Annotated in this window: 91 protein-coding genes, 6 tRNA genes and 1 riboswitch (1 of these 98 running past the window's edge); of the genes, 49 read left to right on the forward strand and 48 right to left on the reverse strand. The window is 48.5% G+C overall.

Annotation, left to right across the window (positions count from 1 at the left end; all coding sequences use genetic code 11):
* Positions 1-149 precede the first annotated feature (149 nt).
* From aqpZ to SPL68_RS16170, 15 genes are all read right to left on the reverse strand, one after another.
* Positions 150-839, reverse strand: coding sequence for an aquaporin Z (aqpZ, locus tag SPL68_RS16100; RefSeq protein WP_323816195.1), 690 nt, complete (start codon positions 837-839; stop codon positions 150-152).
* 295 nt (positions 840-1134) lie between these two features.
* Positions 1135-2037: a transglutaminase family protein gene (locus SPL68_RS16105; protein ID WP_323816196.1), complete on the reverse strand. Its 903-nt coding sequence runs from the start codon at positions 2035-2037 to the stop codon at positions 1135-1137.
* Between the two features lie 13 nt (positions 2038-2050).
* Positions 2051-4606 (reverse strand): circularly permuted type 2 ATP-grasp protein, encoded by a 2556-nt coding sequence (locus SPL68_RS16110; RefSeq protein ID WP_323816197.1) that lies wholly within the window; start codon positions 4604-4606, stop codon positions 2051-2053.
* A 176-nt stretch (positions 4607-4782) separates the two neighbouring features.
* Positions 4783-8190 (reverse strand): transglutaminase family protein, encoded by a 3408-nt coding sequence (locus SPL68_RS16115; protein WP_323816198.1) that lies wholly within the window; start codon positions 8188-8190, stop codon positions 4783-4785.
* A gap of 281 nt (positions 8191-8471) precedes the next feature.
* The gene (locus tag SPL68_RS16120; protein ID WP_323816199.1) at positions 8472-9194 is read right to left on the reverse strand and encodes a proteasome-type protease; all 723 of its coding nucleotides are present in this window, start codon (positions 9192-9194) and stop codon (positions 8472-8474) included.
* Positions 9195-9366: 172 nt separating this feature from the next.
* Entirely contained in the window at positions 9367-10218 is an 852-nt protein-coding gene (locus SPL68_RS16125; RefSeq protein ID WP_323816200.1) for a mechanosensitive ion channel family protein, read from the reverse strand.
* A gap of 85 nt (positions 10219-10303) precedes the next feature.
* The gene (locus tag SPL68_RS16130; RefSeq protein WP_323816201.1) at positions 10304-11023 is read right to left on the reverse strand and encodes an electron transport complex subunit E; all 720 of its coding nucleotides are present in this window, start codon (positions 11021-11023) and stop codon (positions 10304-10306) included.
* Positions 11016-11669, reverse strand: a complete 654-nt coding sequence (rsxG, locus tag SPL68_RS16135; RefSeq protein WP_323816202.1) for an electron transport complex subunit RsxG — start codon at positions 11667-11669, stop codon at positions 11016-11018. Before rsxG ends, SPL68_RS16130 begins: the two co-directional genes overlap by 8 nt.
* The gene (rsxD, locus tag SPL68_RS16140) at positions 11669-12745 is read right to left on the reverse strand and encodes an electron transport complex subunit RsxD (protein ID WP_323816203.1); all 1077 of its coding nucleotides are present in this window, start codon (positions 12743-12745) and stop codon (positions 11669-11671) included. Before rsxD ends, rsxG begins: the two co-directional genes overlap by 1 nt.
* A 2-nt stretch (positions 12746-12747) precedes the next feature.
* Positions 12748-15168: an electron transport complex subunit RsxC gene (gene rsxC / locus SPL68_RS16145; RefSeq protein ID WP_323816204.1), complete on the reverse strand. Its 2421-nt coding sequence runs from the start codon at positions 15166-15168 to the stop codon at positions 12748-12750.
* 20 nt (positions 15169-15188) lie between these two features.
* The gene (rsxB, locus tag SPL68_RS16150) at positions 15189-15857 is read right to left on the reverse strand and encodes an electron transport complex subunit RsxB (RefSeq protein WP_323816205.1); all 669 of its coding nucleotides are present in this window, start codon (positions 15855-15857) and stop codon (positions 15189-15191) included.
* 35 nt (positions 15858-15892) lie between these two features.
* Positions 15893-16483: an electron transport complex subunit RsxA gene (gene rsxA, locus SPL68_RS16155; protein WP_323816206.1), complete on the reverse strand. Its 591-nt coding sequence runs from the start codon at positions 16481-16483 to the stop codon at positions 15893-15895.
* 171 nt (positions 16484-16654) lie between these two features.
* Complete coding sequence (gene metG, locus SPL68_RS16160) at positions 16655-18691, reverse strand: methionine--tRNA ligase (RefSeq protein WP_323816207.1); 2037 nt, start codon at positions 18689-18691, stop codon at positions 16655-16657.
* A gap of 102 nt (positions 18692-18793) precedes the next feature.
* Entirely contained in the window at positions 18794-19306 is a 513-nt protein-coding gene (gene greB, locus SPL68_RS16165) for a transcription elongation factor GreB (RefSeq protein ID WP_323816208.1), read from the reverse strand.
* A complete protein-coding gene (locus SPL68_RS16170) occupies positions 19306-21300 on the reverse strand; it encodes a S9 family peptidase (protein ID WP_323816209.1) in 1995 nt (664 codons plus the stop codon). Before SPL68_RS16170 ends, greB begins: the two co-directional genes overlap by 1 nt.
* 15 nt (positions 21301-21315) lie before the next feature.
* On the opposite strand from SPL68_RS16170, the gene tilS reads away from it, so the two are divergent.
* On the forward strand, positions 21316-22587 hold the full coding sequence (gene tilS, locus SPL68_RS16175) for a tRNA lysidine(34) synthetase TilS (protein WP_323816210.1): 1272 nt from the start codon (positions 21316-21318) through the stop codon (positions 22585-22587).
* Positions 22588-22666: 79 nt separating this feature from the next.
* On the opposite strand, the gene SPL68_RS16180 is transcribed toward tilS, so the two are convergent.
* Together SPL68_RS16180 and SPL68_RS16185 are read right to left on the reverse strand one after the other, a co-directional pair.
* Positions 22667-24994, reverse strand: a complete 2328-nt coding sequence (locus tag SPL68_RS16180; protein WP_323816211.1) for a hypothetical protein — start codon at positions 24992-24994, stop codon at positions 22667-22669.
* 353 nt (positions 24995-25347) lie between these two features.
* Positions 25348-27249: a di-heme-cytochrome C peroxidase gene (locus SPL68_RS16185; RefSeq protein ID WP_323816212.1), complete on the reverse strand. Its 1902-nt coding sequence runs from the start codon at positions 27247-27249 to the stop codon at positions 25348-25350.
* A gap of 412 nt (positions 27250-27661) precedes the next feature.
* On the opposite strand from SPL68_RS16185, the gene SPL68_RS16190 reads away from it, so the two are divergent.
* Positions 27662-28045: a hypothetical protein gene (locus tag SPL68_RS16190; RefSeq protein WP_323816213.1), complete on the forward strand. Its 384-nt coding sequence runs from the start codon at positions 27662-27664 to the stop codon at positions 28043-28045.
* A 10-nt stretch (positions 28046-28055) separates the two neighbouring features.
* On the opposite strand, the gene SPL68_RS16195 is transcribed toward SPL68_RS16190, so the two are convergent.
* Complete coding sequence (locus tag SPL68_RS16195) at positions 28056-28454, reverse strand: hypothetical protein (RefSeq protein ID WP_323816214.1); 399 nt, start codon at positions 28452-28454, stop codon at positions 28056-28058.
* Positions 28455-28466: 12 nt separating this feature from the next.
* Positions 28467-29801, reverse strand: a complete 1335-nt coding sequence (locus SPL68_RS16200; protein WP_323816215.1) for a flavohemoglobin expression-modulating QEGLA motif protein — start codon at positions 29799-29801, stop codon at positions 28467-28469.
* Positions 29802-30049: 248 nt separating this feature from the next.
* Here SPL68_RS16200 and SPL68_RS16205 point away from each other — a divergent pair, with 248 nt between their 5' ends.
* The 17 genes from SPL68_RS16205 to SPL68_RS16285 all read left to right on the forward strand — a co-directional run bounded on the left by SPL68_RS16205 (position 30050) and on the right by SPL68_RS16285 (position 43500).
* On the forward strand, positions 30050-30358 hold the full coding sequence (locus SPL68_RS16205) for a Rieske (2Fe-2S) protein (protein ID WP_323816216.1): 309 nt from the start codon (positions 30050-30052) through the stop codon (positions 30356-30358).
* Between the two features lie 43 nt (positions 30359-30401).
* A complete protein-coding gene (locus SPL68_RS16210; protein WP_323816217.1) occupies positions 30402-30884 on the forward strand; it encodes a DUF4124 domain-containing protein in 483 nt (160 codons plus the stop codon).
* 4 nt (positions 30885-30888) lie between these two features.
* The gene (gene mtgA / locus SPL68_RS16215) at positions 30889-31584 is read left to right on the forward strand and encodes a monofunctional biosynthetic peptidoglycan transglycosylase (RefSeq protein WP_323816218.1); all 696 of its coding nucleotides are present in this window, start codon (positions 30889-30891) and stop codon (positions 31582-31584) included.
* Between the two features lie 139 nt (positions 31585-31723).
* Complete coding sequence (locus SPL68_RS16220) at positions 31724-31963, forward strand: FmdB family zinc ribbon protein (RefSeq protein ID WP_323816219.1); 240 nt, start codon at positions 31724-31726, stop codon at positions 31961-31963.
* A gap of 68 nt (positions 31964-32031) precedes the next feature.
* Positions 32032-33837, forward strand: coding sequence for an aspartate--tRNA ligase (aspS, locus tag SPL68_RS16225; protein ID WP_323816220.1), 1806 nt, complete (start codon positions 32032-32034; stop codon positions 33835-33837).
* Between the two features lie 87 nt (positions 33838-33924).
* Positions 33925-34668 carry a YebC/PmpR family DNA-binding transcriptional regulator gene (locus tag SPL68_RS16230; RefSeq protein WP_323816221.1) on the forward strand — a complete coding sequence of 248 codons (744 nt, stop codon included), beginning with the start codon at positions 33925-33927 and terminating at the stop codon, positions 34666-34668.
* 96 nt (positions 34669-34764) lie between these two features.
* Entirely contained in the window at positions 34765-35286 is a 522-nt protein-coding gene (gene ruvC / locus SPL68_RS16235) for a crossover junction endodeoxyribonuclease RuvC (RefSeq protein WP_323816222.1), read from the forward strand.
* Positions 35287-35310: 24 nt separating this feature from the next.
* Positions 35311-35925, forward strand: coding sequence for a Holliday junction branch migration protein RuvA (gene ruvA, locus SPL68_RS16240; RefSeq protein ID WP_323816223.1), 615 nt, complete (start codon positions 35311-35313; stop codon positions 35923-35925).
* Between the two features lie 38 nt (positions 35926-35963).
* On the forward strand, positions 35964-36989 hold the full coding sequence (gene ruvB, locus SPL68_RS16245) for a Holliday junction branch migration DNA helicase RuvB (RefSeq protein ID WP_323816224.1): 1026 nt from the start codon (positions 35964-35966) through the stop codon (positions 36987-36989).
* 7 nt (positions 36990-36996) lie between these two features.
* Positions 36997-37419, forward strand: a complete 423-nt coding sequence (gene ybgC, locus SPL68_RS16250; RefSeq protein ID WP_323816225.1) for a tol-pal system-associated acyl-CoA thioesterase — start codon at positions 36997-36999, stop codon at positions 37417-37419.
* Between the two features lie 4 nt (positions 37420-37423).
* Positions 37424-38110 (forward strand): protein TolQ, encoded by a 687-nt coding sequence (gene tolQ, locus SPL68_RS16255; RefSeq protein WP_323816226.1) that lies wholly within the window; start codon positions 37424-37426, stop codon positions 38108-38110.
* A 36-nt stretch (positions 38111-38146) separates the two neighbouring features.
* On the forward strand, positions 38147-38575 hold the full coding sequence (gene tolR / locus SPL68_RS16260) for a protein TolR (protein WP_323816227.1): 429 nt from the start codon (positions 38147-38149) through the stop codon (positions 38573-38575).
* A 7-nt stretch (positions 38576-38582) separates the two neighbouring features.
* A complete protein-coding gene (gene tolA / locus SPL68_RS16265; protein ID WP_323816228.1) occupies positions 38583-39425 on the forward strand; it encodes a cell envelope integrity protein TolA in 843 nt (280 codons plus the stop codon).
* The gene (tolB, locus tag SPL68_RS16270; protein WP_323816229.1) at positions 39422-40702 is read left to right on the forward strand and encodes a Tol-Pal system beta propeller repeat protein TolB; all 1281 of its coding nucleotides are present in this window, start codon (positions 39422-39424) and stop codon (positions 40700-40702) included. The genes tolA and tolB overlap by 4 nt, the downstream gene beginning before the upstream one ends.
* Before the next feature lie 44 nt (positions 40703-40746).
* Positions 40747-41211 carry a peptidoglycan-associated lipoprotein Pal gene (pal, locus tag SPL68_RS16275; RefSeq protein WP_323816230.1) on the forward strand — a complete coding sequence of 155 codons (465 nt, stop codon included), beginning with the start codon at positions 40747-40749 and terminating at the stop codon, positions 41209-41211.
* A 14-nt stretch (positions 41212-41225) separates the two neighbouring features.
* Positions 41226-41978 carry a tol-pal system protein YbgF gene (ybgF, locus tag SPL68_RS16280; RefSeq protein ID WP_323816231.1) on the forward strand — a complete coding sequence of 251 codons (753 nt, stop codon included), beginning with the start codon at positions 41226-41228 and terminating at the stop codon, positions 41976-41978.
* 256 nt (positions 41979-42234) lie between these two features.
* A complete protein-coding gene (locus SPL68_RS16285) occupies positions 42235-43500 on the forward strand; it encodes a hypothetical protein (protein ID WP_323816232.1) in 1266 nt (421 codons plus the stop codon).
* A gap of 88 nt (positions 43501-43588) precedes the next feature.
* Here the strand turns inward: SPL68_RS16285 and SPL68_RS16290 are convergent, their stop codons facing one another.
* The 3 genes from SPL68_RS16290 to SPL68_RS16300 all read right to left on the reverse strand — a co-directional run bounded on the left by SPL68_RS16290 (position 43589) and on the right by SPL68_RS16300 (position 46682).
* Positions 43589-44764, reverse strand: coding sequence for a lipid A deacylase LpxR family protein (locus tag SPL68_RS16290; protein WP_323816233.1), 1176 nt, complete (start codon positions 44762-44764; stop codon positions 43589-43591).
* 191 nt (positions 44765-44955) lie between these two features.
* Complete coding sequence (locus tag SPL68_RS16295) at positions 44956-45546, reverse strand: TetR/AcrR family transcriptional regulator (RefSeq protein ID WP_323816234.1); 591 nt, start codon at positions 45544-45546, stop codon at positions 44956-44958.
* A gap of 107 nt (positions 45547-45653) precedes the next feature.
* Complete coding sequence (locus SPL68_RS16300; protein WP_323816235.1) at positions 45654-46682, reverse strand: nucleoid-associated protein; 1029 nt, start codon at positions 46680-46682, stop codon at positions 45654-45656.
* Positions 46683-46783: 101 nt separating this feature from the next.
* Between SPL68_RS16300 and SPL68_RS16305 the strand changes: the two genes are divergently transcribed.
* The 3 genes from SPL68_RS16305 (at position 46784) to SPL68_RS16315 (ending at position 50953) form a co-directional block, all read left to right on the forward strand.
* Positions 46784-47134: a RidA family protein gene (locus SPL68_RS16305; protein ID WP_323816236.1), complete on the forward strand. Its 351-nt coding sequence runs from the start codon at positions 46784-46786 to the stop codon at positions 47132-47134.
* Between the two features lie 71 nt (positions 47135-47205).
* Positions 47206-48411 (forward strand): PilT/PilU family type 4a pilus ATPase, encoded by a 1206-nt coding sequence (locus SPL68_RS16310; RefSeq protein ID WP_323816237.1) that lies wholly within the window; start codon positions 47206-47208, stop codon positions 48409-48411.
* 58 nt (positions 48412-48469) lie between these two features.
* Positions 48470-50953 carry a bifunctional acetate--CoA ligase family protein/GNAT family N-acetyltransferase gene (locus SPL68_RS16315; protein WP_323816238.1) on the forward strand — a complete coding sequence of 828 codons (2484 nt, stop codon included), beginning with the start codon at positions 48470-48472 and terminating at the stop codon, positions 50951-50953.
* 24 nt (positions 50954-50977) lie between these two features.
* On the opposite strand, the gene SPL68_RS16320 is transcribed toward SPL68_RS16315, so the two are convergent.
* The 11 genes from SPL68_RS16320 to aroQ all read right to left on the reverse strand — a co-directional run bounded on the left by SPL68_RS16320 (position 50978) and on the right by aroQ (position 63590).
* Positions 50978-51973: a histone deacetylase family protein gene (locus SPL68_RS16320; protein WP_323816239.1), complete on the reverse strand. Its 996-nt coding sequence runs from the start codon at positions 51971-51973 to the stop codon at positions 50978-50980.
* Positions 51974-52082: 109 nt separating this feature from the next.
* Entirely contained in the window at positions 52083-53453 is a 1371-nt protein-coding gene (locus SPL68_RS16325; protein ID WP_323816240.1) for an OmpP1/FadL family transporter, read from the reverse strand.
* 145 nt (positions 53454-53598) lie between these two features.
* Positions 53599-54885: a phosphoribosylamine--glycine ligase gene (gene purD, locus SPL68_RS16330; protein WP_323816241.1), complete on the reverse strand. Its 1287-nt coding sequence runs from the start codon at positions 54883-54885 to the stop codon at positions 53599-53601.
* Positions 54886-55019: 134 nt separating this feature from the next.
* Positions 55020-56612, reverse strand: a complete 1593-nt coding sequence (gene purH, locus SPL68_RS16335; protein WP_323816242.1) for a bifunctional phosphoribosylaminoimidazolecarboxamide formyltransferase/IMP cyclohydrolase — start codon at positions 56610-56612, stop codon at positions 55020-55022.
* 172 nt (positions 56613-56784) lie between these two features.
* A complete protein-coding gene (fis, locus tag SPL68_RS16340; protein WP_323816243.1) occupies positions 56785-57078 on the reverse strand; it encodes a DNA-binding transcriptional regulator Fis in 294 nt (97 codons plus the stop codon).
* Positions 57075-58064: a tRNA dihydrouridine synthase DusB gene (gene dusB / locus SPL68_RS16345; RefSeq protein WP_323816244.1), complete on the reverse strand. Its 990-nt coding sequence runs from the start codon at positions 58062-58064 to the stop codon at positions 57075-57077. Before dusB ends, fis begins: the two co-directional genes overlap by 4 nt.
* Before the next feature lie 341 nt (positions 58065-58405).
* Complete coding sequence (locus SPL68_RS16350) at positions 58406-60043, reverse strand: DUF3426 domain-containing protein (RefSeq protein WP_323816245.1); 1638 nt, start codon at positions 60041-60043, stop codon at positions 58406-58408.
* A 189-nt stretch (positions 60044-60232) separates the two neighbouring features.
* On the reverse strand, positions 60233-61114 hold the full coding sequence (gene prmA / locus SPL68_RS16355; protein WP_323816246.1) for a 50S ribosomal protein L11 methyltransferase: 882 nt from the start codon (positions 61112-61114) through the stop codon (positions 60233-60235).
* A 111-nt stretch (positions 61115-61225) separates the two neighbouring features.
* Positions 61226-62566: an acetyl-CoA carboxylase biotin carboxylase subunit gene (gene accC, locus SPL68_RS16360; protein WP_323816247.1), complete on the reverse strand. Its 1341-nt coding sequence runs from the start codon at positions 62564-62566 to the stop codon at positions 61226-61228.
* A 58-nt stretch (positions 62567-62624) separates the two neighbouring features.
* Positions 62625-63083, reverse strand: a complete 459-nt coding sequence (gene accB / locus SPL68_RS16365) for an acetyl-CoA carboxylase biotin carboxyl carrier protein (RefSeq protein ID WP_323816248.1) — start codon at positions 63081-63083, stop codon at positions 62625-62627.
* A 69-nt stretch (positions 63084-63152) separates the two neighbouring features.
* Positions 63153-63590, reverse strand: coding sequence for a type II 3-dehydroquinate dehydratase (gene aroQ / locus SPL68_RS16370; protein WP_323816249.1), 438 nt, complete (start codon positions 63588-63590; stop codon positions 63153-63155).
* A gap of 66 nt (positions 63591-63656) precedes the next feature.
* Between aroQ and SPL68_RS16375 the strand changes: the two genes are divergently transcribed.
* Complete coding sequence (locus SPL68_RS16375) at positions 63657-63914, forward strand: hypothetical protein (RefSeq protein WP_323816250.1); 258 nt, start codon at positions 63657-63659, stop codon at positions 63912-63914.
* Here the strand turns inward: SPL68_RS16375 and SPL68_RS16380 are convergent.
* Complete coding sequence (locus tag SPL68_RS16380) at positions 63911-65746, reverse strand: protein-disulfide reductase DsbD family protein (protein WP_323816251.1); 1836 nt, start codon at positions 65744-65746, stop codon at positions 63911-63913. The genes SPL68_RS16375 and SPL68_RS16380 overlap by 4 nt on opposite strands.
* Before the next feature lie 249 nt (positions 65747-65995).
* On the opposite strand from SPL68_RS16380, the gene SPL68_RS16385 reads away from it, so the two are divergent.
* The gene (locus tag SPL68_RS16385; protein ID WP_323816252.1) at positions 65996-66751 is read left to right on the forward strand and encodes a tetratricopeptide repeat protein; all 756 of its coding nucleotides are present in this window, start codon (positions 65996-65998) and stop codon (positions 66749-66751) included.
* A gap of 119 nt (positions 66752-66870) precedes the next feature.
* Here the strand turns inward: SPL68_RS16385 and SPL68_RS16390 are convergent, their stop codons facing one another.
* The gene (locus tag SPL68_RS16390; protein ID WP_323816253.1) at positions 66871-68958 is read right to left on the reverse strand and encodes a S46 family peptidase; all 2088 of its coding nucleotides are present in this window, start codon (positions 68956-68958) and stop codon (positions 66871-66873) included.
* Positions 68959-69121: 163 nt separating this feature from the next.
* Between SPL68_RS16390 and ggt the strand changes: the two genes are divergently transcribed.
* Together ggt and SPL68_RS16400 are read left to right on the forward strand one after the other, a co-directional pair.
* A complete protein-coding gene (gene ggt, locus SPL68_RS16395; protein ID WP_323816254.1) occupies positions 69122-70819 on the forward strand; it encodes a gamma-glutamyltransferase in 1698 nt (565 codons plus the stop codon).
* Positions 70820-70850: 31 nt separating this feature from the next.
* Positions 70851-71900 (forward strand): FUSC family protein, encoded by a 1050-nt coding sequence (locus SPL68_RS16400; RefSeq protein WP_323816255.1) that lies wholly within the window; start codon positions 70851-70853, stop codon positions 71898-71900.
* Positions 71901-71906: 6 nt separating this feature from the next.
* Here the strand turns inward: SPL68_RS16400 and SPL68_RS16405 are convergent, their stop codons facing one another.
* The 3 genes from SPL68_RS16405 to SPL68_RS16415 are packed head-to-tail and all read right to left on the reverse strand — an operon-like array spanning position 71907 to position 75037.
* On the reverse strand, positions 71907-73319 hold the full coding sequence (locus tag SPL68_RS16405; RefSeq protein WP_323816256.1) for a TolC family protein: 1413 nt from the start codon (positions 73317-73319) through the stop codon (positions 71907-71909).
* A 52-nt stretch (positions 73320-73371) separates the two neighbouring features.
* The gene (locus tag SPL68_RS16410; protein WP_323816257.1) at positions 73372-74520 is read right to left on the reverse strand and encodes an HlyD family secretion protein; all 1149 of its coding nucleotides are present in this window, start codon (positions 74518-74520) and stop codon (positions 73372-73374) included.
* On the reverse strand, positions 74513-75037 hold the full coding sequence (locus SPL68_RS16415) for a DUF3302 domain-containing protein (protein WP_323816258.1): 525 nt from the start codon (positions 75035-75037) through the stop codon (positions 74513-74515). Before SPL68_RS16415 ends, SPL68_RS16410 begins: the two co-directional genes overlap by 8 nt.
* A gap of 226 nt (positions 75038-75263) precedes the next feature.
* On the opposite strand from SPL68_RS16415, the gene SPL68_RS16420 reads away from it, so the two are divergent.
* A complete protein-coding gene (locus SPL68_RS16420; protein WP_323816259.1) occupies positions 75264-75875 on the forward strand; it encodes a M15 family metallopeptidase in 612 nt (203 codons plus the stop codon).
* A 69-nt stretch (positions 75876-75944) separates the two neighbouring features.
* On the opposite strand, the gene SPL68_RS16425 is transcribed toward SPL68_RS16420, so the two are convergent.
* Complete coding sequence (locus SPL68_RS16425) at positions 75945-77264, reverse strand: 5-methyltetrahydrofolate--homocysteine methyltransferase (RefSeq protein ID WP_323816260.1); 1320 nt, start codon at positions 77262-77264, stop codon at positions 75945-75947.
* Between the two features lie 54 nt (positions 77265-77318).
* Complete coding sequence (locus SPL68_RS16430) at positions 77319-79682, reverse strand: TonB-dependent receptor (RefSeq protein ID WP_323816261.1); 2364 nt, start codon at positions 79680-79682, stop codon at positions 77319-77321.
* 245 nt (positions 79683-79927) lie between these two features.
* Positions 79928-80113, forward strand: a riboswitch (cobalamin riboswitch).
* A 120-nt stretch (positions 80114-80233) separates the two neighbouring features.
* Here SPL68_RS16430 and SPL68_RS16435 point away from each other — a divergent pair.
* The 8 genes from SPL68_RS16435 to SPL68_RS16470 all read left to right on the forward strand — a co-directional run bounded on the left by SPL68_RS16435 (position 80234) and on the right by SPL68_RS16470 (position 93241).
* Complete coding sequence (locus SPL68_RS16435; protein WP_323816262.1) at positions 80234-82177, forward strand: TonB-dependent receptor; 1944 nt, start codon at positions 80234-80236, stop codon at positions 82175-82177.
* Between the two features lie 81 nt (positions 82178-82258).
* Positions 82259-82939, forward strand: a complete 681-nt coding sequence (cobO, locus tag SPL68_RS16440) for a cob(I)yrinic acid a,c-diamide adenosyltransferase (protein ID WP_323816263.1) — start codon at positions 82259-82261, stop codon at positions 82937-82939.
* Positions 82940-82949: 10 nt separating this feature from the next.
* Positions 82950-84413: a cobyric acid synthase gene (locus tag SPL68_RS16445; protein ID WP_323816264.1), complete on the forward strand. Its 1464-nt coding sequence runs from the start codon at positions 82950-82952 to the stop codon at positions 84411-84413.
* Between the two features lie 132 nt (positions 84414-84545).
* Positions 84546-85796 (forward strand): substrate-binding periplasmic protein, encoded by a 1251-nt coding sequence (locus tag SPL68_RS16450; protein WP_323816265.1) that lies wholly within the window; start codon positions 84546-84548, stop codon positions 85794-85796.
* A gap of 31 nt (positions 85797-85827) precedes the next feature.
* A complete protein-coding gene (locus tag SPL68_RS16455; RefSeq protein WP_323816266.1) occupies positions 85828-86988 on the forward strand; it encodes a helix-turn-helix domain-containing protein in 1161 nt (386 codons plus the stop codon).
* 447 nt (positions 86989-87435) lie between these two features.
* On the forward strand, positions 87436-89298 hold the full coding sequence (locus tag SPL68_RS16460; RefSeq protein WP_323816267.1) for an endo-1,4-beta-xylanase: 1863 nt from the start codon (positions 87436-87438) through the stop codon (positions 89296-89298).
* 177 nt (positions 89299-89475) lie between these two features.
* Complete coding sequence (locus SPL68_RS16465) at positions 89476-91398, forward strand: non-reducing end alpha-L-arabinofuranosidase family hydrolase (protein ID WP_323816268.1); 1923 nt, start codon at positions 89476-89478, stop codon at positions 91396-91398.
* 244 nt (positions 91399-91642) lie between these two features.
* Positions 91643-93241 (forward strand): hypothetical protein, encoded by a 1599-nt coding sequence (locus tag SPL68_RS16470; protein ID WP_323816269.1) that lies wholly within the window; start codon positions 91643-91645, stop codon positions 93239-93241.
* 488 nt (positions 93242-93729) lie between these two features.
* Here SPL68_RS16470 and ettA read toward each other — a convergent pair whose 3' ends face one another.
* On the reverse strand, positions 93730-95394 hold the full coding sequence (gene ettA, locus SPL68_RS16475) for an energy-dependent translational throttle protein EttA (protein ID WP_323816270.1): 1665 nt from the start codon (positions 95392-95394) through the stop codon (positions 93730-93732).
* A 223-nt stretch (positions 95395-95617) separates the two neighbouring features.
* Between ettA and SPL68_RS16480 the strand changes: the two genes are divergently transcribed.
* Together SPL68_RS16480 and SPL68_RS16485 are read left to right on the forward strand one after the other, a co-directional pair.
* The gene (locus SPL68_RS16480) at positions 95618-96790 is read left to right on the forward strand and encodes a TonB family protein (protein WP_323816271.1); all 1173 of its coding nucleotides are present in this window, start codon (positions 95618-95620) and stop codon (positions 96788-96790) included.
* A 148-nt stretch (positions 96791-96938) separates the two neighbouring features.
* Positions 96939-98687 (forward strand): pentapeptide repeat-containing protein, encoded by a 1749-nt coding sequence (locus SPL68_RS16485; protein WP_323816272.1) that lies wholly within the window; start codon positions 96939-96941, stop codon positions 98685-98687.
* Here the strand turns inward: SPL68_RS16485 and corA are convergent.
* Positions 98682-99647, reverse strand: a complete 966-nt coding sequence (gene corA, locus SPL68_RS16490; RefSeq protein ID WP_323816273.1) for a magnesium/cobalt transporter CorA — start codon at positions 99645-99647, stop codon at positions 98682-98684. The two genes, SPL68_RS16485 and corA, sit on opposite strands and share 6 nt — an antisense overlap.
* A 172-nt stretch (positions 99648-99819) precedes the next feature.
* Between corA and SPL68_RS16495 the strand changes: the two genes are divergently transcribed.
* The gene (locus tag SPL68_RS16495) at positions 99820-100092 is read left to right on the forward strand and encodes a helix-turn-helix domain-containing protein (RefSeq protein WP_465038332.1); all 273 of its coding nucleotides are present in this window, start codon (positions 99820-99822) and stop codon (positions 100090-100092) included.
* 25 nt (positions 100093-100117) lie between these two features.
* Here SPL68_RS16495 and SPL68_RS16500 read toward each other — a convergent pair whose 3' ends face one another.
* Entirely contained in the window at positions 100118-100909 is a 792-nt protein-coding gene (locus SPL68_RS16500; RefSeq protein ID WP_323816275.1) for a hypothetical protein, read from the reverse strand.
* Positions 100910-101149: 240 nt separating this feature from the next.
* On the opposite strand from SPL68_RS16500, the gene SPL68_RS16505 reads away from it, so the two are divergent.
* The 4 genes from SPL68_RS16505 (at position 101150) to SPL68_RS16520 (ending at position 101554) form a co-directional block, all read left to right on the forward strand.
* Positions 101150-101225: transfer RNA gene (locus tag SPL68_RS16505), tRNA-Glu, on the forward strand.
* Between the two features lie 6 nt (positions 101226-101231).
* Positions 101232-101307, forward strand: a tRNA-Gly gene (locus tag SPL68_RS16510).
* A gap of 89 nt (positions 101308-101396) precedes the next feature.
* Positions 101397-101472 (forward strand) — tRNA-Glu (locus SPL68_RS16515).
* A 6-nt stretch (positions 101473-101478) separates the two neighbouring features.
* A tRNA-Gly gene (locus SPL68_RS16520) sits at positions 101479-101554 on the forward strand.
* A gap of 121 nt (positions 101555-101675) precedes the next feature.
* On the opposite strand, the gene SPL68_RS16525 is transcribed toward SPL68_RS16520, so the two are convergent.
* Positions 101676-102098, reverse strand: a complete 423-nt coding sequence (locus SPL68_RS16525) for a PA2817 family protein (protein WP_323816276.1) — start codon at positions 102096-102098, stop codon at positions 101676-101678.
* A gap of 57 nt (positions 102099-102155) precedes the next feature.
* Here SPL68_RS16525 and SPL68_RS16530 point away from each other — a divergent pair, with 57 nt between their 5' ends.
* From SPL68_RS16530 to queF, 3 genes are read left to right on the forward strand one after another with little or no spacing between them, the layout of a single operon-like run.
* A complete protein-coding gene (locus SPL68_RS16530) occupies positions 102156-103109 on the forward strand; it encodes an ABC transporter ATP-binding protein (RefSeq protein WP_323816277.1) in 954 nt (317 codons plus the stop codon).
* Complete coding sequence (locus SPL68_RS16535) at positions 103106-103879, forward strand: ABC transporter permease (RefSeq protein ID WP_323816278.1); 774 nt, start codon at positions 103106-103108, stop codon at positions 103877-103879. The genes SPL68_RS16530 and SPL68_RS16535 overlap by 4 nt, the downstream gene beginning before the upstream one ends.
* A gap of 16 nt (positions 103880-103895) precedes the next feature.
* Positions 103896-104723 carry an NADPH-dependent 7-cyano-7-deazaguanine reductase QueF gene (gene queF / locus SPL68_RS16540; RefSeq protein ID WP_323816279.1) on the forward strand — a complete coding sequence of 276 codons (828 nt, stop codon included), beginning with the start codon at positions 103896-103898 and terminating at the stop codon, positions 104721-104723.
* A 17-nt stretch (positions 104724-104740) separates the two neighbouring features.
* Here queF and SPL68_RS16545 read toward each other — a convergent pair whose 3' ends face one another.
* Both SPL68_RS16545 and SPL68_RS16550 read right to left on the reverse strand, forming a co-directional pair.
* A complete protein-coding gene (locus SPL68_RS16545; protein WP_323816280.1) occupies positions 104741-106123 on the reverse strand; it encodes an adenylate/guanylate cyclase domain-containing protein in 1383 nt (460 codons plus the stop codon).
* A 142-nt stretch (positions 106124-106265) separates the two neighbouring features.
* The gene (locus SPL68_RS16550; RefSeq protein WP_323816281.1) at positions 106266-107297 is read right to left on the reverse strand and encodes a hypothetical protein; all 1032 of its coding nucleotides are present in this window, start codon (positions 107295-107297) and stop codon (positions 106266-106268) included.
* Between the two features lie 238 nt (positions 107298-107535).
* Here SPL68_RS16550 and SPL68_RS16555 point away from each other — a divergent pair, with 238 nt between their 5' ends.
* The 4 genes from SPL68_RS16555 to SPL68_RS16575 all read left to right on the forward strand — a co-directional run bounded on the left by SPL68_RS16555 (position 107536) and on the right by SPL68_RS16575 (position 111923).
* A complete protein-coding gene (locus SPL68_RS16555) occupies positions 107536-108099 on the forward strand; it encodes a nitroreductase family protein (protein WP_323816282.1) in 564 nt (187 codons plus the stop codon).
* A gap of 102 nt (positions 108100-108201) precedes the next feature.
* A tRNA-Ser gene (locus SPL68_RS16560) sits at positions 108202-108289 on the forward strand.
* Positions 108290-108473: 184 nt separating this feature from the next.
* Positions 108474-108550, forward strand: a tRNA-Arg gene (locus tag SPL68_RS16565).
* Positions 108551-109244: 694 nt separating this feature from the next.
* Positions 109245-111923 (forward strand): TonB-dependent receptor, encoded by a 2679-nt coding sequence (locus SPL68_RS16575; protein ID WP_323816283.1) that lies wholly within the window; start codon positions 109245-109247, stop codon positions 111921-111923.
* A gap of 90 nt (positions 111924-112013) precedes the next feature.
* Here the strand turns inward: SPL68_RS16575 and SPL68_RS16580 are convergent, their stop codons facing one another.
* Positions 112014-113651, reverse strand: coding sequence for a family 43 glycosylhydrolase (locus SPL68_RS16580; protein ID WP_323816284.1), 1638 nt, complete (start codon positions 113649-113651; stop codon positions 112014-112016).
* Between the two features lie 293 nt (positions 113652-113944).
* On the reverse strand, positions 113945-115343 hold the 3' portion of the coding sequence (gene fusA, locus SPL68_RS16585) for an elongation factor G (protein WP_323816285.1). 695 nt of this gene lie beyond the right edge of the window; only the last 1399 of its 2094 coding nucleotides appear in the window; its start codon lies beyond the right edge, outside the window; its stop codon occupies positions 113945-113947.

Here is a 115343-nt window from a genome sequence, read left to right on the forward strand (position 1 = left end):
ACGGGAAATAAATTGCCTTGAGTAACGGCTTCCCCTTTCTTGTAGTACATAAAAAAAGCCCGCATCAAAACGATGCGGGCATTTTCTCAAATCAAAACCCTGGGCTCTAGGGTTTTGACACAGTCTCCGTAGGCCGGGTTTTTTATGAGTTATTTTTCACTACCAATAAATCGATAAATAACTGCCCCAAGAATCGCTCCGACAATCGGTGCAACCCAAAATGCCCAGAGTTGGGCAACTGCCCAATCGCCTACATAGATGGCAACACCGGTACTACGCGCGGGGTTTACAGAGGTGTTGGTGACGGGGATGCTAATCAAGTGGATTAAGGTTAGCGCCAAGCCAATCGCAATGGGGGCGAATCCGGCGGGGGCGCGTTTATCGGTCGCACCTAAAATAATAATCAGAAAAAATGCGGTGAGTACCACTTCGGCGATTAATGCGGATTGCAATGAGTAACCACCGGGGGAATGTTCTCCGTAGCCGTTAGAGGCAAAGCCGCCTGCAACATCGAAACCGGGAGCGCCGCTGGCAATACAATATAAAACGCCTCCTGCTGCTATGCCGCCGAGCACTTGCGCGATTATGTAGGGTAGTAGTTGTGATGCCGGGAAGCGCCCACCCGCCCAAAGCCCGATTGAAACAGCGGGATTCAAATGGCAACCGGAAATGTGGCCGATGGCAAATGCCATAGTCAGTACGGTTAAACCAAAGGCGAGGGATACACCTAGTAAGCCTATTCCAACTTCGGGGAATGCGGCGGCAATTACTGCGCTTCCGCAACCGCCAAAGATCAACCAAAATGTTCCAAAAAACTCAGCGCCATACTGTTTCATCATTTGCTCCTGCGTATCGATGTTGATTAATTATTTTCGAAAGTTAGCGCGCTGGTAGTGCAAGGCTCACCACAAATGGATGTGTCTGTTTGTGATATCAGCAAAGTGCTAACAATCGATTTACTTTTCAAACAGCTTTTAAAACGGATGAGGCGAGTGTCTGCTTGCGCGACACTCGATCTGATCTTATATGAAAAATAGGAAACTTTAGTAACAGATCAAGTTGGATGCGGTGTTGGGTGCCACAAATATCATCGCAGCAGGAATAATTTTAGCGGATTCAAGCCACAAGCTATTTTTATAAGCCTTGAATAATGTTGTCTTCGATACGTTGAACATCAACTGAAACAAATAGTTGTGGCGAATGACCGCCACCAAAAATGACGCCTTTTAATGGCGTAACATCTGAATAGTCGCGTCCCCAAGCGGTGGTGATGTGTTGATCGCTGGTAACTTTGTTGTTGGTCGGGTCAAATTCGTACCAACCTTCACCGGGTGAATAAACAGCAAACCATGCGTGAGTTGCATCGGCGCCTACCAGTTTTTCTTGCCCGGGTGGTGGCAGTGTTTCCAGATATCCGCTGACATAACGCGCCGGATATCCCAGCGAACGCAAACAGCCAATCGCAAAGTGCGCAAAGTCCTGGCAGACGCCGCGCTTGTGTTTAAGTACATCGGCTAAGGGTGTGGCGACGTCGGAAAACTCCGGGTCGTAAGTAAAATCATTAAAAATGCGCTGGGTTAAATCCATGACGGCGGATAAAAACGGGCGGTCATCACTAAAAGATGGCGCCGCATAATCGGCCAAATCGCTGTGCGCTTGCACCATTGGTGAGTCGAGCAAAAACTCGCGCGCGCAGAGCGTTTCCCAGTCTTTACTGTTGGTCAGCAAATATTTTACGTAGGTGCAGGGGTTGCCAAAATCCAGATTGATGGTGACTGCAGTTTCTTTGATGCGAATTTCGCTGGTGATGCTCACATCCAATTCGGTGTGATCTTTTTCTATCGAAAATTGCAAAAACTGATTGCCGAAATAATCGGTGCGCATAGTGCGCGTAGTGGCATGCGGCGATACTTTTATATCGATATTTTCAATGCGTTGCTTTTCAGTTGCGCGCGGCAATACATAGGCTAGGTTGTAGCAATTGCTCACCGAAAGTGCGTATTTGTAACGCGTGCTATGAAGAATGCGGTATTTCATACAGGTTTCCGTTTTAAAGTTGATCCTGCCATTCGGTATTTTTGACCAACAATTGTGGCCCTTCGGTGTGATCGAAGTAACGTTGGCCAATCACTTTGGTTGCGGTGCTGATGAGATAGTGCAAACGCGATAACAGTTGATCCAAGTCTGTGCGAACACCATTAGTAGTTTTGGCCAGTTGTTTAATATCGCTCAGCTTTAATGCCGTTGTTGCTTCCAACAATAATTTTTGTTCGGCACTGAATTCTTCTTCTAACGATAAATCAGCGAAGTGTTCTTCGAGTTGCGTTAATTGATAAATCAATGAGCGTGGGTTTTTGGCATTGAGCATAATCATTTCCAAGCCTTGCTCAATGTGAATTCCGTTTTGATAGCGGCGGCGATAGGTAATTAAGGCTTCGCCACACAAGAGGCTGGATTCAATTAGCGTTTCCTGTTCTGTGTCTGCAAAGCCTGTCGCCAATAATGAACGCAGGGTATTCACAATTTGCAGTGCACGTTCGAGCCTGCGCCCCATCTCCATGAAGTGCCAGCCATTACCGCGCGTCATACTTTCATGAATTAATCCGGCAAATGCCAGAAGTGTAGTCACCAGCGGTGCTAAGGCTTCTTCTGGTGCGGAAAGGCTGTTGGGTTCGAGCGCCAGTTTTAATTGTTCCAACTGATCACCAATATCATTGATGACGCGCTGGGTATCGCTGGAAAATTGCTCTTTAACTTGCTCGGCTGCGTTAATCATGGCGATTAAATTATTGGCCACACTGCCGAGACGTTGGTGATCCAGAATAATCGAAATCATTTCCGGTTCAGGATTTTTAAATAGCGCTGTTTGTAAGCTGGTAAAGCCGGGGTAGGTGGCAGTGACATGCGTTACTGCACTTAAAAGCGTTCTACAAACCGCGTCTGGCAATTTTTCAGTTTTATTGAGCTGAATAAAAACGGTGCGCAATAAACGCAATGCAGATTCGGCGCGCTCAGCATAGCGCCCCATCCAAAATAAATTTTCAACTACACGGCTCGGCAGCGCGTTGGGGCTTTCGGCAGCAGGCTGCAAGTCTGCATTACGCAAGCTGATTTGTTTTTCCGGTTCAGATGCCAACACCCAGGTATCTTTAGATACAGAACCGTGTTGGTTAGAGATAATTTTTTTGTCAGTGTCGAGATTAACGCGCGTCAAACCGCCGGGCATTATCGAGTAGGAGCTTTCGCTTGCAACGGCGAAGGTACGCAATACCGATGTACGCGGTTGAATTTTTCCCTCGTGCCAGGTTGGCGTTTGCGCGCCGGTGACATATTCCTGCGCAACAAATTGCAGTGGGTTTTTGCGAATGCGATTTTGCCAAGCTTGAAGTTTTTTATCGTCCAAGTCTGCGCCATAAACTTCATAAAGGCCGGGGCGACGATAAGTAGGTTTAATCAATAAGTTTTTTAAGTTGGCGCACACGTATTCCAAATCATCGCTATTACCGCACCACCAGGTTTTGACCGATGGCATTTGCAATTCGCGCCCTAAAAGCGCTTGTGAAATTGCAGGCAAATAGCGCAAGAGTGCAGGGTTTTCCAATACGCTGGAGCCTAGTGGATTGGCGATGGCAACATGCCCCATGCGCGCTACTTCCAATAAGCCGGGAACACCTAAACGTGAATCGCCCTTTAGCTCTACTGGGTCGCAATAGACATCATCGACGCGACGCAAAATAACATCCACACGTTTTAAACCGTCGAGCGCTTTCATCCACACATAGCCGTTGCGCACACTCAGGTCACTGCCTTGCACTAATTGAAAACCTAAATAATTCGCGAGATAAGCGTGTTCAAAATAGGCTTCGTTATAAATGCCGGGTGTGAGCACCACAATGCGGGCAATGCCACCATTAGGATTTAGTTCATGTAAGCGTTGGCGTAAACGGGAAAAAAATAATGAGAGACGATGAACATGGCTGTCGCGAAATAGGCTGGGGAAAACGCGGTTCATTACAGTGCGGTTTTCCAACGCATAGCCAGCGCCAGACGGTGCCTGAGTGCGGTCAGCCATTACGCGCATACTGCCATCGGGTGCGCGCACCAAATCGGCGCCATGTAAAATTAATTGGTGATCGCCCGGTAATTTAATGTTGTTGCAGGGGCGTAAAAATCCGTGATGAGAAAATAATAATTCCGGTGGAATAACACCTTGGCGAATTAATTTTCGCTCGCCGTAAATATCTTGCAGTAACAGATTAAATAATTCTGCGCGTTCAACCAGCGCAGTTTCAATTTGGCTCCATTCGTCGCTGTTAATGAGTAGCGGAATAGGGTTGAGTTGCCAGCTTTGGTTGTTATCTGGCTCATCATAAATTTTGTAGGTGGCACCATCGTCGCGCAAAATTCGACGCGCTTTTTTCTGGCGATCTTCAATCGCATCATTACCCAGCGATTGCAAACTGTGTAATAGATAGCGCCAGTGCGGGCGAATTCCGCCTTCGCTGTCGTAGGCTTCATCCATGCCGGCCGGGGGCGATGGATAAATAAATGCCTTAATGTCGGTGGAAATGACCGGGGTTTCCATAAGTGCGGAATAAGGTTTCATGATATTGAGTTGTTTTTATGGGGGTAAATTTCATTGTAACCCGATTTTGCGCTAATGGTTGTTTAGAATAAAACGGTTTAAGGGCATTATATTTGCTGTTGTTTGTGTCTGTTGTTTACAGCAGAGGCAGCAAACAACAGACACAAATAGCAGACAGCAAATAACAGCAATAAGAATTATTTGCGTAAATCCAATGTGTGTGGATATTCATCTGCCGGTTCCTCTGGCGGCGGCGCCATAGGTCTTGGTGGATGTTTGTTCTCAAAAAATTCACGCAAAATTTTGCCTGCTGGAGTTATTGGCAGCGCTCCAGGTGTGTGGTTGATATCAAAGAAACGATTGCCACGGCGCGATTCCGCTTCATTCGCATTCACCGGGAAACGATCATAACTGCGCCCGCCGGGATGGCTGACGTGATAAGTACAGCCGCCAATACTTTTGCCGTTCCAGGTATCGATTAAATCAAACACCAATGGCGAATGAATGCCGATGGTGGGGTGCAGCGCTGAAGGCGGCTGCCAAGCGCGGTAACGCACACCGCCCACAAATTCACCTTGTTTTCCGGTCGGATTTAAACAAACACGGCGGCCATTGCACGCGAGTATGTATCTGCCCGGCACTAAACCGCTGACTTTAACTTGCAAGCGTTCGAGTGATGAGTCCACATAGCGCGAAGTGCCGAAGCTACTCACTTCTTCACCGAGTACATGCCAGGGCTCAATCGCCCAGCGCAGTTCGATTTGAATATCATCCAATTGCACGCGGCCATAATGTGGAAAACGGAATTCTTCAAATGCGGCGAGCCATTCAAGCTGGAAGGGATAGCCGTGTGCATTTAAATCTTTTACCACATCGCGTAAATCTTCCCACACATAATGCGGCAGCATAAATTTGTCGTGCAATAAAGTGCCCCAGCGCACCAGTGGTTTTTTGTAGGGCTCTTTCCAGAAACGGCTGATCAAGCAGCGCAATAATAAAATTTGTACCAATGACATGCGCGCGTGTGGCGGCATTTCAAATCCGCGGAATTCCAGAATCCCTTGGCGACCACTTGCCGTGCCCGGTGAATAAAGTTTATCGATACAAAATTCCGAGCGATGGGTATTGCCGGTAATATCAATTAATAAATTGCGCATCAATCTATCGACTAACCAAGGTTGATCGACAATGCCGTCGGGCATTTGCTGAAAGGCAATTTCCAATTCGTAAAGCATTTCATCGCGGCCTTCATCGACGCGCGGTGATTGGCTGGTCGGCCCGATAAATAAACCGGAAAACAAATAGGAGAGGCCGGGATGATGCTGCCAATAGGTGACTAAACTGCGCAGCAAATCTGGTCGGCGTAAAAACGGGCTGTTGGCTGGTGATGAACCGCCGAAGGTGACATGGTTGCCGCCGCCGGTGCCTGAGTGGCGGCCATCGAGCATAAATTTCTCGGTGCCCAAACGGCATTGACGTGCGTCTTCATAGAGCGCTTCAGTGTTGCGTACCAATTCCGGCCATGACTCTACCGGATGAATATTCACTTCAATCACGCCCGGGTCAGGGGTAATTAAAAATTTCTTCAAGCGATAATCTTTGGGCGGCTCATAGCCTTCCAGCACCACCGGCATATTCAATTCGGACGCGGTTGCCTCAATCGCTTCAATTAAGGCAACGTAATGTTCGAGGTAAGTCAATGGTGGCAAAAATAAATGCAAGCGACCATCGCGCGCTTCAAAACACAATGCGGTGCGAATGACATAACCTGCTTCAAGATAATTTGGTTTTGGTGCATTGCTTGATGCGCTTGGCTGCTCGGAAATTTTTTGCGCGTTGACCTGTGCTGCATTTTTATCTGCCGAGAGCACAGCGGCTTGTTGGCCAGCCGGTGCTAGCGGTTTGCGAGTGGCGAGAGGATCGCTCTCTGGCTGATAGCGTTCGTAATCGTGCTGCGGAAATTCAAGTGAGTTCAATGGCAAACGCAAACCGAGTGGCGAGTCGCCCGGTGTTAACATCAGTTCGCCAGTGCGCAATTTCCAGCGCCCAGTTAACCAGCGTTGGTTGGCGTAGTTCCACTCCATTGGCAGTACATAACCGCTTTCAGTATTGAGTCCGCGAGTTAATAGTTTTGCGATACGGCGCCGTTCCAAATCATCTTTTAAGTCGGCTTTTAACGGATTGATATTGGCCGGTAAATTTTGCTCTGCCCACAAGTAATAGAGCACATCTTCATAGGCGGGAATTAGGTGATCGTTATTGACCTGAATTTTTTCGCAGAGTAATTGCGCGAATTTTTTTGCCTCGACATGAGTGAGGCCGTAATTTTTATCGGCGCGCGCCAGCAAGTTAGGATTGCGCCAGAGCGCTTGACCATCGGTGCGCCAAAAACAGCCCAGCGCCCAGCGTGGCACTTCTTCACCGGGATACCATTTACCTTGGCCATAATGCAGCAAACCATTAGGGGCAAAGGTGTTGCGCATACGCAGCAACAAATCTTTGGCGAGGCGCAATTTGTCGGCGCCCAGCGCACCGGTATTCCACTGCTCGGATTCCATATCGTCGATGGAGACAAACGTAGGTTCGCCACCGGTAGTCAGGCGCACATCCTGATCGATCAACTCTTTATCAACCGCTGCGCCTAATGCATTAATCGTTTTCCATTGTTCCTCGGTATAAGGCTTGGTGACGCGTGGGTCTTCAAGGATGCGAAATACTTCGTTGCTGTAGCTGAATTCCACTTCGCATTTGCTGGTGGCACCGGTGATAGGCGCGGCGGAAATAGGATCTGGCGTGCAGGCAAGCGGGATGTGACCTTCGGTGGCGAGTAAGCCGGATGTGGGATCAAGCCCGATCCAGCCTGCGCCGGGAACATAAATTTCGGTCCATGCATGCAAATCAGTAAAGTCTTTTTCGGGGCCGCTGGGGCCGTCGAGCGCTTTAATGTCGGAGGTGAGTTGTACCAAATAGCCAGATGCAAAACGTGCGGCATAACCGAGATGTCGGAAGATCTGCACCAGCAGCCATGCGCTGTCGCGGCAGGAGCCTTTAGCGAGCGTCAGGGTTTCTTCGCAGCTTTGAATACCGGGTTCAAGGCGCACGCCATAGCCGATTTTTTGCTGCACCATCTGGTTGATGCTCACTATAAAGTCGTTGATTGACCAAGGCGTTTCACTGAGTTCGCGATGGCGAATATCGGCTTTGATCTGCTCGACAATCGCCATCAGCTGCGCGCCACTTTCGGTTACTTCCAGATAGGGAACCAGCTCGCGCTGTAATTGTTCATCGTATTTAAACGGTACATGTTGCGCATATTCCTCCACAAAAAAATCGAAGGGATTGATGGAAGTCATATCCGCAACCACTTCCACTTCAAACGAAAGTGACTTGGTTTGCTCAGGGAATACCAAACGCGCCTGAAAATTTCCGAAGGGATCTTGCTGCCAGTTAATAAAGTGGTCAGCCGGTTCGATTTTCAGTGAGTAGCTGTGAATTTTAGTGCGGCTGTGCGGCGCTGGGCGCAGGCGCAACACATGGGGGTAAAGCGTGGTCAGACGGTCAAAGTCGTATTGGGTCTTATGGTGAATGGCAACGCGGATAGCCATAAATCAATTCCTTCCTGCATAGTGCGGTTTATGTATCATGCTGGTGCATTCAAGTGTGCATCAGGCTGGCAAAAGGGCAAGTTATTATCATCCTCAAAGGTTGTTACGCTCTGTAGATCGCTATTGCATGTTTAATTTGATTCTTCCAGTTATAAGGCAATAACTACACCATAAGTGTTCGGGCATAGTGATGGTGCTCAATAGATGGCGTAGCGAGCGGCCATAAAAAAACGCCAGTACCGAGCGGGATACTGGCGTTTTATTTATTAATCCATACGAGATTAATTCTGTGGTGGTGGCAGCGGCATCTGCGAGAAGGCTTCCACGATAAGGCGATCCCAGGATTTGGTGAGTTCGCGCAGGTATTCGTTATCGGCCTCAAATACGCTGTGCTGCATAAGGCCGCTGTTGGTGGCGTAGCTCATCAGCTCAATCGGAGGGCCAACCGTGAGATTGGACTTCATAGTGGAGTCCATCGATACCAGTGCGCAAAGTGAAGCGGTATCCAAACCGGTTTCAGGCTTGAGGATGCGGTCGAGAATCGGCTTGCCGTATTTGCTTTCGCCAATTTGCAGATAAGGCGTTTGGTTCGAGGTGGTGATGTGATTGCCCTGCGGATAAATCATCATTACTGCCGGGGTTTCCAAACCAATCTGGCCGCCCAACAAGAAGCTGGCCTCAAAACTCACATTGGAATTGTTATTGGCGTGTTTCTCTTGCACAGCAACGCTGATTTCGCCCACATAGTCGGCAATCTCATTGATGCTATCGAGGGTGGCGATACTGATGTCAGCGCCTTCTTTCACGTCCTTACGAATTTTCGCGATCACCGCCTGAGTAGTGGCAAGATTTCCAGCAGAATTGATCACAAGTTGGCGCTCGCCTTGAATGCCAAAGTGATACATCTTGCTATAGGTGCTGACCTGATCAACACCCGCATTGGTACGTGAATCTGAACAAAAGATCAGACCCGCATCGACTTTGATCGCAACGCAATAGGTCATAACAGCAACCGGGATAAAAAAAGGGCGCTTAGGTTAAGAGTCGAAGGGAGGGGCGTCAAGGTCAATTTGGCGCATTAAACAAACACTTACAACCGGCAGTGAGAGGCTGCACCAAAGGTGGGCGAGAGCGATTGCTCTCGCCGGAGAAGGGATTGTTTTTTTCGGTATTGTCTTAGGTATTGTCTTCGGTGTTGTCTTTGGATTTGCCAGTGGGCTGTTCCCAGTGGATATCCATTTGCGGGAAAGGAATGCTGATGCCGTTGTCATCAAACGCTTGTTTGATTTTTTCGGTCAGGTCGAATTTCACGGCCCAGTAATCGCCGCTCAACACCCAAGGGCGCACATAGAAATTCACACTACTGGCCCCTAGTTCGCCTACCGCAATCAAGGGTTCCGGCTCTTTCAGGATACGGCTGTCTTGCCCAATGATTTCGCTGATGACTTCGCGCGCTTTGCGCATGTCATCGCCATAACCGATACCAAAAATCATATCGATACGGCGGGTGCCGGTAGCGGAGTAGTTGATGATGTTGCTGCTATAGATAGTGCCGTTAGGAACCGTGACTTGTTTGTTGTCGCCGGTATGCATGATGGTGGAGAAAATACCGATTTTATCGATGCTACCGGCAATACCTGCAACCTCAACAAAATCGCCTGCCTTGAAGGGGCGGAACACCAGCAGCATAAAGCCAGCGGCGAAGTTTTGCAGAGAGCCTTGCAGGGCCAAACCGATGGCCAAACCAGCAGCACCGATGATGGCGATAACAGAATTGGTATTAACACCCAGTTGATCCAACGCCGCGATGATAACAACGATGGTTAAAATTGCGCGCAATAATGATTGGATAAAATCGACCAGAATTGCTTCCAGCCGCGTGCGGCCAAGGATCTTCCCGACGATATTGCAGATAATTTTGACGACTATTTGCCCGATGATAAAAATCAGCAGGGCAAGAAAAATCTTCATACTCCATGGGACTACATATTGGTTAAAGAGCTTAATGAGGTTCTCTTCTTCAAACATGGGGACTCCTGTTTTGTTGTTTGTTGTCTTACACCTTAGTGTTTAGGGTGGCCGAGGTGCGCAGCCACGTGATGACTGGCGATTCTTAGGCAACTGAGCCGGTGGTACGCACACGTTTGCTGGTTTTGGTGACGGGGGCTTTGCGTGCATCAGCACGTTTTTTCAGCTGTGCATCAATGGCGTTTTTCCCAGCGATGAGAAAGCCCACGACGATAAAAGCACCGGGTGGCAGCAGAGCAAAGATCACATTGGGATAGCTGTTGCCAAATACATTCAGCTGCCAGCTGCGCGCCGATTCGCCGAAGATCAGCTGCATATCGGCAAATAAATGACCGGTTCCAAGCAGTTCGCGAACGGCGCCAACGGCCAGCAGTACCAGCATAAAACCCATGCCCATCATAAAACCGTCAACCAGCGCGGGTAGCAGTTTGTTTTTGCTGGCAAAGGCATCGGCGCGGCCAAGCACTGCGCAGTTGGTCACAATCAGCGGGATGAAAATACCCAGAATCAGATACAGCTCGTAGGTAAACGCTTTCATCAGTAATTCGGTGCAAGTCACTGCCGAGGCGATAATCATTACAAATGCGGGCAGGCGCACCGCATCGCTCACCTGATGGCGAATCAGTGACACCACGCAGTTAGAAATAATCAGCACTAACAGGGTTGCTAAACCCAACCCCAGCGCATTGACCACAGTCGAGCTAACGGCCAGCAGCGGGCAGAGGCCGAGCAGCTGCACCAGCGCAGCATTGTTGCTCCACAGACCCTTTTGGGTAATTTCTTTGTAATCTACGCCATTACTCATTGGCTTCACCTGACTGTTCTTGGGCGGCATCAGCAAACAGACTTTGCTGGTTGGCGGTGACAAATTCAAGCACACGTTTCACCTGTCCGACAACCGCACGCGGGGTGATAGTTGCGCCGGCAAATTGATCAAAATCGCCACCGTCTTTTTTGACTTTCCAGCGATCAATAAACGGCAATTGCAAACTTTTTGTATTAAAACCCAGAATCCATTGGCTTTTTTTCAGGTCGATTTTATCGCCCAGACCTGGAGTTTCTTTATGGCGCAGCACGCGCACACCCGCGAGGCTGCCATCGCGATTGACGCCGACAATCATTTCAATATCGCCTGAATAGCCATCGGGCGCTACCGCAGGCACGATCAGCGCGGTGATTTCGCCATTCAGGCGGGCGCGATGAATCACTGCGCCGCTGCGAACATTCAGCGCTTGCAGGGCATCGAGTGGCACGGGGATGACATCGGTAAGCATGTCGTTGTCGTGGGTTTGCAGCGGGACTATCTCAAACAAAGCACGTTGCTGAGCTGCGCGTTCAGCGGTGGCGATGCGGTCTTTGGTCCAGAGATTGGTCAGGGCCAGCGTGCCTGCAGTCGCCAGCGCAAAGGCAGCGAGCAACAAACTGTTTTTGCTAATGGAGCGGCCGAGCATTAGTGACCTCCATCCTGTTTGTTTGAATCGGTCGCGCGACGCGGTTTTTTATGGCCGTAGGTGCGCGGTGTTGTGTAGTAATCGATAAAAGGCGCAGCAAAGTTCATCAACAACACAGCAAAACCGACACCATCGGGATAGCTGGTTCCCCAAGTGCGGATCACATAAATAGTCACGCCGATCAAGGCGCCATAAACCATACGCCCGCGCACACTAACCGCTGAGCTAACCGGATCGGTCACGATAAAAAATGCACCGAGCATGGTCGCGCCGGAGAGCAGATGGAAAATCGGCGAGCCGCCAGAGTTGGAACTGCCTGAATCGTAAAACAGCGCAGCCATGACCGTGAGTGCGGCCAGCATGGAAATAGGGGCGTGCCAGGTAAACGCTTTTTTGTAGAGCAGATAAATGCCCCCAATCAAAAAGGCGATGTTTACCCACTCCCAGCCTGCACCAGCCCAACGGCCAGTAGCAAACACGGGTTCTTGTTGATACAAATCGGCAAGGGTTTGACCACTGTTTTGTTTCATCACATCCAGCACTGTGGCCGAGCTGTAGCCATCGATACCTGTGCCTAAAAAGACTTTTTCCAGAGCCGCTATAAGGCTAGGTACCGTTTGACCATCGGCCAGCATAGGTAGCGGTGTTGCCCATTGGGTCATCTGTACTGGAAATGAAATCAGCAGAAGAACATAGGCCACCATCGCCGGGTTAAACGGGTTGAAACCCATGCCGCCGTAGAGCTGTTTGGCGAGCACAATGGCGATAAACGCGGCGCTGACTACCAGCCACCAAGGGCAGTAGGGCGGCAGGGATACGCCAATCAATACACCCGTAACCAATGCCGAGCAATCACGCAAATAAAACATAACCGGGCGCGCACGAAGTTTCATCACCAGTGCTTCAAAGGCGATACAGCTCAGGCTCGCGAGCAACACATTGATCAGTACACCTGTGCCGAAAAAATGCACCAGCGCCGCTATCCCCGGAAAGGTGGCGTAGACCACAAGGCGCATCAAACGCCCGGTGCGATTGGCACCGTGGGTATGGGGTGAGGTGATATTTAATAACGCCATGATCAGGCCAACTCTTTCAATTTGTCTTCCAGTTTGGATACGCCGGCGCGGAAAGCTTCAACATTCGAATCATTTTCTGCTTCCGCTTTCGCTAAACGCTCGCGCGCTTTTTGCAAGCGGGTCTGCAGCGATTGAATCTGTTCAGCGCGTTTTTCATCGTCGCTCATATTGGCCAGAGCTGCAGCTTTGGCCTTGGCTTTTTCAATCGCAGCCTGCGCAGCGCTCATTTCTGTAGAAACTGGCTCGCTCGATACTGGCTCAGCCGTAGCTTCTGTTGCTGGCGCTGGAGCCGGTGCTACGGGGGCGGCAGGCTCATCTTTAATACCTAGCGCGGTCAGCTCAGCAAGCGCTTCGGCGACTTTTTGCTGCAACTTTTCTGCACCCTGTTGTAGTGCATCCACATGCGGGCTGCCGTCAGCTTTTGCGGCGGCGACTTTTTCTTCGGCCTTGCTCAAGCGCGAGCGCAGGGATTCCAAATTAGCCTTGGCTTTATCTTCCGGCGACATGGTCAGCTTGGCTTGTGCGCGGGCGATAGCAGCGGCAACCGGATCATTGGTATCCACTGGCGCGGCGGCCGCAGGTGCTACCACGGTCGTCGCAGAGGGAGTCGCAACTGGAGTGCTGGCGATAAAGTCCGCCAGTTTTTTCTCGGCTTCTGCGAGTTTCAATTCCGCTTGTTTGATACGCGCCTGCTGTTTAACCAGCTGTTCCTCCGTGATGGGCTTGCTAACCTCATTCGGCACCAGCGGTTTTTGCGCAAACTCCAAAGTGTTTTTGGCGGCGGCCAGCAAGCGCTCCAACTTGGCTTTTTGCTCATCGGGCGATATTTGCACCGCGCCAGCTTTGGCTACGGCGGCGCTAATCACATCGCCAGCTGGCGCTGTTGATGCCGTGGCCGGCGCAGCTGATGTTGGAGCATTGGCCGCTTTTTCGGCCAGTTTTTTCTTGGCTTCTTCCGCTGCTTTTTGGCGCGCCAGACGCTTGGCTTCTTTTTCCGCCTCTTCTTTGGCGATGCGCTGTTGGCGGAACTCAAAGCGTTGGCGCGAGCGGTCGGACTTCTCTTTTTCTATCTCGTGCAGGCGGATGCTGCCTTTGGCTGCGCGATAGTACTGCACCAGCGGAATAGTGCTGGGGCAGACATAAGAGCAGGCACCACACTCGATGCAATCGAACAGGTTGTGCGATTCCAAGCGATCATAATCTTCCGCCTGTGCATACCAGAACAGCTGCTGTGGCAACAGGCTCGCGGGGCAGACTTCGGCGCAGATGCCGCAGCGAATACAGGCTTGCGCTGGCTGGGGGGCGGGTAATTCCTGCTTGCTAGGTGCCAGTATGCAGTTGGTGGTTTTGATTACTGGTGCGACCAGATCCAGCAGGGTAAAGCCCATCATTGGCCCACCCATTACTACGCGCGAGGCGCGGCTGGCATCAAAACCATGTTGGTCGAGCAAATAATCGATAGGTGTACCTATTAATACATCGACATTGCGTTGGATGCCGAGGGACTCGCCTACCACTGTAGTAATGCGCGATACCAGCGGCTCGCCGAAACGCACCGCACGCCATGCAGCCACTGCGGTACCCACGTTGGCACAGATAACGCCTATATCTGCCGAGTGATGGCCGCTGGGGATTTCGCGTCCGGTCAGAATTTGAATCAGCTGTTTGGCGCCGCCCGAGGGGTATTTGGTCGGGAAGGAGACAACTTGAATTTTGGCGGCTTCCGGGTCAGTCGCGGCCGCACCAGCAACGGCCGCTTTTACGGCGGCAATGGCTTTGGGTTTGTTGTCTTCAATGCCGATCAACAACTTTTGGGGGTGATGCAATATATGGCTGAGCAGCAATGTGCCTGCGACCAATTCATTGGCGCGCACCTGCATCAACATATCGTCGGCGGTGATGTAAGGCTCACATTCGGCGCCATTCAGGATCAGGGTGTCGATCACTTGAGTCGATTTAGGCGCAAGCTTAACGGCGGTAGGAAAGCCTGCTCCACCCAAACCAGCGACACCAGCGGCGCGGATTTTATCGAGCAGGGTGAGGCGATCCAGACTGCGGTAGTCATCGCAGGGAGTAAGACCGATCCATTCATCTTTGCCATCTGGCTCGATTACGATGGAATCAGCATTCATGCCCGACGGATGAGGAATGGCGCGCTCTTCAATAGCGATTACAGTGCCGGAAGTTGAGGCATGAGTGTTGGCGCTGAAAGTGCCGTCGGCGGCGCCAATCAACTGGCCAGCAAGTACACGCTCGCCCACTTGCACGACTGGCTGCGCGGGCGTTCCTATATGTTGATTGAGTGGGATTACCAGTACTGGCGGTAGCGGCACTGAGCCCAGCGGCAGCTGCATGGACTGGTCTTTATGCTCAGGCGGATGAATGCCGCCGGGCAGTTCCCATACTTTGATCAGGCTTGTCATCTCGGCAAGTGTCTCGTCGATTATGCGGCTTGGTCGCCGTCGCGTTGTCCGCCATACGCCTGACCGCGCCCTTGATCAGAGGCAATCAAATTCACTTCGCTGGCAACTACATGGAATACAGGGGTCTGGTTGGTAGCGGGCAAATCCCACTTCCAGGTCTTGAGGTCGGTTTCCACCGGAATCATATCGATACAATCCACCGGGCAAGGCTCTACGCAGAGGTCGCAACCGGTACATTCATCGGCGATAACCGTGTGCATATGTTTGGCGGCGCCGAGGATCGCATCCATCGGACAGGCCTGAATACACTTGGTGCAACCGATACATTCATCTTCGCGGATATAGGCAACACGTTTTACATCCAGATGTTCACCGTGTTCTGCGTCGAGTGATGGCGCTTCTACATCGAGTAAATCCGCCAACGCATTGATGGTTGCTTGGCCGCCGGGTGGACATTTATTGATGGCTTCGCCGCCGGCGATAGCTTGTGCGTAGGGGCGGCAGCCGGGGTGGCCACATTGACCACATTGGGTTTGCGGCAGTAGGGCGTCGATCTGTTCAACAATAGGGTCGCCTTCCACTTTGAACTTAACGGCGGCAAAACCCAGCACGGCGCCAAATGCCGCCGACAGGCCACCGAGCGCAAGTAGCGCGCTGAGGATGGGATTCTGGATAATAAAATCGATCATGCCAGTACCAGAGTGAGTGGTTATAAGGTTGTCGGTTATTGCAGGCTGACCAGCCCGCCAAAGCCCATAAATGCCAGAGCCATCAGTCCGGCGGTAACCATGCCAATGGCGGCGCCTTTAAAGGGGGCTGGCACATCGGCCACGGCCAAGCGCTCACGCATAGCAGAGAAGAGCACCAGCACCATCGCAAAACCCAGCGCGCCGCCAAAACCATAGATGGCGGATTCAAAAAAGCTGTGGGCTTTTTGGGTGTTGAGCAGAGCGACACCCAATACCGCGCAGTTCACGGTAATCAGCGGCAAAAACACGCCCAGTACGCGATAAAGCAGCGGGCTGGTTTTTTCCATAAACATTTTGACGAACTGCACTACCGCGGCGATCACCAGAATAAAGGCGATGGTGCGCAGGTATTGCAGCTCCAGTGGCGCAAGAATCCATTTATCGACCAGATAGGTACAAATCGATGCCAGCGTCATTACGAAGGTTGTCGCGCCAGCCATACCTATGGCGCTCTCCAACTTGTTGGATACACCCATAAACGGGCAGAGACCGAGGAATTGCGCCAGAACAAAGTTGTTCACCAGCACAGTACTGAGCAGGATGATGGCTAATTCACTGAAACTCATAGTGTTTTTCCGCTGGGAAAGGATCGGATGCGAGGTTGTGTATTATCGGTAAGCGGAGAAGGATTCTCAATAAAAATGACACAAACCCTTATGGGGGTTTTTTATATCCTTATAAATTCTCCGGTTATGCCTCCTTCTTTAACGGATAAAAAAGGAGGCTGGGGGAGTGGCTTACATCACCCGTTGGCCTGGTTTAGCGCCAGTGTGCGGCTCAAGCAGGTAGATTTCTTTGTCACCGGGGCCGGCGGCCAGCACCATGCCTTCGCTCATGCCGAACTTCATTTTGCGTGGCTTGAGGTTGGCGACAACAACGGTGAGTTTGCCAACCAAATCTTTCGGGTCGTAGGCGCTTTTGATGCCGGAGAAGACATTGCGCGTTTCACCGCCCAAATCCAGCGTTAGGCGCAGTAACTTGTCGGAACCTTCTACGTGTTCGGCGTTGGCGATCAGGGCGATGCGCAAATCCACTTTGGCGAAATCGTTAAACTCGATTTCGGCGGCGATAGGATCATCCGCCAAAGGGCCAGTAGCTTTAGGTGCAGCGGTGGCGAGAGCTTCTTTGCTGGCGTCGATCATTGCATCTACCTTGTCTTTTTCCACGCGGGTCAGCAGTGGTTTGAATTCGTTGATTTGCTCACCGGCACGGAAACTTACCGGCGCATTCCAATTCAGGGTTTCACCCAAAAAGGCTTCGGCGTCGGCAGTCAGTGCGGGCAGCACTGGTTTCAAGTAGGTCAGCAATGCGCGGAACATATTGATGCCCTGGGTACAAACTGCTTGGGTCTGCGCTTCGGCGCCCGCTTGTTTGGCCAGTTTCCACGGCTCTTGGGTGGCGATGTACTCGTTCGCAGCATCGGCCAGCGCCATAATCTCGCGCATGGCTTTGCTGTAATCGCGCGCTTCGTAATAGTCGGCGATGGTTTCACCGGCATCGACAAACTTTTGCCACAGATTTTTATCGGCAATCTCATGCGCTAAAACGCCGCCCGCATTGTTGATGAACTTGGCGGTACGGCTGGCGATGTTCACTACCTTGCCAACCAAGTCCGAATTCACGCGCTGGATAAAATCTTCCAGATTCAGGTCGATATCATCCACCGCGCTGGTCAATTTGGCGGCGAAGTAGTAACGCAGGTATTCCGGATTCAGGTGATCGAGGTAGGTGCGGGCATTGATAAAAGTGCCGCGCGATTTACTCATCTTGGTGCCGTTCACGGTCAAAAAGCCGTGTACGCAAATTTTGCTCGGGGTGCGCAAATTCGCTGAATGCAGCATCGCAGGCCAAAAGAGCGCGTGGAAGTTGACGATGTCTTTGCCGATAAAGTGATACACCTCAGCGGTTGAGTCCGGCTTCCAGTAGTCGTACCAATCTTCGCCTTTCTTATCGAGCAAGTTCTTCAAGCTGGCGATATAGCCGATAGGCGCATCCAGCCAGACGTAGAAATATTTGCCGGTTTCACCGGGAATCTCAAAACCGAAGTAGGGCGCATCGCGCGAGATATCCCATGACTGCAAGCCGGCATCGAGCCATTCAGCCATCTTGTTGGCGACTTCATCTTGCAGATGACCAGCGCGCGTCCAGCCTTTCAAGAAATCACTGAATTCCGGCAGGGTAAAAAAGAAATGCTCGGAGTCTTTGGCTACCGGCGTCGCACCGGAAATCGCTGATTTGGGATTGATCAAGTCCATTGGCGAATAGGTTGCGCCGCATTTTTCACAGTTATCGCCGTATTGATCTTCAGTCTTACATTTTGGGCAAGTGCCTTTGATGTAGCGGTCGGCCAAAAACAGTTGTTTTTCTGGATCGTAAGCTTGAGTGATACTTTTGCTGGCGATATGACCATTGGCCTTCAAACGGCCATAAATCATGCTCGACAGCTCGCGGTTTTCATCCGAGTGAGTCGAGTGATAGTTATCAAATGCGATATTAAACGCAGCAAAGTCGGCTTCATGCTCGGCCTTCACATTGGCAATTTGCTGCTCGGGTGAATGCCCCAACTGCTCGGCTTTAAGCATGATCGCGGTACCGTGAGCGTCATCGGCGCACACATAAGTACAATCCACACCACGCATTTTCTGGAAACGCACCCAAATATCGGTCTGGATATATTCCACCAAATGACCGAGGTGAATCGAGCCGTTGGCGTAAGGCAGGGCGCTAGTAACAAGAATCTTGCGGGGCGACGTTTTGTTGGGCGATTGGATCATGGATATAAACCTGTCAAATCCGATGTTTATGGCTGGTCGCTTGGCTATGCCAGCGAAAAAATGGGGCGCACTATAGCATTTTGTCGCCCCTCTGTGGCGGGGCTAATCCTGATCGTAGGGTTTGTAATCAATCGCGGTGATGTAAAACACTTCTTCGCCTTCGGGTTTTTTCAATACGATTTCATCGTCCAAACGTTTGCCGAGCATGGCTTTGGCGAGCGGTGAATCCATACTCAACTTTTGACGTACCACATCAAATTCATCGGGGCCGACGATCTGGTAAGTTTTTTCATTGCCGTCCTCATCTTCCAATGTCACCCATGCGCCAAAAAAAACTTTCTCGCGGTCATCCGGCAGGCGGTCAACCACCGTCAGCACTTCCATTCGTTTGGATAAAAAGCGCACACGCGAGTCGATTTCACGCAGGCGACGTTTACCGTAAATGTAATCACCGTTCTCGCTGCGGTCGCCGTTTTTTGCCGCTTCATGCACAACCTGAGTGACTTGCGGCCGCTCAATTTTCCACAATTGTGTGACTTCATCTTTCATGCGTTTAAAACCGGCGGCGGTAATGTAGGCCGAGCCTTTTACGCTGGGGGGGCGCCAACGTCCCATTAGTTATCTCCAAAAACACTGAGGTAAAAATTCAATTCTTCATTGAGTGCGCGCTGAATGTTTTGTGCTTGGCGAAAGCCGTGCGCCTCTTCTTCAAAGGTCACATATTTTGTCATTATGCCTTTGGTTTGTAGCGCGGCGACCATCGCCTCGGCTTGTGCTGGCGGCACTACTTTATCTTGCAAACCCTGCAAAAAAATCACCGGGCAATTGAGTTGATCTATGTGATGAATGGGTGAGCGCTCTTGATAGACTTTTTGCTGCGCAGGATATTCACCGACCAACGAATCCAAATAATGCGCTTCAAATTTATGAGTGTCGCGCGCGAGTGCTTCCAAATCGCCAATGCCGTACAAGCTTGCGCCCGCTTTGAATACATCGCTAAACGTGAGTGCGGCCAGCGTTGTGTAACCGCCGGCACTGGAGCCGCGAATGGCGACTTTATTTTTGTCGATGAGATTCTGCGTCGCCAAATAATCCACACCGCTGCAGACATCGATCACATCGGTAATGCCCCAATTGTTTTTTAAACGGTCGCGATACTGTTTGCCGTAGCCAGTGCTGCCGCGATAGTTCACATCCAACACAGCAAAGCCGCGGCTGGTCCAGAATTGAATTTTTAAATTGAGCGAGCTTTCGGTAGCGCCAGTCGGGCCGCCGTGACACATCACCAAGAGTGGTGGAAGCTGTTCAGCGTTTTGCACAACGTCGGGATTAGTGGGCGCATAAAAAAATCCGTACGCAACTTCGCCATCGCGGGTGGGGAATTCAATCGCTTGTGGCGAGGAAAAATAATTCGCATCCAGTGTTTGCGGGCTGTTAGTCAGTGAGCTAATTTCGCCATTTTCATAACACCAGAGCTGCACACTTTGAGTGGCGCTGGCAGCGATAAAATAACCTTTGCCGTTATGGCAATGGACGCTAGAAATATCGCGAAAATCTGTGTCGATTTTAGTCAGGGTATTGGCTTCGGAATTGATCACACCAAGTTGCCAAAACCCTTTGTGCGAATAGCAGCAGAGAATCTCAGTGGGTGATAAAAAGCCATACGAACTCATGCCAAACACCCACTGAGGTGTGGCGAATTCAGCATTCGTCAGGCAAAGCGCTTGGCTGCTGGTGCTGTCCCAGCGATAAATGTTCCACCAATTGCTGCGGTCTGATACAAAAAACAATTCACCTGCTGCCGACCATTGCGGTTGGAAGATCGATTCATGATTGCTACCTGCGACAATAGTGGTGCGAATAATGTCGCCGGGCAAATCCAATTCGAGCAGCACACATTCACTGCCATCCCAAGGCATATTCGGGTGATTCCAGCGCAAAAAACTGAGCTGGGTGCCGCCGGATGATAAACGCGGGTTGGAATAAAAATCGGCGCCCTGTGCAAGTGTGTGGACATCGCCTTTGGTTAGATTTAACGCAACAATTGAACTGTTCGGGTGATGCGCATCCTGGGTGCAATCCTCGCGCACTGCAATCAGGCGATTGCGAATGGGGTCGTAACAAAAATCGGCGTAGCGATAGGCCCCATCTGGTGTAATAGCATGTGCTTGTCGGGTTTTCAGGTCATAGCGATAAATACGCTGGTCGCTATCCAACACATAAAAAATCGCCTGAGCGGTCGCCAAATAAGCGCCGCCACCATATTCGTGCGCGCGAGTGCGAATGCTGTGGGGAGCGGGTAATAATTCGGTGCGTACACCGGCTGTTTCGCACACCAATGCCGTGCGGCCTTTTTCTTGCGGGCGCGATTCCAGCCAGTAAACGCGATCATCAACAGCTTGCGGCTCGCTGATGCGAACCCCTTGTGCGGTGAGTAGCTCGGCGCTAATGGGCGATGGCCAATGGCCGTAGGCAGTATTGCTTGATGAAGTATTTGTCATGGTGATGCTTAATCCGTGCAATAGATAAGTCGGTATTTTGCCTCTCTCGCTAAAGCATGGGCAAGGCAGGGTTTTTATTTGCATGGCTTTGGGCTTTAATGCGCCCATTAATCAGGTGCTTTTATGGCTTTTACTGCTGAACAATTGCGATCTTATCTACCCGCTGTTGAATCGACTTCTGCTAATTGGTGGGTAGGGTTTAGCGGTGGGCTGGATTCGACAGTTTTATTGCATGCATTAGCGCAATTGGATTTGCCGGTGCAGTTGCGCGCGTTACATATCAATCATCAAATCTCTCCCAATGCCGATACTTGGCAAAACCAGTGCGCCGATTTTTGCGCGCGCTACGCAATTCCATTTCATGCGGAAAAAGTGTGTGTGGAAAATACCGGCAAAGGCATTGAGGATGCGGCGCGTGCAGCGCGTTATGGTGTGTTTGAAAAAAATCTGGCGCTGGGCGATCTGTTGTTCACTGCACATCATGCCAATGATCAAGCTGAAACCTTGTTACTGCGTTTAATGCGCGGCACTGGCCCGCGCGGATTAGCTGCTATGGCGGCGCAGCGTACACTTGGCGCAGGTATATTGGTTAGGCCGCTGTTGCATTTTTCACGCGCGGAATTGGAGGCTTACGCACAGCTTCATCAACTCACCTGGGTGGACGATGAAAGCAATAGTGATGACGATTACGATCGCAATTTTTTGCGCAATCAAGTGATGCCTTTGCTGCACAATCGCTGGCCGGAATTCAAACGCAAATGGCAGCAAACTGCGGAATTATGCGCACTGCAGGAATCCTTAATGGAAGAGTTGGCGCGCGAGGATTTGCAGCGAGCCAAGCCTGCGCTTGAGCGAGTAGGGCAGAGTATCGAGTTGTTGTCAGTATTAGGTTTATCGCCTGCACGTCAGCAAAATCTACTGCGCTACTGGCTGCGTTCGCTTAACTGCGCCACGCCGGAACAATTGCATTGGCAGCAAATCACACAGCAGCTTTTTTATGGGCGTGAAGATGCACAGGCGCGCGTAGCTTGGGGCAATCTTGCGCTACAGCGCTATCGCGAACGTTTGTATGTATTGCCTTTGGTGTTGCCATCAATGGAGTTACAACTTTTATCCAGCGGTGATGCAACTAAACCGCGGTTGAAGGCGGATTTACCCAATGTTCGCGTGGGTTATCGCGTGGGTGGCGAGCGCTGCAAACCGACAGGCCGCGCACATTCGCAAACGCTTAAAAAGTTGCTACAGGAATATGAACTTGAGCCTTGGCTGCGCGATTCTGTACCGCTGGCTTTTTCTAATGATGAGTTGGTTGCCGTGGGTGATTTGTGGATTTGCGCCGGGTTTGTCGCGCAGGAAAATGAAGCAGGCTATGAACTTATCTGGCGTGTTACCTGACTCTCGGTGAGTTATAGCCGTACATAAAAAAACGGGATGCAAGTGCATCCCGTTTTCGTATCAATAATCAGCAAGTGGATTAGAACAGATAAACCGCACCAGCTGTATTGGCTGAGTTATCGCATTGATCCAGCGCTTCAGTTGAGCTTGCGCTGCAGGCTGATGAGCTAGTACTGCTGGTTTCGGAACTGATGCTGCTTGCGTCAGAACTAGCTTCTGAGCTTGAAGTGGCTGATGCGTAGCCACGACCTGACTCGCGGTGTGCGCCCACAGCCATGGTTTTGCCATCGCCCGACAAGTCCACATTCAGGCCAAAGCGATCATCTGCATCGGTATTGCTGGCTTTTACATAGCTTCTTTGAGTCCAGACGCTGTTGTCACGGGTGTAAACAAAAACTGCACCGGCGCGCGCTGCACTGGTATCACCTTCATCGCCATTAATGCCTTTAGCATTACTCGCTTCGCGGAAAGAGCCAACGGCCAAGGTGTTGCCGTCTTTAGACAGGCTGACATCGCCGCCAAATTCGCCACCGCCACTGACTTGAATACTGTATGTACCGTAACCGGTGCTAACCAACCCGACACCAGCATGTTTGGAAAGTGTTGACGGTTTGATGATCGCTTCTTGCTGCCAAGCTGTACCTGATTTGTTAAAGATATAAGCTGCACCTGTATTGGCGAACTCTATGAGCTGAGTGGTATCGCCGTTAATGGTGGTTGAGTTGCTCGCATCTCCGGATGCCCCAACAACCAACAGATTGCCGTCACCTGAAATATCAACGCTGGTGCCAAAAGCCGTGCTGATAAATGCAGTGCTTGGTTTCAGGTACGCCTCTTGAGTCCAATCGTCAGCTACTCGTTGAAACACATAAGCTGCACCGTTATTAAGTGCTCCGCGCACGGAATACTTTCCTGCATCTTCACATTCTGCATCGATTAGGTAGTCAGGGTCTTTGTAGTAGTAACAGCTATCAAGTGATTGATCGCCATTCACTCCTGTAGCGCTGCTGTCTTCGCCAATTGCGCCCACTACCATTGTGTTACCGTCAGTGGAAAGTGCAATGCTTGCACCGAAGGCATCGCCTTGCTGCGCGTTGGAGTTTTTCACCAGTGCCTGTTCTGCCCAGCCAGATTCGCCGCGAACAAAGATATGTACTGAGCCTGAGCTAGTGCCGCCTTTATACGTGCTGGTTGAGCTACTCGAACTAGAGCTTGAACTGCTGCTGGATGATGAACTTGAGCTGCTGGATGATGAACTGCTGGATGGATAGTACTCAAAGCATTCACGCACAGATGATGCAGCGTATTTCAAAACACCGGCGTAAGCGAGGCTATCGCTGGTGGCACCTACCGCCAGAGTATTGCCATCGCCTGAGAGTGCAATGGTTTCACCAAAACGCAGCTCACTCATGAAGTAGCTTGGTTTTACATAGGCTTCCTGAGTCCACTCAGCTGCATTGCGAGTAAAGACGTAAACCGCACCTGTGTTGTAATCCTGTGCGGCTATAAAGGTGTACGCAGGGTCAGACGATGAGGCGTAAGTCGTAGTCTCGTAGTTGGCCTGGTTACAGTTGATACCATAAGACGGGCTGTCTTCCAGCAGCGAGGTTACTGCCAAAGTGTTGCCATCATCTGACAAAGCTACTTTGTAGCCAAAACGATCATTTGGCAGGGTGCGGTAAGCGTTTACGTTGGGTTGTTCAGTGTTAGAGGCTTTCAAGTAGGCCTGCTGTACCCAGATGCCGTCTTGTTTAACGAAAACATATACAGCGCCAGCATTGGTGCTGTCGTTATTGCTTTGATCGCCATTAGCACCAATCGCTTTGCTGTCTTCTGCGGGAGCGCCAACAGCCAGAGTAGTGCCGTCGGCCGACAGGGCAATGCTCCAGCCGAACAGGTCATTGGCTTCGCCATTAGATGCTTTGTAGTAACCAATCGCCTTGATCATTTCTGTGGCAGTAAATGTCAACCCAGAGCGCTGTGCGCAGCCATCTGCATTACAGGCCTCTACATAGTAGTAGTTGTTGACCCAGTCATGCACGTGTACGCCGATTTCATCGGTTGCTTGGGTGTCGGTGATATCCCCGCCAACTTGCTCTACACCGCCGGTCAGAGCGTCGTGTTTGAAGAGTCTATAGAAGGTTGCCCCATCAACAGCGCTCCATTGGAAAGTTAGCACTTTGGGCGTTTGTGCCTCTACTTTAACGCTCGGCCACTCGCCTGAACCATTGTCTGGAACCGAGGCGGAACTAAAACTGCTGCGAGATGAAGATGAGCTGCTAACAGAAGAGCTTGCAGAGGAACCACCATCGCTGCCACCGCCGCAGCCAGCCAGAATTAATGAGCCTGCCAGCGAAAACAGCAGGGTGGTGCGCTTGAGTAGCGGTGAAAAGCGGTCAATATTCATTCAGCATGTTCCTGATGTTTAAAGCTAAGGGTTTAGAACTGAGGGTTAAAACAGGTCGGTGATTCTGTGTGTCACGACGCTTGGTGTCAATCAAATCACCTGTGATATTCGAGTTAAAACAAGGCAGTCAGGCGCTTCATCTACCTATTTGAAGGTGGCTTAAAGACCGCCAAAGCAGGGGATTGGTTCAGTGTATTTTGGTGTATTTGAGTGTAATCAAGGGCGCGCGGGTAATTTAATCGCAATGCGACGGGAAAAATGTGAACAATTGTGAAACTGTCAAATGGGGCGATAGGCCCTGTGGGCAGGCATCTCCATTTATTGTTTGGATAAATGAAGATGCCCGTATTTCGTCAGAGGGTTTTTAAGTATTCCACCAGCGCCAAGCGTTGATGATCACTAATTGGTTCAAGCAGACGCATTTGCGGTTTGCCTTGTGCATCTTTTAGCGGGCGGCCTTGGGTATCCAGCACAAACACCGGCGTTACACCCGCTGCGTATTCATGCCCTTTATTGGAGTTGCTGGGCAGGCGGGTGTCAAACACAAACAAGCCGGGATATTTCGCCGGATCGCGTTGCACCGCGCCCACCTTAATGGCATCCAGCTCGCGCACGCCCAAGGTAAACCGGTTGGGGCGACAGGTTTTACCACTGGCGATCTCGGCATCGCTACAGCTGGGCATAAATAGCTCATAGAGGCTGGGGACCGAACCATTGTGCAAATAGGGCGCGGTTGCCCAGACTCCGTTCAGTGGGCGCGCTTTATAGGCGGCGAGCCCGGCTGGATTACGCTTATCAATCGGTTCAAAATTGACGTGGCGTTGGCTGGTTTTGATGGAGTTGTCGGCGGTGCCAGTAAGTGGGTGTTGTCGCTCGCTCTCAGCGATTACCCCAGCGACAGCAGCGCTAAGCGCGGGTAAAACGGCACCCTGTGCAGGGAATACCGGCGAGTTAGGAATCTGCGGATTCATCGGCTGCCCGGTAAAAAAGCCCATCTTGCCGGTTTGTTTGAGCGCATTCATCGCCATCATTGGATCGGTTCCAATGACATTGATGCTGGCAAACTGGGCAGTAATTCGGCGATCAGGATCGGTGCGATCAATCGCTTCATGGCAAGTGTTGCACTGGTATTCGATAAATACTTTTTGCCCTTGTTCAGCTAGCGCTTGATTAATCGGCGGTAGAACAGCCTGTTTGGCGAGGTCATTCCAGCTGGGCGACCAGAGTTTCCCCAGTTGTTCTTCCATCTCTACCAGTTCATCCAGTCTTACCGAAGAGCGGTAGCCAATATCGCCCGGTTTTTTATTCAAATCAAAATGGGCAAATACGCCGAGTGCTTCGCCCACATTGCGTTCCAGTGGCCCACGGCCTTCGTTATCGCCCACGCCATTCCACTGTACAAAATCGTGCTGCGGGGTATCCCATAAATGCGGGTAACTCACTGGGGCATTAGCTGGATTAGCATTAGGTTCATTGGGGGTGAGGTGTGCCAAAATGCGATTGTAAATTCGTCCAAATGCATCCAGCCGCGCATAACCATAAGCGACGGTTTGGTTGTTATGTATGGGTGTGTTGATTTGGTTGTAGTGCGCGATTTGCTGAGCGGCAGCAGCAAGCTCAGCACGAAACTCGGTTGTGTTAGCGGGATACTGGCTTTGCAGCACCTTGCGTGCGAGGCGATCAAATTTTTCCGGCTGATCAAGCGCTGCCTGCAATGCAGCCGCCAAGCTGATCAACATTTGCTCCATGTCTGCCAGCGCAGCGCCACCATCGATACGAATTGCGGTGCCCTGATAATTAATCTGGCTGGTGTGACACGCGGCGCAGGTAAAGCCTATGTAATCTTTATTGCTGTAATTATCTTTCACCCAGCCCACAGGCAAACCATCGGGATTGGAAGCGCTGCTCAGTTGCGGCAAATAGCGCAGGCGATTCATATTTTCATCGCCGCGAAATAATGCGCTGCTATCCGCAGTTTCGAGATGGAGAAAAATAGCGTAGGGGATGAGTGTGGAGCCTTGAGGTGTATCGTAAAACCAAAGGCTGTCGCTAGCGCTCCAATTTTGTTCCGGGTAGACCACGCGTGTAGCGCTATCACCAAAGCTGTCTTGATGTGTGATTTTAGCGGTGCGATCACCATTATATACAGGGCTCTGCGGCGCCTGAGTGCAGCTAGCGATGGAGCCAAGTGAGAGTATTAACGCGGCTCTATAAATAGGGGTAAGCGAGCGGAGTTGTAAGTTCAAACACGGCATGATTATTCCTTTCAGTTTTGAAATGTGAAAATTTTTTATAGATTGAATATCAGCAAAAAATATTTTGCTGCAATTGTATCTAATTAAGGAACTATTCAGTTTTTGCGCAGCCATATGCAGGTGGCTTTGCTAAACGAGCGACTTTACCAGATTGCGATTAAGCATTCGGGCAAAGATTCAGGTTGATTGTGTCACTGGTGTTTCCTGCATCAGGCAAGAAAGTAACAAAATCGCCTGTTGGTTTAGCGCATCTGTATTAACGAACACTTTTACTTGAACTGTCATAAATTGTGCGTAGACTGCCGCCTCGCCGCAGCAGAGGGACTTTTTACGGAACCGAGTGGCGAATAATCAACCATTGAGTTATGTGGACTTTGCATGACTCAATAATAAGAATCGCGCGGAACCTTTTATGTTGATGAATCCTGTTTTTGTGGATACTGCTTTGCACAATCGTCTCGGACAAGAAGTCCGCCTCGGTGTTTCTCACTCTCATTTTCAAGGACGCGACTATGTATTTGTCGTTGCGCCTTCCCAGCAAGCTTCCAGTTTTGTTGGTAAAAACGCTGAACCTTTTGCTTTCCAATTACGCGAACTATTTGCGCTGGATGCGCGTCGCTTTGAGTTAATTGAAGTTCGCGACCAAGGTGATGCAACACATTTGTATCGCTGGCGATTTGAATGGGTGGGCAACTCGCCACTCTCTGCGCGTAGCGAAGAAATCACATCTCCCGGTTTGCGCGCCAGCTTATTGCAGCTGATCGAACCTGTTCAGGCTGTTGCTGCAACAGCCTGATTGCGAACACTTATTCTACCGATTGCTGCTGTGCCTTTTTCTTGCTGCTGCGCCAAAACCATTGGCGCGGCGGCTGGGTAAATTTCTCCAGTTGTTCCTGCTTGTGTTCTGGGTTGGTAAACCAGTAATAATCATTGGTGCTTTTGGGTTTAAACCAGCCGCGCACTTCTTCAATGTGCTCGATTTTCAATTTGGGCATGCCCAGTTTGCGGTCCAGATTAAAACTTTGGTTCCACTGCACTAGCAGATCGCGTTTAGCAGTGGCGATAGCCAGGCTATCGTTTTCTGCCTGAATTAATTTGCAGGCGATAAAACCAATAACCGGCTCTGGCGCATCCTTATCAATGCGATTCGCGTTTTCAAAAAAGATGTTCTCACCTGAGAGTACAACCTTGTAATACGTCGTCATTTACAATCAAACTCAATCGATTTCAGCATCGGTACCAGTAGTTTCATAAACTGGCGTAGGTAACTTTTCAAACAGCTTGCTAAAGTGTTGCTGCACCCGAGCGACATTCATTACCGACATGCCGCTGGAAAAACCAAACCACACATATAAACCATTTAAATTTTTAAACATCGGCGGCAGATATTTGGGTGCGGCGATTACACCTTCCAAATGGCGCTCATACAGCAGAGGTAAATCATCTAGTGTCACCTTGCCGATAAACAGCATGGGGATAATTTCCGGTACGCCGGATTGAATCGCGCTGCGAATAAAATTTACGTTCTCTACAAAGCCTTTAACGTAAGAAATATCCTTGGTGAAAACCGATCCGCCTGTGAGTGTGCCGCCGCGAAATACGCGTTGTGTAACGCGATAGCTGTCGTGTTCACTTACGCCGCGCTCTAAAAAATGACGATACACCTGACAGAAATCCGCACCTTGCTCGGCTAAGTCCACAGCAACTACCCGGTCGCTAATACGCCGCGCGCGCTGCGGAAACGAGCTAAAGGTCAGGGTTTCCAATAGTACTGCCATGCCTTCCTGGATCGCGGTAATGCGTGGCGATCCGACGCTTAACCAAGTTGCCCAGGGCTGTTCGCGACCGTTAAGTGTGGTGCCTATATGCACCCAGCCTTCGTGAACTTCGAGCACCTGCAAATCCAGCTCGGAAAAGTTGGCGCGACGATTGATTTTGATGCAGTCGCCGCCGGCAGATGCATCCGAGACTATGTCATCGCTAATCTGCACCCGCACTTCACCCGCGCCGAAATAATTCGTCATGCGCTCGCGCAAAATGGTTACCGCATCTTCCGAGCTGATGTTGTGTGGATAAGGGCGATTTAACTGCTCAACCGCGGGCAGCGAAAAAATATGGCATAGGCGCTCGCCCATTTGGCGCAGGGTTTTGCGGTCGCCGCGTAAATTGTCGCTGGCGGAGCCGTACAACTGACGGCTGAAATGACCGAACTGATTCGTACCGCGGTTGCGTAATAGCTCAATCACAATTTGGTACTGGTCGATAGTCGCCTGCAGAATTTTTCCGAGTGCATCATCGCGCCCCAGTTGGCGGCGGACATCGCCTTTCAGTTCGCTGAGCAATTGACTGACGCTGGCTGGCTCAAAACCTAATTTTTGGCGCTGGTAGAAATCGGCGTCTAATGCGGGGAGTTCTCTGCCTTGTTGTTCGCGAAAACGCTGCTCGATTCCCTGCGGCCATTTGATGGCATCGAGTATGCGAATCGGTTTTTGCAGGGATACCAGACGCGTCGATAACTGCTTCAAACGCTCAAGGTACAAAGAATCGGTCATAACAAGACTGCCGCATCAAAAGTGCAAGAACTTACCAAGTGGCTTGCCATATTCCTGTACAGGTAGTTACGCATAAAAAGTCACGCACAAAGGGTGCCAAAAATCCATGCACCAGATGCTCAGCATTCTATCCGGTTGCCTTGCATTTGTGGTGAGTATTTGTCGGATAAACCCGCGCCTCTGGTGTCTTGCGGGATAAATCGCCAGAATGGTCGCCGCCTGTTCACTGGCGTCATCGAGGAGTGTTTATGCCGTTTGTTGCGCTGGAAAAATTGCACCTGCTTTATGATGGTTATCGTAAGCCGATCAGACTTGCCGGCCAGCAGCTTTTGTTATTGCAGGAGGAGGGCAAAACCCTGCTGATCAAGAACCAGTGTCCCCATGCTGGTGCGCCCTTAACCCATGCGAGTTGCAGCAATAATCATCTGCGCTGCCCGTTGCACGGGATTGAATTTGATTTGGCGACAGGGCGCTCGCGCAGTCCGGCCTGTGCAAATGCGCTGGAGTTTTTGCCGCTTATATATGAAGGCAGCAATATTGGAATCGATCTGCGTTGATTGGCCATCAATCGCCTGCGGAATGAGTTGATTAAGGAATTGTATGAAACGGTTGTTATTTAAATCGATAGTGGTTGTGTTGTTCGTCTTTTTTGTGGGCAACTATCTGATCTACCTCAAAACCGGACATATGCCGCTGCGCGATATGAAGGAGCGTATGGGCAGTGATTGGTGGGTGGATGTACGTGAGTTGTTGTCACCTAATCAGCTAGCGGAAGACGCTAAAGGTGTGGTGAAACAGGTGACAGATCAAATGTCAGAGCCTGAAGCTCCACAGCCGGTAAAAGTCTATAAATGGACTGATGCCAATGGGCAGGTGCACTTTAGTGATAAGCCAGTCGCTAATGGTGCAAAACAGATGAATGTTGAGTTGCGCAATGCTATTTCAGCGCCGGATGAAAGCGTTAATCAACAAGTGGCGGCACCTGAGTCGACAAAACCGACATCCGAATCTGCACTTGATAAAGCCCGCGCGGCGGCAGACGCAATGCAACAGCGCGTTCAACAACAAGAGCAGGTTCAGTAATTCTATGCGGATGTTCTGGCGCGTTACCTGGCGAATTCTAAAGTGGCTAGTGCTGCTGTTGCTGGCGTATCAGCTATGGTTTTTTGCCCATGTGTTGGTGTGGAAGTGGGTAAATCCGGGTGAGACGAGTTTTATGTCGATCCGTCTGGATGAACTGCGCGAGAAAAATCCCAAGGCGGAGCTTAAACATCAGTGGGTGGATTACGCGCATATTTCATCCAATCTCAAACGTGCGGTAGTTGCCGCGGAAGATGACCGTTTTATGCAGCATCAAGGCTTTGATTTGCGCGGCATTCAACAGGCGCTGCAAAAGAATCAGCGCAAGGGTAAATCCGTTGCGGGCGGTTCCTCCATCACCCAGCAACTCGCCAAAAACCTGTTTTTGTCGCCATCGCGCTCCTATATTCGCAAGGCAGAAGAGGCGGCTATCGCGCTGATGATCGAGCTGCTGTGGGATAAGCGCCGCATTCTGGAGGTGTATCTGAATGTGGTGGAGTGGGGCAATGGCGTGTTTGGTGCCGAAGCGGCAGCGCGCCATTATTACAAGGTTCCAGCGGCGCAGATTGGCCCTTCGGCCGCAGCGCGTATGGCGGTAATGTTGCCCAACCCGCGCCAATACGAACGCGCCATGCCGGCGTGGGTAGTGCGCCATGCAGCGCGCGTGCAGGCGCGGATGCGTATTTCCCAGATTCCCGAGTAACGTGTTTTAAACCCATTATCTGTGGGTTGGCGCGGTTCTCGCGCCCCAGGTTTTGCGTTACAATCGCGACCCCTTGGGGTCTTGGTATCCTTTCTTAGTTCAAATGATGTGACTGACGTGTTTGTCCGAGGTGATAGTCGTGCCTATTTATGAATACCAATGTGAATCCTGCAGCCATAATCTGGAAGCCCTGCAAAAATTAAGTGATGCGCCATTGGTGGATTGCCCCGCATGCGGCAAACCAAGCCTTAAAAAGCAAATTTCAGCAGCCGGTTTCCGCTTATCGGGCGGCGGCTGGTACGAAACTGACTTTAAGTCAGGCAAGAAAAAGAACATCGCCGGTGAATCCGGCAGCTCTGGAAGCAGTACAGCCAGCTAATCGGCAGTGACTGTTAAAACGCCTTTTTCAAACTTACATTCTTTATATATAAATATTAGGAACTCGCTATGCGCAGCCAATACTGTGGCGCTTTAAATGCCTCGTTTATCGATCAAGAAGTGACCCTCTGCGGATGGGTTGATCGTCGTCGCGATCACGGTGGTGTGATCTTTATCGACCTGCGCGACCGCGAAGGTATTGTGCAAGTAGTGTTCGATCCGGATGCCAAAGAAAACTTTGCGTTAGCCGATAAAGTGCGTGGCGAATACGTGCTGCAACTGACCGGTAAAGTGCGCGCTCGTGCACCGTCTACCGTTAACCCAAACATGCCAACCGGCGAAATTGAAGTGTACGGCACTGCGCTGACCATTTTGAACGAAGCGGAAACCATGCCTTTCCCGCTGGATTCCTACTCAAACGTGGGTGAAGAGACTCGTTTGAAGTATCGCTTCCTCGATTTGCGCCGCGCCGAAATGCAGAAAAACCTGCGTTTCCGCAGCAAGGTGACCAGCGTTATCCGCAACTATCTGGATCGCAACGGTTTCCTCGATGTTGAAACCCCAATCCTGACTCGCGCTACTCCAGAAGGCGCGCGCGACTACTTGGTGCCATCGCGTACCCACGACGGCAAATTCTTTGCGCTGCCTCAATCACCCCAGTTGTTTAAACAATTGCTGATGGTTGCTGGTTACGACCGCTACTACCAAATCGCAAAATGCTTCCGTGATGAAGACCTGCGCGCTGATCGTCAGCCAGAATTTACCCAGATCGACATCGAAACCTCATTCATGTCACAAGAACAAATCATGGAAATTACCGAAGGTATGTTCCGCGAGCTGTTCAAAGATTTGCTCGGCGTTGAGTTTGCTGAAATCAACCATATGCCGTTCTCTGAAGCGATTGCCAAATACGGTTCAGACAAGCCGGATATGCGTATCCCGCTGGAGTTGGTTGATATCAAAGACTTGGTTACCGAAGTGGACTTTAAAGTCTTCGCAGGCCCAGCGAATGATCCAAAATCCCGCGTTACCGCGCTGAAAGTACCCGGCGGAAACGAGAAGTTGACCCGTAAGCAAATCGACGACTACACCAAGTTCGTTGGCATTTACGGTGCTAAAGGTTTGGCCTACATCAAGGTTAACGACAAGTCTGACTTGGAAGAAGGTTTGCAATCTCCGATCGTTAAGAATCTGCCAGTGCCAGTGCGCGCAGCGATCCTTGAGCGCGTAGGTGCAGAAAACGGCGACCTGATTTTCTTCGGCGCTGACAAGCACAAAGTTGTGACTGAAGCATTGGGCGCATTACGTTGCAAGCTGGGTGCAGACCTTGAGTTGTACACCACTCAATGGGCGCCGCTCTGGGTTGTTGACTTCCCAATGTTTGAAGATGATGACAAAGGTGGCTGGACTTCAATTCACCACCCATTCACATCACCAAGCTGCACACCAGAAGAGTTGATTGCTAACCCGGGCGCTGCATTGTCGCGCGCTTATGACTTGGTATTGAACGGTACTGAATTGGGTGGTGGTTCGGTGCGTATTCACTCATCGACCATGCAACAAGCGGTATTCCAAATCCTCGGTATTTCTGCCGAAGAGCAACGCGAGAAGTTTGGCTTCCTGTTGGATGCATTGGCTTACGGTGCTCCACCGCACGGTGGTTTGGCGTTCGGTCTGGATCGTTTGATTATGTTGATGGTAGGTGCAAGCTCCATCCGCGACGTTATCGCCTTCCCGAAAACCCAAAGCGCTGCCTGTGTGATGACCGATGCGCCGGGCACTGTTGACGAACTGCAATTGCGCGACCTGCACATTCGCCTGCGCAAGAAAGAGAAAGCAGTTGCTGCGGAAGATTCACCGGAATACGGTATGTAATCGACGGATTTTTATCCGTATTAAAAAGGGTGGGCAATGGCCCACCTTTTTTGTGTCTGAATTTCGAACAACGAATGGGAGCTACTAATGGCCGGACATTCCAAATGGGCAAACATGAAGCACCGCAAGGCGCGTCAGGATGCCAAACGTACCAAAATCTTCACCAAGATCATCCGTGAGCTGACGGTTGCTGCCAAAGGCGGCGCTAGCCCAGCAGATAATCCGCGCCTGCGTGCGGCGGTGGAAAAAGCGTATCTCAATAACCTGAAAAAGGATGTGGTTGAGCGCGCGATTGCTCGTGGTGCCGGTACCGGCGAATCTGAAGCCTACGAAGAGCTGACCTACGAAGGTTATGGCGTTAATGGCGTGGCGTTTATCGTTGAATGCATGACAGATAATCGCAATCGCACTGCGGGCGATGTGCGCCATGCGTTCGATAAAAAAGGCGGCAACCTCGGCACCAGCGGCTCAGTTTCCTATCTGTTTGCGCGCAAAGGCCAAATCAGTTTTGCGCCGGGTGTGAGTGAAGACGCATTGATGGATGCTGCACTCGAAGCTGGCGCTGATGATGTGATCATCAATGACGATGGCTCTGCTGATGTCATGACCGCGTTTGAGGATTTTTTCCGCGTAAAAGATGCCTTGGCCAGCACTGGTTTGAAAGAGTCTGAATCCGAAATCACCCAAATTCCATCGCTCACAGTTAGCCTCGATAAAGAGTCTGCCGAAAAAATTCTCGCGTTAATCGACGCACTGGAAGATTTGGACGATGTGCAAAACGTCTACACCAATGCCGATATATCCGAAGAAATTATGGAGCAAATTGGTTAGTGTCCGGCAAGCACTTGCTGGATTTTCAGTGGATGCTTGCCTGTTATCTTGTGTCATGCAACACTGCGCCATAACTACTGTATAAAGATACAACCTATGGCGCTTATCCTCGGCATTGACCCCGGTTCCCGCAAAACTGGCTTTGGCATTATTAATGTTATCGGCAGCAAGTATGAATATGTCACCAGTGGTGTGATTCGTATGAAAGATGCGGATGAATTACCTGCGCGTCTCAAAGTTATTTTTGATTCCCTGACTCATATCATCGAGCAATATTGCCCGCAAGAAATGGCAATTGAGCAGGTGTTTATGGCTAAAAATGCGGCATCGGCCTTGAAATTGGGGCAGGCGCGTGGCGCGGCGATTGTGGCGGCGACAGCGCAGAATGTGCCTGTTTCGGAATACGAAGCTCGCAAAGTAAAGCAGTCGGTCGTGGGCAACGGTGCGGCGGATAAACTGCAAGTGCAGCACATGGTGAAGACTCTGCTAAAGCTGCCGGCGGCACCGCAAGAAGATGCTGCCGATGCACTGGCAGTTGCCTTGTGTCATGCCAATACTCGCGATCATCTGGTGCGCATGGCGGGTTCATCGAGTTTTCGCCGCGGGCGAATTGTTTAATCCAGATTACATAAGAGATTCATTATGATTGGGCGTTTGCGCGGGCAGTTAATCGAAAAACAACCTCCTTTTTTATTGTTGGATGTGAATGGCGTTGGCTATGAAGTGCAAGCGCCTATGACGACTTTTTATCGCTTGCCCTCACTTGGCCAAGAGGTGGTATTGCATACGCATTTGTCGATCACTGAAAACCTGCATCAGTTATTTGGTTTTGCCGAGCAACGGGATCGTTCTTTATTTCGCACCTTGATTAAGGTGAATGGCGTTGGTCCTAAGCTTGCGATAGCAATTTTATCGGGCATGGAAGCGGATGATATCGCTCGCTGCGTGCGCGATGACAACATTACTGCGTTGACCAAAGTGCCGGGTGTAGGCAAAAAAACTGCTGAGCGCTTGGTAATTGAGCTTCGCGACCGTTTGAAAAATTGGGATATGCCGCAGAGCGATTTATTGGCGCATAGTGAAATTCAAAGCATCGCCACCGATAACGATGTATTTGCCGAAGCGGAAAGTGCGCTGATCGCGCTTGGCTACAAGCCGGTAGATGCTGCCAAAATGGTGTCCTTAGCGAGCAAGCAAAAACCGGATGCGAAGAGTGAAGAGCTGATTCGCATCGCTTTGCGCAGTATCGCCGGTTAGTTGTTGTCCATAAAATGAAAGCTATAAGGTGTTAACCAATGATTGAAACGGATCGCCTGATCGCCCCCACGGCAAAAGAGCGCGAAGACCATTTGGATCGCACCGTGCGCCCCAAATCGCTCGCAGATTATGTCGGTCAGCCTGCGGTGTGCGAGCAGATGGAAATTTTTATCGGCGCGGCAAAAAAGCGTGGCGAGGCTTTAGACCACACGCTGGTATTTGGTCCTCCTGGGCTGGGTAAAACCACGCTTGCCAATATCATCGCCAATGAAATGAATGTGTCGCTCAAAAGCACCTCTGGCCCAGTGTTGGAAAAAGCAGGGGATTTGGCGGCATTGCTTACCAATCTTGAGCCGGGCGATGTACTGTTTATCGATGAAATTCATCGCTTAAGCCCGGTGGTAGAAGAGATTTTGTATCCAGCGATGGAGGATTTTCAGCTGGATATTATGATCGGCGAAGGCCCGGCTGCGCGTTCAATCAAGTTGGATTTGCCACCTTTTACGTTGGTGGGTGCAACTACGCGCGCGGGTTTGTTGACATCTCCCTTACGCGACCGTTTTGGTATTGTTCAGCGTCTGGAGTTTTATAATGTCGCCGATCTCACCCATATAGTCGCGCGTTCAGCGGCGCTGCTGGGGGTGAAAATGGATATAGAAGGTGCGGCTGAGGTAGCTAAACGCTCGCGCGGCACGCCGCGAATTGCCAATCGGTTGTTGCGCCGAGTGCGCGATTACGCCGAGATAAAAGGCGATGGCACAGTAACCGCTCAAATGGCCGATAGTGCGCTCAATATGCTCAATGTAGATGAGCGCGGATTTGATCATATGGATCGCCGTTTGTTGACCGCTATGCTGAATAATTTTGATGGCGGCCCTGTCGGGGTTGAAAGCTTGGCAGCGGCGATCAGCGAAGACCGCGGAACTATTGAAGATGTTATAGAGCCCTATCTGATACAGCAGGGGTTTATGGCGCGCACACCGCGTGGCCGAATTTTAACCAACAATGCGTATGTTTATTTTGGTATGCCAGTGCCAAAGCGGTTACAGGACTCAACGGATTAAATCAGTTATGGATCCATTTGGAATCCCGCTGCGGGTGTACATCGAGGACACAGATGCAGGCGGCATTGTTTACTACGTAAATTATCTCAAATACATGGAGCGTTGCCGTACAGAATTCTTGCGCAGTTTGGGATATGATAAGCCCGCAATTTTAGATGGCGGCCAGCTACTGGTTGTTCATGCTGCACAAGTTAACTACCGCCGTCCGGCACGTCTTGATGATCTGTTGCAAATAACTGCACAGATTGAAAAACTGGCGCGCGCTTATGTTGAATTTAAACAGCAAGTGTTGCGTGGCGAGGAGTTGTTATGTGAGGGGATCATCCGCATTGCTTGCGTCGATTCCGCCACCATGAAACCCAGCGCAATTCCCGCCGATATGCATCATCAATTGACCACTTTCCACAATCAAACACTAAGAGTTAATTAAGACTATGCCAGAAGCCAAGCAAAGCCTGTCGATACTGCACCTTATCCTAGAGGCCAGTTTTTTGGTGCAAATGGTCATGCTGATTTTATTTTTGGCATCGGTCATTTCATGGGTGATGATTTTTCAGCGCGAGATTTACCAGCGTAAAGCCTCATCTGCGTTTGATTTTTTTGAAAAGCAATTCTGGTCTGGTATAGATCTCAATCAACTTTATCGCCAAGGCAATGGTCGCAATGAAGTTGCTGAAGGAATCGAAAACATTTTCCGTGCCGGATTCAAAGAGTTCACCCGTTTGCGTCAGCAGGCTGGTGCAGACTCCGATGCAATCATGGAAGGTTCGCAGCGCGCAATGCGTGTTGCTCTGGCTCGTGAAGAAGAAAAGTTAGAAGAAAACCTGCCTTTCCTTGCCAGTGTTGCATCGGTAAGCCCTTATGTTGGGTTGTTCGGTACTGTGTGGGGCATCATGGTGTCTTTTCTTGGTATCGCTAATGCTGGGCAGCCGAGTCTTGCTACTGTTGCGCCGGGTATTGCAGAGGCATTGATTGCTACTGCAATGGGCTTGTTTGCCGCTATCCCTGCAGTACTGGCTTACAACAAGTTTTCGGCTCGTGCGGAAAACCTGTTAAGTAATTACCGTACCTTTGCAGAAGAATTTTCTGCAATTTTGCACCGTCAGGTTCACAGCAAATAACGCTGTTTTACGTAGATCAGGAAACAGGTTGAAAACATGTCTGGATTTGGACCACCGGTCAAAAAGAAATTAAAAGCGGAAATCAATGTGGTTCCGCTGATTGACGTCATGTTGGTATTGCTAATCGTATTTATGATTGCAGCGCCCATGATGACGCAAGGTATTAAAGTTGAATTGCCTCAGGCAGCTTCCGAGCCAGTTGAAAGTAAAGAAGATGAACCCATCACTGTTTCTGTAAAAGCGGATGGTGGTTTTTACATAGATTTGGCTGGTGACCCGGAAAAGCCTCGACCATTGGAAGAGATTAAATCTATCGTCAGTAAAGTGCTGGCTGAAAAACCGAATACGCTCGTTTTTGTCCAAGGTGACAAAAAAGTCGAATACGGAGTAATCGTCAGTTTGATGGGCGAATTAAAACTGGCTGGAGCACCGTCAGTTGGCTTGATTACGGAGCCACCGCGCTAGGTTTTTTATGAAGCTGGAAAAATCGTTTTCACTGCCAACTTTTCTGAGTGTTTTTTTACATGGCACTTTGTTGGTTCTGTTTTTAGGTAATTGGGACTTTTTTAAATCAAAAGAAGAACCCTATAAGCCGCACTACGTTACCGCCACCTTGGTTGATCTGACCCCCAAGGCCAAAGCTACTCCACAACAAACGAAAGAGCAAATTCTTGATGCCAAGGCTTATGAGGATTTAAAAAACAACAAAAAACAGGAAGAGCAGCGTCGCAAAGAGGCGGAAGCTTTGGTTCAAAGTCAACGCGAACAGCAAGCCAAAGCTGCTGAGGCAGAAAAACAGAAACAACAAAAAATAAAAGAGGAACAAGCAAAAGCTGCGAAAGCCAAAGCTGCTAAAGTTGAGGCTGAAAAAAAGAAAAAAGCTGAAGAGGAGGCGCAGCGTAAAGCTGAAGCGCTGAAAAAAACCAAGCGTGAGCAAGAGGCAAAAGAGGAACAGCGTCGTATACAGGCTGCGCGTCAGGAACAAGAAAAACACATAGCTGAATCTAATGATGCAGCCAATGTCAAAAGTTACAATGAGTTGCTGTCGGAACGTGTTGCTCAGAATTGGAGTAGACCACCGTCAGCTCGTGCAGGAATGGTGGCAATATTTAATATCGATATGCTTCCCAATGGACAGGTTATTGGGGTTCAGTTGGCCAAGAGTAGTGGCAATGCTGCATTTGATAATGCTGCTGAACAAGCAATCAAAAAAGTTGAACGATTTGTTGAAATCAAAGACGTACCTATTGATGTCTTTGAGCGAAATTTCCGTCATTTTCAATTTGCCTTTAATCCAGAGGATTTACGCCAGTGAGATACATAATCAGTGCATTTCTGTTTGTGTTTGCAATATCTGCAAATGCCCAGAACATAGTGTTTGTTACCAAGGGGGTCGATAATCCGACCAAGATCTCCGTGGTTCCTTTTGGTTGGACTGGTGGCCGTTTGCCTGAGGATATCGCGAAAATAGTAGGCAATGACTTGGAGTTTTCTGGTCAGTTTGAAGCAACTGATCCTTCACGTATGCTCGCGTTTCCGCGCAATGAGACCGAAGTACATTATCGCGATTGGAAAGCTCTTGGTTCTGAGTATTTGCTGATTGGCTCCATCACGCAGCAAGCTGGGCGTTACTATGCTAGCTATGAATTGTTTGATGTGGTTCAGCAGAAGCGTGTATTTGCCAAGCTGACTGTAGATGGTACCGAAGCTCAACTACGTGATATGGCGCATCACATCAGCGACAAGGTTTATGAAACTATTACTGGTATTCGCGGTATTTTTTCTACCAAGTTGATTTATGTTGAAGCATTCAAAAGCCCACAAAAATACCGCTTGATGCTTTCGGATATTGATGGCTTTCGCCCACGTATGCTGTTGGAATCTCGCTATCCTTTGTTGTCACCTGTGTGGTCGCCTAATGGACAGCGTGTGGCTTACGTGTCATTTGAAGCAGAAAATAAACCTGCGATTTATATTCAAGACATCGCGACTGGTAGACGTCAGCAAATGACTAGCTTCCGTGGATTGAATGGCGCACCTGCTTGGTCTCCAGATGGCCAAAAATTAGCGATGGCTTTGTCGAAAGACGGCAACCCAGAAATTTATGTAATGAATGTTCTTACGCGACAATTGACGCGTGTAACCAACCATTTTGCGATTGATCATGAGCCTTCGTGGGCAGCGGATGGTGCATCGCTTTATTTCACTTCGGATCGTGGCGGCAAGCCACAAATTTATCAGGTTAATCTTGCGACTATGCAGCAGGAGCGTGTGACATTTGATGGTGACTACAATGCACGTGGGCGAGTGTCTCCAGATGGAAAAAGCTTGGTTATGTTGAATAAAAGACCCGGCGGAACCCATCATATTGCTGCACAAGATATAAAATCTGGCAATTTGCGCATTTTATCCGAGACAAGTTTGGACGAATCGCCTACTATAGCTCCTAATGGCGCTATGCTAATGTATGCGACTCGTTCTGGTGGTAAAGGAGTGTTGGCCGCTGTGTCACTCGATGCACGTGTCAAAATCCTCCAGCCTCCAAAACAGGGTGATGTGCGGGAACCCGCATGGTCGCCATTCTTTAACTAAATCCCCGTAAAACAGATCAAAAACTTCATTGGAGTTACACACACATGATCACCAAGGCACTCAAGCAAGGTTTAACTTTAGCTGTTGTAATGTCTTTCCTGGTTGGCTGTTCAAGCAGCGACAACGCAGCTACCGAAGCTCCAACTACCGGTACTGCAGTAACTGACACTGGCGCTACTGAAGCTCCTCTGTCTAGCGTTGTTTACTTCGACTTTGATCAATACTCTCTGACCGCTGAAAGCCGTGCTGTTCTGTTGGCTCACGCTGACAAACTGAAAGGTGCTTCAGTTGCAGTGCGTCTGGAAGGTCACGCTGACGAGCGCGGTTCACGCGAGTACAACATGGCTCTGGGTGAGAAGCGTGCTAACGCTGTTCGCGATTTCCTCGTGACTCAAGGTGTTAACGGTTCATCTCTGGAAGTTGTTAGCTTCGGTGAAGAGCAACCAGCTGCAACTGGTAGCGACGAAGCGTCATGGTCTCAAAACCGTCGCGTAGAAGTTAAGTACTAAGAGTCTGAGCCCGTATGCTGAAAAATCTGCTTGCTGTTGCCCTAATTGCTGCAGCTCCAGTCTTACAGGCGCAAGTACGGGTTGTTGAGTCTTCACCTCAGAGCATTCGCTCTGGGGTGGCTCAATCTGATCTGCCTGTCGCTGCTGAATCTGATGTTTATTCCCAAATTCGCGCTCTCCAGGAAGAAGTTGCCATTTTGCGTGGCTTACTTGAAGAGCAATCCTACGAGTTAAGACAACTTAAACAATTGCAATTAGATAACTACATGGATCTTGATCGGCGTTTGTCCGGCGGCTCACGTAGTGCTACCAATTCTTTAAGTGCGCCTGCTGTTGATGCAGCCCTCCCTGCTGCAGCATTAGCTGCATCTGCTACCACTTCTGCGCTACCTGATTCTGCCAGTGAGGCGGATGTTTACAAAGCTGCTTATGATTTGTTGAATCAAAAAGACTTCGACGGTGCTGTAGCTGCTTTCAAAGAGCATTTGAATCGCTTTCCCAGTGGAAATTTTGCAACTAACAGTCACTACTGGTTAGGCAAAATAGCGATGCTTAAAAAGGACTACCCTCAAGCTAAAGAGTGGTTTTCAACATTAATTGAAAACTTCCCTAATACCGCAAAAGTGCCTGATGCCCAGCTTGATCTAGGTAAGGTTTATTTTTTGATGGGTGACAAGGCAAAGGCCAGATCCATTTTGTCGGAAGTTGCTATGGGTAGTAGTGATACTGCGCGTTTAGCTGAGAAATTTCTTAGCGATAATTTTTAGTGCTTTTGCATTATTGTTAGTTGTCCGCAAAAAAGTAAGAAAATCTAAAAGGCTTCTTTCATAAGAGGAAGCCTTACCTCCTGCACACGAAATGCAATGATCATTTGTAGTAATCTTCTGTGAAATCCTATCAATTATTAAAAATTTGATTATTCATTCTTGTGAATGTCTGTAGTTTTTGCTTGTCAAAATAATAAATAACAAAGTTAAACTGATTTAATTGAATTCAATAATTTATTTCTGACGAGACTTGGTTATGCCATTTATTGCAAAAACAACCCGCGTATTTCATCTGCTTTTTTTAGTGTTTTGGTTTGCTCTAAGCAGTTCTTCATTTGCAGAAAATCCAACATCACAAGATCTCGCCTATGAGTTGTCCTACAAGGTGACATTTGATGCTGCAAAGGAAGGGGCTTTTGTATCCATCACTGTCGATAAAGGTGATCTTCTCAAGAAAATACAGTTTAAAAATGATAAAGGGATTTATTCGAAAATTCGTGCGAATGGAAAGTTGGTCATAAAAGATAAGCTTGTAGTTTGGGAGTTGCCATCTGACGCTGCACAGTTAACATATTTTGTAACGCTCACTCATGAGCGCGATCCAGGAAAATATGATGCGCGAGTAACAGAGGGTTGGGCATTGTTTCGCGGTGATGATCTAATTCCGGCTATTCACACATTCGAAGCACCTGGAGCTTATTCGGTAGCAACTCTCGAGATGGTTTTGCCTGAAGAGTGGAGCAGTGTTGAAACTGGATGGCCAAGAAAAAAAGATAATACTTTTAATATCGATAATCCCGATCGCCGTTTTGACCGACCGACTGGCTGGATGATCGCAGGTAAGATTGGGACGCGTCGTGCAACCATTTCCAAAACATCTATAGCTGTTAGTGCTCCTAAGGGCGAGGGGTTTAAACGAATGGATGCGCTCACATTTTTTAATTTTGTGTGGCCAGAGGTTTACTCTGCATTTGACAAAACGCCTAAAAAATTACTTGTCGTGGGCGCTGATGACCCTATGTGGCGCGGCGGTTTGTCTGCATCTAACTCGCTGTTTTTACATGCGGATCGACCATTAGTAAGTGAAAATGGCACTAGCCCTCTGTTGCATGAATTGACTCATATGGTGACGCGCATCAGCGGTGTTACTACCGCAACCACAAATGACGATTGGATTGCAGAAGGGCTTGCTGAATTTTATTCGTTTGAGTTGTTGTATCGCGCACATGGTATGACCAAGGCGCGACGCAGTACGATTGTTAAAAATTTAGCTAAATGGGGCGCGGATGTTAAGCACTTGCGTAAAAGTAAATCTACAGGGCCGGTTACTGCTCGCGCTGTTGTATTGCTTGATGAGCTGGATAAAGAAATTCGTACACGCAGCAATAAAAAATATTCAATCGACGATGTAACCCGTGAGTTGATGAAAAAACGCAAGGTATCCTTGGATGACTTGCGAAAAAGTGTGGAAGCTTTGATCGGTACTAATGTTGAATCTCTAAAGTCACCTTTATTAAAGTAAACCAAATTAATTCTGTTGAGCATCGTTGAGTAATCATTAAAAGCCACTAGTACAGCGATGCTCATATTTCTGTTTTTCAAAAATTCAGCTAGATGCTGTGTGTAACGATTATCCCGCCCCACAGCAGGTTGCGATCACCAGCCCCTTCGTTAATTTCTGAACTGTGCCCGCGTAGTACGTAGCTAATTCGATATCCCTGTTTGAATGAAAAAGTGTATCCAGCCCAAGCCTCAACCAAAAATGAATTTAGTTGATCGTGGTTGTAAGTAACTTCACTATTGCGAAATTGACCTTGTAAAAAAGCATTATAAGCACGGGCTTTGAGTGCAACTCCTGCCCAAAAGTAGTGTTCATCAATTGGTTTTGCAGTGCTTGAGTAAGATGATTTTTCACCATAGCTGGCGAGTTCCGGGTTGAACGAAGACCAAGGGCTATGGATTTTTCCAGCGCGTAGATTCCAGCTCCAGCTTGCCTCTGTTAAATATCCAACGGATGCCTGTACTGTGCTTTTGATCTCTAGGTTTTCTGAGAAGCCATCGAAATACTGTTGCCTTGCTATTACATAGCGTCCCGTCAATTCTCCTCCGTCGCTAATTTGATTGCTCCAGCCTTGCGCTTCTTTGCCATTGGTTCCTTGATGCACTAGATTTTGTAGTTCGCCTACCAGTCCCAAGCCTAATGCGCCAAGTGTAAGGGTGCTTTTCCATGCGACATTTGCTACAAGGTCGACTTGTTCACGTGAGCTTGAAAGATAAATCAGGCTGGCGTAGGGGCGATCATTAGGATTCGCTTCGCTGACGGTAATGTCTTCAGGTGTAAATCCAAATGCGCCTACTTCACGACTGAACGTTTCCTGCGTGCTTAGTGATGTGTGATTAAAACCGATAAGGTCATCCATTACGATCAAAGGGGTATTGAGGCTAAGGCGCGAATTACGAGTTGAATCTCCGGTCTGGGTAAAGTTGAGGCCATAGGTGTAATCCTGATCGCGATGACCGGGAACAAATAGATCGTTATCAAACGCAAATGCCCAGCTGCTGGAGTTTTTTCCTGAATTGCTTTGAGTTTTTAGGGAGGAGGTTTTTATGTCAGTGGTGTTGATGTTTTTTAACCATTCTGGCTGTTGTTCTTGATAAAAGTTTTGCGCTTGAGCTATAGCGCTGGTCATGGTGATAAGTAAAAGCAAAATGTATTGGCTTGCCGATTTGATTACGGAGGGGTCATTTGCTGTCAATTGTACGTATCGTTGTTGCAGTTGGTTCATGGTGCTAACCTTGATTCTTTCTGTTCGTTTATTTCATATCTTTAAAGATGACCAGTCGTCTTTGGTGTGTGCAAAAATTTCCTATCTGAATCATGGGAGCAAATTGTTTCCATTTTTAAGAGATGACTGGTCGTCTTGTTTTTTGGGTTGCAAACTACTGATGAGTAGTTACAGGTCTAGTGTTGAGGTTTTTAACTTTGAGGTTTGGAAAAAAGCTCAGGCAGTACAATTAAAAAAGCATTCAATGGCTCGCGGCATTTGGATGCTTTCATTCGCATCAGCGTCCCTTCCCATGCATTGAATAAAAACTCTGCCAGGACGGGTGAGGGGAGCTGGCTTTTTAGCTCATTGTTCAATCTTGCTTCTTCTAGAACATCTTCGATTGCCTGAGTGCTATTACGTAGCATCTGGCGAACCTTAATGCGAATAGCCTCGCTGGATTCAGACATCTCTTGGCACATATTGCCAATAAAGCAGCCGCCATTAAGGTTTTCTTCACAGCCGCCGATATTGTCAACAAAAAAACGAGTCAGTCGCTCTTGTGGGCAAATACTGCGGTCGTTGAGCAGGTGGCGATTCTGAAGCATTCGTTCTTCGGTAACTTTCTCCAACGCTTCAATAGCAAAATCTTCTTTGCTTTTGAAATAGGTGTAGAAAGATCCCTTAGGAACGTCTGCAGCGTTGACTATGTCCTGAATGCTGGTGCCGTTATAGCCACGAGTGGCCATGACTTTCAGTCCAGCATCAAGGAGATGATCTTTTTTCAGTTCACGTTTGCTCATGGTTTAAATATATGACCAGTCGTCTTGTTTTGCAAGGTCGGGTTTAGTTTATATAGTTATAGGAAAAGTTGTTTTTGTTATAGCTTGTGGTTGCTGGGGCATGCCTATTAATTCCCGCCATGAGACTCTTTCAAATGCTTCAATAGTCTGGCTTTTAATGCCGAAGGCAGATTCTTAATGGTTAGCACATCGTTATCGGCATCATACTCAATTTCGCGCCCCAAGCATTCGGAGGCAAAGCTCATGCTTAGGGAATCGTTGCGGCCGCTTATGCGTACATAGCTGCGAATCTGCCCCGCATGAGGGATAAACTCCGGCTTCAAATCGGGCTTGCTGTTTTCAACGTAACGCACAAAACGTTCCGGCTCATAGCTTTTAACTTCTTCGGCCAGATTGCTGGACAGGGCGGCAATAGTGACAGGTTTGCCCGCCTTGTTCTGTTCGAGGCAGTAATCGGCAACTTTATTGCGGGTCAGTTTGGCGGTAGGCTCATCAAGTGTCTGACTGAAATCATCAACGATACGCAAGAACTCGGCTGTTTCCTGTTTGATGTCTTGTTTGTCGGTGAAGGCGATGAACTGGGTAAAGGCGTCGGCAATATCTTTATCGCCGCGCGCGCGCATCAATGTGAGATAAGTGGAAGAGTCGCCCGAAGTCCAATCATTCAATTGAATTTTTGCTGCAAGCGTGAAGCCGCTGGTATCAAGTGCGAGCGAATCATCCAGTGCCAGCTCTCCATCCAAATAAAGCCCACTTTGATGTTCAATCAGATAAACATTTAACGTGTCGCCAATTTCCAATTTTTCTTCGACAAAAAAAACATAGGCATCTAATAAGGATTCTGCTTTCTCTAGCGATTGCTGAAATTGCTGCATTACCTTTTGGGTAAAACTAAGAAAACTCAAGCGCTCTTCGCGATAATCGCGCAGCCACGCGGGCAGGGGAAACTCACCTGTTTCGTCAGAAAAGCGCCCGTAGCTCTTACCGCCTTTGCGAATGAATTGAGTTTTTAATTCATAAGCCAGTTCTTCCAGTTTGCCGTTGGTAGCGAAGGTTTCGCTACGCAGTTGCAGCTCAAAAGCGCTGCCGGGCGAGTGACGGTAAATGCGGTGTGCAATGATTGACGCTAATGCCATGAGACTGGTCGCTTTATCGGTGATTAAAATTGGGCGGAGTGCGAAAGGCGGCTATTATAGGCGCCAGATTTCATTTCAAACACCCTGTTGGAAAATTGTCTATGTCTATTCAACGCTTGAATCCGACCCCACGCTGGTCAGATGCCACTGTCTATAACGGTATTGCACATTTTGTTGAGGTGCCAAACGATACCGGGTGCTCGTTCGATGAGCAAATCGCACAAATTCTGGCGCAAGCTGAAATCACCTTGGCTGCAGTCAATAGCGATAAGTCCCGTCTTTTATCTGCCACTATTTACATTACCGATAAACAAAATGTTGCTGCGCTTAATAATGCATGGTCTGAGTGGTTGCCTGCGGGTGCAGCACCTTCACGCGCGTGCATAAAAGTGGAATTGCTGGACCCTGCGATGTTGGTTGAAATTGCATTTGTAGCAGCGACGAATTCGTAATACGGGAAAGGTAACCAAGATAATTCTGGCTATACTCCTCCTAATCAGTTTCTCTTATCGCGGAGTAAGTTATGGCAACCCCGATTGATCAATTTTTAAATATTCTTGCCAAAAAAGATGGTTCGGACTTGTACCTGAGCACAGGTGCGCCGCCCTGTGCAAAATTTCAGGGTGTACTAAAACCTCTGGCGACTGAATCCTATAAGCCGGGCGAGATAGAAAACATTGCCAATGCGATTATGGATGAAGAGCAGCGGGAAGTTTTTACGCGTGAGCTGGAAATGAATTTGGCGATTTCGATTGCTGGCGTTGGTCGATTCCGCATCAATATTTTTAAACAGCGCAATGAAGTTGCGATAGTCGCGCGCAATATCAAAACCGAAATTCCACAGTTTGATGCACTAGGTCTACCTGAAGTTTTAAAAGATGTGATCATGACCAAGCGCGGATTGGTTTTATTTGTGGGTGGAACTGGCTCGGGTAAATCGACATCGCTAGCGGCACTTATTGATCATCGCAACTCATCTAGCGGTGGTCATATCATTACCATCGAAGATCCGGTCGAGTTTGTTCACAAGCATAAGCGCAGTGTGATTAATCAGCGTGAAGTGGGTGTGGATACTCGTAGCTACAAAGCCGCATTAAAAAATACTTTGCGGCAGGCGCCCGATGTGATTTTGATTGGCGAAATTCGCGACCGCGAAACCATGGAACATGCGCTCGAATTTGCGGAAACCGGACACTTGGCGATTTCCACCTTGCACGCCAACAATGCCAATCAGGCGCTGGAGCGAATTATCAATTTGTTTCCCGAAGAGCGTCGCCCACAATTGTTGATGGGGCTCTCGCAAAATTTACGCGCATTTGTCTCGCAACGTTTATTGCCTACAGTCGATGGAAAACGTTGCGCTGCAGTTGAAGTATTGTTGGGTACCAAAACAATTCAGGAGCTTATTCTTAAAAGTCGTTTTACTGAGATTAAAGAGATTATGGAGAAATCGGAAAATCTCGGAATGCAGACGTTTGACGGTGCTATTTTTAAATTATTTATGGCAGGCAAAGTGAGCTTTGATGATGCTATTGCTAATGCTGACTCACCGAATAATCTTCGTTTGCGAATCAAGTTGGCTACTGATGGTGTCGCAGCACCAAGAGTCGATACTCCGGCTGCATCAACCACTGCGCAAGCTCCAGCGGCACATCAGGAAAAACCGGTGCCGACCAGTTTTGGTGAGTTGAGTTTGCAAAAAATTGATGAAGACGACGAAAATTTATAAATGTAAAAACTAATTTAACAATTAATTTCGCAACAGCAGTAAAAATGATGGTTGGATTATGACGGTAAAGAGTGTCGAACAATTACTAAAGCCCCATTCGATTGCGGTCATAGGTGCATCCAATCAGCCTAATCGTCCGGGCAATGCAGTTATGCGCAATTTGCTGCAGGGGCAGTTCGACGGCCCGATTATGCCGGTTACGCCGCATTACAAATCAGTAAATGGTGTGCTTGCTTATCGTTCGATTGACGAGTTACCGATGGTGCCTGACCTCGCGATTATTTGTACACGCGCCACGCGTGTACCTGCAATTATTTTACAGCTTGGGCGAAAAGGAACGCGCAATGCGATTGTTATTGCATCGGGGTTGGATAATTTATTCACGGCGCAAGGCACCAATCTACAAGAGCAAATGCTCGCCATTGCCAAGGAGTGGGGCGTAAGAATTCTTGGCCCTGATTCGCTCGGAATAATTATTCCTGAATTAGGTTTGAATGCGAGTTATGCGCACATAAATGCGCTGCCGGGAAAGATCGCTGTAGTTTCCCAGTCTTCAGCCGTCTGTGTCACCTTGTTGGATTGGGCGCGTCGCCGTCGTATTGGCTTCTCGCAATTTATTTCGCTTGGTGAAGGCGTTGATATCGATTTTGATGAGATTCTCGATTACCTCGGGCGCGATCCAAAAACCTCTGCGATTTTATTGTACATAGATGCAATCCACGATGGCCGTGCATTTATGTCTGCTGCGCGCGCCGCATCGTTTAACAAACCTATACTGGTAATTAAGGCGGGAATTTACGCAGAAGCGAGTCTGCTTACTTCACGTTTGGATGCAGAAAAAATGGGTCACGACGCTGTTTATGATGCAGCCTTTCGTCGCGCGGGTATGCTGCGAGTAGGTGATCTGCGTGAATTGTTGGCCGCAGTAGAAACTCTCGCAAATGGTAAGCCGATTTACAGCGAACAGTTAGTTGTGATTGCAAATGGCAATGGCCCCAGCGCTATGGCAGTAGATGCACTTTTGCAGCGCGGCGGTCGTTTGGCAATGTTGGATGAAAAAGTAATTGCTCAATTGCAACCGCTAATTCATACCGGAGGCCGTGCAAGTAATCCTATTAATTTATTAGGTGATGCATCGCCCGAAACCTATCAAAAGGTGTTGCAGGTTTTATTGCAAAGTAACAGCGTTGATAACATTTTGTTGATGCAAGCCCCTTCTGCATTAACGCCGGGCGAAGTGTATGCAGATGCGGTAATTAACACTTATAAAAATTACACCGGACGCAAGCCGAATATTTTTGCCAATTGGATGGGGGAGGATGCAGCACAAAATGCGCGCCTGCGTTTTGCCGATGCCAACATCGCATCCTTCCGCACTCCTGAAGGTGCAGTCGGCGCGTTTATGCATATGGTGCAATATCGTCGCAACCAAAAATTATTATCGGAAACCCCGGATTCTATTAGCGATAAGGTTCCTTATCAGCCACAAAAAGCGCAAGCGATTATTGCCCAAGCATTAGCGGAACAGCGTACAAATTTAACACGCGAGGAGACTGTTTCATTACTGGGTGATTATGGCATTGGCACCTTGAGTGAAATCGAATATGCGCATGCTTCTGCTGCCCAGACTCCCTTGAAAGGGGCGCACCCATTACGAATTCAGGTGCAAAATGATCCGGTATTTGGCCCTGTGATTTTATTGGGCGAAGCAGCAAGCCATTGGAGCGTGCGTACTAATGCGGTAGTTGCACTTCCGCCACTGAATATGGCATTGGCGCGTTACATGGTGATACAGGCATTGGCAGAAGGAAAAATTCGCGAGCGCGAAATGTACGTACCTATTGATATGCCTGCGCTGTGTTTATTGCTAACGCAGATTAGCCAAATCGTGATTGATAATCCTGCTTTGCGTAGCCTATTAATCAACCCCGCATTGATCGCAGGAAAAGAAATTCGGGTATTGGATGCGAGCCTTGAGCTCAGCTCGGAAAATAATACTTATCCTTTGGCGATTAGGCCTTATCCAAAAGAATTGGAAGAAACATTTGTAATGCGTGATCAGCGCTCAGTGCTGTTACGCCCAATTCGCCCGGAAGATGAATTAAATTTGCAGGCGTTTGATAATTCGCAAAGTAAAGAAGATAGATACAAACGCTATTTTGCTGAGCTGCCGCAATTTTCTCACGAACAAATGGCGCGTTTGGCGCAGATCGATTACGCGCGTGAAATGGCATTTATTGCGGTGCTCACAAATGATCAGCAGCAAGAAGAAATTTTGGGCGTTGTGCGTGTACAAACTGATCCTGATAACACTCAAGCTGAATTTGCGATGGCGGTACGCAGTGAACTAAAGGGAATAGGGTTGGGCGGAAAGTTGTTGCAAAAAATGATTGATTATTGCCGCGCGCAGGGAACCCGCGAATTGATTGGATGCACCATGCTGGAAAATACCGGCATGGCAAATCTCGCGCGAAAATTGGGTTTTAGTGTGAGGTTCAATCGTGATGATGGACTTATCGATATGAGTTTAACGCTGCAATAAGCAGCGTTTATTAAGCGAAAGCGGTTATAGTTTTGCCAGAGCTTTGATATGAGCAAGTGCGCAGCGCCCCAATCCCAACAAGTCATAGCCTCCCTCTAATGTAGATACTATTCCTCTACATACTTTTTCCGGTGCTAAATCTTTGCTGGTATCCATTAATGTGCGCATTTGTTGCGTAACCCAAAAATAATCTTGCTCCACCAAACTGATGGATGACATGTCGTCATCAATATAGGCATCAAAACCTGCCGAAATAAAAATAAGTTGCGGATGAAACTTTTCCAAAGCGGGCAGCCAGTTTTCGCTGATTGCGGTGCGAAAGCCTTCACTGCGGCAGGTGGCAGGTAATGGCGTGTTGATAATGTGAGCGGGCACATCATCAATATTGGTGTGTGGATAAAATGGATATTGAAAACTGGAGCAAAACAAAACGCGCGGTTCATTGAAAAAAATGTCTTGCGTGCCGTTGCCGTGGTGAACATCAAAATCAACTATGGCAACTCGCTCTAATCCGTGCGCTTCTAATGCATGAGCAGCGCCAACGGCAATATTATTGAAAATAGAAAATCCCATAGCTTTTGCGCGTTCTGCATGATGACCCGGTGGGCGCACATTGCAAAATACCGCATCGGTTTCGCCGCGCATAATCATATCTACCCCCAGCACAGCAGCGCCAGCTGCATGACGAGCAGCACGCAATGTTTGCGGGGATAAAAATACATCGTTGTCGAACGAATAAATTCCTTCGCTGGGGATTGCGCGCGTAATTGCATGCAGGTGCTCGGGTGTATGCACACGCAAGAGCTGTTCATCCGTTGCTGCTGGTGCATCGCGTTGGTAGAGCAGGCCATCAATACCACTGGCCATTAATTGATTGGTAATCGCATCAATTCGCTCGGATGATTCGGGATGTCCTTCCGGCATATGGTGTTGATGACAACTTGAATGGCTAATCAGAGTGGCAATCATATCGATGGAGTGGGGCGTTTTGTTGGAGGGATGATTATAAAGATCCAGCATGGTAGCTGTAATGTTTAAAAGTCTACAGGGGAAATAATAAAAAGCGGAAACATAAAATCAGAATGATTTGTTGCTGTTTTTATGTTTCCGCTTTGTTCAATCAAAAAAACTAGAATTTAAAATTCGCTTGCAGGCCAATAATGTTGACATCCGCATCGAAGGTGCCTTCAACGTGATGCCCCGTTTGCGTGCTGGTGCTATTAATACTTGCCTCATCCACTTTGATGTAGCTGTAGGCTAAATCCAGTGATGTGTTAGGTGAAAACTCGTAATTAAAACCAGCGCTAAACCAGATGCGATCCTGATCGGGAATGCGCGGGTTAACCAGCTCAGGATTTTTTTGTGGCGCTTCATCAAATGCGATACCAAAACGCCAGGTCCAAGGAGTTTCGGAACTGTGAGTTGCGCCCAGCGCGTAGCGCATAGTATCGCTGTAATGCAATTCCAATTGGCTAATGACGAGATTGTTGCCGGAATTAATTACATCAACTTCCTGAAGCACGCTCCATTCAGTCCAGGCAATATCGCCGTGGATTTTCCAGTTTTCGGTTAATTGATGTGAACCGCTGAGGGTAACCGTATCGGGCAGTTGCATAAGTGCTTTGGCATTACCGGCAACGGCATTTAATGATGCCGCGCAAATGGTGCCGGTGGTCGGGGCAGGTGGTGCGCCAGTGGGATAACCTTGGCCGGGGCTACATAGTGGATTCAAGGTGAAACCTGCGTTGCCTTCCAGATCAAACTCTCCGCCTTGTCGCCAGATCAGACCAAATGATGTCCGGTCAGTCGGCTTATAAAACACGCTAAGATCCAGCACCACATCGTCATCATCACCCTCAATTTTGGCGCTGCTATCGGTGGCGGGGGATGGATTAACCCCCAGCGTTGAGTCGAATTGGCTTTCCAGTGTCACCTCGGCGCGCTGGTAATTCAGCCCCAATCCTAACGACCATGAGTCGCTGAGTTGATAGGCGCCAACAGCACTGACGTTGACTACCTCCAGTTGGCTGAAGGTGGCGAGATAGCGGCCATGCCAGTCATCGTTGTAATCGCTTGCCAAGCCATAGGGCGCATTAATGCCAAAGCCCATCGAGAACCTCTCGAATAGGGGATAGGCATAGTAGACATTTGGCACATAACCGATTTCATCGGTCTTGCCGTTAAGGCCGTTGGTATTTGAATTGGTGTTATTGAAGGTCGAGCTGGTAAATATTGCATTGCCAGCAAGAGTCAATGTCGGCTGCTCTAGCTCTGTGATACTGGCCGGATTAAAAAACACGCCGCTGGCATCAATCACATCCGAAGCGGTACCCGAAAATGCTTTACCGAGATGTGCAGGGCTTTGTTCGAGAATTTGAAAGGATGCAGCGAGACTGGTAGCAGGTAAGACGGCAAGCGCAAATAGAAGACTGCTGTTGCGAATAAAAACTGAGTTTGCGCGGTTAAATTGATCAGATGCGATCTGGTGTGTGGATGGCATGAGACCTCCTGAGCTTTGCAAGCTTCTCAATTAGTGTTTATTACTCCATTAAGGTCAATTGAGTGTAGCTTGCAAATTCAGGTGGTGTATGTGCGTTGTGGCGCAGAGGCAATATTGTCGCCTAGCCCAACGCAATTAACGATATTTATTGTTTTTCGCGAGCAATAGCGCGATAGGCGATATCGTTACGATAGAACATGCCGTTCCAACTAACTTGTTTTGCCAGTTTGTAAGCGCTTTGTTGTGCTTCCAAAACCGTATTACCCAGTGCAGTTGCGCACAGTACACGGCCGCCGTTAGTGACGGTTTGATTGTCTTTGGTGCTGGTGCCTGCGTGGAAAATTTTCTCGCCAGCGATTTCAGTTGTAGGCAAGCCAGAAATTACATCGCCTTTTGCGTAAGCATCCGGGTAACCGCCTGCTGCCAGCACAACACCTACAGACGCGCGTTCATCCCAGTCGGCGCTGGTTTTATCCAGCTCACCCTTGAGTGCGGCTTCGCAGAGTGAAACCAGATCAGAGCGCAAGCGCAGCATGATAGGTTGGGTTTCTGGGTCGCCAAAGCGGCAGTTGTATTCGATCACTTTAGGAGCGCCAGAGGCGTCGATCATCAAGCCCGCGTACAAAAAACCAACGTAGGTATTACCTTCGGCGGCCATGCCATTCACAGTTGGATAAATCACTTCTTGCATAACACGATCATGCACGGCTTGGGTTACAACCGGCGCAGGTGAATAAGCACCCATACCGCCAGTGTTGGGGCCGGTATCGCCATCGCCAACGCGTTTGTGATCCTGACTTGTCGCCATCGGCAATACATTTTTGCCATCGACCATCACAATAAAGCTGGCTTCCTCACCCGCCAAAAACTCTTCGATCACTACGCGGCAACCGGCATCGCCAAAGGCGTTGCCTGACAGCATATCGCGTACGGCATCTTCGGCTTGTTCAAGCGTTTCAGCGACGATTACGCCTTTACCCGCTGCGAGGCCATCGGCTTTGATTACGATAGGTGCGCCTTTCTCACGCAAATAAGCGAGAGCAGGTTCTACTTCGATAAAGTTTTGGTAATCCGCAGTTGGGATTTTGTGGCGTGCAAGAAAATCTTTAGTGAAGGCTTTTGAGCCTTCCAACTGCGCAGCGCCTTTGCTTGGGCCAAAGCACGCCAAGTTGCGTGCTTGGAAAAAATCCACCACACCGGCAACCAGTGGAACCTCTGGGCCGACAATGGTTAAGCCGACGTTATTGCTCTCGGCAAAAGCTGCCAGCGCTTCAAAGTTCAACACGTCGATAGCAACGTTTTCCAATTTGGGTTCAAGTGCGGTGCCCGCATTGCCCGGAGCAACAAAAACGGTTTCCACTTGAGAGTTCTGTGCTGCTTTCCATGCGAGCGCGTGTTCACGTCCGCCGCTACCAATAATTAATACGTTCATAAAATTAATATCTTTTTTGAGTCGTTTACGTAGGTTGGGCAGCAATGCCCAACACCAATTAATTTTGTGACAACTATGTTGGGCATTGCTACCCAACCTACGAAATTAATGAATTCAATTAATGGCGCGATCTATTAATGTCTAAAGTGACGCATACCGGTGAACACCATCGCCATGCCATGTTCGTCGGCAGCGGCGATCACTTCTTCATCGCGCATTGATCCGCCCGGTTGAATTACAGCGGCGATGCCCACTTTCGCGGCGTTGTCGATGCCATCGCGGAAGGGGAAGAATGCGTCAGATGCCATCACTGAACCGGCAACTTGCAGGCCTGCGTGTTCAGCTTTAATCGCAGCGATACGCGCTGAGTTTACGCGGCTCATTTGGCCAGCGCCTACACCGATGGTGTGCAAATGTTTTGCGTAGACAATCGCATTGGATTTAACAAATTTTGCGACTTTCCATGCGAATAACAAATCGCGCAGTTCATCTTCGGTTGGAATACGTTTGGTAACGACTTTCAAATCAGCAGCGGTGATCATGCCGTCATCGCGATCTTGTACTAACAGGCCGCCGTTGACACGTTTGTAATCCAGACCTCCCCAAGTTTGTGAAGAGGGGCGCTCAGTACCCCATTCGCCGCAAGCGAGCAGGCGTACATTTTGTTTGGCTTTAACCACTTCAACAGCTTCAGCAGAAACGCTTGGAGCGATAATTACTTCAACGAATTGACGCTCAACGATGGCTTTTGCAGTTTCAGCATCCAGCTCGCGGTTAAACGCGATAATACCGCCGAATGCAGATTCGCTATCGGTAGAGTAGGCTAGGTCGTAAGCGTGTTTAATGGATTCAGCAACAGCAACACCGCAAGGGTTCGCGTGTTTAACGATCACACAAGCTGGCTCAGAGAAACACTTAACGGTTTCCAGTGCTGCGTCAGTATCGGCCACGTTGTTGTACGACAGCTCTTTACCTTGCAATTGTTTTGCAGTGGCGATGCTTGCTTCCTGTGGATTTTTTTCCACGTAGAACGCTGCCTTTTGATGTGGGTTTTCGCCGTAACGCATTTCTTGCGCTTTGATAAATTGGCTGTTGAACGTGCGTGGGAAGTTGGCGCTACCACCTTCAACCATACGACCAAAATAATTGGCGATGGCGCCGTCATAAGCGGCAGTGTGTTCGTAGGCTTTGATCGCCAAATCGAAACGGGTTTTTAATGAGGTGCAGCCATTGTTGGCTTGCATCTCAGCAAGAATAGTTGCGTAGTCAGACGCGTTAACCACGATATTTACGTGAGCGTGGTTTTTTGCAGCAGCGCGCACCATGGTTGGGCCGCCGATATCGATATTTTCTACCGCATCTTCCAAAGAGCAGTCTTTGTTAGCAACGGTTTTTTCGAACGGATACAAATTCACAACCACCATATCGATGGCGTTGATACCGTGTTGAGTCATTACGCCTTCATCTATTCCGCGACGACCCAAAATGCCGCCGTGTACTTTCGGGTGCAGAGTCTTTACGCGGCCATCCATCATTTCCGGGAAACCGGTGTAGTCAGAAACTTCAATTGCCGGGATCTTGTTGTCGGTAAGTAATTTGAACGTACCACCAGTTGATAAAATTTCTACGCCTTGGGCGTGCAGGGCTTGGGCAAATTCAACAATGCCGGTTTTATCTGAGACACTGATAAGGGCGCGTTTTACGGCAACAAGATCAGAAGTAGACATACACAATTCCTGTAGATGTAAAAGTTGTAGGTGTGAAAGTTGTAGATGTAAAAGTTGTAAACATGAATGTTAAAGCGGGAAAACGGTAAGGCAAAATAGGTATCGCTAAAAAGCAAAAGGGGTGGAAACGAATTACCACCCCTTTTTTATTTGCCATGCGGCGCGGTAAAAATTACAGCAGACCGTATTGCTTCAATTTTTTACGCAGAGTACCGCGGTTCAAACCCAATACTTGCGCAGCGCGAGTTTGATTGTGGCGGGTGTACTTCAATACGATTTCAAGCATAGGTGCTTCTACTTCTGCCTGCACCATTTCATATACGTTGCTAACGTCTTGGCCATCGAGGTGTTTGAAGTAGTTTTCCATTGCTTGCTCTACGCAGCCGCGCAGCGATTGAGCTTGTACAGGTTGTTGTGGGGCAGCTTGTGCTGGGGTTGAGTCAGCAAAGAAAGTTGCGGTGTTCATGCGGCTTTTTCCTCTTTCGTAAGCAGCTCTTCAAAGAAATTTTGAATGCTGGTTTGTTGTTCTTCTGCGTTATCTATAGCGTTAAAGGCTTTGCGAAAAGCTTCGCTGTTTGGAACTGTCTGCAAATACCAGCCCGCATGTTTGCGTGCGATACGCGGCCCCATAAACTCGCCATAAAAACGGTATAGCTCACACAGATGGGTACATAAAATGTCTCTGACTTCAGTCAGCGACGGTTCGGGTAATTGCTCACCGGTACGCAGGTATTGCGCAATTTCCCGGAAGATCCAGGGGCGACCTTGCGCGGCGCGCCCAATCATCACTGCCGCAGCCCCTGTGTGATCCAACACAGTCTTGGCTTTTTGCGGTGAATCTATATCGCCATTGGCAAACACCGGAATCTTCACGGCATTCACTACGCTGGCGATGGTGTCGTACTCGGCTTCGCCTAAAAAGGCATCGGCGCGGGTGCGACCATGAAGTGCCAAAGCTTGTATGCCGGCATCTTCGGCGATGCGTGCAATACGCACTGCATTACGTTCTTCATTGCTCCAGCCAGTGCGAAATTTCAGGGTGACAGGAATGTCCACCGAATTGACCACTGCCTGCAAAATATCGGCGACCAGTTGCTCGTCTTTTAAGAGCGCAGAACCGGCGGCTTTTTTACATACTTTTTTAGCGGGGCAGCCCATGTTGATGTCGATGATCTGGGCGCCATTAGCGGCATTGAGGCGTGCTGCCTCAGCCATCATTTCTGGATCACCACCGGCAATCTGCACGGCGATAGGTTCGGCTTCACCCGTGTGATCCATACGCAGGCTGCTTTTACGGCTGCTCCATAGCGTGGAGTCGGCGGTCAGCATTTCCGAGATCACCAAGCCTGCACCGAGCGATCGGCACAATTGACGAAAAGGCCGGTCAGTAACGCCTGCCATAGGAGCAAGAATGACCTGACTGTCGATACAATAAGAACCGATAGTAAACACGTGATTGGCTTGTAGTGATTGAATCGTTACCGGGGCATGAAAAGCCGATTAACCCTTGAATCGCTGCTGTATTAAAAATGTACAGGTGCCTGCGTAAAAGGGTCGCCATGATACCCGTTTGGGCATGGGTTTGGAACGCAAAAACCAGAAAAAATGCCGCTTTTTTGAGCGATAAAAACGCATTTTTTAGTCATTTTTGATTGCAAAAAAACTGGACTTGGGGCAGGGGTTTAGATGTCATGGCGTTGAATAGGGCGCCGCGTCACTAAATGACGCGGGCTTCTTTCTGTGGGTGGGGCTGTAAGTCGCTGAGGGTTTTGAATAACGAGGGTTTTGGATAATCAGTTGCGAGGAATGGAAATATGATAGTTCACTGCTTCCGCACCCGGGTCGACCAGATCCAGCGTGATATAGACTTTCTGGTTTTGTGGCATCAGTTCCTGTCCTGCCAACTCGCCACCCAAATAATCCTTGGGGATAAAGCGGCGCGCGGCCACCTGATTTTCATCGATATCGGTAAAGGTTAATGTCAGGTCTGGAAACGGTTGGTCAAAAGGGGCGCTGTTGATCAGCATTACATCGACCGCGAGCGCGCCCTCGGTATCTGGATGCTGACGAACGACAAGGTTGGAGGCAATGATGCGGCGCGTATCAACCAGCGTTGGTACTTGGCACCCTAAGTAAGGGCAGAGAAACAGATAGCCGGTGCGATAAGGCTCAACCCGGCTGAAGTAGTCGAACTTGAACCAACCCACCTGAATTATCAGTGCCAACAGGGCCAATATGCTCAGGCTCGGCCAGAGTTTGCGTTGATACCAGCGGCGCATGCGTTTGGCATTGAATTCAATTGGCGCGGGCATGATATTCATCAGTAATGCGGTGCGTGAACCATCATATGCGCGGATTTTAGGTTGGGTTTTAACCTGGCGCTTGGGTGTGTCGCTGTCACTATCAGGCTTCTCGTCCGGTGTTTCAAAGATGTTTGGATCAAGCCTGTCTTCAGTTGCTTTTGTTTGATTAAAACCCTGATTGCTCGGAATGTTCGCAAGTTCATCGCTCAGCACCAGCTCATCGGATTCCTGTTCATTAGATGCCTGCTTCTGTGCTTTTGATGGTTCTTCCTGTTCGCCAACCAAACTGAATAGCAGGCCGGGAGTGGCGGTTGCAGTTGGTGTTGTTGATGGCCCAGCTGGAGCAGTTGCATCAAGCAAAGATTCCGTGGTCGTTTGATGGATGGCCAGAGCCTCATCACTTAACTGCGCATCGGCGTTGTATTCATCCAATTGATCGGCATCGATTTTGGGTTTGTAAACGCCTAGCTGCGGCGTGTCGTCTTCCTCATCTTCAATCAGCATTTCCGCCCAGGATTCATCGTCGGCAATCGCTGGCTCTTCATCAAAATCCTTGTCGCGAATTTTGCGCTCAAACAGTGATACGTCCGACTTTGGTGTCGCATCTATGTCGATAAAGCCGTCAAACTCATAGTTGTTGCTCTCGGCTTTGATGTCTTCCATGTCGTCACTGATCAAAATGTCATCGGTCTCTTGCCCAAGGGATGATTTATTGATCGTGCGAATAACCGGTTTTGCGGGTGCCGCAGGTGCTGATTGTTTTGGCGTTGATGCTACTTTTGGTTTGGGAGTCTCACTTGTCAGTGGCTTAATGGTGCCCAGTATGGCTGGTTGTTCAGGTTTGGCAGGTTGGATAGGTTCGATAGACGCTGCCGGTGCGGATTTAATTGCAGGAGTTGTGGAGCCTACAGATGTAACTGGCGATGCAGTTTTGGCTGTTGGTTCTGGCGTAAGCGGTTTTGCAGGTGCAACCGGTGTTGCCACTAAAGAATCCTGCGCTTTAAAGACGTGCAAGCAAGAGCCGCAGCGGACTGCACCCTTGGCGGATTGCAATTGGCTGGCGGTCACTCGAAATGCGGTTCCACATTTGGGGCAGCGAGTGATCATTTGATTGCTGGCAGACGTCATGATGTATCGGCTCTTAACACTGGGGATTTGGCGTCCCGATCAATTTATTGTGTGGTGGTTAATGAGGCTTAATTATTGTGATCAGACAGTGTAACGATTAGCCGACGAAGGGTAAATTCCAGCGACACACGGTCGTCAGATTCTCCATCGGCAATGCCAACTAGCTCACTTTTCTTGATTGCTTTCGCCTTAATTGACTTTAGTGGCAGTTAAACGCACCCATTCTTCCTGTTCGGCGATAGGGTCAAACTTAAACCAGGGTTTGTAGGCTGCCATTACCGATTCTGCTTGCACAGATAAAATCCCCGACAGGCAGAGTTTGCCGCCGACTTTGGTCATGGCACTTAATGCTGGAGCCAGTTCTGCCAGTGGACCGGCGAGGATGTTGGCGAGCATTACATCCACTTGCACGTCCGGGCATTGCGGTGGCAAATGCACGGGCATGGCATCTTCCGGCAAATTGTTGCGCTTGGCGTTTTCGGTGGTAGCAAGCAGGGCTTGTGGATCTATATCGACGCCGATCACTTTTTTCGCGCCAAGTAACAGGGTGGCAATACCGAGGATGCCGGAGCCGCAGCCGTAGTCGATCACTTCTTTGTCGGTGAAATCCTGCTGATCAATCCACTGCATGCATAAAAAGGTGGTCGGGTGAGTTCCGGTGCCAAAGGCGAGGCCTGGGTCGAGCATCAAATTCACCTTATCTGGCTCTGGTGGCTGTTGCCAGCTGGGGCAGATCCACAATCGTTCACCGCAGCTGATGGCATGGTAATTTGCCATCCACTCGCGCTCCCAATCTTTGTCCTCAAGCTGTTCCCAAAAGTGCTCTGGCAGCGGGTTGCCAAAACGGCGCTGGGCGATGGCGATGGTTTTTGCGGTGTCGATTTCTGCATCAAACAGACCGGTGATTCTCACGCTGTCCCAAAGTGGGGTTTCGCCCAATCCCGGTTCGAGAATTGGTTGGTCGGCGTTGTCTTGCAGGGTGACAGATGCGGCACCGCTGGCGAGCAGTGAATCTTCAATGGATTCGGCGTAGCGGCGGGTGGTGATGATTTTGAGTTGCAGCCAAGGCATAGGAATTCTGCTTTTGGTAAAGGTGTATTGAATTGATGTGATGTTGATTTTGAGGGAGATTAAAGCAAAAAGGGCGCGATAAATCGCGCCCTTTCGACTCACTAGCAAATTTTACTCTGCCAGTTTCTTTTCCAGATAGTGGATATTCACGCAGCCTTTGCGGAATTCCGGGTCGCGTACCAGCATTTGTTGTAACGGAATGTTGGTGCGGATGCCGTCCACGATGGTTTCATCCAGTGCGTTGCGCATACGATCCAATGCGATTTCGCGGGTATCACCAAAAGTGATGATTTTGGCGATCATTGAGTCGTAGTTAGGCGGCACTGTGTAGCCGTTGTACAGGTGCGAATCCACACGTACGCCCAAGCCGCCAGGAGCGTGGAAGCCTTTTACCAAGCCGGGGCAAGGCATAAAGGTTTTTGGGTCTTCGGCGTTGATGCGACATTCAAATGAGTGGCCACGGATGATCACGTCTGATTGCTTAATTGACAGAGGCAATCCGGAGCAAACACGAATTTGCTCTTTGATCAGGTCAACGCCAGTCACCATTTCTGATACCGGATGTTCCACCTGAATACGGGTGTTCATCTCGATAAAGTAGAAGCGGCCATCTTCGTAAAGGAACTCGAAGGTACCAGCGCCCTTGTAGCCGATATCGATACAGGCTTTAACGCAGGCGGCGTAAGTTGCTTCGCGCACGTCTTGCGGAATTCCCGGTGCTGGTGCTTCTTCCAGTACTTTCTGGTGGCGACGTTGCAATGAGCAATCGCGGTCGCCCAAGTGGATTGCGCTACCTTGACCGTCGGACATTACCTGCACTTCCACGTGGCGTGGGTTCTGCAGGAATTTTTCCATGTATACGGTGCCATCGCCAAATGCAGCTTTAGCTTCACCTTGGGTGATCTGGATAGAGTTGATCAGCGCAGCTTCGTTGTGCACCACGCGCATACCGCGACCACCACCACCGGCGGCGGCCTTGATAATCACCGGATAACCGATGCGCAGAGCGATTTTTTTGCACTCGTCTTCATCTTCCGGTACTGGGCCGTCAGAGCCGGGTACGGTGGGAACGCCTGCAGCTTTCATAGCTTTAATTGCTTCTACCTTGTCGCCCATCATGCGGATTACCGCTGGATCCGGGCCGATAAAGGTGAAGCCGCTCTTTTGCACGCGCTCGGCAAAGTCAGCGTTTTCTGCGAGGAAACCGTAGCCGGGGTGAACGGCTTCGGAGTCGGTGATTTCCATGGCTGCGATAATGGCAGGTACGTTCAAATAGCTTTTAGGTGACGGATTTGGTCCGATACACACAGACTCATCCGCCAAACGTACGTGTTTCAGGTCGCGGTCAACTTGGGAGTGAACGGCAACGGTCTTGATGCCCAACTCCTTACAGGCGCGCAATACACGCAGCGCGATTTCGCCGCGATTGGCGATCAGAATTTTCTTGAACATAAATCAGTTCCTCAGCGATTAGCGATGGGTTGTCGCGTACAACAACCGCAGCGGATGATTAAACAATGGTCACTAGAGGCTGATCGAATTCAACTGGGTTGCCATCTTCAACCAGAATGGCGCCGATAACACCTGCTTTGTCGGCTTCGATTTGGTTCATCATTTTCATCGCTTCGATGATGCAAATTACATCGCCCGCTTTCACTTGCTTACCTACTTCGATGAAAGAAGGTGAGCCTGGGCTTGGTGAGCGGTAGAAGGTACCGACCATTGGCGATTTAACCACGTGGCCTGCAATTTCTGCGGCAGCGGCTGGAGCGGCAGCTACTGGGGCTGCGGGTGCCGCTGCCGGGGCGGCTGGGGCAGCGTAAGCAGCTGGTGCTGGTGCGCTGAAATATTGGGTGGTGCCGCTGTTACGCGCGATACGAACAGATTCTTCGCCTTCTTTGATTTCCAGCTCGCCGATGTTGGACTCTTCGAGCAGTTCGATCAGTTTTTTGATTTTGCGAATATCCATAAAATCCTCTCTGTAACAAGGTTTGTTGTGATTGTTGTTGGCGGGAGCGCCAAATTAATGAATAAAAAGCTATTTAACGAGTTTGAATGCTGCTTGTAGCGCCAGTTCATAACTGGTGGCGCCAAAGCCACAGATGACACCTTGGGCGACATCGGAAAAATACGAGTGGTGCCGAAATGCTTCGCGTTTATGTACGTTAGATAAGTGCACTTCGATAAACGGGATATCTACCCCAAGTAGGGCATCGCGCAGGGCGACGCTGGTGTGGGTAAAGGCGGCAGGATTGATAATGATGAAATCCACACCTTCTTTGCGCGCATCGTGAATGCGATCAATTAATTCATATTCGGCATTGCTTTGCAGGCTTTGCAGATGATGGCCTGCGGTGGTGGCAATTTGGGTCAGGTTGCGGTTGATGTCGTCTAGCGTGGTCGCGCCATAAATGCCTGGTTCGCGCAGCCCTAACAGATTCAGGTTGGGGCCGTGAAGTACCAAAATGGTTGCCATTAGCTATGAACCTGCGGTGATATTCTGGTTTTATGCTGGGACTCGCGCCGAAAGGCGAAGTTCAGCTTGCCGGGGATTTCAAAGTGGGAGGAGTTTGCCGTAAAAAAAAGGAGATGTCCACGATACCCGCAAAATTTTGTTGAGATGGCGGAAAATGTCAGCAAGATTACAGAAGTTATTCGTGGTGGCATTAAAAATGGCGCTGGAAATAGCGGTTTTGTTGGATTATCCCTGCATCTTGCACCCATTTTAGCGACAAGATGCGGGAAGTTGATGAAAATGGTAGTTAAAATCTTCCAATTTCGCCAAAAACAAGGAAATTAGCGCTTATCTTCACCTTTTAATATGCGGATGACCAAGTCTTGCGTTAAAAGCTGGGGTAAAACAATGGCTTGATCGCGGCTATTTGCGGGGAACCAAAGGTATAAAGGCACTCCACTGCGGCCATATTCTTGCAGAAGTTCGGTGATTTTCGGGTCAGTATTCGTCCAATCGCCTTTGATCGTCGCAATATTTAGCTCATCAAATGCCTGTTCAACTGCTTGTGTATGCAGTGCAATCTTCTCGTTTGCAAGGCAAGTCAGGCACCAATCGGCGGTTAGGTTAATAAATACCGGGCGACCTTCGGCGCGCAGCGCGGCTACTAATTCGGGAGTATAAGCCTGCCAGCGATCATCCATCGCGGTCGTTTTGGTTGGGTTTTGTGTGCCTTGCCAAGCTAAAAATACTGCTGCTACCCAGCTTGTGGCGATGATCAGTCGACGTAGATATTGCCAAAAACCACGTGCTTTGCGTCCGGTCAACCAGCAGCCAAAAGCGATGGCAACGGCACCTGCGCAAAGTGCCGCCATGCCGCTAACGCTAGTTTGGCGACCGAATACCCAAAGTAGCCAAATAGCACTCAAATACAGCGGAAAGGCGAGGAATTGTTTGAGGTTATCCATCCATGCGCCGGGTTTGGGCAGGCGTTGCGCAAGTGCCGGTAAGTAGCAGAGGATTAATAAGGGCAGCGCCATGCCAAAACCTAAAGCGGCGAATACCGCGATACAGGCGAGGGCAGGTTGGGTTAGGGCGAACCCCAGCGCGGCGCCCATAAAAGGAGCGGTGCAGGGGCTTGCAACTACGGCCGCCAATACCCCGGTAAAAAAGGAGCCGCTAAGGCCGGATTTTTGCGTCAGATTTTGCCCTGCGCCCATCAGGCTGCCGCCAAGGTGAATCAGGCCGGACATGCTTAATCCCATCACAAAAAACAGGTAGGCGAGGGCTGCAATTAATCCCGGCGATTGCAATTGGAAGCCCCAGCCAATGGCTTCGCCCCCTTTGCGTGCGAGCAGCAAGGCGATGGCAAATCCGACAAAACACACCACTATTCCAAGCGTGTAAACCCATCCGTGCAGTGCGAGGCGGGAGCGATCTGCCGCAGCTAAGCTCATCACTTTGATCGATAGCACTGGAAACACGCAAGGCATTAAGTTGAGGATCATGCCGCCCAGTATGGCGAGCAACAATGCTTGTAGTATCCAGCCAGAATTGGTTGAGGGTGTTTGTGTAAGCGATTTGCTGGTTGTTGATGTGCTGCTGGCAAGCGGTTTGGCGGCTGGCGCTTGCTCGGTGACTACTGCATTGGCTGGATCAATATGTAGCGCCATCTTTTGTGGGGGATAGCACAGCCCCGCATCGGCACAGCCTTGATATTCCAGCTTCAGGTCAAAAGGGGCAGTTATGCCGGCAAGATCAAAACTGGCGGTCACTTCATGGTAGTGCACCATGGTTTCGCGCTCGAATAGCTCGTCATACTTCATCTTGCCCAGCGTATAACTGGGTGTGAGTTCAACACCTTGGTCTGGCTGAAACTTGAAACGCTCTTCATATAAATAGTAGGCGTCGGCTATTTGCCAGTGCAGCACCAGCTTGCCTTGCTCAATGTTGTAGCTGGGTTTGAAAGCTTCGGCGACGGGTAAAAAATCGTCCTGACCGGCGAGTAAGCTGGTATCGACACTGCTGCTTTTGCTGAACGGATCGCTTTTAGTAAAAGGATCGCTCTTGATTAGCTCGTCAGCACTGGCGAACGGCGTAAACAGAATGCTGGAAAAAAAAAGTATCTGCAGGGTAAAACGAGACACAAAACCAAGCGTGAACGGGCGCAAATTTAGCATGGTATAAGGAGCTTCCCAGTCTGGATAAACATGTGTAAGGGGCAGGGTCTTATTGTGTGATGCCCGGCGGCGCGACTTACAGTAACATACGCCGCCTTCTAGACAGCAGCGAATCAAGAACATTCTATCTGAGTGCCATTTTTTGTGATGCGGTGACTGTCAGGTTGTTGTGCGATGAATGTCTGGTTGCTCAAGTTAAGATGAAATTTATGCAGGTTTTCAGTCCTTTATATCAAGAGAAAAGGTGCTATGAGTCTTTCCGTCGGTAGTAGTGTTGGTCGTCATGTGGGGCGTGGCGGTGTGCTGATTGTATTGGCGTGCGCACTCAGCGCCTGCCAGATTCCTTTTTATGCCAATCAGAAAAAACAGCCCGCCCCGGCACCTGCGCCGGTAGTGCAGCCCAAGCCTGTGGTTACTGAGCAGCAGCGAGTGGTAAAAATGCTGTTATTGAATGGTGAATACACCCTGTCAAAGGATCAGCTACTGACCCCCACCAACGATAACGCCTATGACTATTTCCGTGCGGCGCTCAAGCTCGACCCGGAAAATACCCGCGCCAAAGGTGGCTTGCAGGGGATTGTAATGCGCTATGTGGATCTTGCTCGTCAGGCGGCTGCACGTGGCAATTACTCACAGGCGACGGCGATGCTAAATAACGCGCGCGTGGTTGACCCGAATAACCTGTTAATTAAAGAAGTTGCCGATGGTTTGAAGGAGCAAATTAAATCTGCACCGCCAGTGCAGCCTTATCGTGGCGGCGCCAATGAGTTTTTGTTGGATGCGAGTCTGCTCGGCAAAGATGATCCGGCAATCATTGCCAAATTAACGGAGATCGCACAAAAGCTACAATCAACCAATAGCTTGGCGATTATTATTGCGCGTACCGATGTGGAAGGACGTTGGATTTATCAGAAGATGCGCGATGCAGTTCCGGGGTACAGAGTGCGTGGCGATATTAAATTGGGCAGCCCGCCGCGTGTGCAGTTAGTGCCTGTTGCCCAGTGATACAGATTCAGAAGTAAAAAATTTGAAATAAAATTCCAAAATAAAAAACCAGCAAGATCACAAATGGAATGATCTTGCTGGTTTTTTTGTGCCTCGCTTTATTGATTCAGTTTTACCATTTATTTCAGCTTTAACTCTTTAACAAGATTGTCCGCTTTATAAACCTTATCCAAGGCTTCGCTGATCGCTGCTGTGTGAACTGATACTGCGCGATTCACCGACTCATCAAAAAAGTAAGTGCCGCCGAGCGATTTAATATTGCCATCAAAAATCAATCCAACTACTTCACCTTTTTTATTGATTAACGGGCTACCAGAGTTGCCGCCGACAATGTCATTGGTGGAAACCTGATTAAAGCGTGTTTTTTTCGATAATTTTTTCTGCGCAGCAGTCCAGCTATCGGCCAATTTAAACGGCGCAAAATCAGTAGCGCGATCAAACAGGCCGGCAAAGTCGGTAAAAGGTGGAATCATTTCGCCTTTTTCTTCCCAGCCGCGAATCACGCCGTGAGATAAACGCAATGAAAAGGTTGCATCGGGATAAACCCCTGTACCTTGATAGTCAAACCGTGCTTTGGCTAATTGATGCGCAGCCGCTTTTTGTATTGGCTCGATATTTTGATCGTAATCGGCGCGGAATTTTCGTGCGGATTCATCAATTAGTGCGGCAAGTTTGAGTGCTGGATCGCTGCTTTGTTTGACGGCGGCAGAACCTCCTTCCCAGAGTTGTTTGCGCAGTGCGGCATCGCCTAATTTGCTGTTGGCGATAATATCTTTCGCCAGTGCTTCGGGTGATTGTTTACCTAAAATATGTTTAACAACAGGGTTATCTACACCGAGTTTTTCGCGCAATTTGCTGAGTGACCACGCCAGTTTCATTTGTTCAAAATCTGCATATAAGGGTGTTTCGGCAAACAGGCTGGCTTGTACTGCGGGCAGGCTGGCATCGGCAAATTCGCGCAAGCGTTGATTATCCGGTTTGGCTTTTTCTTCGGTGCCGCGCACCAAGGTGCGCGCCCAAGTCATATATTGCGACATGGCGCCAAAGCCCAGCTCTACCATCGCATAATCAACATATAGATTGCGCAATGCTTCTTGAGTGCTGATCAACGTTTGCCAAGGGTTACCGTAGGCTGCTACGCGTGCCGGATCATTCTTCACCCAAATGCGGAAACTATTTTCCTGATCGCGTTTTTGTTTCATCACACTGGGTGATAGCAGCGCTTGGTGCATACCGGTGCGCGCTTTAATGCCATTTTCCACCATGGTTAATTCAGTTTGAGCGATGCGCGCCTGCTCTTCGCCTTGGGCAGAGTATTGCAATAATAAACCGCGATATTCAGAGGCGAGAATCAATCGAAACGGCAATACCAAGTCGCGCTGGGTTTCCAATTCCGCCATGGTTAATTGGCGCTGGGTGGTGCCGGGGTGGCCGAGTGTCATTACCAACTCGCCTTCTTTTGCGCCTTTAGGGTTGATGGGGAACCAATCATTATTCACTAGTGGTTTGCCATCGCTGCCATAAACGCGCAGTAAACTCATATCGAGGTTGTAGCGCGGAAAATTAAAATTATCCGGATCGCCACCAAAAAAGCCGGACGCAAATTCCGGTGAAAATACCAAGCGCACATCCTGATAACGCGCATATTGGTAAACATGATATTGGCCGCCGCCGTAGAGCTCGACAATATCGCAGCGGCGCTGATCGCCGGCATCGCCCACACATTCTTTTTCAATGCGTGACTGTTCGTTCTTTTTGGCTTCGCTAAAGTCTTTTCCCGATAACCCCGCCAGTGCAGTTTGCATGCGCGCAGTGACATCTTCGGTTTTTTCCAAGCGATTTATTTCCATGCCGGGGCACTGTTTTTCTTCGCTGGTGGATTTGGCTAAAAAGCCATTGTTTATTAAATCCTGTTTTTCGCTGGATAAGTCTTCAACGCAGCCAATCACACAGTGATGATTAGTCAGCACCAACCCCTGCGCAGATACAAATGAACCAGAGCAGCCACCAGCCAAACGCACAGCACTGCGCATGGATTTGTTTACCCATTCCTGCGTCGGTTTAAAGTTGTAGGTTTTTTCCATTGTCCCATAGGGCAGGTTATCCAGAGTCCACATGCCTTCAGCGGCTTGTGTAGATACTGTGATCAGGCTATTCGCTGACAATGCACTCAAACTCAATACTAACGCCCTTGTTACTGATCGCATAAGTAAACCTCTACGGATAATTAAGTTGCCTGCTGAGAAAAAACAATGCCCGAAGTGTAGACCAAGGTCGGCGCGAATTTCTAGGCGCAATCTGATTAGTGGTGGCTGAAACTGTGTGCAGGTAATAGACTTGGGTTTTGTCGCACAAAATTTGGTTATAGATATGAAAAAAATTACTGCTTTGCTGCTTGGCGTATTCCTGACCAATATCGTTCAAGTATTTGCTGATGGTCAAACCAATCAATACGCACAAGTGAGCGCCGATGGTAATGCTGCTGTCGCTACAGTTAACCCTCATGCTACGCAAATTGCGATGGATGTAATAGCGCGTGGAGGCAATGCAATTGATGCTGCAATTGCAGCAGCGTTTACGCTCGGTGTGGTGGATGGACACAATTCCGGTATAGGTGGTGGCTGCTTTGTATTAGTGCGTTTGGCGAATGGAAAAATTCTGGCGCTGGATGGGCGTGAAATGGCACCTGCGAAAGCAACGCGCGATATGTATGTGATTGATGGCAAGGCCGACCCTGAACTCAGCCGTACAGGTGCTTTAGCAGCGGGCATTCCCGGTTCTGTTGCGGCCTATGACAAATTGCAAAAACTCGGTGGAAAATTATCGTTTCGTGAAGTGATTTTGCCTGCGGCAGAATTGGCGGAAAAAGGTTTTGCGATATCCCCTGCACTTGCGGATCGCATCGCTGCGACGACAGAAAACCTGGCGAAATTTCCTGCCAGTGCGGCAATTTATCTGGATAAAAATAAACAGCCATTGCCTGCATTCTCACAACTGCAACAAAAAGATTTAGCCGCGACCTATCGCTCCATCGCCAAGCAGGGGCCACGTTATTTTTATAATGGTGATTTTGCTAAAAAAACCGGGCGCTGGATGGCGGCCAATGGTGGTTTGATTACCGCAAGCGACTTTGCCAACTATCAAGTAAAAACGCGCAAGCCAATAGTATCGGAATTCGCCGGTTACACACTTTACGGATTTCCTCCGCCCAGCTCTGGTGGCATTCACGTGGCGCAGATTCTGAATATTCTGGAGCAGTTTGATCTGGATTCTTTAGACGCAGCTGCGCGTTATCACCTGATTGCAGAGGCGATGAAATTTGCATTTGCGGATCGCGCCTACTGGTTGGGCGATAGCGATTTCACCAAGGTGCCGTTAACACTTGCGGATAAACGTTACGCACAAACCATTGCGCAAAAAATCAGTTTGGATAAATCCAGCGCGGATTCTACACACGGTAATCCTGATGTGGATATCGAACATCTGATGAATAAACACACCACCCATATTGCTGCAGCAGATAAAGAAGGCAATTGGGTGGCGATCACCACCACCGTCAATACCAGCTTCGGTAGCAAAATAGTTATTCCGGGAACTGGAGTTGTGCTGAATAATCAGATGGATGATTTTTCTGCACAGGTTGGCGCTGCCAATGCGTTTGGATTGGTGGGCTCGGATGCAAATGCAATCGCTGCCCGCAAGCGCCCACTATCGAGCATGAGCCCAACTTTGGTTTTTAAAAATAATGAGCCGGTAATGGCGTTGGGCGCGGCGGGAGGACCAACCATTATTTCGCAAGTCGTGCAAACACTTTTGTACACATTAAACGATGGCATGCCAGTCGAGCAGGCGATGGCGCAAGCGCGCATACATCAACAGTGGAATCCGAATGTGTTATTTGTTGAGTCCGCTATGCCGCTTGAGATTCAACAAGAATTGCAGAAAAAAGGTCACGATTTAAAAGTCTGGCCAAGCATGGGGGCATCCCAAGCGATTCAACTGCGCGATGGAAAATTAATCCCCGCCGCTGAGCCGCGTGTGATTAAACAAAACCAGCGTAAAGAGTAGTGTCTGAGAGAATTAATTCTGGAAACATGACGTGAATTTTATTAAGCATCATATTGCTCCTCTATTTGCGCTGAAAAAAGCCAATCGACCTTGGCATATCCCTTTTATAGCCTCGATAGCGGTAGGTATTCCTACATCAATAGGTGCTTATTTTGGCCGCTTTGATTTGGGTTTAATTGGCTGTTTGGGAGCAATGGTGTTTTTATACATTCGACCCACCAGTATTCCACACCGTATGGCAACTATGGTGGTATGTGCTTTTGGGTTTGCTGCCAGTTTTGCATTGGGTTTGAGTGTTAGTTTTTACCCTTACTTGGGGGCGGCGATATTGGGTTATGTCGCTACACTGGCTGCGTTTATCACACGTTTTTACGCCATGCCGCCGCCGGGAAGTTTCTTTTTTATTTTAGTTACGGTGATGGGGGTTACGCTTCCGTTTGATTTGGCGGCACTACCCATGCGAGTAGGCTTAATGACACTCGGGGGAATCTTATCCTGCTTATTGGTGTTCTTTTATAGCCTGTGGGCGGTACATCGTGTGCCCGTCATTATTCCCGAGCAGCAACAAGAAGTACGCACATCGGTCATTGTTATGGAAGCCTGCGTAATAGGTCTATTTGTAGGTGGTTCTTATTTGATTGCTTTACTGATTGGCTTGCCCAATCCTTATTGGGTACCAATCTCAGCAGCGGCGATCATGCAAGGTGTGAGCTTCCGCATGGTCTGGCATCGCAAAGTCCATCGTATTGCAGGTACTGTGATCGGCATGGGGTTGGCTTGGGTTATTTTCCAATTTTCATTGACTACTTGGGAGATGGTTGCCGTTATTGTGCTGCTCAATTTTTTGATCGAGTTTTTGGTTGTGCGCAACTATGGGCTGGCCGTCATTTTTATTACACCCTTAACCGTATTGTTTGCCGAGGCAAGCCCCACCAGTATTAATCCAGACTTACTGCTTAAGGCGCGATTGTTCGATATTGTACTCGGAAGCTTGATTGGTTTCGCCGGCGGTTGGGTGTTGCATCAATCAGGATTATTCAATTGGCTTTATCAACGGTTAAATGAACGAAAAGTCGATTAATTAATTTCACATCGAATAAAGCCCGCCCAGCGCCAAATGTAAATTAACCCGTTGGATCAAACGCTCATTGTGAATACGTAGCAAGGCGAGTTGGTTGCTGGCCAGATTCATCTCTTGTTGATAAAGCTGATAGCGGTTGCTGCTGCCGACTTTAACTTGCACGCGTGTTAAATCCAGAATGCGTTGCTGGTCGGCGACTTGTGCTTGCATCAGCTCATAACGCGCGGCGAGATTTTGTTCATTGAATAGCCCGCCTTCAATTTCATTTAATGCATTCAGCATAGTTTTGGCGTAAAGCGCAGTGGATTCTTGTTGCTGTTGCGTTTTAATTTCAACCTGCGCATTTAATGCACCGTTATTAAAAATTGGTGCGAGTAGCGTGCCTTTTACGCCCCATACCGGATTGTCGAGATCCTCTTGCAGCGCTCTTACATCATCATCGACAACACCGAAACCTGCGGTCAGTGAAATGTTCGGTAGTCTGGCTTTTTTTGCCGCTTCTACTTGATAAAACGCCGCTTGAAAACGCTGTTCGGCTGCGCGTAAATCGGGGCGGCGTTCAAGTAATTCCGATGGCAATCCGGCGGGGATCGGAGTGGGGGCTGGGGGTAAATTATTAGCGACACTAATGTCACTGTCTGGATAGCGCCCGAGTAAAACTTCTAGCGCGCGTTTTGCTGCATTGCTTGCTTGTTCGCTTTGCAAAATTTGATTGCGATAATTTTTTACCGCCAATTGACTGATCACTATTTCCTGCTGTGAATTTCGCCCCACGGTGCGGCCGACTTGCATCAACTGCAATTGTTGTTCGGCCAAATCGACTAGCTCGCGGCTAAATGCTATTTGCCGTTCGGCCTCAACCGCTGCAAGCCATGCTTTTACGACGGACGCGGCCAGTGATTGCCTTATATACAGCTCATCTAATTCTGCTGCGAGACTATTGGCTTGCGCTGCGGCTTTAGCGCTGCGGGTTTTGCCCCAAATATCGATTTCCCAAGTGGACAATAAAGCCAAACCTTCAGTGGTGATGGATGCCGCTGGTATAGGTGAATTACCGGTTTCGCCACCTATTGCCAGCGAAGGAACCAAAGATGCGCCAGCCACAGTGAGCGCAGCCTGCGCTTGCGCAACACGTGTGGCGGTGATGCGTAAATCGGGGTTGTGGAGTTGCGCTTCTTTAATCAATTCGATTAATGCAGGTGGCAAATGAAAGCCTAATGCTGCTGCATCAAACTCACCGGGCGTTTGCGCAAATTGCCACTGTGCTGGTTGATGCAAATTCGTTAATGCTTGTTGCGCTAATTCCGTTTGCGTCGGCGGTGTAGCAACACAGCCTGATAACAAAAAAGTTAGCGTCAGAAGGCTGGCTTTTGCGTGGTTAAAAATCTTTGTGTGATTAAAAATCATTGAGCGAGACATTGCTGATTCTCTTTATGAATGTTTGATTGAGTTTCAGTGAATGACATATTTATCAATGAAGTTTCAGTACCAGATAATTCATGATCGATTGCGCTCTGATCATCACCATTCGCACAATGTGCAGCGGTGCCATTTTTTGCGTGTAGATTGTTGCACCGCCGCGCGCACCCATAGGAATAACGAGTGGCTGCTCATTGCCAGCAGTCTGTTGCACCAAACGCACGGCATATTTTTGTGCAGGAACAGTGCTGTGTTCTGCAGGTGTGCCGGGTATGGCACCGCTTTGCATGGATTGACCTTGCGCATTTGCCCAGATAATGGATTCGACTCTGGTGCGCACAATTTGTCCTGGAAGTGCTTTAAACGCAATTTCTGCTTTATCGCCCGGCTGAATAAATCGCAATTCATTTTGATCAAAAAAAGCGATGAGTTTTTGCTCGTGCTCAACAAAACTGAGCGCAGGGCGAAAGGGCATAGCGACCAGATAATTACCCGGGCGCACCATCACATTTACAGCGTAACCATCAGCAGGGGCGCGGATAATGGTGGATTCCAAATCGTACTGCGCCAGCTCCAGCTGCGCTTTTATCTGTGCGACCTGCGCAATATCCTCGCCTACAACGCCTTCCAGTTGCGTCATTACTTTGCTTTCAGCCGCTTTGGCATTGGCGACAGCTGCTTCTGCAATTTTGACCTGGGTGGCAAAACTTTCTACATCAAATACATTGCCTGCACCAGCGAGCGCTAATTCTTGCGATTGTGCGAGGCGTTTTTTCATTAAGGCTAATTGTGCTTGCGCAGAAGTCGTTGCACTTTTAGCGCTATCCAAATCTTGCCAAAGGGTTTTTGCCGAAGCGGTGACATCGGCAACCTGCGCTTCCAGTTGCTTGACTTTTAAACGATAAGGCGTTGGGTCTATCTCTAAGAGTACATCGCCTTTTTTTACTAACTGGTTACCTTCAATCGCCACTCTCACAACATTACCTGACACGCGCGGGACGATTTCGGCAACAAAATTGATGGCGCGAACATCGTGCGAAATAGGGGTAACAATATTGATGGTGAGCAGTATCGATGCGCCTATGCCAATACCACCGGAGACAGCGCCGACTTGGGTTTTAATATTCCACGGCAGAAGTTTTAATTTGATACAGACCAGCCACACCAAAAAACCATAGCTCACCAAAATCATCTCAAGCATGGTGTTGCTCCTGTGCTGGAGTGTCTTGGCTGGCGATAATTAACTCGCGTTTTTTCTCTAATCCATCCAGCTTTTCTTTGAGTTGTGCGAGTTCATCATCAATCACCGCTAATTCCATATTTTGCGGTGCTTCGCCATTCGGTTTTAGAAAAAAGTCATCGTGCTTGTCAGTGCCGTAAGCCATTTTGTAATTGGTCGGTTTGGTGTAAGCCCAGAGCCAGGCAATTGGCCACAAGAGGCCACCAAAAACGAGGGAGAGCAGGCACAAAACCTGTATCGCGCCTTTCTGTGGATGCTGTTTTTTCTCTGCGATCATTTCCGGGAGGGTGTGCAGCTTCCAGAATAAGTAGAGTGCGCCTATGGGGATTGCCACAATAACGATCCATACGACCACATCGGCAATTTTTTCTTCCATGCCTTCCTGCATCGCCCATGCGGTTAATGGGTAGGTCGAGCTGATAAGCAATAAGGCGGGGTATGCAAATCGACGTAGGAGTAAAACAGTGTTTGAGTTCATTTTTCCTTCTCGCGTTAGCCTTGTTTACATCAAAGTACTATGGATTATAGACATGTCTTTTAACAGCAGCGTTAACTCTTCTTGAATAGCGGTGCTATCCAGTTTTTTGATTATTCATTTTTATACTAGCGAGCAGGATTTACCTTGGGAGCAATAGTTCGTATAACTGGGTATGCGTCAGTGTTAGCGATTTGTTCGTAAATTCACGAGTGTCAAGGAGCTGCCTATGCGTATCGAAGAAATGATTGCCGCTGTACAGCAAGAGTTGGGTATTGATGTGGATGGTAAAGCTGGCCCCGAGACTTGGGGTGCGATTTACAAAAAAATCTGCAAAGTAACAAAAACGGAAATGAAAACTGAGGTGGGTGGACTGGAGCCGGTGGATGCGCGCAGTGAAAAAACTATCGCCACGTTATTACCCGAGGTGCAGCCATTTGCGCGTGCGCTGGTACATAAGGCTGCTGTAAATGGTGTAACGATTAAAATTCTTAGCGGTTTACGCACTTATGAAGAACAGAATGCGCTCTACGCACAGGGGCGTACTGCGCCGGGCAATATAGTCACCAAAGCGCGCGGTGGCTATTCCAATCACAACTTTGGTATTGCCTTTGATGTGGGTGTGTTTGAAGGCAGTAAATATCTTGGCGACTCGCCAAAATACAAAGCGGTAGGTGTATTGGGAATGGAACTGGGTTTGGAGTGGGGCGGCAATTGGAAAACCATTGTTGATCAGCCGCATTTTCAATTGCGCCCGGTTTGGGCTGGCAATATTCCCGAGCGGGAGATGTTGGCTGAAATGCGTATGCGCAGGGATGTTGGCGGTGGTGTGTATGCGTAACTGCTGTGTCTGATGGTGTCGCAGATTCAGCGGCGAGGGATTAAGCCTCGCCGCTGAAAAATAAATCGCTTAGTGGTCGTGACCTTCTTCGGTTGGCTCAGCAATACCCAACCAGACAAACTTGTTCGGCACAAAATCCAATTGCAAACTGCTGGTGACAGTGCCTTCATCCAGATTGATTTGCTTGATCTGGTTGGCAATCGGATCGCTCACATAAGCCACATGGCCGGGCGTCAGCGCTAATTCAAAACGGCTGCCGGTTGGCAATAGCGCAACATTGCTGCTGATCGCCTGTACGCGCGCTTGCACACTAAAGTCGTGGCTGTCGAGAATCGTCAATACCCCATTGCTATCCAAAATCACAAACAACTCATCGCCATCAGCATAGCCGTAACCCACAGCAGTAGGTGCTGGCGATACATTTGCATCCACCCAGTTGATTGGAGTGATGCTGTTTGCAGTTGTGTCGATCACAAAAAATTGGCCAGAGGCGATACCAACAAATTCTTCATGGTGATGCGTTCCCAATACAGTGCCAATGCGCATGCTACCGGTAAAGCTGGTTGGGTTTGCGATTTTACTCGCGCTAAAAGTGTCGCCGCTTTGAGTGACCACTAATACACCGTCGGTACAACCAAATGCGATTTGGTTTTCATTTTGTGCGCTGCCGTGCAAGCCGGGGCAGGTTTCAGTCAGGATTTGCTCATCGGTATAAAAACCATTGTGCGAGTGATAAACCGCCACTTTATTTGCTGAGCTTTGCTCCGGATCGCGCAGTGACGACAACAAATAATCACCGCGCGCTTGCGCTGCACCGTGCATATTGTTTGTGTGGTTTAACCAATTACCTACGCCGTTATCCGCTACATCTTGTTCGCTAAACACACCAACTTTTGCGGGAGCTGTGGTTTCTGCATTGCCATCAAAAAAGATGATGGTTTGATCGTCGGTTTTTACAAAGTGAGTTGGGCGCGAATCGTCAGTGTGGAATGCCATCACTTTTGGATCAGCGCTGTAATCGTGCATATGGTCGCCGTGATCTTCTTGCCACTCGCCGCCATCAACTACATCGACCCGATCAGCAAGGCGCTGCACAACAAAACCGTAGCGATAGCTGGGTGATGAGTAAATCGCGTTGGGTGCAATGCTCGTCGGTAATTCGTAAATCACTTCCTGCGCGTTGATGTCGTAGACGCTGACGCTGGCAGCGTCTTTGGGGGAAATCAGCAAACGACCTTGGGTTGCTGCTTCGTCATCATGATCGTGGTCGTGATCATCTTCGATAGGAACAGGCTCGCGCTCAACGATGGTGGTATCGCTGCCGCCGCAACCGCCAAGTAGCGCTGCCGCGAGCAGAAATGAAAAATTTGCCATGACGTTCTTGTTCATTTTGTTAATTGCCTTATTCAGAATTAATAGAAAGAATTCATTGGTCAGCGGCAATTAAAAATTGCCGCTGATGCCCACTGCGAATGAGCGAGCAGGAAGGGGAGCTATATCTTTCAGGAAAGATGAATGGACGCGCGCGTATTCATCGGTCAGGTTGTTGCCTTTGAGGTAGAGCGTGAAGGCATCGCTAAAGCTGTAACTCACGCGCGCATCGACCAGTGTGTAACCATCGGTACTGGTTTCGAGTGTGGCGACATCATCCTGCTCAAAATAATGTTGGCTGCCGAATTCAGCGCGCCAATTACCTTGTTCAAATTCCGCTTTTAAACCAACACGCAGCGGCGGAATGCGCGGCAAATTGCCGCCGTCGGCCAATTCGGCGCGAATGTAATCGCTGGTAAAACTTAATTTGAGCGGCGTGCTGACTTGCCAAATAAATTCACTTTCAAAACCGTAGAGATTGGCATCGCGCGCTTGGTATATATACACCGGCAGCTCGACCTCATCCTCATGTGCGTGTTCGCCTTCACCGTGTTCGTGGGAAATTTCGCGTGTTAATCCGGTATCGCTCAGGTAGTAATAGTTGTCGATGCTGTTGTAAAACGCATTCAAAATAAATCCAAAATCGCCTTCGAATTTACGCAGCGATAAATCGATATTGTTGGAGGTTTCCAGCTCCACATCGGCGCGCGCCAAATCCAAATGGTATTCGCCGTCTTCGTCTTCAACTACTTGTAAGAGTGCGCCAACTTCATACAAACCCGAGCCAATATGCGGGCCGAATGAAAACAATTCTGGCGCCGAGGGCGCGCGTTCCGCGTGGGTGTATGACAGAGCGATGTTGTAACCTGGGGTGAAATCCCACACCAATCCGGCGGAGGCGCTAAAGGGCGTGGACTCCTGATCAATGGAATAGACATTTAGAAATTCTCCGTCATGTTCACCTTCATCGTGGTGATGCTCGTTTAAATCGACTTGCAAATTATCGGCAGAGGTTTTGACCTGCTCGACACGCGCGCCCAACTGGACTAATACATCGCCAAAATGGCGCTCTTCCATCAATGCCAGTGCGATAGTGTTGGTGTTGCTCGGCGGGGTAAAGGCTTCATCGCCGATGGCTTCAAAGTCGCTGTTTTTCAAATGTACGCTGAGCGCGCCGCGCCAATCGGCAATCGGGTGATGGAATAAATCCACGCGCGCTTCCTGGCTGAAATTGGAGAAGGTGGTGCCGACTACACCATCTTCGATTTCCTGATGTTCGTAATCGGTAAAGCCGATGCGGGTATTGATCGCACTGAAAAATTCATCGTCCAGCGACAGCTCGCTCAACACTTGTAGGCGATCTTGTTTCAGGTCGGCATAGACAGGTATATCTTCATCGCCGTGGGAGTGGCCGGGAATACCGTATTGGCGGTCGAGATGGCCGTAGGAAAAACCGACGAAACCATTATCAACAATGTAACTCGCGCCCAGATTAAAGCCTTGGGCTTCATTGGCGGAGTTGGCCAAGCGACCATCATCATGGCCATCTTCTTCGTGATCGTCTGCGTGATCATGATCGGCTTCAGCAGGGCCGGGAATTTTATAGTCATCGGCATCGCGCCAGAAACCATCCAGATGTAAACCAATATTTCCCACTCCAGTGTTGCCGCTGGCGGAGACGAGTTTGTCGTCGGCCACTGAATCCTGCTCGATACGCCACTCGCCGTAGGTATCTGTACCCTGCGGGACGCGATCATCCACCACATTAACTACACCGCCGATGGCACCGCTGCCGTAAAAGAGCGTTGCAGGGCCGCGCAGAATTTCAATCTGGCGCGCGGTTGAGGCTTCAGTCGCCACAGCATGGTCGGGGCCAACGCGCGAGGCATCGCCTGCATCCAAACCATTTTGTGTCACCAATACGCGCGGGCCTTCAAGGCCGCGAATAATCGGGCTACTGGCGACCGGGCCGTAGTAGCTGGAGTGCACACCCACTTCATTTTTCAGGGTTTCACCCAAGGTCGATGCCTGGCGCTCGCGCAATTGCTCGCCGCCCAATACGGTAACTGGCTGCGCCGATTCCATATTGGATGCATGCCACGGCAAGCCAACCACATTCACCACTTCCATGGTCGTGCTGCTCAGTACCAGCTCGACCGGCTTATCGCTTTGGCTGAGATGGAAAGTCTTGTGCATAAACTCGGGGGCTTTTACGTGCAGCTCAACTTCGCTTCGGGTTTGCGGCGGCAAGCTGAACTCACCCTGCTGGTTGGTGCGAAATTTCAGCGTGGAGCCGACCAAATCGAGCGTGGCATTAGCAATCGGCTGGCCTTGCTCATCGCGTACCACGCCTTGAATTTGTGCCAGTACGGAATGGCTCGCTGTAACAATCGCCAAGCACAATAAGGATTTATGAAGGTTGATCTTTCTAGCCAAGATGTTCTCCCCTGATCTAACGCAATGTGAATACCCAGCACTTTGGCTGGCGTCTGAAATTTTGTGGAATGTTATATTATAACAATTGCGTGTGACAACCTTGAGATGAGAAATTTTCATAAAGCGTGCTTGGGTGGCAGTTTTTAATCCGATATCTGGCCTGCTAGAGAGCAGGGGGATAAGCGCTTGACTTGTTGTTCTGTGCGCCTTAACTTGCGCGCCCGAGGTGTCTGATGGGTGTTCATTCTTTAAGCAGGGTGAGGCCAGGATCAGAGTCAATGGGAAGTCGGTGCGCTCGTTCTGCTTCTATATAGTTCTCTTGCTATATAGATGAAGTAGCGATGCAATCCCGACACTGCCCCCGCAACGGTAAATCTTGCGCGCAATGTGCCGCAGATGAGTCCGATACCAGCCTCAAATCCGGAGCTATGCTCCTTTTGTTCACGATGTCGCGGAGGGCAACATCGGTGGAAATCTGTGCGTATGTTGGATCGCATCCATACCTCTTTTTCCGCTTTCCCTCCCTCATCCCATTTGGATTGAGGAATCTCATGTCTAACAAATCAACCGCGTTTTTACTCTCTAGCCTCAGCGCAGCAATTATCGCTATTACATCTTCATCTGCTTTTGCGGCCGAAAAAAAGGCAAAAGATGAAACACTCGAAACCGTATACGTGAGTGCAACGCGCAGTGAAACAGCGCAGCTACCAGTTGCGACGCAAATTGATGTGATTACCGCAGAAGATATTCGACTGAGCGGCGCGCAGTTGTTGTCACAAGTGTTGCGCACTCAAGCAGGTATTCAATTAACCGATTCCGATGGCAGCGGCGCACGCAACGTGACTGCTTCAATGCGCGGTTTGTCGGGTGCGAACAATGTGTTGGTATTGGTTGATGGGCGCAAACTGAATAACCCAAGCTTGGCAGCGCCCGCGTTAAACACTGTTGCGCTAAAAGATATTGAGCGTATTGAAATCGTGCAGGGCAGTGCGGGTGTTCTCTATGGCGATCAGGCGGTTGGTGGTGTGATCAATATCGTCACCAAGCGTGCAAAAGCCGGTGAAATAAATGGTTCGGTAAGCGCAACTGGCGGCACCGATAATCTGGAAGATTACAATGCAAATGTCGCACAAGGATTTGAAAACGGTTTGAGCTACAGTGTGTCTGCGCAAAAACGCAATGCCGATAACTATCGCGATAACAATCAATCTGCCTACGAAAACCTGTTGGCCAATCTGCGTTACGATTTCTCCAACGGTTTTGTGTTTGTTGAAGGTCAGCAGATTGATGATCAATTGCGTCTTGCTGGTTCATTGAGCGATGCAGAAGTTGCTATTGATCGCCGCGCTACCAATTCTCCCGATGACTACAGCAATCAAAAAACCGATATTGCCCGTGGCGGATTTGGCATTGATTTGAGTTCTGCCTGGAGTCTGTTAGCAGAATACTCTGATCGCAATGAAGAGACTGATTATTATCAATGGGGTCTTACTAATGCATCCATGCGCGTTAAAAGCTTAACGCCGCGTTTGATTGGTGAATTCGCTACTGAACACGGTCAGTCTGTTGTCACCATTGGTTATGACGATGTTGATAGTTTCTACGAAAGCAATAATGCCTATTCTCCGCTTGAGTCAGAGCAGCAACAGCAAAGTTATTACGCGCAAGCGGTCTATCCGGTTATCGCTAATTTAACGTTGACTGCGGGCGCACGTTTTGCGCAGGTGGAAGATAAAAATCATCTCTACTCACTCGCGCAAGATGATGACCTGAGTGCAACCGAATTAGGTTTGAGTTACGACACAGGTAATAATTGGCGCATCTTCGGGCGCTACGCCGAGAGCTTCCGTTTTGCCAACCCGGATGAAAACAATTTGGTTGCTGCCGATGTGGTGTTTCTGGATCCGCAAACCGGTGACTCTTTTGAGTTGGGCACAGAATGGAAAACCGCTGTGGGTAAAGTCACCTACTCGATTTACAGCATGACCTTGAATGATGAAATTGTGTATGACGCCAGCGTGCCAAATAATCAATTTTACAACGGCGCTAATATCAATCTGCCAGATTCCGAGCGTAAAGGTTTTATGTTGACCACAGATACAACTGTAAGCCAGGAGTTGTCGCTGCGCTTCAACTACACCTACACAGATGCGGAAATTGTGGATGGTATTTATGACGGTAAAGTAGTGCCGTTTGTTGCCGAAAATTCTGCCGCTGCCAATATTATTTTCACTCCGGTTGCGGCACTGAATTTTTCTTTGGAAGGTGTTTACACCGGCTCACGTTATAAATCGAACGATGAAGCCAATGCCGGCCCGAAATTGCCATCATTAGTGGTGTTCAATTTGGCGGCACTCTATACCTACAAACAGCTTGAATTCAGTGGTCGCATCAACAACCTGACCAATGAACTTTATGCTGGTTTGCACTCGACTTGGGGGCAATACCCGCAGCCAGAGCGCAATTACCAAGCGGGCGTTAGTTTGCGCTTCTAATAGCAATTACGTAATTTAATTGTTAACTTGATGCCTCCTGGCGATGCCCGGAGGCATTTTTACTTTTATAGCGAGAATAAAATGACTGACGATAATATTGAATCTACTGGCGATCTTAATTCCAGCGGCGATGACAATACTAACGCTGATGACAAGGCTAAACGCCATCAGGAGCGTATGCAGCAGCGCAAAGAAATTGTCGATGCAGCAATCGCACGTGCCGATGAAGATCGCGGTGTAGTGATTGTGTTAACCGGCGATGGCAAAGGTAAAAGTTCATCCGGTTTTGGTACCGCCTTGCGCTGCCTTGGTCACGGCTACAAGGTAGCCATCGTGCAATTTATTAAAGGCACTTGGGAGTGTGGCGAGAAAAACTTTTTAACTGAAAGTATTTTCCGTGGCGCCAATGCGCAACTCGAATATTTTGTGATGGGAACCGGCTTTACTTGGGAAACTCAAAATGCCGAGCAGGATAAAGCCGCTGCTGAGGCGGTTTGGGCTGAATGTGAGCATGTATTCCGCGATCCGGAAATTCATCTGGTGTTGTTGGATGAGCTGACCTATATGCTCAATTACAAATATCTGGATAAAGATAAAGTCATCGAGGCAATTCAAAATCGTCCGCGCAATCAAAATGTGATCATCACAGGCCGCGGTGCAAAAAAATACCTGGAAGATTTGGCGGATACTTTTAGTGAAGTGAAATCCATTAAACATGCGTTTAATGCAGGCGTAAAAGCGCAAAAAGGGATTGAGTGGTAATCCTTTTCTTATGGCAAATAAAATTAAAACTTTGATGGTGCAGGGCACCACTTCGGACGCAGGTAAAACCACCTTGGTTGCCGCGCTCTGCCGCATTTTGAAAAACCGTGGCATATCGGTTGCACCCTTCAAGCCGCAAAATATGGCTTTGAATTCTGCGGTAACGGTGGATGGGGGTGAAATAGGGCGCGCGCAAGCATTGCAGGCGCAAGCCGCTGGGCTTGAACCCCATACGGATATGAATCCCATTCTGATCAAACCCACGAGCGATACCCGCGCGCAAATTATTGTGCAGGGCAAAGCCGTCACCGATATGGAAGCAGCGGTTTATCACGATTACAAAAATCAGGCGATGGAATACGTGCTGGATTCCTACCAGCGCTTGCAGCAGCAATACGATGTGATTTTGGTTGAAGGTGCAGGCAGCCCCGCCGAAATTAATCTGCGCGATCGCGATATCGCCAATATGGGTTTTGCAGAAGCGGTCGATTGCCCGGTAATTTTAATTGCGGATATAGATCGCGGCGGTGTATTTGCACATTTAGTTGGCACACTCGAATTGCTGAGCGAATCCGAGCAGCAGCGCGTAATTGGTTTTGTCATCAATCGTTTTCGTGGCGACATAGGGCTGTTGCAATCGGGTTTGGATTGGCTTGAGCAAAAAACCGGTAAACCTGTGTTGGGTGTTATCCCTTATTTACACGGCTTATATCTGGATGCAGAAGACGCACTGACGGGCGATTCGATTAATACATCATCCAGTTTTCGAGTTGCAGTTTTGGCATTACCGCGCATTTCCAATCACACCGATTTTGATGCATTGCGTTTACATCCGCAGGTGAGTTTTCAATGGGTGGGGCCGAATCAAACTATTCCTGCCTGCGATTTGTTAATTATTCCCGGCAGTAAAAATACGCGCGCTGATCTGCAATTTTTACGCGAGCAGGGTTGGGATGCGCAAATCAAAAAGCATCTGCGCTACGGCGGAAAACTCATCGGTATTTGCGGTGGTTTTCAAATGCTGGGCGATATGATTCATGACCCGCAAGGTTTGGAGTCGGCACCGGGCAGTTCAGAAGGGTTGAGTTTATTGCGGCTGCAAACAATATTGGAGCCGCACAAAATATTGCAGCAACGGACAGGTTTTTTGTGGGATAAAACCAGCAGCCTGCAAGGCTATGAAATTCACTGCGGTATTAGCTCTGGTGCTGCCTTGAGTTCGCCCGCTTGTTATGTGCAGCTGAATGATGAGCTGATGCCAGAGGGCGCACGGAGTAGCGATGATCTTATTCTGGGTAGCTATCTCCACAGTCTGTTTGATTCACCTGTTGCCTTGACCGCGCTCTTGGATTGGGCTGGTTTAAACAATGCGCAGTTGCTGGATATTCGCCAAGAGCGTGAAATATCTATCGAGCGATTGGCAGAGGCAACCGAGGCCGTATTTGAGCCGGAATTTTTACAGCAATTGTGCTGATGGTGATATTGCCTGCATCTTTGTCTGGGGCAGGTTGCGATATGCTTTTTAGGTCTATACTCTTCGGTGACTTAATGTTGTTTATCTTCCTGTGAGCATCTCTAGAAAAAAGGCAAATCAAGGAGCGCCTTCATGCGGTTACTTCTACTGATAATAATAATTTCAAGTGGTAATTTATTAGCAAAAGCGGAAAGTGAAAATAATAATGCGCTAACAGAAAGTTCAGTTGTTAGCTTGGCGACTAATATTTCATCTGCATTCAGCTCGGACATGCCATCTGGCAGTGCGCAAGAGTTGCTGCCTCATCTGCAGTGCATATTTAAAAAAATTGATCGCGAATACAGTGTGCAAGTCATTCCCTGGCGGCGCGCCTATCAGGATGTCAAAAGCAATCGCATCGATGGATTTTTTACCGCTATTCCCATGCGCCAAGTTGATCCCTACGCGGTCTTGTCTGCGCCTCTAGTACTGGAAAATTGGTATTGGTTTTGGCGCATGGACACTGTAGCGCCTGAAACATGGCGCGAGGGGTATCGGCTGGGTTCTATTCTCGGCAGCCAACAGGAAACCTGGTTAGGTGAAGCGGGTTACAAGGTGGAGATGAGTGGAAATAATTTGCCGCAATTAATTAAGTTGCTACAAGGCAAACGAATTGATGTCATTCTGGCTGACCGCGAACATTTTGAGCAGGCCGCCAAAGAGCTGAAGTTGGACGCGAACAAATTTCAAAGCCGATTTTTTCGTTATGTTCCTTTGGGTGTTTATTTCAATGAACAGTTTTTAAATAACAACCCAACTTTTTTGGCCGCTTTTAACCAAAAAATCACCTCATGCTCAAATACGCGGTTTATGGTTTCCCCATACGAGGAGCTGCAAATAAAAGAGCTTTTGTCGCGGAAGATTGAGCGCTGGAAGCGCCTGCCAAAATTGGAGCAGGCGTTAAAAAAATACAACCTTAAAAATCGCCGTATGAGTCAGCAGGAAATTGCTGAGCGCGATAAAAAATGGAAACAATCCTTTTTGAAGGATGATTTCTCGTATTCCATAAAGCTGGTTGATCAAGAGATTTCAGCTGAGCTGCGCGAAGTAAAAAAACAGTCGCAAGATGTTATTACAGAAATTATTGTGACCGATGTGCACGGTGTAAACTTCGCCATTAGCGATATGACCTCAGACTACTGGCAAGGCGACGAAGAAAAATTCACCGAAGTATTCGGCAAACCTGCCAATACCCTTCACTTCGGCCCAATTAATTACGACGAATCCACCAAGCGCTTTCAATTGCACCTGAGCGTACCGCTTTATCTTGAAGAAAGTTTCGAGCCTCAAGGGGTGATGGTATTTGGGGTGGATGTTGAAAAGGTGCTATCCAACACGCAATAATTTGCCGTCACCTTAAAAGTTGAATATCGCCATGCTGAAGTTCTATTGGGACTCTGTCGCTGCTTGTTTGTTGATGCTGGCTTTGACCGGATTAATCATCTATGGTGGATTGGCGCAATCACGGTTAAATCATTATTTATTTCCCGCGCAAGAAAACGGATTGTTGTGGGAGTCTGCACTGGAACCCAAACAGCCTGTAGGTGAAACACGTCTTACACTTAAAAATGAAGTCGGAACGGTTGAGTACGATTTCTTTCTAGATGGCAACGAGAAGTTTCCCTACAGCCATTATTCAATTTATTTTGTCGATTCAATTCAATCTTTTCAGTTGACCGATCTCACGCGCTATCGTGAAATTTCCTTCAACATCATTTGCGACCCCAAAAATGTATTGATGCTGGTGCTGTTTAGTTATGACGATAAAGTGACTAGCTTGAGTAACATGGCATCTCGGCGCGTATCTTCCGCGGCTTTTTCCTGTACCAGCCATTGGGAAAAGGTCACTATTAAGTTCGATGAACTGGTCACTCCGGATTGGTGGTTGGCGCGGTTTGGTTATGAATTTAGTGAATATGGCTATCGGCTGGATAAAACTATGGGGTTCGCTTGGGTCAATTCATTGCAAAGCCCGGTTAATACGCCTTCCAATGTGAAATTGACGGATGTGAAATTGCGCGGAACTGATTCACGTTTTATTTATGGTGCCGCGGTTATCAGCCTGATGTTATGGGTGTTATTTGGCGTGTGGTTGCTGCGCCGTTATGTAAGAGTACTCACTGCTGGTTTGCATGAAAAAGTAAAACAGGATCTTCCCCTTATTGCCTATAAAAAACTTTCGATAGAGCCGCAAAAAGATAAAGAGAAGGGCGCTCTGTTACGTTATATGGCCACTGAGTATGCCAATCCCGAGTTGAACCTCGAAGAGGCAGCGACTTCACTCGGGATTAATCGGACCAAAATTAACGATATTTTAAAAGAAGAATTAGGTCTCACATTTAGCAGTTATTTAAATAAATTGCGCCTAACAGAAGCGGCGCGTTTGCTCGCGGAAAATGCGGAGGCGAATGTGTCAGAGATTGCCTATTCCGTGGGATACAACAACGTCTCTTACTTTAATAAGTTGTTCAAGGCAGAGTACGGATGTGCGCCCAAGACGTTTAAACTACTGTGTCAACCAAAGAGCGAAGAATGATTTTCAGCAGTGAAAAATCTTCGTTGTATTAGTCTCATAAAAAATTTCGCACTTAGCTATTGGTAGCTTGGTTTTTCGATCCGTTTAATTTCTAACAAGAAGTGATAGGTTTCACATTATTCCTTCTTCGCCGCTAATTATTTCTAAAAAAATTGCAGGGAAAATAAAAATTTTTGCTTTTTTTAGGAACGCTTTCAAAAGTGCAAACACATTCCTCCTCTCCTGAGTAAATTCACCGCTCGGTTTTAATCTCCCGAAGCTAACGATAACGATTGGCTGTAAAACCGAATTGCTCTGGTTATTTCAATAATAAAAATAGTTCAGTAACTCATCACCTTGTGGGGTGTTGTCACGCAATGCATCTTTGCCGCTGACACCACAAGGAAATCTACGTTTCAACATATGCAAGATCATCATATGCAAGATCATCTAAAGGAGATATGAATAATGTCTAGACCTAATGTTGTTCCATGCCGCATCACTAGCGCGCTTAAGCGTGCAGCCAGCTTCGCCGTGTTAGGTGCTGCGACCGCAGCCTTATCACACACGGCGGGCGCGGCCTGTACTTACACTATCGATAATGAATGGAATACCGGCTTTGTTGCCAGTATCACCGTTAAAAATGACACAGGTTCCGCGGTTAGCGGCTGGAATGTGAACTGGCAATACGCCGCCAATCGCATTACCGGTAGCTGGAATGCCAATTTGTCTGGCTCCAACCCATACAACGCCAGCAATGTGAGTTGGAATGGAAATCTAGGAGCAGGGCAGTCGGTGTCGTTCGGTTTCCAAGGCAATAAAAATGGCGGAAGCGCCGAGCGTCCCACCGTCAACGGGGCATTGTGCAATAGCGGTAATACATCGTCGGTGGCAAGTTCCAGTGCACCGATAAGTTCTTCTTCACGCTCCAGCGCATCGAGCCTTAGCTCATCTCGCGTCAGTTCCTCTTCCAGCAGTTACGCGGTGCCCGCTAATAACTTTGCACAAAACGGCGGTGTTGAGTCTGGGCTGACAAATTGGGGAACCACCGCAGGTACTGTGGTGCGCTCGACTGCCGACAGACACAGCGGCAGTGCAAGCGCAGTAATTACCGGCCGCACGGCGGCCTGGAATGGTCTGACGTTTAACGTGGGTTCACTTACCAGTGGGAATCAATACGAAGTCAATGTGTGGGTGAAATTGGCACCCGGCACTCCCGACAGCGTTTTGACCCTGACGGGTAAGCGGATGGATGACAGCGATTCATCTACCTACAACGAGTACACCCGTGTTGGTACGGTGACGGCATCGGCCAATGAATGGCGTTTGCTGGAGGGTTATTACACGCAATCCGGCACCACTGGCTTCCAGCACTTCATTATCGAAGCGACCGATACCACCATCAGCTACTACGCTGATGACTTTGCGATTGGCGGTCAGGTAGTGCAACCACCATCGAGCAGTTCAAGTAGCTCAAGCAGCGTATCGACCAGAAAATTCATCGGCAACATTACGACTTCCGGTAATGTGCGTTCTGATTTTATTAATTACTGGAATCAAATCACGCCGGAAAATGAAGGTAAGTGGGGATCGGTTGAAGGCACACGCGATGTGTACAACTGGGCGCCGGTCGATCGCATTTACGCTTATGCGCGTCAACACGGTATTCCAGTAAAAGCGCATACCTTTGTGTGGGGGGCACAATCACCATCGTGGATTAATAATCTGAGCGCGTCTGAAACTGCAGCTGAAATCGAAGAGTGGATTCGCGACTACTGCACCCGCTATCCGGACACAGCCATGATCGATGTTGTTAACGAGGCCGTTGTCGGTCACCAACCAGCCGGTTATGCGCAAAAAGCATTTGGCAACAATTGGATTCAACGCGTATTCCAATTGGCTCGCCAATACTGCCCCAATTCAATTCTGATTCTGAACGACTACAACAATATTCGCTGGCAGCACAACGAGTTTATCGCACTCGCAAAAGCCCAAGGCGATTACATAGACGCAGTCGGTTTGCAGGCGCATGAATTGAAAGGCCTAACCGCAGCGCAAGTGAAAACGGCAATCGATAATATTTGGAATCAAGTGGGCAAGCCCATTTACATTTCTGAATACGATATCGGCGATACCAATGATCAAGTTCAACTGCAAAACTTCCAGGCACATTTCCCTGTGTTCTGGAACCATCCGCATGTTAAAGGCATCACCATTTGGGGTTACGTAAACGGTAGAACCTGGATAGAAGGTTCAGGTTTGATTTCGGAAAACGGCACGCCCCGCCCCGCGATGACCTGGTTACTGAATAACTATATTAATAATCAGTAATCAATCTTCTTTATCTGTGATTCACACGAACGGATTTTTGTGAATCACGGATTTACTCGGATTCCTTCCTTTTTAAAACGCACCCGTTTTCAACGAGTGTTTTGTCAGACGCATCTTGTTCAAACATTCGGTGCAACACAATCAATAGCAAAATATTTTTCTAAGGAGATTATTAACATGTTTACTTGCAAAAATTCTCCCCGGCTTTTTTCGATATTTGTCAAAAATGCCTGCGGCCTGATTGCCATTGGCACTGGCTTAGCCGCATTTGCCCACTCTGCATTTGCCGCCTGTACCTACACGATCGAAAACGAATGGGGCAATGGTTTTGTTGCCAGTGTCACCATTAAAAATGATTCCACTGTAGCGGTTAATAACTGGAGCGTGAATTGGACTTACGCGAATAACCGCATCAGCGGTAGCTGGAACGCAAACCTATCTGGCACAAATCCTTACACGGCGAGCAATCTGTCCTGGAATGGGAATATCGCTGTGGGTCAGTCAGTGTCTTTTGGTTTTCAAGGTGAAAAAAATGGTGGCAGTGCTGAGCGTCCTATCATCAATGGCAGTTTGTGTGGCAGTGTAGTGGCGAGCAGTTCGTCAGTGCGTTCGAGTGCTGCGTCCAGCTCTGCTCCGGCCATTAGTTCCAGTGCAAGCAGCATTGCTATGTCATCCAGTGGCTATTCAGTGCCCTCGAATAATTTTGCACAAAACGGCGGTGTGGAAAGTGGTTTAACCAATTGGGGTACAACCGCAGGTAGCGTTGCGCGTTCAACAGCAGACAAACGTAGCGGCAGTGCCAGCGCGTTAATTACCGAGCGCACCGCTGCCTGGAATGGCTTAACGTTTAATGTGGGTTCACTAACCAGTGGCAATCAATACGATGTTGCGGTCTGGGTAAAACTCGCTCCGGGCACGCCGGATTCGGTTATCAGCCTGACCGCAAAACGCTTGGATGACGCAGACGCAACAACCTACAACGAATACACACGTGTGGGCACAGTGACAGCCTCATCTTCTGAATGGCGATTATTGCAGGGCTACTACACACAGTTGGGTTCAACTGGCTTCCAACATTTTATTATTGAAGCGACTGACACCAGCATCAGTTATTACGCCGATGATTTTTCCATCGGCGGACAAGTCACTCAACCGACCAGCAGTAGTTCAAGTAGCAGCAGTTCTGCCGCAACCTGTGAATTAAAAGCACCGCTGCGTTGGACATCAACTGCACCCTTGATCAGCCCTAAAAATGCCAACTGGAAATCCATCAAAGATCCATCGGTAGTGAAATACAACGGCACTTATCATGTGTATGCGACTTATTACGATACCGCCTACAAATCTATGTACACCAGTTTTACCGATTGGAATAACGCGCAGTCAGCCGCGCATGTTTCCATGAATGGTAGCCGTGTAGGGAATGCCGTCGCGCCGCAAGTATTTTTCTTCCGCCCTCATAACAAATGGTATTTGATTACGCAGTGGCCTGGCACTTACGCAACGACCGATGACATCCGAAATCCTAATTGGTCAGCCAAACAGCGTTTACTACAAGGTGAACCCACCGGCGCGTTGGACTTCTGGGTAATTTGTAACGATACCCACTGCTACTTATATTTCTCACGCGACGATGGTGTGCTTTATGTTTCCAAAACAACTATCGGCAATTTTCCCAATTTCTCTGGTTATTCGGTAGTGATGGAAGATCATCGCGGTAATGGCAATCAATATTTATTTGAAGCACCTAATGTTTATAAGTTAGATGGACAAAATAAATATTTGCTTATGGTAGAAGCTTGGCCAAGTGGCCCACGCATGTTCCGCTCATGGACATCAACCAGTCTCGACGGCCCTTGGACTCCACTTGCCGATACCGACGCGAACCCTTTCGCGGGCAACAACAATGTTGAATGGCCAACCGGAAAATGGGCTAACGGTATTAGTCATGGTGAGTTGATTCGTTCAGGTTACGACGAGCGTCTGACGGTTGATCCTTGTAATTTAGAGTTTCTTTATCAAGGCGAAGCAGGTCCTAGCCCAGACGGTAATTACAACACCATTCCATACAAACTTGGTTTACTGCGTTTGAAAAAATAATCATCAGTGTTGTTAAAGTGAAAATTTGCCCGGCACAACGCCGGGCTTTTTTATGGCTTATCGGTAATAAGCCGTAATTTATATTGGCACCAAATACCGCTATGGTCTTTAATTGGCATTATTCTTTCGCTATGCGCAGAACCGTAGGTTGGCGGTGAGGAACGAACCCCAACAGTTTTTGAGTGCAGAAAGGTGCCCAAAGCGAAAATGCAAATGCTGATTAATGTAATATAGATATTAATAATTGAAATTAAAAAATTATCGCAAATACAAACAAAGTGATGAGGTTGAAATGTCAATAATCGATACTTTTGAGGGGGTGTCCTCGGCGGAAATTGAAAAAGCATTTAACTCGCTCGACAATGCTTTTGATAACTATTTTAGTGAACATGGAGAACGCAGGCGTTTTATGGAGGCTTGTCGCAAGCTTTCCTATGGTGACATTGGAATTATTCAAAAGTTGATAAGCGAATCAAGCGCTATTCTAGATTATCAACATTTGGCAGACATGATTGAAAATCCTTTACGGGTGGCAGATGCCATACTAATGCTGGAGAAAGAGCTGGAGAAAACGGAAAGCACGACCTTTTTATTGTTCCTGTTAGTGCTTGTTAAGCGTGATAAAGTTACGGACGCTCTAAATAAAGCACGGTTTTTGCCTTGGGAATATTCGCTGCTAAGAAATAAAAAACTCCCACCGGAGTTTATTGAGCACCTTTGGACTCATAATAAAAGTCGTCGATATAAAACGGATGTTTATTTTGATAACGTCAAAGATATAGCAAAACATCAAAATTGCCCATCGCATGTATTGAGAGAGCTCTATAGTGTAGATGATTTGTGGATTAGGAACGCTATTGCCTACAATTGCAATATTGATGAGGATTTAACTGATATATTTCTTAACAGTAGTCGAATGGCTGAGCGTGAACGGATTGCCAAATCAAAATATGTATCCAAGGAGGCGTTACTCAGCTTAATGCGTGACAAATATGAAAATGTTTCGCAAACGGCTAAAAAACAGTTTGGAAAATTATATCCTACTGAAGTTATTACAGAAAAAGCCATAGATGAAGCCATTAAAAAAAGAATTGCAAATCCTTACATAAAAATCAATGAATCTGAAAGAAAATTTAATGCTTATTTGGATGCTAAAAAAGGTATTGAGCACATTCTTACTTTAAAGCCAAGTCAAAGAGCCTCTGTGGCAAGAGTAGCCAGGGCTGAAGTATTGGCGCACTTAGCCGGCGACAAAAGTAATATTGTTCGTCGTTCAGTAGCTGGAAATGGCGGGTGTACCACGGAAGTATTGTCGTCGTATCTAATGGACTCCGACCCCATTGTTGTAAACAATGCATTTTTAAATCTTGCGAATAAACAACCCAATTTAATATTCGAGCAAGTATTATCCAGGGATGTTGTCGATCATTCATATAACCTGCTAAACGTATATCTTGGCCAAAAAGGTTTAATTGAACCGTATTATGAGAAAATCGATTCTGTGACAGAGATGGAGATAGCAAGAGTATGTCTTGTTGCGAGGTATACTAATAATCCGATGATTCAATTGCGCATTGTTGATGATTTATCGAGTCTTCCTCCGGCGCCCAGTGTGCGTAAGAAATTATTGTCGGGTTTGTCACATAATCTCCACTTAATCGATTCGGCAGTAAGGAAAATTGCAATTGATTTGAATTTTGGTGGGGAGGATATACTCATAAATTGCAAGAGTGCAGATATTGTTGCTGAATTTCTATCTAATGAAAAAATCCCGGCTGGTACTCGGTGGCGGATAGAGACGCATCTTGAATCCCTGAAAAATATAAAGACAGGCTCCAGTTGAGGCAGCTAGGATCTGTTAAGGCAAGTATGCATCAGTAATGCGAATGTCCGCTGTTGGTAGCTGAAATTCAGTTGTCTGCTTAGCAAAGCAAAAATTATGTTGGGGTTCGCAAGCTCACCACCAACCTACGGATTTCACTCTGTAGGTTGTGAAGTGCGTAGATTTTATTTTCACCACTTCAACTGTTTTTTTGAAACCATATTTTGGAAAAACGTAGATATGATTGGCGCAGCGTAATCGTACGTATGGAAAATCAATCGACAAATTTCAGGGTGTAAGGATATGCCCAACCCAAGCAGGGATTAATCCAAATTTTTGGTGCTGGGATAACAGTGTAAAAATAGAAGCTGAAAATAACATGCGTACGATTACGCTGCGCTAATCGCACCTACATAAATACATTGCTGCGATTTACTTATGGTGAATTGCAAAAAACAAAAAAGGCAGCTCGGGTGAGCTGCCTTTTTTGTTTCTTTTTTCGTACAAACTTACGCTTTGAGCGGTTTGTACTTCATGCGTTTGGGTTGTGAATCATTGCCTTTGCGCTTGACGAAATCTTCGTGATATTCGGTGTAGTTGCCTTCAAAGAACACGATATCCGAATCGCCTTCGTACGCGAGGATGTGAGTCGCGATACGGTCGAGGAACCAGCGGTCATGCGAGATCACCAGTACGCAGCCGGGGAAGGCGAGGATTGCATCTTCCAGTGCGCGCAGGGTTTCGATGTCCAAGTCGTTTGATGGTTCGTCGAGTAACAAAACGTTCGCGCCTTGCTTCAAAGTGTTGGCCAAATGCAAACGACCGCGCTCACCACCAGAGAGTTCGCCCACACGTTTTTGTTGATCGCCACCTTTGAAGTTAAAGCGTCCTAGGTACGAGCGTGAACTCACTTCGTAGTTACCGATTTTCAATATATCTGCACCGCCAGACACTGCTTCCCAAACGGAGTGTTTATCGTCCAGATTTTCACGGCTTTGTTCTACATAAGCGACCTTTACGGTATCGCCAATGGTCACTGTACCGCTGTCTGGTTGCTCGGTGCCGGCGATCATACGGAACAGAGTCGATTTACCCGCACCGTTACCACCGACGATACCAACCACTGCACCTTTCGGAATGCTGAGCGACAGATTGTCTATCAACAGGCGATCGCCGTAGCCCTTGCTGACGTTTTCCAGCACGATAACTTTATCGCCCAAGCGCTCACCCGGCGGAATGTAGATCTCGTTGGTTTCGTTACGTGCCTGGAATTCTTGCGATTGCAATTCATCAAAGCGAGCCAGACGCGCCTTGCTCTTGGCTTGGCGGCCTTTTGGATTTTGGCGAACCCATTCCAATTCGGTTTTCAGTGCTTTTTGGTGCGCAGCTTCAGAGCGGGCTTCTTGTTCCAAGCGAGCATCTTTCTGTTCCAGCCAGCTGGTGTAGTTGCCTTCGTATGGAATGCCGTGGCCGCGGTCGAGTTCCAGAATCCAGCCAGCGGCGTTATCGAGGAAGTAGCGGTCGTGGGTGATCGCCACTACGGTGCCGCTGAAGTTGTGGAGGAATTGTTCCAGCCAGTAAACGGATTCAGCATCCAAGTGGTTGGTTGGTTCGTCGAGCAATAGCATATCGGGGCGCGACAGCAGCAAACGGCACAGCGCCACACGGCGGCGCTCACCACCAGAGAGTACAGTTACATCGGCATCCCACGGCGGCAAGCGCAGTGCATCGGCAGCAACCTCCAAGGTGTGTTGCAGGTTATGCGCATCCCACGCTTGAATGATGTCTTCGCATTTAGCTTGCTTCTTGGCCAGCTCGTCAAAGTCAGCATCGGGTTCGGCGTAGGCGGCGTAGATGGCATCCAGCTCGGCCAGTGCATCTACGGCTTCACGCACACCATCTTGCACGTTGCCCAGCACGTCTTTGGCTGGGTCGAGTTGTGGCTCTTGCGGCAGGTAGCCGATTTTGATGCCGGGCATAGGGCGAGCTTCGCCGTTAAAGTCCTGATCGACACCGGCCATGATGCGCAGCAGTGTGGATTTACCCGAACCGTTCAAGCCGAGTACACCGATCTTGGCGCCGGGGAAGAAGGAGAGGGAGATGTCTTTCAGGATTTCACGCTTGGGCGGCACAATTTTGCCGAGCCTATGCATGCTAAATACGTATTGAGCCATGGGGCTAACCTCGCGATGCAGGCGGTTGGGGATTGATCAGCCAACCGCCAATGACAGGGAATTTTTCAGCGGGCGTACTATAAAGAATGCCTTCCCCAAGGGAAAGCCGCATTCGTTGCGGGTTAATAATCCGGTTGGAATAAGAAATTGGGCTTTTGTCGCAAAATTGTCTTGTTTGCCCATTAGTCTGCATCTTTTTATTCAGATGCTATGGGGCAATGAGATGCTGGTTAAACCTTGGCTTGGTTGTTTGGGGTTGCTGTTAACCATTTTAAGTTTCAGTGTGCGGGCCGACTCCGGCTTGAATGGAATGGCGGTTTATTCCGAATTGGGCAATGAGCTGTTTATTGCTGCGCTCTATAGCGAGCAAACTGGCACTAACGCGCAAGAATTGATTAATGGCAGCTATCCCAAGCGGATTGAATTGAAATTTTTGTCGGCAGCGGGCATGACTGAGCGACAATTTAGTCGTCTGTGGCGCGAGTCCATCGCCATCAATAATGATCAAAATATCCTCATCGCCCAAGCGGATAACATGATTTATTTTGAAGGGCTTGTTCGCGACCGATTAGAAGCGAATGATCACCTGGTGATTGATTTTGTCCCTGCGCGAGGCGTTGCTATCAGCCTTAACAGTGTTGAGTTGGGGCATATCGAGGACGATGCTTTCTTTGGTTTATTGCTGCGTTCGTGGATCGGTCTGGTGCCTTCATCAACCAAATTTCGCGACGACTTGCTCAGCGTCACTTTGGTGGACGCAGCATTAGTGAATCGTTTCAACCATATGCATCCACGTAATACGCGAGTTGATGTAGCCAAGCAGTGGAAGCTGGCCTCGACAGTGACGGAAGATAAGGTATTAGACGAAGCTCCAGTCGCTGCTCCTGTGAATAAGCCTGAACCAGTCGCCGCCCCCAAACTGGCTGAAGTTGTTGCCGTATCTGTTCCTGTAGCGAAGACTTCGGAGCCGGTAAAGACTGAACCAGTAAATTCTAAGCCTGCATCACCGATTGCGGCGGGCGATAGCAAATCTAGCAGTGCTAATGAAGCAGTCATCAATACGGCAAACGACCAAACGGTGAGCCGTGCGCAAGAGTTACTCGCCAAACAGTTCTATATGGCCGATGTCTTCAAAAAAATTTATAGCAATGTGAGTTACCCAAAACGCGCTCAAGAATTACAGCAGGCAGGAACTGTACGGCTTGCGGTTGTGATAGATGCGCTTGGCAAAATCAAAACCATCGTACCCATTGAAGAGTCCCAATTTTCTCTGTTAAACAAGGCTGCCTTGGCGGCAGTTGAAAAGGCTGCGCCTTTCTCGCCGTTACCTGAGGGGTTTAACCTGACAGAGTTGGAGTTGTCGGTGCCGATTACTTTTTCTCTGGCAGGAATTTAGTGGCTTGACGTTTATCAACCCTGAGAATCCGCTATCAAACTGGCTATTTATCTTTGGTTGATTGTAAAAGTTGGCGTCTCAGTTGGCGTCTGTCAGTTTTTAAAAAGGCATGTTGGTATGCTGCGCCCTCGATATTGGTGAGGTGCGCATGGACAAAGAACAAATACTACAAGAGCTGCAGAAGGGCGTTGCATCCTGGAACCATTGGCGCAAACAAAAGGCGATAGGGGAGATCAATCTGGATGGCGTAGCGCTGGACGGTATGAATCTCGACGAGTACGACCTCTCCAAAGTATCCCTGCGCAACGCACAAATAACTCGCTGTAGTTTTAAGCATGCAGATTTAATCTTGGCAAACCTGCAATCATCGCAGCTAAGAAATAATGATTTCTCTCACGCAAAGCTCATCGCCGCTAATCTGGCCAATTGCGATCTAAGTAATTCCATTTTGTTTCGCGCCAATATGCTGACTGCCAATACACGCAATGCCCGCTTGGAAAATATCGATTTTCGCGGCCATGACATCAGCGGTTTGATTTTGCGCAATATCTCGCTCGCCGGCAGTAATCTGGAAGGGCAACAGCTAGCGCGGGTTGATCTGAGCAACTCCAATCTGGAAGGGGTGAATTTGCAGCGGGCAGATTTATCCGGCGCATTATTAACCAGCACAAATCTGACAGGCGTTGACTTGCGCGGCGCGACCTTAGTCGGGGCTATATTTAAATCGGCCAATTTGCACAATGTCGATTTAAACCATATGGATTTACAAAAATCTGATTTTTCCGGTGCGAACTTATCCGGCGCCGATTTGCGCGGCGCCAATCTGACCAAGGTTAAATTGGCTGAGGCGAATATCACTGGCGCAAAACTCTGGCGGACCACCAGCGCCGGTTGGCAGATCGCCAAAATTCAATGTGAACACGCCTTTTGGGATAAAAACGGTAAAGAAAAAACTATTTACCGCGCGCACGAATTTGAGCGCATTTTTGCTGAAGCGATGACAATCGATTTGCGCTATCCCTATCGCCTTGCCGACCATGAACTCGCAACCCTTCCAATTTTTATTGAGCATTTGGCTGCATCCCACTGGGGGACAATCTTGCGCTTGAAATCTATCACCGATGTTGCGGGCGGTGCACTGGTGAAATTTGTGGTGGAGGAGATGGGTAGCCACAATCCGACTGAACTGAAAGCACAATTACAGACAGAGGCAGAGCGCATCCAGTTAGCGCAATTAATGTTGCGCACCAACTCGCAATTGCATCTGCAACTAAAAGAAAAAATGGCGGCGATTCGTGAGGAGTTTTGGCCTCGTTTACTTGAGCTTGCTGCCGACTATGAAAAAGATCAGGTGCGCAAGCTGACGATTTTGTTTATGGATTTGAAAGGCTTTTCCAAGTGGGGCAATGATGAACTTTCTGAAAAGTTATCTCTGTTTCGCGGTTTGATAAAGCCTGTGTTAAAAAAATGGTCGGCAGGTCACCCCAATATGGAAGGGGATTCACTGCGCGTTACCTTCAAAAATGCAACTGCGGGGCTGGCGTGTGCTTGCATGATGCGCAACGTTTTACGTGCAGCAGGGTTTGAATTGCGTATCGGCGTCGAGCTGGGTGAAGTTGTGGTTGTGCACAACGAAGTAACTGATATTCCGGATTTGGAAGGTGTTGCAGTTAGCATGGCTGCTCGCATGGAAGCGGCCGCCGAGCCGGGCGAGGTGTTGGTGAGCCACAAGGTTCGCCATTACGCGGAGCGCAGCAATTTGTTTAGCTTTACTCCGCGCCGTGTTCCGCTTAAAAAATCTATCGGCGAAATCGCGCAAGGCGAATATATCGAGTGCTTTTCAGTAGAGGCGATTAGAAATCTGCAGGATTCTCAGGTTCAAGAGGCAGCACTATAACCAGCCAGATTTTTTAAATCGGTAATACAGATAAACGCAAATTACCAACACAATACCAAGCGATACTGGGTAGCCATATTTCCATTTTAATTCGGGCATGTGTTCAAAGTTCATGCCCCAAATCCCTACAAACGCCGTTGCCACTGCAAATATCGCCGCCCAAGCGGCAAGGCGTTTATTCACTTCATTTTCATCGATGCTCACCATAGACAGATTCACTTGAATAGCGGTGCCAATGGTGTCGCGAATCGAATCAATAGACGTGTTGATGCGATAGAGATGATCCTGTACATCGCGAAAATAATGTTTGGTGCCTGCGACAATTGGGGGGACGCGGCCGCCATCGAGCTTTCCTACTGCTTCCAGCAGCGGAGCAACGGCATGTTTTAAAACGGTGACTTTGCGTTTTAGTGCGTAGAGTCGCTCTATGTTGGCGCGCTGTGATCCTTTGGTAAAAATCTGGTCTTCAATGGTTTCCAGCTCGGTTTCAATGGCGACGACCACGGGAAAGTAGCGATCCACTACTGCATCCATCAGCGCATAGAACACAAATGCCGAGCCTTGCATTAAATGGTGCGGCTCTCGTTCACAGCGCGCGCGAACACCAAGAAAACCTTGCTGACAGCGGTTGCGGATCGACAGCACATAGTTTTCACCCACAAACACATCAACTTCACCCACGTGAATTTCGTTATCAACCAATTCGACTGTGTGCATAACGGCAAATAACGAATCGCCATACTCTTCAACTTTCGGGCGTTGATGGCCTACATGGGCATCCTCTACGGCTAGCTCATGCAAATTGAACTCTTCCTGCATTTGCTCCAGCTCGCCGGGTTCCACATCTTTTAAAGCGACCCAGACAAAACAGTTTTTTCGTTTTAGATAATTACTTATTTCCTCAACCGGAATATTGTCCAGCTTTTTTCCTTCCTGATAGGCAACACAGTTAATCAACATAAAAAGATTCCTGCTGAAGGCAAGTAAAATCCGCAATCGGACAATTTGTGAAATGGGATGATATTTGTTTACTTTTACGGAGTGATTTAATAGAGAATTCTAGTGCAAAAATAGACGGCAGCGATGATACTTTTAGCTGTAATATTTTTTAACTAATCCACTGGTCAATATGATGAGCGAGCACAGCAAAACAAAAACCAGCTTTTACCGTCGGCTTTATGTTGCATGGTTAATTTCTCAGGGGGTCAATAGCGTTCCCAAAATTATCGAGGCTACAGGAATGCCGCGCCGCACAGCGCAGGATACCTTGGCGGCGATTCATGAGTTGGATATTGAATTGGAAAATAACGGCGGGATTTATCGCGTAGAGGGTTGGGGGGCGGTTAATCAGCACTGGGTTGAAACAAATCTGCTAAAGATAAAAACAGTGCTGGAGTATCCGTAATAAAAGCAGGCAACTTAGCTATTGATTAATCGTAGATCTGCTTTTTCTTCCACTTTTCATTCTCTTCATCAAACTGCTTCCATTCTTTGCTGGATGGGGCATTATCGGCAGATGCAGGAGCTTGATCTGCGCTATCTGTAGCTTCAGGTGTTGCATTGGCTTTTTCTTGCAGCTTGGCAATAACGGCATCTAATTGGGCAACTTGTTTGTCAAAGCCGCCTCCTGCATTTTCTGCTGCTAAGGCTTTGCGTGCCAGCGTGTAGTAGTGCATCGCCAAACGAACCTTGCCTACTTGTTGCGACTGGCGCGCGTTAAACACATGGCTATCCACCGAAATTTGCAGCACCAAACGATTGATTTGATCTACATAGGCTTCGGTTTGCACTTGATTGATGAGCTTGGCTGCCGCTTGTTGCATAACGAACTTATGCAACTCTTGTAACAGACCTTGAGCTTCTTTTATTTGCTGCGGGTTATCCAAGCGGACGCGCGCTTGTTGGGTATTGTCTTTGTGTGTTGCCAGCAGGTTGGTGTAGAGGTTGAATTGTTCTGCGTGCGTAGGATCCTTGGGTTCAAGGCGCGATAACTGATCGCAGCAGTCGATTAATGCGCGGTAGAGCAGGGCAGATAAGTCGCTTGATAAAAATCCGGCAGGAAAGCTGGTGGCTAGATCGCGGAACGAATTGCGACGCGCGCGCAGGGCAGTAATTAAGCGCTGGCGACGCACGCGGCGTTTTTGAATCGAATGGGATAGAAATAAATATCCAGCCAGCAATATCAGCAGTAGGAATATTATGGCGATAACGTAAGCTGACATGATGGTTTTGAACCCTTATTGGTTAATTGCTGGGCGTATTATTGAGCCAAGTATAGCACTGGAAAAAGTGGCGTCTGAATTTGTATTTTGCGGAATAAGGAAAATCGCTAAGTGCTTGTTTCCACTCTGGTAAAAAAAGAATTAAAAGTGTTGACACCGAAGGCACCTGTCCCTAGAATGCGCCCCACTTCTGACGCAGACATCGAATCGAAAGAGACGGTTAAACGTGAGATGGTCCGGGTCCCCTTCGTCTAGTGGCCTAGGACACCGCCCTTTCACGGCGGTAACAGGGGTTCGAGTCCCCTAGGGGACGCCACATTTAGCGGGAATAGCTCAGTTGGTAGAGCATAACCTTGCCAAGGTTAGGGTCGCGAGTTCGAGTCTCGTTTCCCGCTCCAATTTCCCTTGCGGAAATTAACAAGTAGTAACGTTTTAATCTGTTAGTGAAGTGCGTTTTATTGTTGTTTTTCTAGCAACAGTTCAAAATGTCCCCTTCGTCTAGTGGCCTAGGACACCGCCCTTTCACGGCGGTAACAGGGGTTCGAGTCCCCTAGGGGACGCCACATTTAGCGGGAATAGCTCAGTTGGTAGAGCATAACCTTGCCAAGGTTAGGGTCGCGAGTTCGAGTCTCGTTTCCCGCTCCAATTTCCCTTGCGGAAATTAACAAGTAATAAAGTCTTATATTTCAAGATCATCTCTGTTTTACTTCTGATACAAATCAAACTATTTGCCCAGTTGGGCGAGCCATCCTTGGCTTCGCATTGCTTAATTCATTCCCTTTGATTTGGCTCTGGCATCTTTGTAGCTAAACGCGGTTTGCTGATCTTTTGCATCTTCGCGCTGTTCATCCAAGCGTTGAAACACAGCAATTTCTTCATCTGGCATAAAGTGCAAGCAATCACCGCCAAAAAACCACAGCAGGTCGCGATAAAGCAGCGGCATCAGGTGAGGATAGCTGCCGACGACTCGGCACATAAGTGTTTGTCCTTGCTCCAAAAAGCCGGGCTCATGTGCGTGTTGCTGCAATTGGGTGATTGCAGTGATAAATTCTTCATCGTCTGCGCTGCAATCTTCCGTATTAAATGGCGGCAACTGCTGGATTTGCGCACAAAATGCAGCAAGTAGCTCCAGGTGATAGGTGTAATACTCTTGGTCGTAAATAGATTGCTCTGAACTTGAAATCGACATACTGCGCCCTGATCTGGTGGTAAGTTTTTTAACCTTCATTCTCTTCTGCGAGGGATTATGACTCCGGCTCTCTCATTAAGAAATCTGCGTAAAGTTTACAACGAAAAATTTGAAGCCCTAAAAGGTATTTCACTGGATGTAATGCCCGGCGATTTTTTTGCTGTGCTTGGTCCTAATGGTGCGGGTAAGTCTACGACAATTGGCATTATCAGTTCTTTGGTGCGCAAGACGGCAGGCACGGTTGAAGTATTCGGTAAAAATATTGATACCGACTTTTCCACTGCCAAAAAATATCTCGGTGTGGTGCCGCAAGAATTTAATTTCAGCATGTTTGAAAAAGTGGAAGACATAGTGCTGCAACAAGCTGGCTACTATGGTTTGCCGCGCAAACAAGCGTTAGCTCAAACTGAGAAATACTTAAAGCAGTTGAGTTTGTGGGATAAGCGCCATACGCCCGCACGTATGCTATCGGGTGGGATGAAGCGGCGCTTGATGATTGCGCGCGCTTTGGTGCACGAGCCGCAATTGCTAATTCTTGATGAGCCTACTGCAGGTGTCGATATAGAACTGCGCCGTTCTATGTGGGATTTTCTGCGTGAAATTAATGCTGCAGGCACAACCATCATTTTGACAACCCATTATCTGGAAGAGGCTGAAAGCCTGTGCCGCAATGTGGCGATTATTGATCAAGGAACCATTGTAAAAAACACCAGCATCAAAAGCCTATTGCAGCAGCTTAATAAGGAAGTGTTTATTTTTGATGTATCGGGCAACTTGCAAGCATTGCCGGTATTGAGTGGTCATCGTGTAGCGCAAATTGACGAGCACTCATTTGAAGTTGAGGTAGATAAGGGGCAATCCTTGAATGCGGTTTTTACTCAATTAACCGAGCAGGGATTTGATATCGTCAGTATGCGCAATAAAGCGAATCGGCTAGAGGAATTATTTGTGTCTATGGTAAATGCAAATAAAGACTTGGCGAATGCGAAAAAAAATGAGGTGCAAGCATGAGTTTGCAAGAACAGTGGGTTGCGTTTTTAACCATCTTACGCAAAGAGATAAAGCGTTTTACTCGCATATGGATTCAAACCTTGTTACCGCCCGCCATCACCATGATTTTGTACTTTGTGATTTTTGGCAAATTAATTGGCAGTCGTATCGGTGAGATGGCGGGTTTCAGTTATATCGAATTTGTAGCGCCGGGTTTGATTATGATGGCAGTTATCACTAATGCTTATGCCAATGTTTCCTCTTCATTCTTTAGTGCAAAGTTTCAGCGTAGTATTGAAGAACTGTTGGTATCGCCCACGCCTAACTACATTATCCTGCTGGGGTATGTCATGGGTGGTGTTGCGCGCGGTATGGCAGTTGGTTTGATTGTGACTGCAATGTCATTATTTTTTACTGACTTATCGATTCATCACTGGGGCACGACTTTATTTATTGTATTTATGACCTCTGTGTTGTTTTCTCTTGCGGGTTTTATTAATGCCATTTATGCCAATACTTTTGATGATGTGTCGATTATTCCGACCTTTGTGTTAACTCCCTTAACCTATTTTGGCGGTGTGTTTTATTCGATCCATTTGTTGCCGGAGTTTTGGCAGCAGGTGTCGGTATTAAATCCAATTTTGCATATGGTGAATGGGTTCCGCTACGGCATGTTGGGCGTGAGTGATGTACATATAGGTGCTGCATTGATTGGTCTGGCTGTATTTGTGGTGATTTTGTTTGCAGTTGCCATGCATTTGTTAAAAACCGGCAAGCGTTTGCGCGCCTGATTTAAGAGGAGTTGCTATGAGTCATAATCCACTAGGGCAGCAAACTGAATATGTGTCGGTTTACTCGCCGCAGTTGTTGTTTCCGATTTCGCGTGCTGAGTCGCGTCGCTCCCTAGGCTTAGGTAGTGAGCTGCCTTTTTATGGGGTTGATATTTGGACTGGTTATGAACTCTCTTGGCTGGATCTCAAGGGTAAGCCTGTTGTAGCGGTGGCGGAGTTTTTTATTCCCTGCACCAGCGAATTCATCGTCGAATCCAAGTCTTTCAAGCTCTACTTAAATTCATTTAATCAAACGCGTTTAGCGGGTGTTGATGAAGTTGAATTTGTGATTGCGCGCGATCTTTCGCATGTCACTCATGCAGATGTGCGAGTGAGTATCCGGTTGTTAAGCTCGTCAGCGAGCGCCATTGCGCATTTAACGGATATTGCAGAAGTGCAGGGCGAGTTATTGGATGAGTTGGATGTAGAGATAGACACCTATCATCCCGCGCCTGAATTGCTAACTACGGAAGATTCAGAAGTTGAAGAGTGCTTGGTGAGCCATTTGCTAAAAACTAATTGCCCGGTAACTGGGCAACCGGATTGGGCAAGTGTTGTGATTCGCTATCAAGGTAAAAAAATCCAGCGCGAGAGTTTATTGCGCTACATCATCTCATTCCGTGAGCATCAGGATTTTCACGAGCACTGTGTTGAGCGGATGTTTAGTGATATTTCGCGTGTGTGCGCGCCGCAATCACTGTCGGTCTATGCGCGCTACACGCGGCGGGGTGGGTTGGATATTAATCCTTTCCGTTCAAGCTCTCAGGATATGCAGCCGGAGCTGTTACGGTTGATTCGCCAGTAGCGCAAGGCTACTGGCAATTAAACAATTACCTTGTCTTTCAGGCGGCTTGCCGCCTTTTCGAGCGCTTCGATAACTTTTTGTTTGTCGTAATTGCGCACTTTTTCCATGTCCAGATACATAGAAAAGCCTTCGGCGCGATCTTCAAAATAGCTCTGATTTTTGCCCATCTCTTTGCGTAGATCAGCTACTTGATAAACCTTCACCGGCAGTGAAAAACCTTTCACCTGAATCTCACCTTTGTCGCGGCACATGATGGTGTCTTTCACGAGTGACCAGGTTTCGTGCGAGATTAAAATTTCATCCGGTTCAGCGGCTGACTCAAGTCGGCTGGCGAGGTTCACCTGAGTGCCGAGAACAGTGTAATCAAGGTGGTTGGAGGTACCAAAGGTGCCCACGGTGCAATAGCCAGTGTTGATGCCCATGCGCACTTGCAGCGGCTTTTTGATGCCCTGGTTAAACCATTCTACTTGCATGGCTTTGATGCGTTTTTTCATGGCAATCGCCATAGCGACGCAGCGGGTCGCATCGTCTTTAACGCCTTTGCTGGCGCTATCGCCAAACAACACCATAATGCCGTCACCCATAAATTTATCGATAGTGCCGCCAAAGTGAGCGACGATTTTGGACATCTCGGTGAGGTAGTGGTTGAGCAGTTCGGTCAGCGCTTCTGCCTCGATTTCTTCTGAGAGCTGACTGAAGTCTTTGATGTCTGAAAAAAATACGCTGATGCGTTTACGCTCGGCTTGTAGGTGTTTGTCGTCACCGCGATTAATGGCTTGCCAAACTGTAGGTGGCAGGTAGCGAGATAATTTGTAGGCGCGGATTTTGTGCCATTTCTGTTCATTTTCGAGTTGTTTTTGGCTGATCATCAATTTGTGGAAACGTTGATGCATATAGATGGCGTAGACCAAAAAATAAGTGGCGACACCAATCAAACTTGCGGCACTGATTTCGATACTGCTTGATAAAACCAGTTGGGGTTTATGAATCACCAAGCTCAGGATGACACCAATAGCAAAGGCGGTGTTGTCCTCCATTAGTTTGCGAATGCCGCCGCTGATGAGCGCGTTAAATTGGATCATGGTCAGGAACATGACGCAGGGCAGAATACTAAAGTCGGTCAGGCTCAGAACTACACCAATCAGTGCGGCATCTACGCGGGACAGCCAGCGATTGATGCGAACCATCTGCTCGGGAATTTGCTTGCGTGTAAAATGATAAGTCGCGTAGGCGTAGATTAATAAAAATACAATCACAGCCATGTGTGTAAGGCTGGGATGATCCCAATTAATAAACGATGCCAAGGTGCCTGATGCGGCAAAGCAAATGAGTGCGCGAAAATAATATTGTTGAATCGGGGATTCGGTCTGCAGCGGTTGAGTGTCTGTCTTGCCGTTCATTGGACTAAAACCTTGTTGTTATCAGTCAGTTTGTCGTCCCTATTAAGATCCAGATTGCTTGCCCAAGCCCGTGAATTAAACGGGTTTTTCGAGCAAAAGTCTACTCGTTGATCATCCCGCCATAGGCTTTGTTGGTTGGATATTATTTAAGCTTGAGTTCCAGATATTTTTCTTCCAGTTCCGTATATTGTTTGCGCAACTCGTTCAGTTCTGTTTGAAGTGGGTGCGAGCTTGTCGTATTTGCGGGTTCGGCGCTGCCTTGTTCAAGGTTTTGTTTTAGCCGGTCATTTTCGCGCTCCAGATTTTCCAGATTCCCCACTAGTTCTTTGCTTTCATGGGTGAAGTTTTGCAGGGTTTCTTTGATCAGTTGGTTCTCTTCTTCAAGATCGTGTTCGTGTGCAATAGCCTCTTCTTGTTTGGCTAGTTGTTCATGTGCTTTATTCAGCTCATCTTCAAGCAGTTGTACGCAGGTGTCTGACTCTTGTACAAAGCGCATCTGGCGTTGCAACTGTTGCTCAAGCTCCTTGATGACCAGATCTTTCTGCTCAGCAGATAAGGCTTCCTCCAGTTTTCGTTGCAAATTGCTGATGACACGATACTGATCCGCAGCCACATTGCGCAGCTTCATAATTTCCTCTGCTGCACGCGGATCTTGCCGGATAATGTTAATTGTTTTGTTTTCTACCGGTTGCCCCGTCAGTGCTGCTTTGGTCGATTGCAAATGTTGGGCTATATCGTCGTAGCAGCTTCCATATTGCCCTAGTAGCATTTCGAAGCGGTCGCGCTCCTCCATGTTGCCGGCCATCGCGTAAAGCTCGTTGTAGTAAGCCTGAGCATTGGTTTGTGCTTGATTCCAGCGGCTTTCAAGGTCAAAAAAGAGCTTCTTAAATTTCTCCAGATTCTCAACCCGTTTTTTGTACATCTCCAGTTCTTCATTGTTAGCTGGTTCGGCAGCAATGTCTGCTGACAAATCAAGGGCAATATCCGGCGCGGGTTGAAAGGATGATGTCGCGGGTGCGGTTTGAATGGTGTCGATTAGCGTGCGCAGTTTTTCTTGTTGTCGGCGAATCAGACTTTTTTGTTTGCGGGCGTAGAAAATCAGCGCAATCGTTGCGATGAGCAACACAATGTAGATTTCTATCGCAATGGCGAGTGCTAACGGAGGAATTTGCATATTGTTATCGATTGTGATGATTACGCCCTAAGCTGCATGGTAAACACATTATTGTCGAAATCGACTTTATAATCGCCGGCGACTAAATACATCTGACGATTGGTTTGTGGTGGTTGCCTGAGAGTATGGTACAGATTAGGCCAATGTTCGACATGAGGGCAACTTCTGCACTGATCGCCCAATACCTATCTCATCGTCTATTTAAATAACTAAGTTTAATAGAGAGGAATTTGAATTTATGGATGCAATCACCGCATTACATCAGCGAGTATCAACCCCCCGGTTGACAGCACCTGCGCCAACGCCTGAGCAATTGGAGGTGTTATTTAAGGCTGCATTGCGCGCTGCCGATCATGGAAACATGCAACCTTGGCGATTTTTGGTGATTGAGGGTGAGGGGCTTGCCGAATTGGGGCTCGTTTTCGTTAAAGCGGCGACCGCCAAAAATCCTGCGCTCACCCAAGCTGAAATTGAACGTTGCCACACGATGCCGCAGCGAGCTCCCATGATTGTTGTTGCTATCGCCAAGTGCGTACCTAATCCAAAGGTTCCGCATATCGAACAGATTATTGCTGCAGGTGCAGCGACCCAAAATCTCCTTAATGCTGCCTTTGCAACTGGCGTTGGTGCTGTCTGGCGCACAGGCGATATGGCGTACGATCCCATCGTGAAATCTGCACTGGGATTAGGAGAGGGTGAAGAGCTTATTGGTTACATCTATTTAGGCACGCCAACAATTCCACCTCATGCGCCGCGTGAATCCAAACCTGCGGATTTTTTTAGTGCATGGCCGCAGGAATAAGATTGCGTTTACTGGCTTGCTTGTGTAAATTAGCGCGCCTTCGCAGGGGGTACTGGAAAAGGCCTGTTTGCGAAGCCGCATGTTGTGTTTGTGCGAAAAAACGGTGAGATGTCCGAGTGGCCGAAGGAGCACGCCTGGAAAGTGTGTATACCGCAAGGTATCGAGGGTTCGACTCCCTCTCTCACCGCCATTTTTAAAAACACTAGCTGTACAGTTGCCCGCATAAGTAGTCGTTAGTTTGCTATTTGTACAGGTTGATCGAATTTTGTAGATCATTGATTTTTAAAGCATTAATTTGAAAGTTTTGAGAAAGAAAATCAAATAAATGCTTGACTCACTGAGTATCGATCAATAGAATGCGCGCCATCAACAACGCACTCGTAGCTCAGCTGGATAGAGTACTCGGCTACGAACCGAGCGGTCGGAGGTTCGAATCCTCCCGAGTGCGCCATATTGAAGTAGCTAAACCCCTGATTATCCTAGAGATTTTCAGGGGTTTTTGCATTCTAGGGCTGGCAGTGTCGAAAAAGTGTCGAAAACATTTTTTCAGTCTTCAATCGCTGGCCTGAATTTCACCGCATCCAATAGCTGATCTGGCGACAGGTGCGCATAACGCATCGCCAGGTTAATCGAGCTGTGACCCAGTATTCTTTGCAGGGTCAAAATATCCCCTCCATTCTACTTGCTTGTATTTAGTTCGCTGTGTGTCTATCTATTTGGTGATAGTTATCATAATTTTTAAGAAAAATTGGTTTTTTTAAATTTCACTGTCGTGCTGATGAAAATTCTTATTTTGTCTTACAAAAAATCGATGTAATCGAAATATTTTTGGTGTTACCGGCGCATGTAAACGTAATCATTTATTTATTTGTGTGATATTTACACGTTTAAAAATATGTTTTTTAAGAAAGTCAAACTTGATTTGAAAATTCTGATTGGGCGAAGAATAATAAATTTACGCCAATTCTAAGGATGGTTATCTTTTGTCTTGTGAGGTGATAAAAATATTAATAAATGATGGCGTCTGTTACCCGTATCTATGGGGGCGTCGCTAAAACAACTACCAATAAAGACCTTGAGTTCAAAACAATAAAGTAAGGGGAATCACTATGAGGCACTTCGCTCTTAAGCCACTCGTATTAGCAATGACAGTTACCTCTTTTGCGCCTGTTTCGTTCGCACAAGATACAGATGGAACTGTTGAAGAAGTTATTGTTACTGGTAGCTTCCGTGATAGTTTGAAAAATGCGTTGAATTTGAAGCGCAATAGCACTGGTGCGGTTGATAGCATCGTTGCAGAGGACATTGGCGACTTTCCCGATAACAACCTTGCGGATGCAATGCAGCGTATTCCGGGGGTGAATATTGATCGCGTAGGTGGTGAAGGTAAGCAAATTAGTGTGCGCGGCTTGAGTGCTGATTTCAGTCGTGTGCGTATCAATGGCATGGAAACTATCGCCGCAGGTTATGGCAATAAAGCGCGTGCTTTTGACTTCAATATTTTTGCATCTGAATTGTTTAGTCGTATCGATGTGAAGAAGACCCAGTCTGCCGAGATGGAAGAGGGGTCTTTAGGCGCTACAGTCGATTTGTTTACTGCTCGCCCATTGGACTCTGATGGCAATACCTACGCTGTGGGCTATTCGCAAGGCTATAACGATCGCTCTGGCTCCAGTGATCCGCGTATGACTGCATTGGCGAATTTTGTGAATGATGAAGGTACGTTGGGTGCGGCATTCTCAGTTGCTTATTCAGAGCGCACTGTGGCGCAGGAGGGGCATAACTCTGGCCGTTGGGAAGTGCTTGGTTCAAATGCAACTAACAATTGGGCGAATGCCGGTGCTTTGCCTGCCGAGGTGAATGGCGCCAATATTCCGCGTTTTCCGCGTCAGTTGGATCGTGAAATTGGCCTTGAGCGTTTAGGGATTACCGGTAGCTTGCAATGGCAAATTGCTGATAGCACCTCGTTGACATTTGATGTCATGCACGCTGACCTTGGTTACACTCAGACAGACTTAACCCTAACGCCGATTTCAATGGCGCGTACCGGGGCAAGTGGGCGCATCGAAACAACTGTCGTTGATTCTGCTTATGATGCCGCGACCAACTCGCTTCAGTATGCGCAATTGAGTGGTGTTGATGTGCGTTCGGAAAATGCATTTGTCGATGCGGACACTACCTTCGATCAGTACTCGCTGGCATTTGAACACGACTTTAGTGATAGCTTCCGAATGAAAGCATTGGTGGGAACGTCAGAGTCCAAAATGGATTTGAAGCAAGAGTCCACTGCCATCTTTGAGCGTTTTAACGTTGACTTTGAATATGACTACCGTGGCAGTGCGCATAATCCAGAGCTTTCTTATGGTTTTGATTTGGAAGATCCAAATAGCTGGCAGATTTCCGAGTTGCGCGATCGCCCCGGCTACACCAATAACACTTACGATGTAGGTCAGGTGGATTTTGCGTGGGATGTTACGGATATTTTCACCCTCAAAGCAGGCGCCTCAGTCAAAGAATTTGGTTTTGAAAATAACAAGTTTCAACGTGACCGCGCCATCCTTAACCAAACGGTTCCACAGGGTACTACTGTTAGTGTGCCAGCGGGTTGTGGTTTGACTCTGGCCGATATGGCGGTAACTAGTGATCTTGGTTCGCTCTACACGCCATCCAATGGTGCCAATCGTTTCTTTCTTCCAAATATGGATGCGGTTGCAGAGAAAACGGAGTTCTTTACAAGTACCACCTGTTTCCCGTTGAACAACATAGCGGGCGAAAATCGTTCAGTAGAGGAAAAGGATACTGGCTACTACGTACAAGTTGATTTCAATACTGAGTTGTTTGGTCTGCCATTCCGTGGGGATATTGGTGTGCGCGAGGTGGATACCGAGCAAACTTCAAGTGGTTTAGTGAGCGGTACTGAGGTGACCGTTAATCGTGAGTACAGTGATACCTTGCCTGCAATCAACTTGGCGTTGGAGCCGATTGACTCGGTTATCCTACGTGCATCATGGGCGGAAGTGATGACTCGTCCGAGTCTGGGTAATCTCACCCCCGGCGGTAGTGTGGATGTATTTAACCGCGTATACACGGCGGGCAACCCGAATCTTGATCCGTTCCGTGCGCAGGCGTTTGACTTGTCGGCAGAATGGTATTTTGCGGAAGAGTCGCTGTTGTCTTTTGCGGTCTTTAAGAAAGATATTGAGTCCTTTCCAAATACTATTCGTATAGATGTTCCCTGGTCTTCGCTCGGCTTGCCTGACAGCTTGTTGGCTACCGGCCCTGCAACTCCAGCGGATATGTTCAACTATCGCACTACGGGTAACGGCGAGGGCGGCGAGTTGGATGGTTGGGAGCTTCAATACCAACAACCGTTTAACTTTGGCCCGGATTGGATGCGCAATTTTGGTATCAAAGCTAACGTAACTGGTATCGATTCCGAGGTAAATACGGGTACTGCAAGTGTGCCACGCTGGACGCGCTTGAATGGTCAATCTGATGAAAGTTACAACGCAACACTGTGGTATGAAAACGAATCAGGCTTCTCTGGGCGCGTGTCTTATACCTATCGTAGCGATTATCAAACATCAGCCAATACTGTCGTGAAAGATGCGTCGGGTGCCATCGTAGGTACTGATAATACTGATGAAGTAGGTGTTGTGGATGCTTCTTTTGCCTATCAATTCAATGACAATTTGAAGTTCACCTTCGATGCATTAAACCTGACCGATGAGGCGGAGACCACAATGGTGGGTGACTACGACTTGGTTGATACCACACTCAAGTCGGGTCGTCAGTTCTACTTGGGGGCGCAGTATTCTTTCTAAATTACCCTGAGTCTAAACAAAAAAGGGATGCCAGTTTTCTGGCATCCCTTTTTTGCATTTTATTATTTGCGTTTTAGTGATGTCGGTTGTTTAAGGTAGGGCGCGATAGGTCAAATTGCTAAATTTCACTTTGCCTTTACCTGCTGCATAAATCGCCGGGCGCAGACTCATAAAGCCGTAGGCGACATTGTGGTGATAGCCGGACACATCCATTTGTACGCCATATTTCACCCAGGTTTTGCCTGCATCAGTGCTGGTGTGAATCGTCAGAATATGGCGATTGTTGGTAACACGGATGCGCAACTTGTTGGTCATGCCGGCTGGTTTGGGGGAGGTGCGCTGATCCATGCCATAGCGATGTAACACCATGCCTTTTTGATTGATGCCTACGCCTGCGTAGAGTTTATCGTTGTAGAACAGCAGGGCGCCGCCTTGTGCATCCGGATCAATTTCCATATCCACTTCAAATTGATAGGCCTGTTCGCCCGCTAAAAATGTGAGTGGTGAGGTGTCGCTGGGTGATGTTCCTTTGGCGGTTAACTCTAATGTGCCATCTTTGTAGTTAACGCGCTGGTTTTCGCTTACATCACCACGGAAAAAGCTCCACTGGAGGCCGAATTTGTTGGTGGAAAAATCATCCGACAGCGCCATACCGTGGGGTACGGCTTCGCCGCCTTTGGGTTTTGCGATGGGTTTGCCTGCATCAACGCCTTTGGCTTTAAACCAGCCGTCTTTTGTCCACTCGATGGGTTCCATCATGGCTTGGCGGCCAAGGGTGTGAAAGCCGTTTTCGTAGGCGTGATACATCATATGCCAGTCGGGCTTTTTATCGTTGCTGCTCGGGCCTTCCACTAAGGTAGCGTGACCTTTTGACCACCACTTTTCTGCGGGCGACTCAGTGCGGATGATCGGGTTATAGGGCGAGTTTTCCCAAGGGCCGTGGATCGATTTGGAGCGTGCCGATACCACCATGTGCCCAGTTGGTGGGCCGGCAGTGCCGCCGAGGGCGAGTGTCATGTAGAAGTAATCCCCGTGTCTCAACATTTTGGGGCCTTCTTGAGCGTAACTTTCTACGTCCCACTCCTCGGGATATTGCCAGCCGTCGTAAACATGCTTCATCTCGCCTACAATTTTCAATCCGTCATCGCTCAACTGCACTCGATCGCCGTGAGATAAAAACAGGTAGCGCTTTCCGTCTTCGCCGACAATATGGCCGGGGTCGATGCGGTCATTATTGAGTGCGATAGGTTCCGACCAAGGGCCACGAATGTTGTCTGCCCAAATCACATAGATATTGTTGTTGCCGGGCAGTTTTGCGGGAATGTACAGATAGTAGCGGTTGTTGTGTTTGGTCAGTTCTGGTGCCCAGATACTACCTACATATTTTGTCAGTGCGGGACCGATGGGTTGCCAGTTCACCAGATCCCGCGAGTGCCAGATGGTTAGGGCGGGGTAGGCCTCAAAGGATGAAAAGGTCATGTAATAGTCATCGCCATCCTTGAGTACGCTGGGGTCGGGATGGTCGCCGGCCATGATTGGATTCAGGTATTTGTCATTACCAAGGTCGGCTTTACGTTGCCCCTCAATTCCGGTGGTCCATTCCTGACAATGTTTTAAAAAAGCATTGCCTAAATGCGGTGTGCATTGGTTTTTTGGGGAGCTGGCAAAGCTGATTGAGCTTACTGTAAGGGCAAGGCTGCCGAGCAGAATTGGAACTGCTATGTTCATTCTTGTCTCCCATCATTGTTATAAAAACTCGGCTGCAATCCTTTTTGGATTACGTGAGTCGGGTGTAATGGGTAGGGACCAAAAAATCGAGCCGAAAACTATTTTTTATAGTCGAATCGCACAAAATGGTGATTCATTTTTTTGCAGGAAGGATCGCGTAAATCGCTGTAGATGTCAGCCGTCCCTCTGGTTTATTACATAACATTACGTTGATTGTCGGTTGAAAAATTAACGCATAAAAAAGCCCCAGCGATTTGCATCGCTGGGGCTTTTTTTGCAAGTACTGCTGCTAATTATTTAGCGGCAGCTGCTTTTTTCTCTTTTTCTTTCGCGATTACTGCTTCAGCCACGTTGGATGGGCATGGAGAGTAGTGAGCGAATTCCATGGAGAATTGGCCGCGGCCAGAAGTCATGGTGCGCAGGGTAGAAATGTAACCAAACATTTCTGACAGCGGAACTTCTGCCTTGATGCGAACGCCAGTTACACCAGCTTCTTGGCCGCTAATCATGCCGCGACGACGGTTCAGGTCACCGATAACATCACCTACGTGATCTTCCGGAGTGAATACGTCCACTTTCATGATTGGCTCAAGCAGTTGTGGACCTGCTTTTGGCATAGATTGACGGAAGGCGCCTTTTGCAGCGATTTCAAACGCGATTGCAGAGGAGTCAACGGCGTGGAATCCACCGTCAAACAATTCTACTTCTACGTCCAGCACTGGGAAACCAGCCAATGGGCCGGTGCCCATCATGCCTTCAAAGCCTTTCTCAATTGCTGGGTAGAATTCTTTTGGAACGCTACCACCAACAACAGTAGTGGTGAACTTGAAGCCAGAGTTTGGCTCGCCCGGACGGATGCGGTAGTCGATCTTACCGTATTGACCAGAACCACCAGATTGCTTCTTGTGGGTGTAGCTGTCTTCGATCTCGCGGGTAATGGTTTCGCGGTAGGCTACTTGTGGTTGACCAACATTCAGCTCAACACCGTAGGTGCGCTTCATGATGTCCACTTTAATATCCAGGTGCAATTCACCCATACCTTTCAGAATGGTTTCGCCTGAGTCTTGATCGGTTTCTACACGGAAAGTCGGGTCTTCAGACACCAGCTTGCCGATAGCGATAGCCATCTTCTCGATCATGCTCTTGTCTTTCGGAGTTACAGCAATAGAGATTACTGGCTCAGGGAAGATCATTGGCTCAAGAGTACATTCGTGTTTTGGATCACACAGGGTATGACCGGTTTGAACGTTTTTCAGGCCTACCAGCGCGATAATGTCACCAGCTTGCGCTGTGGTCAGATCGGTACGGTCGTTAGCGTTCATTTCCACCATGCGGCCGATACGCTCGGTTTTGCCGGTGAAAGAGTTGAGCAGGGTGTCACCCTTGTTCAGAACGCCTGAATAGATGCGGATAAAGGTCAGGGCGCCGAAACGGTCGTCCATGATCTTGAACGCCAGAGCGCGGAATGGCTCATCGGCACTAACAACAGCGAATTGGCCGTTTGGATTACCTTCTTCGTCGGTCAAAGGTTGTGGTTCTACTTCGGTTGGAGATGGTAAGTAATCAACTACAGCGTCCAACAGGAGTTGCATACCTTTGTTTTTAAAGGCAGAGCCACAGAAGGTTGGGAAGAATGCCAGGTCGCGAGTACCTTTGCGGATACAGCGCTTCAGGTCTTCGATAGAAGGCTCT

This window comes from Cellvibrio chitinivorans, from assembly GCF_035117775.1.
GTDB classification, from domain to species: domain Bacteria; phylum Pseudomonadota; class Gammaproteobacteria; order Pseudomonadales; family Cellvibrionaceae; genus Cellvibrio; species Cellvibrio chitinivorans.

Bases quoted from the DNA above. Each gene is read 5' to 3' on its own strand.
- aqpZ (WP_323816195.1), bottom strand. From the start codon at position 839: ATGATGAAACAGTATGGCGCTGAGTTTTTTGGAACATTTTGGTTGATC.
- SPL68_RS16105 (WP_323816196.1), bottom strand. From the start codon at position 2,037: ATGAAATACCGCATTCTTCATAGCACGCGTTACAAATACGCACTTTCG.
- SPL68_RS16110 (WP_323816197.1), bottom strand. From the start codon at position 4,606: ATGAAACCTTATTCCGCACTTATGGAAACCCCGGTCATTTCCACCGAC.
- SPL68_RS16115 (WP_323816198.1), bottom strand. From the start codon at position 8,190: ATGGCTATCCGCGTTGCCATTCACCATAAGACCCAATACGACTTTGAC.
- SPL68_RS16120 (WP_323816199.1), bottom strand. From the start codon at position 9,194: ATGACCTATTGCGTTGCGATCAAAGTCGATGCGGGTCTGATCTTTTGT.
- SPL68_RS16125 (WP_323816200.1), bottom strand. From the start codon at position 10,218: ATGTTTGAAGAAGAGAACCTCATTAAGCTCTTTAACCAATATGTAGTC.
- SPL68_RS16130 (WP_323816201.1), bottom strand. From the start codon at position 11,023: ATGAGTAATGGCGTAGATTACAAAGAAATTACCCAAAAGGGTCTGTGG.
- rsxG (WP_323816202.1), bottom strand. From the start codon at position 11,669: ATGCTCGGCCGCTCCATTAGCAAAAACAGTTTGTTGCTCGCTGCCTTT.
- rsxD (WP_323816203.1), bottom strand. From the start codon at position 12,745: ATGGCGTTATTAAATATCACCTCACCCCATACCCACGGTGCCAATCGC.
- rsxC (WP_323816204.1), bottom strand. From the start codon at position 15,168: ATGACAAGCCTGATCAAAGTATGGGAACTGCCCGGCGGCATTCATCCG.
- rsxB (WP_323816205.1), bottom strand. From the start codon at position 15,857: ATGATCGATTTTATTATCCAGAATCCCATCCTCAGCGCGCTACTTGCG.
- rsxA (WP_323816206.1), bottom strand. From the start codon at position 16,483: ATGAGTTTCAGTGAATTAGCCATCATCCTGCTCAGTACTGTGCTGGTG.
- metG (WP_323816207.1), bottom strand. From the start codon at position 18,691: ATGATCCAATCGCCCAACAAAACGTCGCCCCGCAAGATTCTTGTTACT.
- greB (WP_323816208.1), bottom strand. From the start codon at position 19,306: ATGGGACGTTGGCGCCCCCCCAGCGTAAAAGGCTCGGCCTACATTACC.
- SPL68_RS16170 (WP_323816209.1), bottom strand. From the start codon at position 21,300: ATGGGCGCATTAAAGCCCAAAGCCATGCAAATAAAAACCCTGCCTTGC.
- tilS (WP_323816210.1), top strand. From the start codon at position 21,316: ATGGCTTTTACTGCTGAACAATTGCGATCTTATCTACCCGCTGTTGAA.
- SPL68_RS16180 (WP_323816211.1), bottom strand. From the start codon at position 24,994: ATGAATATTGACCGCTTTTCACCGCTACTCAAGCGCACCACCCTGCTG.
- SPL68_RS16185 (WP_323816212.1), bottom strand. From the start codon at position 27,249: ATGCCGTGTTTGAACTTACAACTCCGCTCGCTTACCCCTATTTATAGA.
- SPL68_RS16190 (WP_323816213.1), top strand. From the start codon at position 27,662: ATGTTGATGAATCCTGTTTTTGTGGATACTGCTTTGCACAATCGTCTC.
- SPL68_RS16195 (WP_323816214.1), bottom strand. From the start codon at position 28,454: ATGACGACGTATTACAAGGTTGTACTCTCAGGTGAGAACATCTTTTTT.
- SPL68_RS16200 (WP_323816215.1), bottom strand. From the start codon at position 29,801: ATGACCGATTCTTTGTACCTTGAGCGTTTGAAGCAGTTATCGACGCGT.
- SPL68_RS16205 (WP_323816216.1), top strand. From the start codon at position 30,050: ATGCCGTTTGTTGCGCTGGAAAAATTGCACCTGCTTTATGATGGTTAT.
- SPL68_RS16210 (WP_323816217.1), top strand. From the start codon at position 30,402: ATGAAACGGTTGTTATTTAAATCGATAGTGGTTGTGTTGTTCGTCTTT.
- mtgA (WP_323816218.1), top strand. From the start codon at position 30,889: ATGCGGATGTTCTGGCGCGTTACCTGGCGAATTCTAAAGTGGCTAGTG.
- aspS (WP_323816220.1), top strand. From the start codon at position 32,032: ATGCGCAGCCAATACTGTGGCGCTTTAAATGCCTCGTTTATCGATCAA.
- SPL68_RS16230 (WP_323816221.1), top strand. From the start codon at position 33,925: ATGGCCGGACATTCCAAATGGGCAAACATGAAGCACCGCAAGGCGCGT.
- ruvC (WP_323816222.1), top strand. From the start codon at position 34,765: ATGGCGCTTATCCTCGGCATTGACCCCGGTTCCCGCAAAACTGGCTTT.
- ruvA (WP_323816223.1), top strand. From the start codon at position 35,311: ATGATTGGGCGTTTGCGCGGGCAGTTAATCGAAAAACAACCTCCTTTT.
- ruvB (WP_323816224.1), top strand. From the start codon at position 35,964: ATGATTGAAACGGATCGCCTGATCGCCCCCACGGCAAAAGAGCGCGAA.
- ybgC (WP_323816225.1), top strand. From the start codon at position 36,997: ATGGATCCATTTGGAATCCCGCTGCGGGTGTACATCGAGGACACAGAT.
- tolQ (WP_323816226.1), top strand. From the start codon at position 37,424: ATGCCAGAAGCCAAGCAAAGCCTGTCGATACTGCACCTTATCCTAGAG.
- tolR (WP_323816227.1), top strand. From the start codon at position 38,147: ATGTCTGGATTTGGACCACCGGTCAAAAAGAAATTAAAAGCGGAAATC.
- tolA (WP_323816228.1), top strand. From the start codon at position 38,583: ATGAAGCTGGAAAAATCGTTTTCACTGCCAACTTTTCTGAGTGTTTTT.
- pal (WP_323816230.1), top strand. From the start codon at position 40,747: ATGATCACCAAGGCACTCAAGCAAGGTTTAACTTTAGCTGTTGTAATG.
- ybgF (WP_323816231.1), top strand. From the start codon at position 41,226: ATGCTGAAAAATCTGCTTGCTGTTGCCCTAATTGCTGCAGCTCCAGTC.
- SPL68_RS16285 (WP_323816232.1), top strand. From the start codon at position 42,235: ATGCCATTTATTGCAAAAACAACCCGCGTATTTCATCTGCTTTTTTTA.
- SPL68_RS16290 (WP_323816233.1), bottom strand. From the start codon at position 44,764: ATGAACCAACTGCAACAACGATACGTACAATTGACAGCAAATGACCCC.
- SPL68_RS16295 (WP_323816234.1), bottom strand. From the start codon at position 45,546: ATGAGCAAACGTGAACTGAAAAAAGATCATCTCCTTGATGCTGGACTG.
- SPL68_RS16300 (WP_323816235.1), bottom strand. From the start codon at position 46,682: ATGGCATTAGCGTCAATCATTGCACACCGCATTTACCGTCACTCGCCC.
- SPL68_RS16305 (WP_323816236.1), top strand. From the start codon at position 46,784: ATGTCTATTCAACGCTTGAATCCGACCCCACGCTGGTCAGATGCCACT.
- SPL68_RS16310 (WP_323816237.1), top strand. From the start codon at position 47,206: ATGGCAACCCCGATTGATCAATTTTTAAATATTCTTGCCAAAAAAGAT.
- SPL68_RS16315 (WP_323816238.1), top strand. From the start codon at position 48,470: ATGACGGTAAAGAGTGTCGAACAATTACTAAAGCCCCATTCGATTGCG.
- SPL68_RS16320 (WP_323816239.1), bottom strand. From the start codon at position 51,973: ATGCTGGATCTTTATAATCATCCCTCCAACAAAACGCCCCACTCCATC.
- SPL68_RS16325 (WP_323816240.1), bottom strand. From the start codon at position 53,453: ATGCCATCCACACACCAGATCGCATCTGATCAATTTAACCGCGCAAAC.
- purD (WP_323816241.1), bottom strand. From the start codon at position 54,885: ATGAACGTATTAATTATTGGTAGCGGCGGACGTGAACACGCGCTCGCA.
- purH (WP_323816242.1), bottom strand. From the start codon at position 56,612: ATGTCTACTTCTGATCTTGTTGCCGTAAAACGCGCCCTTATCAGTGTC.
- fis (WP_323816243.1), bottom strand. From the start codon at position 57,078: ATGAACACCGCAACTTTCTTTGCTGACTCAACCCCAGCACAAGCTGCC.
- SPL68_RS16350 (WP_323816245.1), bottom strand. From the start codon at position 60,043: ATGACGTCTGCCAGCAATCAAATGATCACTCGCTGCCCCAAATGTGGA.
- prmA (WP_323816246.1), bottom strand. From the start codon at position 61,114: ATGCCTTGGCTGCAACTCAAAATCATCACCACCCGCCGCTACGCCGAA.
- accC (WP_323816247.1), bottom strand. From the start codon at position 62,566: ATGTTCAAGAAAATTCTGATCGCCAATCGCGGCGAAATCGCGCTGCGT.
- accB (WP_323816248.1), bottom strand. From the start codon at position 63,083: ATGGATATTCGCAAAATCAAAAAACTGATCGAACTGCTCGAAGAGTCC.
- aroQ (WP_323816249.1), bottom strand. From the start codon at position 63,590: ATGGCAACCATTTTGGTACTTCACGGCCCCAACCTGAATCTGTTAGGG.
- SPL68_RS16380 (WP_323816251.1), bottom strand. From the start codon at position 65,746: ATGCTAAATTTGCGCCCGTTCACGCTTGGTTTTGTGTCTCGTTTTACC.
- SPL68_RS16385 (WP_323816252.1), top strand. From the start codon at position 65,996: ATGAGTCTTTCCGTCGGTAGTAGTGTTGGTCGTCATGTGGGGCGTGGC.
- SPL68_RS16390 (WP_323816253.1), bottom strand. From the start codon at position 68,958: ATGCGATCAGTAACAAGGGCGTTAGTATTGAGTTTGAGTGCATTGTCA.
- ggt (WP_323816254.1), top strand. From the start codon at position 69,122: ATGAAAAAAATTACTGCTTTGCTGCTTGGCGTATTCCTGACCAATATC.
- SPL68_RS16405 (WP_323816256.1), bottom strand. From the start codon at position 73,319: ATGTCTCGCTCAATGATTTTTAATCACACAAAGATTTTTAACCACGCA.
- SPL68_RS16410 (WP_323816257.1), bottom strand. From the start codon at position 74,520: ATGCTTGAGATGATTTTGGTGAGCTATGGTTTTTTGGTGTGGCTGGTC.
- SPL68_RS16415 (WP_323816258.1), bottom strand. From the start codon at position 75,037: ATGAACTCAAACACTGTTTTACTCCTACGTCGATTTGCATACCCCGCC.
- SPL68_RS16420 (WP_323816259.1), top strand. From the start codon at position 75,264: ATGCGTATCGAAGAAATGATTGCCGCTGTACAGCAAGAGTTGGGTATT.
- SPL68_RS16425 (WP_323816260.1), bottom strand. From the start codon at position 77,264: ATGAACAAGAACGTCATGGCAAATTTTTCATTTCTGCTCGCGGCAGCG.
- SPL68_RS16435 (WP_323816262.1), top strand. From the start codon at position 80,234: ATGTCTAACAAATCAACCGCGTTTTTACTCTCTAGCCTCAGCGCAGCA.
- cobO (WP_323816263.1), top strand. From the start codon at position 82,259: ATGACTGACGATAATATTGAATCTACTGGCGATCTTAATTCCAGCGGC.
- SPL68_RS16445 (WP_323816264.1), top strand. From the start codon at position 82,950: ATGGCAAATAAAATTAAAACTTTGATGGTGCAGGGCACCACTTCGGAC.
- SPL68_RS16450 (WP_323816265.1), top strand. From the start codon at position 84,546: ATGCGGTTACTTCTACTGATAATAATAATTTCAAGTGGTAATTTATTA.
- SPL68_RS16455 (WP_323816266.1), top strand. From the start codon at position 85,828: ATGCTGAAGTTCTATTGGGACTCTGTCGCTGCTTGTTTGTTGATGCTG.
- SPL68_RS16460 (WP_323816267.1), top strand. From the start codon at position 87,436: ATGTCTAGACCTAATGTTGTTCCATGCCGCATCACTAGCGCGCTTAAG.
- SPL68_RS16465 (WP_323816268.1), top strand. From the start codon at position 89,476: ATGTTTACTTGCAAAAATTCTCCCCGGCTTTTTTCGATATTTGTCAAA.
- ettA (WP_323816270.1), bottom strand. From the start codon at position 95,394: ATGGCTCAATACGTATTTAGCATGCATAGGCTCGGCAAAATTGTGCCG.
- SPL68_RS16480 (WP_323816271.1), top strand. From the start codon at position 95,618: ATGCTGGTTAAACCTTGGCTTGGTTGTTTGGGGTTGCTGTTAACCATT.
- SPL68_RS16485 (WP_323816272.1), top strand. From the start codon at position 96,939: ATGGACAAAGAACAAATACTACAAGAGCTGCAGAAGGGCGTTGCATCC.
- corA (WP_323816273.1), bottom strand. From the start codon at position 99,647: ATGTTGATTAACTGTGTTGCCTATCAGGAAGGAAAAAAGCTGGACAAT.
- SPL68_RS16495 (WP_465038332.1), top strand. From the start codon at position 99,820: ATGAGCGAGCACAGCAAAACAAAAACCAGCTTTTACCGTCGGCTTTAT.
- SPL68_RS16500 (WP_323816275.1), bottom strand. From the start codon at position 100,909: ATGTCAGCTTACGTTATCGCCATAATATTCCTACTGCTGATATTGCTG.
- SPL68_RS16525 (WP_323816276.1), bottom strand. From the start codon at position 102,098: ATGTCGATTTCAAGTTCAGAGCAATCTATTTACGACCAAGAGTATTAC.
- SPL68_RS16530 (WP_323816277.1), top strand. From the start codon at position 102,156: ATGACTCCGGCTCTCTCATTAAGAAATCTGCGTAAAGTTTACAACGAA.
- SPL68_RS16535 (WP_323816278.1), top strand. From the start codon at position 103,106: ATGAGTTTGCAAGAACAGTGGGTTGCGTTTTTAACCATCTTACGCAAA.
- queF (WP_323816279.1), top strand. From the start codon at position 103,896: ATGAGTCATAATCCACTAGGGCAGCAAACTGAATATGTGTCGGTTTAC.
- SPL68_RS16545 (WP_323816280.1), bottom strand. From the start codon at position 106,123: ATGAACGGCAAGACAGACACTCAACCGCTGCAGACCGAATCCCCGATT.
- SPL68_RS16550 (WP_323816281.1), bottom strand. From the start codon at position 107,297: ATGCAAATTCCTCCGTTAGCACTCGCCATTGCGATAGAAATCTACATT.
- SPL68_RS16555 (WP_323816282.1), top strand. From the start codon at position 107,536: ATGGATGCAATCACCGCATTACATCAGCGAGTATCAACCCCCCGGTTG.
- SPL68_RS16575 (WP_323816283.1), top strand. From the start codon at position 109,245: ATGACAGTTACCTCTTTTGCGCCTGTTTCGTTCGCACAAGATACAGAT.
- SPL68_RS16580 (WP_323816284.1), bottom strand. From the start codon at position 113,651: ATGAACATAGCAGTTCCAATTCTGCTCGGCAGCCTTGCCCTTACAGTA.